Source organism: Salinibacterium sp. SWN139 (assembly GCF_015864625.1).
In the GTDB taxonomy this organism is placed as follows: domain Bacteria; phylum Actinomycetota; class Actinomycetes; order Actinomycetales; family Microbacteriaceae; genus Rhodoglobus.
The window spans coordinates 340,956-456,298 of record NZ_JADYWV010000002.1 but is presented as its reverse complement, the minus strand read 5'-3'; the positions used below and the strand labels follow the sequence as shown (position 1 = coordinate 456,298).

The following is a 115,343-nucleotide window of genomic DNA, read 5'->3' as shown; positions in this document are numbered from 1 at the left end:
CGACTCGATTGCTTGACGCTGCGCACTCGTAAGAGGTCGCAAGTCAGCCAGTTGGTCGACAAACATGCGGTAGCCCTTATCGGTGGGCACACGCCCCGACGAGGTATGCGGCGCCGTAATGAGTTCTTCGTCTTCGAGCAAAACCATGTCGTTGCGAATCGTCGCTGCGGACACTCCAAAAGAATGCCGTTCAACGATCGATTTAGAACCGACAGGCTCGCGCGTAGCAACGTAGTCCTGCACGATGACTCGAAGTACGTCAAGTCCGCGGGCGGAAACCATGCCACCACCCACCTTTCCTGATTGGCACTCAATCCGTTCGACTGCCAATCTTACTCGACACACCGCGACACACCCGTTGCACCGCGCGAGTCATACCGCTAGCGTGTCTTTGTACTTGAGCGCTACCTTTTTGTGGAAATGCTCAGGTGTGACACCGAGCACTTTGATGAAACCCGGGAAGTTCCCTCGTTCACCTGAAAGGCACGAACACATGACTGACGCAAATCCGCAGCCCGCAGCACCCCAGCCGGCCGCACAACTGACCGCTACCGAGGACAACCAGTGGGCATCATTCGCTCACTTGGGCGGAATCATCGGCTTCCTTCCCTCGCTAATCATCTGGTTGGTCTTCAAGGACCGCGGTGCTTTCACTAACACCGAAGCCAAAGAAGCACTGAACTTCCAGATCACGATGGCGATCGCCTACATCATCTCGAACATCCTCACGGTTGTATTTATCGGTGCAATCTTGATCCCGATCGTCTTCATCGTGTCGGTAGTCTTCTCGATCATCGGCTTCACCAAGGCGAAGGACGGCACGAACTACCGTTACCCCTTTGCACTGCGCCTCATCAAGTAGGGTCTTCTTCGCAGTAATGGCCCACATCGGCTAGTCCGAACGGGTTTCGCCCCGAGAGCTTCGGCTCTCGGGGCTTTCTTTTGCCCAACGGGGGCTTGCGGACTAGATTCAGGGTTTAATGGGGTCATGTCTGATTCCACACCACCAACCAACTCGCCGTACGCGCCGATCCAACCAATGAGTCCGAGCGACGAGAAGCTCTGGTCGACGCTGATTCACGTCGGCGGAATCTTCTTCAGCTTCATTCCCGCTCTTATCGGGTACCTCGTGCTCAAGGACCGCGGACCGTTCGTGCGGGCCCACACTCGCACCGCACTTAACTTCCAGATCACGATGGCGATTGCTTACGCGATCGGTGTCGTCCTCACCACGATCTTTATCGGCCTCTTCTTGATCATCGGTGTCGGCATCGTGATCATCATCTTCAGCATCATCGCCGCCGTCGCCGCCAACAAGGGCGAGGCCTACAAGTACCCGCTGACCATCGAGTTCATCAAGTAACTCGACGGTACCGCCCTCACACGGTTTCGCTCTAGACAGGGGCGTCTGCTAGCAAACGTCGCACTACGGCATCCGCTAGCAGGCGCCCCTTGAGCGTGAGATTGATGGTTCCGCCGATCGCGGCCCGGGCATCCACGAGTTCATCAGCGATGAGGCCGGCAACCGCCGTACGGCCGTCTGCATCGAGCGTCGCCGTGGTCAAACCGTTGCGAACGCGCGCCCGCAACAGCACGTGCTCAAGATATTTGCTCGAGTCAGCGAGTGTTTCGCGCCCCGCGCCGGGTGAATGGCCCGCCGCGATACGATCCGCATACGCCGCCGGATGCTTGACATTCCACCAGCGCACACCACCAACGTGGCTGTGGGCTCCGGGGCCAACACCCCACCAGTCATTGCCCAACCAGTAACCGAGGTTGTGACGGCTTGCGTGACTGATCTCGGGATTCTCGTCGCGCTTGGCCCAGTTGCTGACCTCGTACCAGTCGTAACCTGCCGCAGCGAGCTTCGCGTCAGCCAACTCGTACATGTCGGCCTGCAGGTCATCGTTGACCGGGGCAACATCCCCACGCTTGATCTGCGCAGCCAGCTTCGTACCGGTCTCGATAATGAGCGCGTAGGCAGAAATATGGTCGGGATTCTGAGCGATCGCATAGTCAAGCGAGCGCTCCCAATCGGCCAGCGACTCCCCCGGAGTTCCATAAATGAGGTCGAGGCTGACATCCAAACCAACATCGCGCGACCACTCGACAACGAACGGCACGCGCTCGGGATCGTGGGTGCGTTCTAGCGTGGCCAACACATGGGGCACCGCGGACTGCATGCCGAACGACACTCGAGTAAAGCCAGCCTCTTTGAGCGCGAGAAGGTAATCGCGGTCGACAGAGTCGGGATTTGCCTCTGTCGTGACTTCAACATCCGGCATAAAGCCCCACGTATCGCGGGCGGCGGCGAGCATGCGAGTCAGATCAGACACGGGCAGCAGGGTTGGGGTACCGCCGCCGAAGAAGACTGTGGAAGCCCTGCGCGGTGCAACGCCCGCTTGGGTGAGAATCGCGGATGCCTGCGCGATTTCAGCGATCGCTTCGGTCGCGTAGTCAGAGCGCTTTGCCCCACGCAATTCTTCGCCCGTGTAGGTATTGAAGTCGCAGTACCCGCAACGAACCCGGCAGAACGGCACGTGAATGTACACGCTCCAATCCCGGTTCGCCGAGTCAACCGCGACACTCGCGGGCAGCGCTCCGTCGAGAGGAGCAGGATCAGCAATCGGCAACGCACCTGGCACGAACTAATCCCCTTAACAAACGGTGAAGAAAGCGTGCCAGCACTATGACCAGCGGGCACACGTCAATTGTCTCACCTCGGACATGGGAGCATGGATGCGTGACTATGCACATCCTGTGGGACATCGACGGAACGCTCATCCACAATTCGACAGACGGCGCTGCGGTGTACCTCGACGCATTCACCCGCGTCACTGGTGGCCCACCACAGAAGCTCATCACGAATCCCCACGGCAAGACCGAAGGACAGATCCTCACCGACCTGCTCGTGCTTAACGGGTATCCTGCCGCTCTGCTCGAGGATGTCCTCGCCGAGCTCGACATCCGCACTCAAGCGCTGCACGACAACGGCTATGTGCGCTCCGCGGTTGCCGGAGGGCAACACGCCCTTGTCGCCGCCACCGACCGCCGCTGGACAAACGCGCTGCTCACCGGCAACGGACTTCAGCATTCTCGCGTCAAGCTCGTCGCGGCGGGCTACGCAGCCGAAGATTTCAACTGGAAGAACTCGTTCTTCGGTGATCGGTCACCCGACCGCCACCACCTCACGTCCCTTGTGGCGACTGTGCTCGGAGACCAGCCCAGCGTGATCGTCGGCGACACCCCGAATGATGGCCTCGCCGCCGATTCGGCGAAGATCCCGTTTATTGCGGTAGCGACCGGCGCCTACAGCGTCGCTGACCTGCGCGAAACCAGTGCGCTCGTTGTGGTCGAGAACCTTGAGAGCGGCCTCGACGATGTGCTCGAGGCAATCGACCGGCTAGCGACGCGCGGCTAACAGCGCGAGGCAGCGTTGCGCGCTAATCGTGCGCATAGGCAACGAGAACTACTCTGCAGGCTCGATGGGAGCAGCGCCACCGTGCTCACCCGGCAGGCTCGCGGGAATTGCTCCAGCGAGAGCGCGCAAGTAGCGGCTCACCACGAGGTACTGGAAGATTCGCAAAGCAGGTGAGAGCAACATCCACTTGAAGGATGCCGGCCGCGAGAACGAACGCACCGTCATCCACACCGAGTTGTCGTCACGACGCTCGATCATGAACGACTCTTCGCCGCGCAGAGGATGCCCCTCGAGCGTTCCGTAAGCGAAGCCGGCAACCGTGGTGTCATCAACGACATACACAACGCGCACTGGTTCGTGCGCCGTGTAGCGGCCGCGGCCCACCGAGAGCACAATCGTGTCGCCGGGGCGCACGAAAGGATGATCAGCGCTATCGGCAGAAAGGTCCTGCAGTTCGCCATGCGGATCACGGGGCAACAAAGTGACACCGAAACCGCTGCGACGCTTCACACCCCAGGTAAGAATTTGCTCGCGAGCAAAAGCCCAACGCTGCTCACCATGCCCAATGCGGGCACTTCGCTGCACGCGGCGGAAACCTGCGGGAGGAAGCACCGTGAAAGTGCTGCCGCGCGTAGCACCGACCGCCCCGTACGTGACGGGAGCATTGGGATAGGTGCGGGCATCCACAGGGCTACTTCTTCTCTTTCCCGGCTTCAACTTCACCGGAAAGTGCGGCAATGAAGGCAGACTGAGGAACTTCAACGCGACCGACCATCTTCATGCGCTTCTTGCCCTCCTTCTGCTTCTCAAGGAGTTTACGCTTGCGGCTGATGTCACCGCCGTAGCACTTAGCAAGAACATCTTTACGCATGGCACGGATCGACTCGCGAGCAATAATGCGCGCACCAATCGCGGCCTGGATGGGCACCTCAAACTGCTGGCGCGGAATCAGGTTCTTCAAGCGCTCCGTCATGAGCACGCCATAGGCGTAGGCCTTGTCGCGGTGCACGATTGCGCTGAACGCGTCAACGGCTTCGCCCTGAAGAAGAATGTCGACCTTCACCAGGTCAGCTTCTTGGTCGCCACTGGGCTCGTAGTCGAGGCTTGCGTAGCCCTGAGTGCGGCTCTTGAGGTGGTCGAAAAAGTCGAACACGATCTCGCCAAGCGGCATTGTGTAGTGCAGCTCAACGCGGTCGGTTCCGACGTATTCCATACCCTGCATGGTGCCACGACGCGACTGGCAGAGCTCCATCACGGTTCCGACGAAGTCTTTCGGCGTCAGAATGGATGCCTTCACCATCGGCTCAGAAACACTGGCGATCTTGCCGCCAGGGAACTCGCTCGGGTTCGTGACCGTCGTGAACTTCTTGTCGTCGCCCATCACTTCGTAGATAACCGACGGAGCCGTCGCGATCATATCGAGATTGAACTCGCGCTCGAGACGCTCGCGCACAATCTCCAAGTGCAGCAGGCCGAGAAACCCACAACGGAAACCAAAGCCCAACGCCACCGACGTTTCGGGTTCGTAAACCAGCGCAGCATCCGAGAGCTTCAACTTGTCGAGAGCTTCACGCAGCACCGGATAATCGGAACCATCGATCGGGTAGAGACCAGAGAACACCATCGGCTTCGGTTCTGAATACCCCTGAAGCGGCACACTCGATGGCTTCGCGAAGTTGGTGACCGTGTCGCCAACCTTGCTGAGGCGCACATCTTTCACGCCAGTGATGAGGTAACCCACCTCTCCAACACCAAGGCCCTTAGTGGGCGTTGGCTCGGGCGCACTCACGCCAATTTCGAGCAACTCGTGAGCCGACTTAGTCGACATCATCATGACCTTCTCGCGCGGCGAGAGCTTGCCATCGATCATGCGGACGTACGTGATTACACCGCGGTAGGCGTCGTAGACGGAGTCGAAAATCATGGCGCGGGCCGGAGCATCCGCGTCTCCCACCGGTGCGGGGATGAGTCGTGTTGCCTCATCGAGCAGCTCGGGCACGCCGACGCCGGTCTTGCCGGAAACGCGAAGTACAGAGGCCGGATCGCAACCAATGAGGCCAGCGATTTCTTCGGCATACTTGTCGGGATCGGCAGCGGGCAGGTCGATCTTGTTCAGCACGGGAATGATCGTGAGATCGTTCTCCATCGCTAAATACAGGTTGGCGAGCGTCTGGGCCTCAATGCCCTGCGCTGCGTCTACCAAAAGAATTGCGCCCTCGCACGCCGCCAAGGAACGTGACACCTCATAGGTGAAGTCAACGTGGCCGGGTGTGTCGATCATGTTGAGCGCGTAGGACTGCTCCTTACCGTTCTCATCAGTGAGCGCCCAGGGCATGCGCACCGCTTGGCTCTTGATCGTGATGCCTCGTTCACGCTCGATATCCATACGGTCGAGGTACTGCGCTCGCATATCGCGGTCGCTAACGACCCCTGTGACCGACAGCATGCGGTCAGCGAGGGTGGACTTGCCATGATCGATATGCGCAATGATGCAAAAGTTGCGGATAAACGCAGGATCGGTCGAAGCAGGCTCAAGTGTGTAAGAGGCGCGAGGAGACATCCGCCCAATTCTCCCATGAAGCCGACGATCCTGCGCGCACCCACCGTTGCGACAGGCCAAAGCCCGCACCGTTACCGGTGCGGGCTGGACTCCAAGACGCCTAAAAAGCAGCGCCCAGAAGGATAAAGGGCAAAGAAAACAGGGCGCCAGCAACAACGATGAAAACCCAACCGAACGTTGCGACGCATGCTAAGACGATGCCCCAGATAGCGAAACCGCGGCCGGCTGGTTCATCGCGCAGTCCAAATACGCCAAGAATGACGGCCGCCAAGGGCACAACAACGGTCTGGGCAAAAATCAACGACGCGATACCCAAGCTGAGAGCGAGAATGCTCATTGTGGGAGCACTCGACTTCGCAGGAGCAGCGGATGTTGCGGCGTGGGGTTCCGCCGGACCCGGCTGGGAGTCCCGAGTGTCGCCATCACGCTCGGATTCGGATTCGGGGAGAACGATAGTGGACGAAGAAGCGGTTGAAGAAGTCATGACTCCACGGTAGAAAAACTGCAGCGGTGCGGGTAGCGGGGTAACCCCCGAAATGCTGGGTGGGGCGACCAGATGCTCTGCGGCAACCCACCTGCACCACTTAGGCGTGGCATAAAACGGGAAGTGCTCAAGGTCAGTACTCTGGGAGAAGCCAGCGGGGACATCGCGCAGCGGCGTCCCGCAATTGCCGAAGCTTTACCGAGAAGTCCGAACTAACCCCGTTTGTTCGGCGCTGGGGTCGCGCAATTGTTCCGCAATTGGCATAGCTTCACTGGAACCGCGCAAACAAGTTTGCACGGCGCTGGGGTCGTGCAATCGTTCCGCAATTGCCATAGCTCCACTGCGCTGGTAATGTTGCCTGTTGGCTTATGCATAAGGTTCTTCGTCGAACAGTATGCGCATCGCGGCCGGGAATCAGAACGTCGATTCTCTTCCACGGCCGCCCACCATCTCTGATCCACAAACAAGAAAGCACATACACGTGGCAAATATTAAGTCGCAGATCAAGCGCATCGGTACCAACAAGAAGGCACAAGACCGCAACCGCCAGGTCAAGAGCCAGATCAAGACCGCTATCCGCGCAACGCGCGCAGCGATCAAGGCTGGCGACAAAGACGCCGCTCTCGCGAACCTGAAGGTCGCTTCCAAGTCACTCGACAAGGCAGCTGGCAAGGGCGTAGTCCACAAGAACCAGGCAGCCAACCGCAAGTCGGCAATGGCCAAGCAGGTCGCAGCACTCTAAATACCTCGCTCGATTTAACGTCGAACACACAAAAGCCCCTCACCGTTCGCGGTGAGGGGCTTTTGTCGTTAACGAGCTAGCTGTTGCCGCGGGCAGCGACCACAGAGATCATGCGTTCTAGGGCAAAGACAGGGTCGCGCCCCATACCTTTTACCTGAGCATCGGTGTCAGCGATTGCTTCGATGGCGGTGCCGAGCCCCGCGTCGCTCCAGCCCCGCAGATCTTTCATCGCCCGATCGGCCTGCCACGGCGCCATGCCGAACATCTTTGCTGCTTGCCCAGACGACATCGAGCCGCCCGAAAGCTTTGCCATAGTGCGCAATTTCGAGGCGAACGCCGCCACAATTGGCACCGGGTCGGCGCCCGAAGCGAGCGCATGGCGCAAAAGTACAAGAGCCTCACCAGATCGACCGGCGATCGCGGAATCCGCTACCTTGAACGCACTCGTTTCGACCCGACCCGAGTAGTAGCGGGCGACAGTAGCTTCGTTGATCTCATCAGCATCATCGGCGAGTAGCTGCTGGCAGGCTGCCGCAAGTTCAGCCAAGTCAGCAGAAAAGGCAGAGACGAGCGTTCGCAGCGCCCCGGGGGTGACCCGCCGACGCTGTGCCGCGAACTCTGCGGAGGCAAAGTCGTACTTTTCGGCATCCTTCTTCATCTCGAGGCACGTGATTTCGATTCCACCGCCCTTGCCTGCCCGGATGGCGTCGAGCAGTTTCTTGCCGCGGACTCCCCCCGCATGACGCAGCACAAGGTAGGTGTCGTCTGCCGGAGACTCAAGGTAGGACAGGGTTTCGGTGATAAATGCGTCGGTGCATTTCTCGACGTTCGTCACCCGAATCAACCGGGGCTCGCTGAACAGAGAAGGGCTGGCAAGACTGATGAGTTCGCCAGGACCGTAATGGTCTGCTTCAAGGTCGTTGACCTCGAGACTGGGATCTTCGACCCTCAAGGTGTCGCGCAGCATGCGGATAGCACGGTCGGCCAAAAAGCCTTCGGTGCCGCTGACGAGAATGATCGGCGCGGGACGCACCTTGTTCCACGCCAACTGCGGGATCGCGACTTTAGATTTCGCCGGCGATCGGGCGGGGGTTCTGGCGGCCACAACACTCCTCAATTTGAACTGCGAACCCAGCCTAATGCCGGGTGCCCACATCCTTCTCCGACCACACTGAAACCACACCGGGCTGCGCCGTTGACGAGACTAATACCAAGCCGTCTTCGTCACTGCGGGCTACTGCCGTACCAGCGTCATCGAGCATGACGAGCGCATCGTCCGTGGGATGGCCGTAACCGTTATCCGCTCCGACACCGATGAGTCCGAGGGTGGCTTTCAGCTCGGTATAGAGGGTCGGATATTGGTCACCGGAGCCATGGTGACTGACTTTAACGACGTCCACTTTTCTCAGGGCGTGGGCAGCGGCGAGGCGCGCTTGAGCACTCTCGCCGAGGTCACCGAGGAACACCGCGCTGAGACACTGCTGGACACAATCCGGGCGAGGAATGAACTCGATGACCACGCTGGCGTCGTTTCCTGGCTGAATCCCCGACAGCGGCGCAGTCGGCCATAGGGCGCTCCACTGCAGTTCACCAAACTGGCCGCGGTCTCCCGCGCTCACCTCCGTGACACGGGCACCCGCCGACTCCAGAACGTCGAGTAGTGCTTGGTCGGCTGGTGATCCGACTGGCCCCACCATCACCAGCCCCACGTGCCCCACCACGGCCTCAGTTCCGCCAACATGGTCGTGATCGAAATGCGTTAACACCAACAGATCGATGTGGTCGACCGATAACCGGTCGAGACAGCTTTCAAGGCGTTTAGGCTCAGCACCGGTGTCGACGAGGGCAGTCTTGCCCGCGCTACGAACGACAACGGCGTCTCCTTGGCCGACGTCGCATTGAGCGAATTGCCAGTCGTTCGGCCACGTCAGCGCCGCGCTCACGGCGGAACCCGCGACAACGGCGACAGCAACGGTCACTGCGATGAGCAACAAGGTCATCGCGCGCGCTCGCCACACACCACTCGTGACGAGAGCACTGAGGAGGAGCACCGTAAGTACGCTGAGGGTCACGACGCCCACCCAGCCCTCCCACCACGGGATGCGGGCCCACGGGGCGTCAGCGAAGTATTCAGCTACTGCTGCGACCCAGGCAGAGGGAAGCCACGCGATCCACATGAGTCCCAGCCCGAGAAGCGGAAGAACGGAGAGCGCCACACATGCCGCGAGCCCGACGACCGTAGCGATGGGCGCGGCGGGCGCGGCTAGTACGTTCGCGAGCACTCCATACGTCGGCAACGAGGGTTGCAAGAGAAGGAGAACAGGCTGGCAGGCGAGCTGAGCCGCCAAGGGCACGGCGATGACGAGGGACAGCCAGCGGGGCATCCAGCGTCCGAGAAATTGCGCAAGAGGTTCGGCAAATAGCAGTAGCCCAGCGGTAGCGAACACGGAGAGAACGAAGGCGAAGTTGCGTGAAAGCCACGGATCGAACACAAGGAGTGCGATCGTGGCGAGGGATAGAACGGCCATCCCCCGGATCGGCCTACCACTGCCGAGCGCGATCAGCACGAATGTGGCCATCAGGGCGGCCCTCAGCACGCTCGGGTCGGGGGTAACCACAATGACGAAGGCGAGGAGCACGAGAATTGAAAGGGCGATGCGCAGCGCACGGTGAATTCCGGCCCGCCCGCCAAGCGCCATGATGAGTCCGACCACGATCGCGCAGTTTGCCCCCGAGACAGCCGTGAGGTGGCTCAGCGAGCTTGTCTTCATCGCATCATCCAGATCGTCGCTGACGGCGCTGGTGTCCCCGATGGCGAGGCCTCCCAAGAGTTCGCCACCGCCACCGGGTAGTTGGATCGTTGCGGCGGCAAACGTGCGGCGCAGCTGGTTTGCCCAGTCGAACTGCCAATTCGGAGCTGCGCGCCACTCTGGAGAATCCGAAGCGAAGAGGAGCACCGCGCGCCCGTCGCCCGGTTCGGTGTTGGCGAGAGTGCCAGTGACGGTGAAAGTGACGCCGATCCCCCACGGCACGTTGTCGCCCTCGGAGCTAGGAAGCTCGAGGCCGTTTGGGGAGTCAGCTACCTCCGTTTCGCTCGCGCCGAAACCGCCGCGTTCGCTGAAAATGAGTGCGGGAGAATCGAGCTCTAGAATTTCACCATCGAACTCCAATTCGGTGATGTTCGCGTGAAAGAACTCTGCATCGTCAAGCACCGCGGCGGTCGTCACTGCTGTCGCAGTGACTGTCGAATGTTGTGCAGTAATCTCTGCGAGCACCGCTGGTTGTCGACTCTCGGCTTGGAGTGCGACCGAGGTCGAGCAGAGAGCCGCGAGGGCACATCCGAGAGCTAGGCTCGGCAACAATCGGCGCCCGGTCACGAGCGCAGCTGCCGCATACACGCCAGCCCCGAGCCACGATGCAATCGCTACCTGGACAGACCACGCGGGCGCGGCGATCAATAAGACTGCCACGATCCAGGCGGCGGCAACCGGCAGGCTCAACCGCAGGTCGAGATTCATACCGTGACCAAGTCGCGCAATCCGTCAAAGGTCGCATCGCCAATTCCGGCCACGTTACGCAAGTCATCGATGCTCACGAAGCGCCCATTGGCGTCACGCCAGGCCAGAATGCGTGCCGCCATCGCGGGGCCGATGCGGGGCAGCGTATCGAGCGCTGCAGCATCCGCGGTATTCAAATTGACCCGACCGTCGGACGCAGTGGTCTCAGCCGCGTCATCGGCGCCGGCGGCGGGCACGGCGAATTGTTCGCCATCCGCCAGTAGCCGCGCGAGATTGAGCTGATCGCGGTTGGCGTCGTCAGTGAATCCCCCAGCCGCCGCAATCGCGTCGATTACCCGCGATCCCTCCGCCAGCTCAAAGAGGCCGGGGCGAGCCACAGCACCAGTGACGTGCACAAACAGAGACGGCGTCTCAATCACAAAGCTGTCATCGTCACCACCGACCTCGCCCCGAGCGATCTCGAGGGCTGCCGGACTATCAGTGAGCGCCGTCGCCAGCACCGCACATCCCAGCGCGACGAGCACCACAACAATGACGGCGCCCACGCGCACTCGCAGCCGTGCTTTGCGAGCCTGCTCAAACTCTTCCACCCCCAAAAACTAAGCGCGCCCCGATTGCTCGGAACGCGCTTAGTTGAACGTGTGGAGTGTCTTAGCCTTCGGTCGGCTGTTGACGAGTCGCGATGTTCACGATCTTGGGAGCACGCACGATGACCTTAACGATCTCGCGGTCGCCGACGGTGCGCTTGACCGCTTCGGACGCCATGGCGAGGGCTTCGAGATCGGCACCATCGATCTTGGGCGAGACTTCGAGGCGGTCACGCACCTTGCCATCCACCTGAACCACGGCCGTGACCGAGTCCTCAACGAGGAGAGAGGGGTCGGCCTTGCGCCAGCCGGCGAGTGCAACGGTGGGCTCGTAGCCGAGCTTCTCCCACATCTCTTCTGCCGTGTGGGGCGCGAACAGGCTGAGCGCGATGGTGATGACTTCGGCAGCCTCGCGCACTGCAGCGTCGCCGCCGCCGGCACCGGTGTCGATCGTCTTGCGCGTCACGTTGACGAGGTCCATGATGCGAGCGACGAGCACGTTGAACTTCAGCGACTCGGCGAGACCTGGGCCATCGGCGAGGAAGCGGTGGGTGGCGCGACGAAGCGTTGTGTCGCCCGTCTTCCACTCGATCTCGGGAGCACTCGTGACATCCCGCACGACACGGAACGCGCGAGCCAGGAACTTGTGTGATGCCGCAGGCGACACGTCTTCCCAGTTGATGTTCTCCTCAGGCGGGCCAGCGAAGGCCAGCGTCAAACGAAGCGCATCGGCACCGTGCTCGGCGATTTCGCCCGAGAACGTGACAGCCTTGCGGCTGCGCTTCGACATCTTCTTGCCCTCAGAGAGCACCATGCCCTGGTTCAGCAGCGCGCTGAAGGGCTCCGTGAAGCTGACGTAGCCGAGGTCGAAGAGCACCTTGGTGATGAAGCGCGAATACAGCAAGTGCAAGATCGCGTGCTCAACGCCACCGACATACTGGTCGACCGGAGCCCACTTTTCTGCTTCTGCCGGGTCGAAGGCCTGCTCAGAGTCGTTCGGCGACAAGAACCGCAAGAAGTACCACGAGCTGTCGACAAACGTGTCCATCGTGTCAGCGTCGCGAAGGGCAGGGCTGCCATCGCGCGGGTCTTCAACGTTGATCCAGTCTTCGGCTGCGGCGAGAGGCGACTTGCCCTTCGGCTTCAGGTCGAGACCCTCCGTCGACGGCAGTTCAACAGGCAGCTGGTCGAAGGGAACCGGAATCAGCTCGCCATCCGAACCGTGGATGATCGGGATGGGGGTTCCCCAGAAGCGCTGACGGCTGATCAGCCAGTCGCGCAGACGGTACGTCTTTGCAGCACGACCGGTGCCAGCAGCCTCAAGCTGCTCCACGATCTTCTTGATCGCATTGTTCTTGCTCAGACCATCGAGAGGGCCCGAGTTGATCATGCGGCCATCGCCCTGCAGCGACTTACCCGTCTCGCGCGGGTTCAACGGCGGCAGGTCATCGGGGAGGATAGCCATGCCGTTTTCGTCGAGCTCGAGAACGGGAATCAGGCCAGTGATCGGCGCATTTGTGTCGAGTACGACACGCACCGGCAGGTCGAACTTGATCGCAAACTCAAGGTCGCGCTGGTCGTGGGCAGGCACAGCCATGACCGCGCCATGACCGTAATCAGCCAGAACATAGTCGGCAGCCCAGATCGGGATGCGCTCGCCCGTGACCGGGTTGATAGCAAAGCGATCGAGAGGAATACCAGTCTTCTCCCGACCGGCATCCTTGCGCTCGATCTCAGTCTGCTTCTGGGTCTGCTCAAGATAGCTAGCAAACGACGCCTTCACATCGTCGCTGGCGTTCTCCACGAGTTCAGCAGCTAAGTCACCGTCAGGGGCGACGACCAAGAAGGTCACACCGTAGAGGGTGTCGGGGCGCGTGGTGAAGACCGTAACCTTACCGTCACGACCTTCGATCTCGAAGTCGACATCCGCACCGACCGAGCGGCCTATCCAGTTGCGCTGCATCGTAAGAACCTTCGACGGCCAGGCGCCCTCAAGCTGGTTGAGGTCGTCGAGCAGACGGTCGGCGTAGTCGGTGATCTTCAAGTACCACTGCGTGAGCTTCTTCTTGACAACGACGGCGCCGGAACGCTCGGACGTGCCATCAGCCAGAACCTGCTCGTTCGCGAGAACAGTCTGATCTACCGGGTCCCAGTTGACCCAGGAATCCTTGCGGTACGCGAGACCTTTTTCGTACATCTTGAGGAACAGCCACTGGTTCCACTTGTAGTACTCGGGGTCGCTCGTGTGCAGAACGCGATCCCAGTCAAAGGAAACGCCATAGAGCTTCATGCTCTTCTTCTGCTGATCGATGTTGTCGTAAGTCCAGCCGCGAGGGTCAATACCGCGCTCAATAGCGGCGTTCTCAGCAGGAAGGCCGAAGGAGTCCCATCCGATGGGGTGAAGAACGTTGAAGCCACGCTGACGCCAGTACCGCGCGGCGATGTCACCGAAGGCATAGGCCTCGGCATGACCCATGTGCAGATCGCCCGAGGGGTACGGGAACATGTCGAGAATGTACTTGCGCGGGCGCTTGTCTTCGGGGTCGCTCGTCGCGAACGGCTTAAGCTCTTCCCACTTGGCTTGCCACTTAGCGTGAATGGCGGCTACATCGTAGTCCGAGCCACTCTCGCGGTCGTCGTGTGCACCAGCAAAGTTGGGCTGCTCAGTCACGTAAACACTCTCAATTCGTTACAGGGAAGATCTAAGATTACCCAACTCACGGCCGCGCTCGCGGGGGCCAAAAAGTGTCGGGCAATTCCATTGTCTATGAGTTGACGTCTCTCACAGTACACAGCCCCACGGTAGACCGGTGGTTCGCTGCGGTTGAGAGCGGATGCGCGGCCGCTCAGTCGGCCGGAACACCGAGCACTCGTAGCAGTGCAGCCGCCTTCAACTTGACCTCGGCCAGCTCCTCCGCTGGCACCGAGAGAGCCGTGATGCCACCGCCGGCGCCGATCGTGGAACCTCGGGCATCCATCACGATGGAGCGGATGACCATAGCAAGGTCAACGGAACCGTCAAGCCCCACGTACCCAAAGACGCCCGAGTAGATGCCGCGCGGGGCACGCTCAAGAGAATCGAGAATGAGCGTCGCCGAATGTTTGGGCGCTCCCGTCATCGATCCAGCCGGAAACGACGCCCTGATGGCATCGACAGCGCTCACATCAGGCCGCAATTGACCCCGGATGGTGCTCACCAGCTGGTGCACGGTCGCATAACTTTCTACGTCGAACAGCTTCGGCACCGTCACCGAACCGACCTCACAGACGCGACCAAGGTCGTTGCGCATGAGATCAACAATCATGAGGTTTTCGGCGCGTTCTTTGTCACTCGCGAGTAGCTCGGCGGCGAGCCGGTCGTCGTCACTCTGGTCGGAGCCGCGGCCGCGCGTGCCCTTAATTGGCTTAGTCTCGATTAGCCCGCTCGGGTCGATAGAGAGAAACTGCTCGGGAGTCGAACTCAGCAGCGCTGTCTCCCCCACCCGCATAAATCCGCCATGGTGGCTAGGGTTCGCGGCGCGGAGCGCCAGATAAGTGCCCGCAGGATCAGCGACCTCATCGACGTGCACACTCGTCGTGAGACACAACTGGTAGGCATCGCCCTCAGTTATTGCGCTCTGGCAGGCTGCGATCATGGCGAGATAGTCAGCATCGGAATCGCGCCAGATGGCGCTCGGCGGCGGTGTCGCGGAGCGTGGTGAGCGCGCCTGCGGTGCGGTTGCAGGCACTACCGGCACCGCGGGATGGCCTGCTTCACCCGCCGCGGCAACAAGCGCCGCAATGTCGTCGCGCCACTGCGCGAGCTCCGATGTCCAGCTCTCGCCGAGAGCGAGCAAGCTGAGCGACTGAGACGTGTGGTCGAACACCAGAGCGCGGTCTACCCACAGCCAGGCGGCATCCGGGGTCTCGGCCAGTTTAGTGATGGGAACCCCGAGCGATTCGCCCCGCAGTTCGTAGCCGAGCCAGCCAACCCAGCCGAGACAGAAACCCTCTGGTGCGGAAGACACATCGACGTCGGGCACGGCGAACTCGCGCTGCATCCAGTCGAAAACGGGTTCCGTGAGGTCAGTGCTGAGCACGGCGCGCTGCGAGAGCGCAAGGTAGCTGCGACCGGTCGTCGCGCTCACTCCGCTGTCGAGCCAGATTGCGCCTGCCGCACTATCGGCACTCTTCAGGAGTTCGCTAAACACCGCCGCGGGGTCGACCCAGCGCGGCAGGTCAGCAATGAGAACGCGAGAGCGCATAACCTAAGCCTATGAGTGCGGACGCAATTTACCGGTGGCAGAACGACCAACTCCTCGAAGTTTCCCCCGACGACGTGCCCGAAACCCCCATGAAAGTCGCCGATTCGTGGCTCGTCGACTCCGGCAAGGTGCTCGCCCTCAATCTTCACCAGCAACGATTCTTGGATGCCGTGCCCGCTGCCCAGCAAGAAACTGCTGAAAAATTCTTCACGGCTGCGATCGCCGCTCTCCCCCGCGCTGGCGCCTGGTTTCCGCGCGTCGAGCTTCGCGGAACGGAGTTCTTTCTGCGCTTGCGCGCCAACCCCGAATTGCGCCGCTCAGCGAAGGCGATCAGTTTCACGGGGGAGGATCCTCGGAGCCAGCCCAGCGTCAAAGGGCCAGACATTGCTGCCCTCGGGGCCTTGCAGGTTGGCGCTCGCGCTCACGGCGCCGACGAAGCGATCATTCTCACCGACGAAGGCTTCGTTATCGAGGGTGCGTACAGCGCGATTTTGTGGTGGCGCGGCGAAATTCTCTGCGGTCCCCCGGCGGAGTTCCTACGCGTAGACAGCGTGACCTCCCGCAGCGTGCTCACGCTGGCGCGGGCGCTCGGGCTCGACACCCACGAAGAAGCCGTGACTCCGGCCGAACTCGCCGAAACCGAGGTATGGGTAGTGAATGCTCTGCACGGCATCCGTATCGTCTCCGAGTGGGTTGAAGGGCCAGCTGTTGCGGAGAAGCCGGGCCGTCTCGCGCAGTGGCGCACCCGGCTCGGAGCCCTCGCTCGCACCATATAGCCAGTCTGCTTTCGGCTTGGCTCGCTAGGCTGATTCTGTGGATCCTGCTTACCTTGCCCTCAACACCGCAGTCGTCGCTGCCGGCGTTGATATCGGCCAATGGGTCAACGATGCGCTGAGCTACATTCTTGACACCGTGCAGTCGGTTGATCCGGTGCTGCGCACCATCCTTGCGGGCGTCGCGATCATGCTCGAGACCTCGATCTTGGTCGGGCTGCTCGTGCCCGGCGATACCGTGGTCTTAGTCGCCAGCTCAGCAGTGGGCAGCGTTCTTGAGGGTGCCATCCTCATCGCGGTCGTAATCGTTGGTGCCCTCATCGGTGAGAGCGTCGGGTTCGCGCTTGGGCGCTTCTTCGGCCCAAAGATCAGGCACTCGAAGCTCGGCAAGCGCATTGGCGAGCAGCACTGGGTTCAGGCCGAACGTTATCTTGGGCGCCGCGGCGGCATCGCGGTATTCATCTCCCGCTTTCTGCCCGTGCTGCACTCGTTGATTCCGGTAACGGTCGGCATGAGCACCATGCGTTACCGCACGTTCATGGCGTGGACCGTTCCTGCCACCAGCATCTGGTCAATCGGCTACGTCTCCGTCGGCGCGCTCACTGCTGGCAGCTTTCGGGAGCTCCTCGATCAGTTGCATTACGCAGGGTATATTTTCGTCGCCGTTGTGGCGGCGCTTGCCATCATCACGTTTGTCGCCAAAAAACTATTGCACCGCTCTCAGCAACGCCATATGGAACATCACGACAGCGAATAATCGTTAACGGCAGAGGGACGGATGCTCGTGCATCCGCCCCTCAGCGCTGAACTAGTCAGCAGTGCTGAACTATTCAGCTAGGTGTTGTTGCTTGGCCAGTGCTAGCTGAGACCGTTTTCGCTCAACCACGCGCTGGCGATGTCGTCAGACGACATCTTGTCAACGGTGCTCTGAACGTTGAGGGCTACGAGGCCTTCGGGCGTGAGCTTGGCGCTCACAGCGTTGAGCACGTCAGCAACAGAGTCAGCGATATCTGCATTTACGAGCGGAACAACGTTGGATGCCAAGAAAAGCCCCTCAGGGTCAGTCAGGCTCACGAGGTTCTCGGTTTGGATGCGCGGGTCGGCGCTGTAGACGTTTGCGATGTTGATGGTGCCCGCAACGAGAGCATCAACCGTCGTGTCGCCGGTGGCGGTGAAGCTCACGGTTGCACCGTACGTGTCTTGAAGACCGGCAGGTCCGTAGGGGCGCTCTTCGAGTTCAGCGTTGCCGCCGAGCTTGAGGTCGCTCACGCCAGCCAAGTCCGCGAGCGTGACGAGCGAGTTCGCTGCGGCGAAGTCAGCCGTCACGTTGTAGGAGTCTTGGTCGGTAGCAGATGCTTGGTCGAGAACGGTGAGACTCTCAGGAAGTGCGTCAGCGAGCTCTGCATAGACCTCGTCTGAAGCGGTAGCCGTTGTGTCGGCGCTGTAGAACTGGAGAAGGTTTCCCGTGTACTCGGGCATGATGTCGACTTCGCCGCTTTCAAGAGCGGGAAGGTAGGCGTCGCGCTGGCCGATCTGGAACTGACGATCAACGTCGAAGCCGGCGTTTTCGAGTGCCTGCGAATAGATTTCCGCAATGATTTCGTTGGAGTAATAAGCCTGCGATCCTACGACGATGGTGTCGCTGCTGGCGTTGTCATCACTCGATCCAGTGTCCAAGGGATCACTAGTTGCACACCCTGACAGGGCAATTGCAACCCCGACCGCGGCGGCGCCAAGCGCGAGCCGGCCTTTGTTCTTAGCTGTGAACATTTCTATCCTCTTCTTTCTTGGGCAACTTTTGCTGCCACCGGACGTCGTCGAGGTGACGACGTTCGGACATCTTTAGCACGCCCAGCCGAAACTCCGCGGGGAACCGCGAATTGTTGAAGCAGAGCGAATATTCCATCGAGAGCGAGCGCGAGCGCCGCAATCAGCAGGGCACTGCCGAGCATCTCGTCATAGCGCTGGAGGGGAAGGCCGCGGAAGATATAAATTCCGAGACCGCCAAGGCCGACGTAGGCCGCCAGAGTCGCAGTGGCAACGACTTGCAGCGTTGCCGCCCGCAGCCCGCCGATCAGCAGCGGAAGCCCCAGGGGAACCTCCACTTTCCAGAGGATTTGCCACTCGGTCATGCCAATAGCGCGGGCCGAATCTATGACTCGGCGGTCGACAGCCTCGATGCCCGCATAGGCACCAGCCAGAATCGACGGGATGGCGAGCAACACGAATGCAGTGACGGCCGCAATTTGCAGTTGAGTCTGGGCCACGCCGAAGAGCAGAACCAGCAGCAGGATGAGACCGAAGGACGGCAGGGCGCGAGCCGCACCAGAGAGCCCGACAGCGAATTCGCGTCCCTTCCCAGTGTGACCGATGTAGAACCCCAACGGCACTGCGATCAAGGCGGCGATCACTACCGAGAGGAAGGTATAGAACAAGTGCTCTTCGACGCGAACGGGAATGGGGTTGCTGCCGCCAAGACGTTCCGGTGAGAAGAGCCACTGAATTGCTTCTACTAGAAGGTTCATACGAGTTCACCTTCCTTCACTGGTTCAGGCACAGGCTTCTTTTTCTTCGCCACTGTTGCCCACGGCATGAGAAAGCGCCCGAGGAGCACGAGGGCTCGGTCGATAAGCAGAGCAACCACCACAGTCATGACAACGCCGGAGAAAATCTCCTCGATGATGCGACGCTGAAAACCGTTGGTGAAGAGATAACCGAGGCTCTCGACTCCGATCAGAATTCCGACCGTCACGAGGCTGACGGTGGAGACCGCTGCCACGCGCAATCCGGCAAGCACGACGGGCCCGGCGAGCGGAAAGTCGACCGTCCAGAATCTACGCCAGCCGCCAAAACCGACGGCGGTGGCAGATTGACGAATTGCGGGATCGACGGAGGCGAGAGCATCCGCTACTGACCGCGCCATGATGGCCACCGCATAGAGCGTGAGCGCAATCATGATGTTGTACTCGCTCAAGAAAGGAATCCCCAACAACGGTGGCAAGATCACAAAGAGCGCGAGCGAGGGAATCGTGTAGAGCAGCCCGGCAAGGGTCAGCAAGATGCCCCGCGTGAGCTTGAAGCGATATGCGAGCCACCCGAGGGGGATCGAAATGAGGAACCCAAGAACGATCGGCGGAATGCTCAACCGAATGTGTTCGAGCGTGAGGCCCCAGATCAGATCAAGATTATTGATGATCCAGGTCACGCTAGGTCTGACCCTCCTACAAGAACGCCGGCGCCGCGGCCTTCACTGTCGACGAGAATTGTTCCGTTAGCGGTCTTTTTGAGCGTGAGCGCTCGCTTGCCACGGTCAGTCCCGATGAAATTGGCGACGAATTCGCTGGCCGGTGCTGCCATGATCTCGGTCGGGCTGCCGACCTGCGCGATCTTGGCGCCCTTTTCAAGAATGACGACCTGATCGCCAAGCAAGAATGCTTCGTCGATGTCGTGGGTCACGAACACGATCGTCTTGTCGAGCTCATGCTGCAACCGAATGGTTTCTTGCTGCAACTCAGCACGCACGATCGGGTCAACCGCACCGAAGGGCTCATCCATCAGCAGGATATTGGGGTTGGCCGCAAGACCGCGCGCCACACCGACGCGTTGTTGCTGCCCGCCCGAAAGCTGGCTGGGGTAACGGTCCGCCAAAGAGCGGCTCAGGCCGACGGTGTCGAGGAGCTCGAGCGCCTGCTCTCGTGCCTTCTTCTTGGGCACTCCGTTGAGCATCGGCACCGTGGTGACGTTGTCGATCACCTTGAAGTGCGGCAAGAGCCCGGAGTTCTGCATGACGTAGCCAATGCTGCGCCGGAGAGCGACCGGTTCTTTGCTCATGATGCTGACGCCATCGATTTCGATGTCGCCATCCGTGGGGTCAACCATGCGGTTGATCATTCTCAGCAGCGTTGTTTTACCACTGCCCGATGACCCGACGAAGACCGTAATCTTTCGCGACGGAATCACGAGATTAAAGTCTTCTACGGCCACGGTCCCGTCGGGGAAACGCTTGGTTACTGCTCGAAATTCAATCATAATTTCGGCTCATTCCTCGCGCCTCTACGCGGATCGACACTTGCCAGCACTATTAGCTAAACAGTATTCGACGCCGCTGTCATTCCCGATTGGGTATAACTAAGGCAAATTCGCACAGAGCGAACTGAACTACCAGCCGATGTTCTCCATAATGAAGCCTCGAACATACGACGTGCTCACCGTAATGAATTCGTCATCGCCCTGAGGGTTCATCAAGAATGCGCGCGCCACAAGGGCATCACTCATCTCGAGAGCCGCTTCAAGCGTGAACCGCGTTGCCGCAGAGTTCTCTACGCCAAAACGAGCCGACAGTGCTTCAACGATGCGCTCAGCAACCAACGACTTGTGCGTGCGGCCGTTCGGCAGCGGGCGCAAGTCAAGCTGGTCTCCTACGCGCAATCCGCGGAAACCTGGTTCGGTGCGGTACGTGTAGATAACGGATTCGAACGCGGTGCTCAGCGCTGCACGCCAGTCGGCGTGGGCTGGGTCATTGATCGCATCCGTGATGCGAGTCATGACGCGCTCAAAGTTGCGCGAACCCAAAGCCTGAAGCAGAACGATGCGGTCGGGGAAGTAACGGTAAACGGTACCGATCGACGCTCCCGCGCGTTCGGCAACCATAGCGGTGGTGAGTCGCTCAATGCCGACCTCGTCGACGATGGATGCAGCTGCATCAAGTAGTGCGGTTAGACGAGCTGTGCTTCGTGCTTGCACGGGCTCGTTGCGTAGCGAGACTGCTGGTTCAGTCACGATTTCAACGGTGGTTGTTTGTGCGGACACAATGGCCCCCTTCTCGGTGTCTGATCAATCCTAACCTTTAGAACGATTGTTCTACGTGGGGTAGAAGCTCACTTTTTCTGACAAAGAGCCGTAAAATTCATATATGTGCGGTCGATTTGCTATGGACGACACGGTGAATCAGATGATCACCGAATTTGTTTCGGCGACCGGTAGACCACCTGAGGAGTGGCAAGCTGACTGGCTAGCAACCCCCATCGCGCGGCCAACCGATCAGGTGCCGATCCTGCTCAAGACGACGAGCGACCGCGACGACCCAGAGTCAGAGGTGATCCGCCGAGCCGCACTCGCCCAGTGGTGGCTTACTCCCCCGTTCTCTCCTGTGCTGCGCGGAAAGTATCCAACCTTCAACGCTCGCAGCGAGACAGTGACCGAGAAACCCACTTTTCGCTCCGCCGTAATCAGCCAACGTGCCGTGTTGCCCGCGATCGGATACTTCGAAACGCAGAAGAGCGGGTCGAAGCCTGTTCCCTATTACATAGCGCCACCCCAAGGGCTCCTCTTCTTCGCCGGCCTCTACTCGTGGTGGAAAGATCCCGCAGCTGACCCGAGTGATCCCGCGCGCTGGCATCTGACGACCACAATGTTGACGCAGGCGGCAACCGGAGCACTTGCCGACATCCACGACCGGATGCCGGTCATTGTCGACCAGGAATCAATCGACGAATGGATCGACCCTCACACCCGCGGCGACCGGTTATTGGTCGACGCGATGGTTACCGCATCCGCAACGTTGAGTGAACAATTGCGCGCTGAGCCGCAGCGTTAGGCCACCGGAGCGAACGCTTGTGCACCCCGGATGACCACCAGTCGCCCTAGGCTGGAGTAATGGCTCGAACCAGCGCATCCAGCAGTCCGTCGAAAACGGCGGGCGAGTTCCTTCATCGAGCCGCCCGCATCGAGGATTCGTTTCACCGGTGGCGCGAACGTCGTGGTCGCAAGCGCGGCCTCACCACCACGATCATCCCGTACAGCAGTTATGGTGCTCCCGGCTGGGCCCGAGTGCTGTGCCGTGTAGTGCTGACTCGAGGAACCGAGACATCAAAGAAGCGCGCCGAGAAGGTACGTGGCTGGCGCAGTTTCTTCAGCATCCCCGTTGATGACGAAGTAGTCACCGTGACCATCGGCGGAACGAAAGTGGAAGTCACCCCGAGCCGCGGTGGCGTTATAGATACTCAAATTAGTGCCACCCTCAGCCCCGGCTGGCAGACCGCCACCCTTGATTCCGCTGGTGCGGAACCCGCGACCGCGCACATCTTCGTGGTGGACCCCCAGTCGACTTTCGGCGTGATCTCTGACGTCGATGACACCGTCATGGTTACCGCGCTTCCTCGCCCGCTTCTCGCCGCCTGGAACACCTTCGTGCTCGACGAACACGCCCGACGCCCGGTAGCGGGCATGGCCGTGCTGTACGACAGAATCGCTCGCGCGAACCCCATCGCTCCCGTGATTTATCTCTCGACCGGCGCGTGGAATGTGGCCCCAACGCTCACTCGCTTTCTTCGGCGCAATCTCTACCCCCGCGGAGCAATGCTGCTCACCGACTGGGGCCCAACCCACGATCGCTGGTTCCGCAGCGGCGCTGAGCACAAACGTGCCGAGCTGCGACGTCTAGCCGCAGAGTTTCCCAGCGTGAAGTGGCTCCTTGTGGGCGACGATGGCCAACACGACGAAGAGATCTATGGCGAATTCGCTCGTAGTCATCCCGACAACGTCTCCGCCGTCGCCATCCGCCAGCTCTCGACTGGTGAAGCAGTTCTCGCCGGTGGACGGAGCCGGTTGGCAGAGGACGAAGAAACGTCCTCGATTCCCTGGCGGTTTGCGCCAGACGGTGCCCGCCTCGCTATTGAGCTGCGTGAACTCGGCCTCATTAACGACTAGCGTCACATTCTTTGTTAAATTTGGCGCACGATGCGCCGATGTACAGGGTCACAGCCTTTTACGCTGCAATGATTGAACAATGGCGTTACCTATCGAAGACTATGCCCTCATCGGCGACTGTCAGACTGCTGCCCTCATCGGAAAAGACGGCAGCATTGACTGGCTGTGCTTTCCGAGATTCGACTCCGCATCAATGTTCGGAGCGTTGCTCGGCAACGAAGACCACGGCCGTTGGCTAGTGGCTCCGCGGGCGAGTGTGGATGCTCCCGCTACCGTCACAACGACGCGCAAGTACCAAGACAACACCTTCATCCTCGTCACCAATTGGGTAACAGAAGACGGCGAAGTTGAAGTCACCGACTTCATGCCCCACGGCAACCGCCGGGCCGATGTCATCCGTCGCGTGCGCGGAATCCGCGGCAGCGTGGAGATGTACGCCGAACTGTTGATTCGCTTTGGCTACGCCACCGCTTTGCCGTGGCTGCACCAAGCGCCCGAATCGGGCGGTCACGCCATCATCGGCGTTGCCGGCCCCGATGCCATCGTTGCTCGCGGCGTTGAGATGCACGCGTCAGACCACACACACCGTGGTGAATTCACCGTGGGTGCTGGCGAGGTTCGCGACTTGACCATGACGTGGTACCCCGCGCACCGCAATCCACCAGCCGCGGTCAACGTGGATTCTGTGCTCGAGACCACAAGTCAGTGGTGGCTTAACTGGTCGGCACATTGCGAGCCGACGGAACAGTATCGCGAGATCGTCAAGCGATCGCTACTGGTTCTCCGCGTGCTCACCCACGAAGACACCGGCGGAATCGTGGCTGCGGCGACGACCAGTCTGCCGGAGTGGTTCGGGGGCACCCGCAACTGGGACTACCGCTATGTCTGGCTCCGCGACGCGGCGCTCACCCTGCACGTGTTGCTTGACCACGGCTATGTTTCCGAAGCCGAGGCCTGGCGCCGGTGGTTGCTCCGCGCCATCGCCGGTGACCCCGCCGATGTTCAAATCATGTACGGCCTCTCTGGCGAGCGCTGGTTGGAGGAGCGCGAGCTCACTTCCCTGCCCGGCTACGAGGGTGCTTCCCCCGTGCGCGTCGGCAACGGCGCCTTTGACCAGTTTCAAGGCGATGTCTTTGGTGAAGTCATGGTGGCCCTCCAAGCTGCTCGACGCTCTGGCGTTCACGAGAATGACTTCTCTTGGCCCCTGCAGCGCGCGCTCATGTCGCACGTCGAAGACAACTGGCAACGCCCCGATAACGGCATCTGGGAGATCCGTGGGCCAGAACGTCACTTCACTCACTCTCGCGTGATGCTGTGGGCGGCGATGGACTGTGCGATTACCGCTGTCGAAGAGTTTGGACTCGATGGTCCCATCGAGACGTGGAAAGAGATCCGCGAAGAGATCTACCAAGAAATCGAGCGCGAAGGGTGGGATGCCGAGCGTGGCACCTACACGCAGTATTACGGTGGCACCGGCGTCGACGCTTCACTTCTGCAACTCCCTCAGGTCGGCTACCTTGCCGCCGATGACCCCCGCATGCTGGGAACAGTCGCGGCGATTGAAGACGAACTGCTCTCCGACGGACTCGTGTTGCGATACCTCACCGAAAGCGGTGTCGACGGGTTGCCTGATGGCGAGAATCCGTTCCTCACGTGTTCCTTCTGGTTGGTTGAGCAGTACGCTGCGTCCGGCCGAATGGCTGACGCAACCACCCTCATGGATCGCCTCGTCGGCTTCGCAAACGATGTCGGTCTCATTAGCGAGGAATACGACACCGTGAACAATCGCCAGGCGGGAAACACCCCTCAAGCACTCAGCCACCTGGCACTCGTGCGCGCCGCCGATGCGATTTCGGAAGCAAAGACACCCCGGTGAAGTTCGTAACGACGCTTGTTATTGCGCGTCGTTCTCCGCTGCTGCAAGTACTCAAAACATCTGTTGCCGCGGTAATCGCGTGGCTCGTCGCGGGTTTCGTCGTGCAACAACCGCTGCCCATTTTTGCGGCGATCGCAGCACTCCTCGTGGTGCAGCCGAGCGTTACGCAGTCGATCGAAAAGGGCCTCGAGCGCAGTATTGGTGTTGTCGCGGGCGTAGTGATCGCTCTCGGGGCCGGGCAACTCTTCGGAGACTCAACCTGGGTCATTCTGATGGTGATCGTGCTCGCGGTCGTCGTCGCTTGGGCGTTGAAACTCAGCGCGGGGTCTGCCAACCAGATTCCCATCAGCGCCATGCTAGTGATCGCGCTCGGCGGCCAGAATGCTGAATATGCCGTTGACCGCATCATCGAGACGATCATCGGTGCCATGATCGGCCTCATCGTGAACCTCGCGATCGTTGCCCCCGTGATCGTGAGCCCCGCCCACACCGCGGTGTCGTTGCTGACCAAGCACACCGCTGCGGCCCTCGAGTCCTTAGCCTCCGCCCTCCGTGTGCCCAAGACGGATGCCGAACTCGAGGTGCTGTTGGCAGATTCGCGCCACCTCAAAGAGCTTCGCGACGCGGCCTCCGCAGCACTTCGCAAGGGAACAGACAGCCTGACGTTGAACCCCCGCCGCAGCAAACACCACCGCATGCTGCGCCGCGACCGCGACCTCTTTGCAATGCTCACTGTGATCGTCACTCGAACGCTCGGGATGGCGCGTGCCATTCACGACCGTTACGATTCCGACCTCGCAACCGACCCCGTTGCGCTGTCGATTGCGGGCGAACTCGAACGCGCCGCCCACGACTTGCGGCTGCGCGGCCGCTCACCGAGCGAACGGGAGACCGCGCCGCCGACGCGGGAACTTCTCACGCTCACCGCTCCGCTCACGGTGTTGACGCCGCATCCGCAGCATTGGATCTTGATCGGTTCGCTGCTGGAGGATGTGCGTCGCGTTCACGAAGAAATTGTCGGCGACAAGCCAACCGGCTAGCAGCTGAGCAGGCGAGCGTCGCTCGTTAGCCTGCGATCGTGACGCAGCCGGCTAGACAGTGCACGAAGCGACCGGTCTCGCCGGAGAGGCCGCGGCGCATTTCAAGCAGCTTCAGCGCAGCCTCGTCGATGACGGCTTCATCGAGTTCGCCCTCGTCAATAGCGTGCGACACGGCGGTCACAATACCGGAGGCGTCAACAGCTCCGACGTAGAGCAGCATCGTGTTGCCCGCCTCGATCGCGCGCACCGCGTTGGTGACCTGATTCGAATATTCTGCTACTCCTGAACGCTCAAGCATGCCCATGTCGTCGGTGATCGATACCCCATCAAATCCGAGATCGTCGCGCAAGATTTCGTGCCAGCGAGCCGAGAACGTCGCCGGTTCCTGGTCGACCGCGGTGAACTCAAGATGCCCGAACATGACCAAGGGGGCGCCAGCGGCAATACCCTCCTCGAACGGCACCGCGTGAGTGGATTTCCAGTCGTCATACGACAGTGCCGTCGTCGGGATGCTCGTGTGCGAATCCCCTTCGGCTGCACCATGCCCCGGAAAGTGTTTGAGCGTAGAAAGAATGGGAGATTCGCCCTCAACGGCCTCAGCAACGCGCGCGCCCGCCTCCGCTCCGGTACTGCCAAATGAACGTTCGTAGATGAAACTCGACTGATCGCTGGCAACGTCGGCGACGATTCCGAAATTGACCGATACCCCCACCGATTCGAGCAGGGCACCACGTTGAGCGAAGGCGTCGAAGGTGGCTTGCGGGTCACGATCGCGCAGTTCGAGGGCAGATGCCGCGTCATCCGTCGGAACGCGACGCACGATTCCGCCCTCCTGGTCGGTGGCCACCAAAACAGGCAAGCCCGACTCGTCACTGAGAGCAGCGGTATCTGCGGTGAGTTGGCTGAGCGTGCTCGGGATGTTGTCGCCCATGAGGATAAAGCCGCCGACATCCGCAAAATCAGAACTGATGCGATCGGCCGGAGAAACCCCGGGGATGTGGACCATGAGCATGCTCAACACTTTTTGTCGCAGTGACATCGTGGACAGTCGATCACTCGCGTACTGCGCGACTGGATCGACCTGCACGGGCGCTACGCGTGGCGCAAAAGTGGGTGCTGGCACCACAGCAGACGGTGACGTCGCCGTACAGCCCACGAGAGTGAACGAAACAGCCAGTGCAACCGCAAACGCGGGGACTCGGCGCGCACTCGTCATGCTGCGATGGTACCCGGGATCAGAAAATCGGGGTTAAGAAAGCCACGTGAGGGAGGCAAAGTCTTCGGCAGTCAGACCAAACTCTTCTGTGGCGTGCGCGACCGTCGTGCGCACGTCAGGAACTTCAACGTCTTTGCGCGTAATGATGTCGATTCCCGAAGGCGTGAGCCGGGAACGCGAGAACCGCAAGACAACCGTGTCGAAGGCATCATCAGCCCCCACAACCTGCCAGCGGCTTGTCAGCACTTTGAGCCAGCCCTGACCGCGCCACACAAACTCGTCTCCCTGGAGGCGGTCTGTGCCCACGATGGTCTTGGTTTCGCCCGCGCGAGTGGTGTAGCTCACGGTGTCGGCAAGCGTGAGCTCATCGCCCTCTGCAGGCTCATAAGTGAACTCAGGATTGTGACGGGTGCCATCGAGCCACATCGGAAAATTGGTCGCGGCAATCGCCCACGTACCTGGCAGCTTGGCGGCAAGCACCGAAGCATCAAAAACATCACTCACAGAATCAACATAGGTCACAATGTCTGTGAGTAAGCATCACGACTCTGCCAAACGCTACTCTTGCCTCATGTTGCGTGCCCTTGCCCGGTCCACCCACCCGGGACCAACCGTTGCGGTGACGCTCATCGCGTGCGCGTTAGCGTGGGGTGCCGGCCTTGACGGATGGCGCGTGGCTGTAGTGACCGTCACGATCTTGTCTAACCAACTCTCCGTTGGCCTCTCGAACGACTGGCTCGATGCGGCACGGGATCGCCGGACGGGACGCACCGATAAGCCGATCGCGAGCGGCGAAGTATCGTCACAACTCGTGGCGACCATCGCGATCATCGCGGCCGCAACATCCGTCGGGCTGTCGTTGACGCTTGGCCCCCTTGCGGCTCTGGCTCATGGGGTGTTTCTCGCGAGCGGCTGGCTCTACAACCTCGGGCTCAAATCAACCATCGCCTCCGTCGTGCCGTACATCATCGGTTTCGGCGCACTGCCCGCCATCGTGACTCTCTCTGGCCAGCCGCCACAACTCGCCGCAGCGTGGGTAATTGTCGCCGGTGCCCTTCTCGGTGTTGCCGCTCACTTCAGCAATGTGCTGCCCGATCTTGACGACGACCGAGAGACCGGGGTGCGAGGGTTGCCACACTACCTTGGCTCTGCTGCATCCGGAGTCGTTATCGCCGTCAGCCTTGTCGCAGCGTCTCTCGCTATCGTGTTCGGTCCTGGCACCCCGCCCACGGCGGTCGGCCTCCTGGGCGCCGCCGCGATACTCGCGATTGCGATGGTGAGCCTGACGCTTATCATCCGCAACGTTATGAAGCGGATGCTGTTTCGACTCAGCATCGTCGCCGCGCTGATCAGCGTGGTACTTTTGCTGCTCTCAGCACCACAACTCCGCTAACACGCGCCTCGCACTCCGTTCGGATGGGCGACGCCAGCTCAGGCCAGCGGCGGAGAAGCATCCGGAATGGGAGTCTCCGTCGGAGCAGGATTGCGGATGCCTAGGAACGACACCAGCGCCCCGGCGAACAGCAGCGATGCCATCACGATGACAACCCGGTGAAAGTTTTCGGGGGCAAGCGGCCCCACGACGATCACACCGACGAGGGCGACGGTGATGAGCCCGGCGATGCGGGACACGGCGTTGTTGACGGCAGAACCGATGCCCGCCTGTTCCGCGGAGATCGCCCCCAAGATGGCTGACGTGAGTGGAGCAACGGTCATCGACATGCCCACGGCGAAGAGAAGCACGCCCGGCAAGACCTCGGTGAAGTAATTGACCGTCTCTCCCATACCCAGGAACGTGATGTAGCCGCTGGCGCCCAAGAGCGGCCCGAGCGTCATGAACCAGCGAGGCCCATACTGGCCACTCAACCGACCAAAGTACGAGGACAGCAGGATGATGCCGATCGACGACGGCAGAAACGCGAGCGCGGCAGAGGTCGCCGAATAGTTGGCCACCTCTTGCAGGTAGATCACGACGATGAAACCGCCAAGAGCGAGGCCGCCATAAATGAACATCGTGGCGATATTCCCCCAGCTGAAATTGCGGTGGCGAAAGAGCTCGAGCGGCAACATGGGATGCGGAGCTTTGCCCTGCCACAACAGAAAAGCAACGAGGCTCAGGATGCCGACCGTGAACGGCACAAAGACCACAGGGCTGTCCCAGCCGAAATTTCCTTGCTCGATGAGGGCGAAGACGGGCCCGCCGAGACCCACGATTCCCAAAGCAGCACCGAGAAAGTCAACGCGGGTGTTCACTTTACGTTCGTCTTTGTGGCCGAGTAGCACGATCATCCACAGCGTCACAGCAATCGGAATCACATTGATGGCGAAGACGAGGCGCCAGCTCAGAAGGTCAACAAAGAGCCCACCAAGAACGGGGCCAACAAGAAATGCGGCACTCGTCCACGCGGTCCATTGGCCTATTGCGGCGGCTTGGGCTGCACCCCGGAATGACGACATGATGAGTGCCAACGAGCTCGGAACCAGCAGAGCTCCCGCGATTCCCTGAACCCCGCGGAACGCAATCAAAAATTCTGCGGTGGGCGCCACGGCGATTAACAGCGATGCGGCCCCGAAGCCAATGAGCCCGACGCGCAGAATCACAATGCGACCGAACACATCAGAGAGCGAACCAGCCAACAAAATCAGGGAACCGAGCGTAATGAGATACGCATCGACAACCCACTGCTGGGTGCTCAACCCACCGCCCAAATCGGCGCTGATCGCAGGAAGGGCAACGTTGATGACGGAGCCATCGAGAAACGCGACAAAAGACGCGAGAATCGCGACCACGAGAACGAAACGCTGAGAGCGGAGCATAGAAGAATTCAACACCGAACTGGGCGCGATTATGCCGAGCCACCGCTAATCAAGACGGGTGAATCCCGTCACGCGAACCACAGCAATACCCTCAACGGCAGATTCGGCGAGGTCAACCGTCGCAGTAATCGCCCAGTCGTGGTTGCCCGCGGGGTCTTCAATGATCTGACGCACATGCCATTGGCCCGGCTCCTCGGTGATGGCGATCATGGCGGGGCCGCGCGCGTCACCCGCCACAGAGATGGTGTCGTGCTCGTCGAAGTAGCGGTCGAGCGCCTCGCCCCATGCCTCCTCATCGAAGCCGGCTGCGGCATCCAACTCACCGAGTGCGACCGCGTCGTCGCGGGCGGCGAGCTGCACTCGGCGGAACATTTCGTTACGCACAAGCACGCGGAAGGCCCGTCCATTGGTGACAACGGATGCCGGAGTTGGCGGCAGCACTGGCTCGCCGCTGGTAGCGGAGTCGACGCCGTTCGTCATGGCCTCCCACTCGTCGATGAGGCTCGAGTCGACCTGGCGCACCAGTTCGCCGAGCCACTCGATGAGGTCAAGAAGTTCGTCGGTTTTGGCATCATCCGGAATCGTTTGACGGGTCGCTCGGTAGGCATCGGAGAGATACCGCAACACGAGACCTTCGCTGCGCGCAAGACCGTAGAAACCGACGAAGTCAGCGAAGGTCATGGCCCGCTCGTAGAGGTCGCGCACGACAGTTTTGGGGCTGAGTTCGAAATCGCCGATCCAGGGCTGGCTTGCGCTGTACATCTCAAAGGCGGCCGTAAGCAGTTCTTCAAGCGGCTTGGGCCAGGTGACCTCTTCGAGCAGTTCCATGCGCTGGTCGTACTCGATGCCCTCGGCCTTCATTGCCGCGACAGCCTCGCCGCGCGCCATGAACTGTTGCTGCGACAGAATCGGCCGCGGGTTATCGAGCGTCGCTTCAAGCACCGAAATCATGTCCAGCGCATACGTGGGTGATTCCTTGTCGAGCAGGTCGAAGGAGGCTACAGCAAACGGCGAGAGCGGCTGGTTGAGAGCGAAGTTCGCCTGCAGGTCAACGGTCAGTCGAATCTCAATGCGTTCGTCGAAGCTCTCGACCTCTTCGACATCCACAATCATGGTGTCCGAGACGCGGTGTTCTTCGACAATCTCGGCGGTGCGCAGGGTGCGGTAGATCGCCAGCGCTTGCTTCGCCAGTTCACGTTGCTTGGTTCGGGGTTCGTGGTTGTCTTCTACAAGAGTGCGCACGTTGGTGAAGACGTCTCCCCCGCGGGCGATCACGTTGAGGATCATGGCGTGGTTCATGCGCATGTTGCTCGTGAGCTGTTCTGGCTCGGCGGCGATCATGCGGTTGAAGCTCGCTTCGCTCCAAGTCACAAACCCGTCGGGAGCTTTCTTGCGCACGAGCTTGCGCAGCTTCTTGGGGTCGTCTCCCGCTTTGGCCACCATCTTGGCGTTGTCAGATTCGTGTTCGGGGGCTTGAGCAACCACCGTACCGGCGGTGTCGAAACCGGCACGACCCGCTCGGCCCGCGATCTGGTGGAATTCGCGAGCGGTGAGCTGGCGCATCCGCGTTCCGTCGTACTTCGTGAGCTGGGTGAGCAGAACGGTGCGGATGGGCACGTTAATGCCGACGCCCAAAGTGTCGGTTCCGCAAATGACGCGCAGCAGCCCGCGCTGGGCCAGTTGTTCGACGAGGCGACGGTACTTAGGCAGCATGCCGGCGTGGTGCACGCCGATGCCCGAGCGGATGAGGCGTGACAGCGTCTTGCCGAACACTGTCGTGAAACGGAAGTCACCGATGGCATCAGCGATCTCGTCGCGTTGCTCGCGCGTCACGACCTTGAGGCTCGTCATCGCTTGGGCACGCTCCAACGCTGCGGCCTGCGAGAAATGGACAATGTAAATCGGGGCCTGGCCCGTCGAGAGAAGATCTTCGACCGTCTCGTGAATCGGCGTGAGCGCCCACGAGTAGTGCAGGGGAACAGGACGTTCCACCCCGGTGATGAGGCTCGTCTCGCGGCCCGTGCGACGGCTGAGATCATCCGCCAACGGCTGCATGTCGCCGAGCGTGGCCGACATCAACACGAACTGCACGTTGGGCAGAATGAGCAGCGGTACCTGCCAGGCCCAGCCGCGATCGGGGTCGGCGTAGAAGTGGAACTCGTCCATCACTACCTGGTCGACCCGGGCATCCGCCCCTTCACGGAGAGCAAGGTTGGCAAGAATCTCTGCCGTGCAGCAAATGATGGGCGCATCGGCGTTGACGGACGAGTCTCCCGTGACCATCCCGACGTTTTCGGCACCGAATACCTCGACGAGGGCAAAAAACTTCTCGCTCACCAGCGCCTTGATCGGGGCTGTATAGAACGTGCGTTGGCCCTGGGTCAGCGCGATGGCGTGAGCGGCAATAGCTACGAGAGACTTGCCGGTGCCCGTGGGGGTCGAGAGGATCACATTCGCGCCCGAGACGAGCTCGATGACAGCTTCATCCTGCGCAGGATAGAGAGTCAATCCGCGATCGGATGCCCACCCGACGAAAGCGTCATAGGTTGCGTCTGCGTCAAAGGGCGTCGGAAGCGCATCCAGAAGTGAGGCCATTGTTCCACCGTAGCCGGGTCAGCACCCCTCTGAGCACGCTAGCTGAGCGCGAGCATCACCGAAGCGACGAGGGCGAGCAGCATTCCGAGAAGCTGAATACGGCTGACCTTCTCGTGCAGTGTAAAGCGAGCGAGCACAATTGTGGCGAGCGGATACAAGCTCACGAGCACCGAAACAACCGCCAAGCTTCCCGCCTGGAGAGCGAAAAGAATGAACGCATTGGATGCCCCAACGAGCACACCACCGGCGGCGGCAAGAATGCGTGCCCGGCTCACACTCACGACGGGTCCGCCCTCGGGCTGGTGATCGAACTGGGCGAAGAAGTCGTGCAGCGGAGCACTCAGCCGGGTGAAAGCAAGCAGCAGGAGCATGACGGCAAGCCCAACCACAATCTCGACGACCGCGGTAGCGAGCCCCGCGGATTCCGGGGCATGGTCGAGAGCAATGAGGGCACCACCGAGGCTGACACCGGACACAATGCTGACCAAGACGGTGCGGGGGCGAACCCGCGCAGCAGAATCTGATCGAGTGACCGACACCAACAGAGCGCTGACGAGCGCGAGCACAATGGCGATCCACGCTTGCGCTGGGAGTTGCTCGCCCGTAATTACCGCAAACGCGACCGGAACCACCGCGCCCACGACCGCAATCAAAGGCGCGACCAAGCTCATCGGGCCATCCGCAAGGGCAGCGTAGAAGGTGAGCAACCCTACGATGGCGGCCACGCCGGAGACGCCGCCCCAGAGCAGGGCACCCGGTTCGAAACGCACGGGAACAAAGAGCATCGCAATCAGGAGAGACACGGTGGCGAAGACGTGGATGATCGTGGTCGCGGGTACGACCCGCAAGCGTCGAGTGCTCAAGCCTCCGAAGAAGTCTGAGACACCATAAAACACGGAGCCGGCGAGGGCGAGCACGACGCTGAGGATCATTCCGCCAGCATACGGCTCGTACGCTCCCGTACGAGCCAAACGGGGCTGCCGGCGCGGGTAGAATCGGGTGTGCTTAATTCCAGCGATCTCCCTGAACATGACCCCGCCGTTGTGGATCCCGGTGAGCTCGAAACCACTCTCAAAGTGCTCAGCCAGATGGCAGGCATGGACGAGGAGCACCCCGACTTTGTGACAGTGCGCCGCGCTACCGCCGCCATGTTCAAGGCCGTCAAGAAAGAGCGCCGCCTCGAGAAACGCGCCGCCATCGCCGACGCCGACCGCGAAGTGATTGCGGCAACTGCCACAGGCGCTGCCGACCGCATCGACGACGAGACTCGCGGCATCCCGATTTCGACGAACACTGAAGCTCCGACGGCGGGCGAGCTGATCAAGGCGCGCCCCTGCTACATCTGCAAGCAGCCCTATACGACCGTTGATTCGTTCTATCACCAGCTCTGCCCGAGCTGCGCGGCGTTCAATCACGCCAAGCGTGACGCCCGCACTGACCTCACTGGAAAGCGTGCGCTGCTCACGGGTGGTCGCGCCAAGATCGGCATGTACATCGCGTTGCGTTTGCTGCGGGATGGCGCGCACACCACCATCACGACCCGCTTTCCGCGGGATGCCGTTCGTCGTTTCTCGAGCCTGCCCGACTCGGCAGACTGGCTGCACCGCCTTCGCGTGGTCGGAATCGACCTCCGCGACCCCGCCCAGGTGATCGGGCTGGCCGAGTCCGTTGCGGCGCAGGGGCCGCTCGACATCCTCATCAACAATGCGACTCAGACGGTGCGCCGCTCCCCCGGTGCTTACCAGCCTCTCGTGGATGGTGAGCTTGCTCCGCTGCCCGATGGCCCGTTGCCCGAGCTCACGACCTTTGGCCACACCAACGACCCGCACCCGCAGGCCCTCGCGCAGTCTGTATCGGCGCATCCGATCTTGGCCGCCGCTGCCACGCGCGCCGAAGAACTGACCGAACAGGCCATGACAGCCGGCTCGAGTTCGCTCGAACGTCTCGCTGCGGGCACGGCGATTGATGCTGGCGGGCTCGTTCCCGATCTCGACTCAATCAACTCGTGGACCCAGCATGTCGATCAGGTTGATCCGCTCGAGATGTTGGAAGTTCAGCTCGCTAACACGACTGCTCCCTTTGTGCTGATCTCGATGCTGCGTCCTTCGATGGCCGCCTCGACTGCGCGACGCAAATACATTGTCAACGTGTCGGCAATGGAAGGCGTTTTCGGTCGCGGTTACAAGGGACCCGGGCATCCGCACACCAACATGGCCAAGGCTGCCGTGAACATGCTGACGCGCACCAGCTCTCGCGAAATGTTCGAGACCGACGGCATTCTCATGACGAGCGTTGACACCGGCTGGATTACGGATGAGCGCCCCCACCCCACGAAGGTGCGACTCGCAGAAGAGGGCTTCCATGCGCCCCTCGACCTTGTCGATGGTGCGGCCCGGGTCTATGACCCCATCGTGCGCGGCGAGGACGGCGAAGACCTGTTCGGCATCTTCTTGAAGGACTACGACAAGAGCTCATGGTGACCCCGATGGCTACCCCGGCAGAGTTTCTGAAGGCAACCGCGAGTGGAACCCGTGTGGTGGTGCGCCATCTCATCGAGGATGGACGGGCCACCGACGCCCTCGGCTACTTTCACCTGGCCGACGATACGCACTGTGTTGTTGCCACCAAGCGCGGATTAGAGACCATCGAGCTCGCGAAAGTTATCGCGGCCAAAGAAGTGCCGCCACCGCCAGCGCCACGCCCGCGGGCCGGGTCGCCCGAATAGTAGGGGATGCGCCCGAACAGGCGTAGGCTGCTCGCTGGACTATTGGCCACAATCGAATGGGTAAGTTGGAACCGTGGGCGTAAGAATCGAACGAATTGACCTTCCCGGGTTTGGCGTACGCAACGACGTCATCACGAACTCAGGATGCCGCGTCAGCGTGGTGTCGCTGCGCTCGGGTGAACGCGACCTCGCCTTCTTCAATGCGGATGACCCCGACTCCAACGCGGCGTCAATCTCGCTGAGCGATGATGAAGCCTCGGCCATCGCAGAAGTTCTCGGCTCGTCGCTTACGCTCAGCCGCCTGTCTGCGCTCGGAGAAAAAGCTGAAGGACTCTTCACCGAGGAGATCTCGCTGCCCAATGGATCCGGCTTTGTCGGTCACCCCATGGGCGACATGAAAGCCCGCACCCGCACGAGTGCTTCTATCGTTGCCATCGTGCGTGGCAACGATGTCGTCGCCTCGCCCGGCCCCGAGGTAGTTTTCGAGTCGGGTGACGTCATTGTTGCTGTCGGCACGCGCCAGGGTCTCGACGCACTCGGCAAGCTCATCAATAACGGCCCCAGCTAAGAGCCGCGTATGCATGAGACGACGCAGCTACTCATCGAGGTTGGCGCTCTCCTGCTCGTGCTCAGTGTGCTCGGCAGAGTTGCCGCACGCTTCGGGTTCTCAGCGATCCCTCTTTACTTGCTCGCCGGTCTCGCTGTCGGCGAGGGTGGGCTTCTGCCCCTTCAGGCCAGCGAAGAATTCTTCGAGGTCGGATCTCAAATCGGCGTCATCTTGCTGCTGGCAATGCTCGGTCTCGAGTATTCGGCCGACGAGCTCATGGCGAACCTGAAGACATCACGGATGTCGGGGATCTTGGATGGCGTGTTCAATGCGCTTCCCGGCGCACTGTTTGCCATTCTGCTCGGGTGGGAACCCGCCGCAGTGGTGGCTCTCGCTGGAGTGACGTGGGTGTCGTCATCCGGCGTTATCGCCAAGGTCATTCGCGACCTCGGGCGACTCGGTAACCGTGAGACGCCAGTGATTCTTTCGATCCTGGTGATGGAAGACCTCGCCATGGCGTTCTATCTGCCGGTGCTGTCGGCGCTCGTGATCGGCGCCGGGTTGCTGCAGGGTTCTATTACCGTCGCGATTGCTGTTGCGGTTGTCGTCACCATTCTCTACGTGGCGCTGCGCCATGGTCGTGTCTTGTCGCGCCTGCTCCCCCAGAAGAACGCTGAAGCCTTGCTGCTCGGAGTAGTCGGTCTCACGATGCTCGTCGCGGGCCTTGCAGAGGCTGTGAATGTCTCAGCGGCCGTAGGAGCGTTCCTCGTCGGCATCGCCATTTCGGGGCCCGTAGCGCATCAGTCGGCCCAACTCATCACTCCCCTGCGCGACCTCTTCGCTGCCGTCTTCTTCGTCTTCTTCGGCATCTCGACCTCGCCCGCCGACATCATTCCGGTGCTGCTGCCCGCCTTCGCCCTCGCTGTGCTCACCATCGGCACCAAAACGTACTCCGGATACCGCGCCGCAAAACACGCTGGTATCGCGGCCCCTGGCCGTTGGCGTACCGGGTTGGCTCTGACCCCGCGCGGAGAGTTCTCCATCGTCATCGCAGGCCTCGCCGTCGGCGCTGGCATCGAACCGATGCTCGCCCCGCTCGCCACCGCCTACGTGCTCATGACGATCATCGCGGGGCCCCTGCTGGCGCGTGTGCCCGACACCGCGTGGTTCAAGGCGCGCGTGCGCAAGCCCGCGTCGGCGCCGCCGACGACGCCGATCGCTACGCGCTAGCGGCCCGGCAGCTCAGCCGCGTGTCGAAGAGCAGACGCGACACCGTGAGGCCTCTCGAACGTTAGTCGTCGCCCTTGTTCAGGTCGGAAAACTTCTCGGCCATGGTCGGGTTACCGCGCGTGAGCTTCTTGATCGTCACGTCTTGAGCCTTGTCGTTGGCGAGGCGCAGGTTCCGGTTCGTGCCGAGCAGGGCGTCCTTGGTTTTCTGCAGGTGGTCGATCGACTTGTCGATCTCATCGATCGCCGTCTGAAACTTGCGGGAGGCCAAATCGAAGTTGCGCGCAAACCCTGACTTGAATGAGTCCAGCTCTTCCTCAAAGTTCGTCACGTCAATGCTCTGCGCCTTCACGAGCGCGAGCTCGTTCTTGTAGGTGAGCGAGTTGAGCGCCGCGTTGCGGAGCACCGTAATGATGGGGATGAAGAACTGGGGGCGCACGACGTACATTTTCGGATACCGGTGAGAGACATCCACGATCCCGGAGTTGTAGAGCTCGCTGTCTGGCTCGAGCAGGGACACCAGCACCGCATATTCGCAGCCCTTTTCGTTGCGGTCTTTGTCGAGCTCTTTCAAGAAGTCTTCGTTGCGCTTCTTGGTGGCGGTCGTGTCGGCTTCGTTCTTCATTTCGAACATGATCGAGACGATCTCGGTGCCCGACTCATCCGCCTCTTTGAAGATATAGTCGCCCTTGCTGCCGCTGCGCGCGTCATTGTCTTTCTCAAAGTAGGCGCGAGGGAAGGCTGTGGCACGAATCTGATTGAACGTCGTTTCGCAATGAATTTCGAGCGTCTCGCCGATCATCTTCGTCGAGAGCCGCGCCTTCATGTCACGTAGTCGCTCAATCGCGTCATCGCGATCCTTGAGCTGGGTCTCGTACTTGTCTTTCATCGAGGTCTCGGCGAGCTTCTTCTCCAGCTCTACGCGCTCAAGAGTGCCCTTGAGACCATCGCGCTCTTTCTCGACGGCACCCACCGCTGCGGAGAGCGCCAATTGCTGCTCTGAGCCAGCGGCCTGTAGCTTCGCCTTCAGAGCTTGGATCTCGGCTTCTTTCTCTGCGGTGGCGGCTTGGAGCTCGCTCACACGCTTCGCTTCAGCCAGCTCGGCGGCAGACTCCCTCTCTCGCTTGGCTTTCTCGAGTTCGTTAGCCAGGGCATCCCGCTCGGTCTGCACGGCGCTCAGAGCCTCGGACACTGCCAGCTTCTGGGCAACAGCGCCGGACTCCAGCTGCGCCTTCAGCTCTTGAATGGCGGCATCCTTCTTCGAGGCCTCCGCTTGCAGCTCTCGTGCGATCTTCGCTTCCGCAAGCGCGATCTCCGCCTTCTTGGTGGCCTCGGCCGACTCAAGCCGCTCGTGAAGCTCACTCTCGAACTCCCGGTCACGAATCTGCTTCACGATGTCGGCATACCCAGCCTCATCGATCGTGAACGCTTTGCCACAGTGAGGGCAGGTAACTTCGTGCATCGGCGCGTCTTCCATTCAGCTCTACTGGGAGATGGATGCACGCCGGCTGCAGTTACTTCGCGCGGCGCACTCCAGATCGTTCTCGCTCAGGCTAATGGCTGCTCCGCGCCCGCGGGGGTTGCCGCACGGCGTTGGTGCACGGCGACCCCGGCCGGAGGAAATAAACGCTCCGAGGAACGGACACGAAAAAGCCCCGCAATCTTCACGATTGCGGGGCTAGATGGTGGATCCAAGGGGATTCGAACCCCTGACCCCCTGCATGCCATGCAGGTGCGCTACCGGGCTGCGCCATGGACCCATCTGTTTTGTTTCCTTTCGAAAACGCAACTTGTCAAGATTACTACACGCTTGGCGCATCCAGAACCATCTGAGCGATTCCCAGCCAATTGTCTCCGAAAATTATGGGGAAAGAGTAAGGGGCGGCCGACATCCCAATGGATGACGACCGCCCTTTCACAGCGACGTGCAGTTCACGCGGAGCGCGACAGCTTCGCGACTAGGAAACGGGGATAACGAGGCCGTTGTAGAAGTCGTTGATGTACGCCTTCGTCTCGTCGGAGGTCAGCAGCTCGTAGAGCGTGGTGACGCGAGGGTCGCTCTTCAGCTCATCGCGCGTGGCGAGGATGTTGTAGTACTCGCTCGCGGTGCCCTCGGTGACCAGCTGCAGGTCACCCGAGAGGCCAGCAGCGCCCGCGTAGTTGAAGTTCACGATCGCCGCGTCCTGGTCATCAAGAGCGGACGGCAGGCTTGCTGCGTCAATCTCGATGAAGTTGTAGTCGTTGGGGTTGGCGGTGATGTCCGACACAGTCGACGGGGCGTCCGTGGTTTCGATGAGTCCGGCGTCCGCCAGCAGCAGCAGCGCACGGCCCTCGTTGCTCGCGTCGTTAGGTAGCGCGATCTTGGCGCCATCAGGCAGGTCAGCGAGGTCGTCTACGGTCTTCGAGTACAGCGCCAGCGGAGGGAGGTAAACCTGGCCGACAACAGCGAGGTTGTCACCCGTGTTCTCGTTGTACAGGTCGAGGAACGGTGCGTGCTGGAACAGGTTGACGTCGAGGCTGCCCTCGCTCAGTGCGGGGTTCGGCGTGGTGTAGTCGGTGAACTCAACGATGTCGAGTTCAAGGCCAGCAGCTTCAGCCTGTCCGCTGTCGATAACGAACTGAACGATCTCGCCAGCCGGCGTTGCCGTGGCGCCGACGGTCAACGAACCGAGGGTGCCATCAGTCGGCGCGGCCTCTTCGGCGGGAGCCGAGCATCCGGCCAAGGTGAAAGCGAGCACGCCAGCGGCGGCAACGGTCGAGAGTGAGAAGAATTTGGAGCGTGACATTACTAATCCTTTGGTGAAGGGTGAAACAGATGGGATAAAAGAGAACTACGTGGGGGTAAGCCGCCGACCGCGTCAGCGGTGAGACATTCGGTTGGCCAGGCGCGCGCCGACCACTTGAACGATCTGCACAATCGCCACCAACACGATAATGACCGCCACGATGTGGATGACGCTGTAGCGCTGGTGACCGTAGCGAATAGCAACATCACCCAGACCTCCACCACCAATCGCGCCCACAATGGCGGAGTAGTTCACAATCGACACCACTGTCGTTGTAAAGCCTCGGATGAGGCCAGGAACAGCCTCGGGAATGATGACCTTCGACACGAGTTGCCAGCGAGTAGCACCGAGCGAATGACCGGCTTCAACAAGCCCTTCGTTGACTTCGCGCAGCGAGATCTCGACGATACGGGCATAGAACGGGATCGCCGCCACGGTCAGCGGAACAATCGCCGCCGTGACACCAAACGCCGAGCCAAGCAGCAGCCGGGTGAACGGGATAAGCGCGATCATCAAGATGATGAACGGAATCGAGCGACCAAGGTTCACCACGGTTTGCGTAACCGCATTGATGATGCGGCCGGCCACGATGCTGCCGAACGGGCGTTCAAGGATGCCACCGCGGTCGGTGACCACGAGCAGCGTTCCTAGTGCCAACCCGATCACGAGCGTGATGATCATCGTGACGCCCACTTGGTAGAGGGTCTCCCCCGTTGCCTTCAGGAGGGTTTCGAACAGCTGCGGCCAGAAGCCGGGAGCAGTGGAATCGATCATCGTCCGCTCCTCACAATCTCAACCACGAGGCCCTGAGCTCGCAGGTCATCAATCGCAGCAGTGTGTTGCTCGATGGTTCCTGGTAGTTCAAGGCGCGTACGACCAGACTGTGCGCCTCCGATAGTTTCCATCGCAGCGCCGAGCAGACCAACATCAAGGTGATGAGTTCTAGCCAGCTGGGCAACGACAGGGCGCTCAGAAGACAGCCCCACAAAAGTGACGTCAATGACCGTGGAGTTGCCCGCTGGCAATTCGCCAAGCGGAAAGAGACCACGAGCCAGCTGCGAGCCTGGTTGACTCAGCAAGTCGACTAAGCGGCCGTGCTCGAGGATGCGGCCACCACTCATGAGCGCAGCAGAATCGCAAATGCTTTTGACGACATCCATCTCGTGCGTGATGAGCAAAATGGTGAGTCCGAGCTCTTTATTGAGGCTGCGCAGCAGCTGCAGGATCGAGTCGGTGGTCTCGGGGTCGAGCGCACTAGTCGCTTCATCACTGAGCAACACCCGAGGGCGGGATGCCAGCGCACGGGCGATACCGACACGCTGCTTCTGACCGCCCGAGAGCTGAGCCGGGTACTGCTGAGCTTTGTGCTCAAGGCCAACAAGTTCGAGGATCTCATTCGTGCGTGCGGTGCGCTGACGACGCTCTACGCCCACAATTTCAAGAGCGAGCTCAACGTTTCCGCGAACGGTGCGGCTATCGAGCAGGTTGAACTGCTGAAAGACCATGCCGATCTCGCGGCGGGCCTGAAGCAGTTCGCGGTCGCTCAGCGCGGTGAGTTCGCGGTCAGCGACGGTAACCGTTCCCGAGTCGGGACGCTCAAGAAGATTAACCGTGCGGATGAGCGTGCTCTTGCCCGCACCACTCTGGCCGATAACCCCGAAGATCTCGCCACTGGCGACGGAGAGACTCACGTCGTCAAGGGCGCGAACTGGATTCGCGGCATCACCAAAAGTCTTGGTGACGGAAGAAAGCGTAATCATGAAACCCCAGTGGGAGAAGGTGACTGGTGAAGGTCGCCCCGGGGTCGAACTGCCCGGCTAAAACAAGCAAACCAGCACGGCGCAACCCACACAAATTGGGTTACGAAGTGTGAAGTTTGTTACTCCGAATCAGACTCAACGTCTGTGGCAACGGGCGTGATGGTGATCGGGATGACGGGGCAGTCGCTCCAGAGTCGCTCGAGCGAGTAGTAGAGGCGGTCTTCTTCGTGGAAGATGTGCGCAACGACGTGGCCGAAGTCGAGCAGGATCCAGCGACCCTCAGCACGACCTTCGCGACGCAATGGCTTAGCGCCAGCGGCGATCATCTTCTCTTCGATCTCGGAGGCGATCGACTGCACGTTACGTTCGTTGCGACCGGTCGCGAGGAAGAAGATATCGGCGTAAGGCATGGGACCGGTGACGTCGAGAGCAACCATGTCGGTCGCCTGCTTGGCGTCGGCGGCATTCGCGACGATGGAAAGTAGCTCGTTGGCACGAGGAGAAGCAGTCACAGGATCCTTAATCGGAAAAAAGCTGAAGGCAAAGAGTTAAACCTACAACATGTTGAAGGCGAAGGCTGCCACGAGCAACCCAGCCACGACAACAGCCATTGACGCTGCTGAGATGAGCAGTACCGTCAAAGCACGCGTGCCCTTGGGTTTCTGCGTCTGCGTAACGGACTGGTTGGAGAAGGTGCTGACGGCCTTAACCGCGCGCACGGGCGCCGAATCAGTCGACACCATGTCGCTGTCGTTGAGATCCAGGAGAGAGTCAATGTCGCCCTTGTCGAAGCGGTCAGAAACACCGCTTGCCGAGAGAGTGCTCGGGAGGTCGATTGAACCGGTAAGCATCGCTTCGCCACTCGAGGTCAGCGGACCACGGATGTCGGTAGCAAACGGAATCGCTGGCAAGACAAGAGCGTTCGTTGCGCTGCTTCCGCTGCCAATGGTGCGCGTGACGATCGCGTTGTTCGCCTCTTCGTCAGACTTTGTCTGGCTAGACCAGTGCCCGATCGAGATACCGGATGCCGCAATAACTGGTGCCGCAGCGGGAGCCGGTGACGCACTCGGTGCAGCGGGAGCCTGTGCAGCGGGAGCCGGAGCAGCGGGAGCCGGAGCAACGGGTGCATTCGCAGGCTTCACGGCGGGAGCGGCAGCGACTTCGCCATCAAGGCGTTTACGCGCGAGCTCATCAAACTCTGCTCGCGCATTACTCAATGTGGTCTGAGCCGAAGCGGTGGGCGTCGACGACGCTTGCGGCTTCGTAGCCGCTGGCGCCGGGTCGAACCCGAGAAGGCCTTCAACGGTGGGGCGGGTCGACTGTTCAGGCTTTGTAGGCGCGGCAGCCATATCAGACTTCGCACCTTGTTCGGGCTTGGCCGCTGGAATCACCTTGGTGACAGGGTCAGCCGTAGTGCGCGCGCTCGGCACGGCAGCAACGTTAGGTGCAGGAAGATCTGCGAGCGGTGACCGCGGAGCTGCCGGAGCGGGCGCACCCGTGACAGAACCGTCGGGGTTAGCCAGTAATGATTCAAAAGCGCTAAGGGCATCCGTGGGAGCGGCCGCAGTAGCCGCAGCTTCGGGAACGACAGCCAGAGGGTCGACTAGAGCTGGCGGCTCGATGTAGGCCTGGGCTGCTGGCGTGAACGACAGTTCTTCGGCCGTTCTCGCAGGCTTCACCTGAGCCGCAGCGGATGCCGCCGCAGCAAGGTCAGCCAAGCTCGGACGAGCGGCAGGCGTTGAAGCCGGTGCCTGTGAAGGTGCAGGCGCAGTGGATGCTGCAGGCTGAGCAGGAGCAGCTGGCGCGGATGCGGCGGGAGTCGGCGCAACCGGCGCGGCCGCCGCCGGAGCGACCTGAGTAGGCGCTGGCTGAGCAGGCGCTGGCTGAGCAGGTGCGGCCTGAACGGGAGCGGCCGGAGCGGGCGCTGCCGGAGCAGCAGTTGTTTGACTGGCTGCTTCTTCGCGAGCACGCAGTTCGCGCAGCTCACGGCGCGTCAACTGGCTCACGTCAGTACCCGCATCCGATGCCGGAACGGCGGAAGCAGCAGGAACGACGGGTGCCGGCGGCGCAACAGCAGAATTGCTCTGACCATTGACGTTGGGTGGCGGCGCAGTGAGATAGGCAGCGGCAGCGGTGGGCTGCGAAGCGGCAGGCGGCGCGACAGGAGCCTGAGCCGGGGTTGCCGGAGGCGTGGCGGGCGCACTGCGAGGTGCTTGGTTAACGTCAGAAGCGTGCGTGTCGTCGCTTTGCGACGGGAAGGTGGTGAATCCTTCTACTGTGGGCTGCTCGTCGGACGAGTGTGTGCGCTCACTCTGACGCGCCGCGCGTCGCGACTGCGGCGGCGGATCGTGAAAAGTGGTCATGAAATACTCCGATATAGGTGGTGCTTGGCGATGTACTGAACGACACCATCCGGAACCAGATACCAGACCGGGTAACCCCGACTGACCCTGTTTCGGCAATCGGTAGATGAGATCGCAAGCGCCGGCACTTCCAACGAGCTTACGCCTTGCTCAGGCAATCCACTAATGGTTAAGGCGTGTCCTGGCCGTGAAACTGCTATGAAATGGGCGAGTGTCCAGACCTCGTCAACGTCCTTCCATTCCATGATTTGAGCCACGGCATCCGCGCCCGTAATGAAGAAAAGGTCGGCGTCAGGATAGGTCTTGCGCATGTCGCGCAGGGTGTCGATTGTGTACGTCGCCCCTTCACGCTCAAGGTCAGCTCTGCTGACATCGAACCCGGGGTTGGCCGCGGTCGCAATGACCGTCATGAGGTAGCGGTGCTCCCCCGACGTTGCGGTGTCTTTCATCCACGGCTTGCCGGTGGGAACAAACACGACCTGATCGAGGTCGAACTGAAGCTGAGCTTCACTGGCCGCAACAAGGTGGCCATTGTGGATGGGATCGAAGGTTCCACCCATGATGCCGATGCGGGCGCGGCGCGGCGCCGTCTCGGCGGTCACAAAAAAGCCTTAGTGGCCTGCGCCGTGAGCGTCGCCAGCCTTCGCCGGCTTAGCTACGTGACGGTTCGCCACATCACGGAAGCTCCACGTGACAAAACCGAGGGTGGTCAACACGACCGCCGCAATGAGCGGGAAAGCAAGCGCGGGCAACACGAGAGGCGCAAGCTCTTCACTCGACGCAAGAACGTTCAGAAAAATCGACATCAGATCTCCATTCACAAAACCAATAACAGTCTAGCCGCGGACTTGACCGCTGCCGCGCACAACCCACTTGGTACTCGTAAGTTCCGGCAGCCCCATGGGGCCTCGAGCGTGCAGTTTTTGGGTCGAGATGCCCACTTCAGCACCAAAACCGAACTCAGCACCATCGGTGAAGCGAGTGGAGGCGTTGACCATGACCACCGCGGAATCCACTTCGGCGAGGAAGCGATCCGCATTCGCGAGATCGTTTGTGATGATCGATTCCGTGTGCTTCGTGGAGTATGCGTCGATGTGTTCGATCGCAGCGTCGAGGTCGGCAACGACCCGCACAGCGACATCCAAACTCAAGTGCTCAACAGACCAGGCGTCGGCGTCAGCGATCTGTGCTGCGGGAAAGAGCTGCCGCGTGCGCTCATCCGCATGAATTGTGACGCCTGCCTCGGCCAATCGCGCCAGCACCGCAGGAATCAGTCGTTCAGCGGCGGCCTCGTGCACAAGGAGCGTCTCAAGCGCATTGCAGACGCTCGGTCGCTGAACCTTCGAGTTGTACACGATTTCGACGGCGGTGGTTTCGTCGGCGGACTCATCCAAGAAGATATGAACGATTCCTGCGCCAGTTTCAATCACGGGAACAGTCGACTCGGTGACGACGGTCTGGATGAGCTGGGCACTGCCACGAGGAATGAGCACGTCAACAAAACCACGGGCTTGCATGAGCGCCTTCGCCCCCTCGCGGCCAAACTCGTCGACCGTTTGCACGGATGCCGGATCAATCCCGACGCTCGACAACGCTGACTGAATTACGTCAACGAGCACGCGGTTGGAGTCTTCAGCTGCTGAGCCTCCACGAAGGAGCACCGCGTTGCCGCTCTTGAGCGCGAGGGCAGCGATATCAATCGTGACATTGGGCCGAGCTTCGTAGATCGCCCCGATGACGCCAAATGGAACTCGGGTCTGCGCCACAGAAAGGCCATTGGGCAATACAGAGCCGCGTACTACGGTGCCGACAGGATCAGCAAGCTCAACAATTTCGAGCACCGCGGCGGAAAGCTGGGCGATTCGTTCCGGAGTAAGCCGGAGGCGGTCTTGCAGCCCGACCGTCATCCCGGTGCCGCGACCACGCTCGAGGTCACGGCCGTTCGCTTCCACGATGCGGTCGGCGTGAGCAACCACACCGGCTGCAATAGCTTCGAGCGCGGCATTCTTCTGCACCGTTGTCACAGTGGCAAGAGTGCGCGATGCTGCGCGTGCGGCGCGAAGTTTGTCGTCAATAGAAAGCGCGGTTGCGGCTGAATCACCCATGATCAGAGTGTAGCGGCGCTCGGCGATGCCAATCGAACGTTACAGAGCGGCGGGATCGGCCTCGAACCAGGTTCCGATGGACGCCCCCGCCAGAGCGGCAGCGACGCTGCCTGTCTCGGCGAGCAATACCGGGATGCCAGCGGCCGCAGCATGCTTGGCAGCAGCGACCTTCGTTCCCGCGCCTCCGGTTCCGACTCCGGCCGCACCGATGTCGCCAAACGTGACATCGGTGAGGTCATTTGCAAAGGAGACAACATCTATGCGCTCAGCCCCTGGCTCAGAAGGCGGCTTGGTATAGAGCGCGTCGATATCGGAAAGCAACACGAGCACGTCAGCACGCACCAAAACAGAGACGAGGGCCGCAAGGCGGTCGTTGTCACCGAAGCGGATCTCGTGGGTGGCGACAGTGTCGTTCTCGTTCACGATGGGCAAGATTTTCAGCCCCAGCAATCGTTCGAGCGCGCGCTGAGCATTGCTGTGGTGGGTGGGGTTTTCCATGTCCCCCGCCGTCAACAAGATTTGCGCAGCGACGACGCCGTAGCGGTCGAAGCTCTCTTGGTAACGGTAGATGAGAACGTTTTGGCCCACGGCAGCCGCGGCTTGCTGAGTCGCGAGGTCGGTGGGGCGAGCATCCAATTTCAAGAAAGGGATGCCGGTAGCGATCGCGCCGGACGAGACAAGAATGACTTCAGAACCAGTGGCATGAGCTGACACGAGAGCATCAACTAGAGCACCGATCTGGCCCACGTTGGCACCGCTCACCGACGAAGAGCCGACTTTGACAACGATGCGGCGCGCACGAGGAATCTCGGCGCGCACGGTGGGCTTGTTAGTCACGATCCTCCGGCTCATCGTCACGCTGAATAGCGAAACCTTCATCGTCTTGCCACACGCCAGCTTCGCGCTCACCCTCAAGCTCTGCACGGGCAGCGGCCTTGGCATCCATACGCTCAAGGTAGTTGCGGCGACGGCTGCGGTTGGTCTCGCGAGGGTTGTCGTCGAGTCGCGGGTCAGTACCACGCGGCGCAACAATCAGTTCTGCGGCAGACGACAGTGTCGGCTCCCAGTCGAAGACAACACCTCCGCCTGCACCGATGATGACGGTAGAACCGGGAACGGCGCCAGCCTTGAAGAGGTCGTCTTCGACGCCGAGGCGTGCGAGGCGGTCGGCGAGGTAGCCCACCGCTTCTTCGTTAGCGAAGTCGGTCTGAGCAACCCAACGCTCAGGCTTCTCGCCCACCACGCGGTAGATGTTGCCGTAGGTGCCACCCTCGACCTTGACCGCGAAGTCTTTCGCGTTCACGGCGCGGGGACGCAAGACAATGCGTTCCTTGACGGGCTCAGAAAGGCGGGCTTCGCGGTCAGCGAGCACGAGTGCTGCCAGCGCGAAGGAAAGTTCACGGAGCCCGTGACGCGAGACTGCCGAAACTTCAAAGACGCGGTAGCCACGCCCCTCAAGCTCAGTCTTGACCATGTCAGCGAGCTCATTGCCCTCAGGAACATCGACCTTGTTGAGAGCGATGATTTGTTCGCGCTCAAGGAGAGGCTTCTGCCCCTCGGGAACGGGATACGCCGCAAGCTCACCGAGAATGACATCGAGGTCAGTGATCGGGTCGCGGCCGGGCTCCAACGTTGCACAGTCAAGGACGTGCAGCAGAGCAGTACAGCGCTCAACGTGGCGCAGGAACTCAAGGCCGAGCCCCTTGCCCTCGCTGGCACCTTCGATGAGACCGGGAACGTCAGCGATCGTGTACCGAACCTCACCAGACTCCACCACACCGAGATTGGGGTGCAGAGTCGTAAAGGGGTAGTCAGCAATCTTGGGCTTAGCGGCGCTCATAGCGGCGATCAAGCTCGATTTGCCCGCAGAGGGGTAGCCCACGAGGGCGACATCAGCGACGGTCTTGAGTTCGAGGTAAATATCCCCCTCGGAACCGGGCGTGCCGAGAAGTGCAAAACCGGGAGCCTTGCGCTTAGTGGATGACAGCGCGGCGTTGCCGAGTCCGCCCTGACCACCGGGAGCAACGATCAGTCGCATTCCCGGGGCATCCATGTCGATGAGTACTTCGCCTGAAGCATCACGGACGACGGTGCCAACCGGAACAGGAAGCAGCAGCTCTGCACCAGCGGTGCCAGCCTTGTGGTCACCCTGACCGGGCTGACCGTGCTGAGACTTGCGGTGAGGTGAGCGGTGGTAGTTGAGAAGTGTCGTTACCTGCGGGTCACTGACGAGAACGATGTCTCCACCGTCACCGCCCTTGCCACCGTCGGGGCCGGCGAGAGGCTTGAACTTCTCGCGCTTGACCGAAACACAACCATTGCCACCATGGCCTGCTACGAGATGAAGGGTTACCTGGTCGACGAACGATGCCACAATGGTTCCTCCTGTTCTCGTGAGCTAATGACTGGCCTGTAGTGCCATCTTAAATGGCGAGAGCGAGCCGAAGCTCGCTCTTCGCTGTAACGCGTGCCTGCAAGCAGGCTGCGTGGAAATGCCGCGGAAAGTTACGCGGAAACGATGTTGACGACCTTGCGGCCGCCCTTTGCGCCGAACTGAACTGCGCCCGGTGCGAGAGCGAACAGAGTGTCGTCGCCGCCACGGCCGACGTTAACGCCGGGGTGGAAGTGAGTGCCACGCTGGCGAACGATGATTTCGCCGGCGAGAACCTCTTGGCCGCCGAAGCGCTTTACGCCGAGGCGCTGAGCGTTGGAATCGCGGCCGTTACGGGTGGAGCTTGCGCCCTTTTTATGTGCCATCTGTCTAGAAGTCCTTTACGTCCGTCAGCAGTTACTTGATGCTGGTGATCTTGATACGGGTCAGTTCTTGACGGTGACCCTGGCGAACCTTGTAGCCGGTCTTGTTCTTGAACTTCTGGATAACGATCTTGGGACCGCGCTCATCGTTCAATACCTCGGCAACGACCTTGATCTTCTCAAGCGCCTTGGCGTCGTGAGTGATCTTGTCGCCGTCAACGAACAGAACTGGAGCGAGCTCAACATTGCCGTTCTTGTCGGCTGCGATGCGGTCGAGAACGACAATCGTGCCGACCTCTACCTTCTCCTGCCGCCCACCGGCGCGCACAACTGCGTAAACCACTTTTGACCCTTACTTAACGATTGAATAGCTAGAACTACTGAAGCTTGTGGCGAATTCTGCGGGCTTTGCCCAGCACACGCCAAGGATCAACAATACTCGACGTGGGCACTCCCGGTCAAACGACACGCTGCAGTAGCTTTCGACTGAATCAATCATGATCTTGACCCGACGAAAACGAGAACGTGTACACCAACATTGGTCACGATCTCAACGATCGGAACCACAACTCGGGTGCAGCAGAGTCCATAGTACGTTGCGAACGGGCATTGGGTCAAAACCTCCCCCCAGCGATTCGTCGTCAATTAGGCTCGCAGCATGACCGTGTTGATCGACCAGCCAATTTGGCCAGCCCATGACACGGTGTGGGCGCATATCGTCAGCGATGTGTCTCTCGAGGAATTACACGAGTTTGCGAGCAGGGCAGGCATCCCCCGCCGCGGATTTGACCTCGACCACTACGACGTCCCCGCCCGCATGTGGACTGAACTTGTCAGCCTCGGAGCGGAACCCGTTGGCGTGCGCGAGTTCGTGCGCAGACTCGAAGCGAGCGGGCTGCGCGTCGCTCAACGCGACCGCCCAGCGAAGTAGCCAACGCACGCCTGAGGCGCGCGTTGGGCGATGTGCAGCCTGACTAACGAGCGGACGCCTGCAGGCCGCGTAGCGCCGCCACAGCGGCATCCGTGGATTCGACAGAAACGAAGATGTGGTCATGGTGATGGCCAGCGATCACATTGCAGCTGATCTGAACATCACCGAGCGCCTGCGCGAACGCCGCCGTGAGGCCAACGGCCTCGAGGGCAGACGTGACAGTGAGAGTGATCCACGACGAGCGGAACTCGTGGGCGATACCCTGGCGCACAGCATCCGACTCGGTCATCACCACGGAAAGCCCCTCAGGCTCCTGCATCAATGCCACGATCGACGACGCATCAACCTCCGCAAGCGAATCCACCGTCGCGAAGACGAAGACACCCTCATTGAGATGGGGCTCCATCGAAGCAAGCAACTCGTTGAGGTCAGAAATCGCTGTCATACAGCGAATCTAGCGCCACACGAGGCCGAAGCCTTCAACACTGCGCGTCACCGCTCCGGTCGCAATCTCCACCAGATAGGTCGTAACGCTCTGCGGCCGTGGATTCATCACATACTCATCAGAGTCAAAGTTCGACACGTTGGGCTGCACTTCCACCGCTACAAACTGATTGTTCGGCGATACGTGGAAATCCAGAATCGCGCCCTTGTCATCAACCGTTTGGTACAGGATGCGCGAAAGTTCGCCATCGTCGTAGGCGAGCACACTGCTAAATGAACCACCGTCGGGGCTAACCAACACCATCTTGGCGACAAGGTTTCCCGCCGCATCCGCATCCGTTTGACCCAAGAATGGCTGCTCGCCATCGATGGGCGAGGGATTCAGGCGCACCTCTTCGCCGTCAACCAACGCGACTGACGCGCTGCCCCGCGCGTCAACGACCACCACGGTCGAACCGTCGGCAGACACTCGGTCAAACTCAAAGTAGCCGCCAAGAGGAACGACCAAACCGGATGTCGTATCAACCCGCACCAGTGTGCTCTCCGTCGTGAGCGCCACAATCGTGGTGGTGCCAGGCACGAACTGCCAGCCCACAACGCGCATGGGCTCGCCGTCCAGGCCAGTGACGGCAACGACATCCCGCCCCCGATTAACATCCAGTGTGTACAACGTGTGCGAAACCGTGGGGATAGGACCAGGGTCGAGACTCGAAATGGTGAATCCGAGGAGCGAACTAGAGCGAGCGGCATCCAGATCGGCGACCTCGCCAACTTCGGGAAGCAACACCTGTTCGGTAACGCCCGTGTCAGGGTTCACCAGCGTGAGCGCACCCGTGCGGTCAGCGGCTGCCGTACTAACCGCGAACACATCGCCCACTGGAACAAATTCTTCAATGCCTTCGCCCGAGTACACAACAGTGCGCTCTTGCGAGCTCATCCCGGTCTCAACAATCTCGTCGTTCGGCTCGCCGCGGTCGAGATAGTAGAGCGTCGGCTCAGCAGTGGTGAACGAATAAGTCAGAGTCGACTCAGAGCCACCAGATGGGCTCACGACGCCCTCAACCGACACCGTGTATTCGGTGTTGTAGTCCAGCGCCTCCGCAAATTGCACAGAAATCAGATCGCCATCGCTCGACACCGTGGCAGCAACCGCCGGATCCACCGAGACTGCGCCGGCATCCACCGCTGCGAGAGTCTGGTTCGCAAAAAGACGCAACGTTTGATCTGACGACGACACCACCGCATCCGCATCGACTTGCGCGCTCGACAATTTGGGCCCTTGCAGGTAACCCAGTGCCAAGAAAACGCCGCAGAGGACAAGCAGAATGCCTACCGTCCACGCGAACGTGCGTCGGAACGAGCGGATGCTGTGCTCCCCCTCCGGAGGACGCGGACTAATAGAGATAGGGCTCACTCGGCCGCTCCACTACCGTCATAGTCTCCGGAACAAGCACGAGCGGCAGATCGCTACGCGAACTCGGGTTAACCTCAAACGAACCGGTGATCTCCAGCCACGCATCAACCTCAAAGTCGTTCGCCCAATCCGGGGCGTAGACGGCGAGACCCGTGGGTTGCGCGTCAACCGCGCAGCACGTGACCGTGAAGCGCGACAGATAGAAAATATTGGCAGGATCGTCTTCGCTGGCCGTGATGAAGCCCACGACATCCGCCGTCTTATTGGCATAGAAGCTCGGGTCGCTGGTCTGACGCAACAGCGATGACCAGTCGACGACGGTAAAACTTGCGATTAATTCGTCGTCGGCGTTCTCGACCTCATCGGCGTTCTGACTATCGCTGCCCACCGTTGAGCCCACAATATCGCGCTGACTTGCCGTGGCACTCGACAGCGTTGTGGGGGGCACGAGCACCAGAGAGAGTGCGACAGCACCCGAAAGAAGCAGCGCTACTCCCCCGACAACCCGTGACCACCCGCGCGGAGCCACCGTTTCTTCGGTGTTAGCCGGACGGATCGCAAGGCTCAGCACGCCCATCACTAGCGCGAGAGCCGCCATCACGACCGTGAACACCACATAGCGGGGGTGAATGTAAAGAACGAGCTGCTGAGTCGCCCCGAGCCACACCGTGGCGCTCACGGCCACGAGAATCAGGATGACACCCCACCAGCGTTGCAGGTTAGACCACATAGTTGATCACCAATCCGATAAAGGCACTCATCAGGGCAACGACAAGCGATAACTGCAGCAGCACCTTGGCCGTAAAGGTAGTACGCATAATGGCCAGCATCTTGATGTCGATGATCGGTCCGAACACGAGGAACGTCACGATCGAACCCGGCATGAACGTGCTCGCAAAGGGCAAGATAAAGAACGCATCGACACTGGAACAAACCGAAATCACGAACGCGAGCAACATCATCGCGAGAATCGACCAGAGCGGATTGCTGCCCAGTGTGACCAGCACATCTCGCGGAACCGCCACTTGGATTGCACCAGCGATTAGTGAACCGATAAAAACGGCGGGCATGAGCACGCTGGATTCGCGCATGAAGATGTCGAGGCTCTTCTCGGTGCGCGACTGACGAGGCCCGTGAGACCCCACTGCACACTGCTGAGCGAAACGACCAGTGAGCATGGCATTCGGCTGCGGGTGCAAGCTGAAGAGCCAGCCCACGATGTTGGCAATTGCAAGTCCACCAAGAATTCGCCCGACCAGAATGCCGTCCTCAAAGCCGAAAGCCTGATGGGTCGTCACAATCGTGATCGGATTAATGATCGGTGCCGCCAAGAGGAACGTCATCGACTCGGGCACCGAGAAGCCCTTGAGAATAAGCCCGCGAGCCAAGGGCACGTTGCCGCATTCGCACACCGGCAACGCAATACCGAAGAGCGAGATCGCTGCGCGTCTCAGCACCGGGGTCTTCGGCAGGTAGCGCATCAACAGGTCTTCTGGAATCCACGCCTGCACCACGATTGATAGCAAAACACCGAGGACCACGAATGGCAGCGATTCAATGATCACGCTGGTCGCCAGCGTTAAGAGGTCAGCGGTGAGACCCGGAACGCCGACAGCACCTAGCTCGCCAGTGAACGCTCGCAGAGCGAAGATCGCCCCGACGCCGATCGTTCCAATCGCCAGCCACAACAGACGGTTACGTGACCGGCGAGGTCGATGATCGTGCTGATGATCATGATCATCGACGCTCGCAGGCAAAGTTGTGGTCACTAGTAACCCTTACAAAGTTGAAACTCGAATAGTACCGAGTGCCACCGTGCTAGTTGTCGTCGGCGGGAGTTGCGTTAACGATCTTTCCCTGACTGCTGGCACGACGTGAACCACGAGCCTTGCCGTGACCAGGCTGCTTGGGCTCAGGAAGAGCCTCGAGAACCGAACCCAGAATCTGCTCCGCATCCTGCGTGCTGATCTTGGGGGCCGAGCTCTCGGCCTTGGTGATGGGAATGTCGAAAATGGCCACAGAAGCTTCAGCGGCCGGCTCGACAGCATCACTCGAGCGCTGAGCGGGCTGAGCTGACTTGTTTCCGCCCTTGCTGCGTCGTGACTTCTTGGGCTCGGGAGCCTCCGCCGTCTCGGTCGCTGCAGGAGCGGATGCCGCGGCATCCACTGCTGGCGCTTCACTAGCTGGGTTTTCGACGGCAGGAACCACGGTGCTCGCGGCAACACGAGCAAGCGCGTTGCGCACGTCTTCAGTGATCGCGTGAGTGCCATTGCTCGGCGCCGAAGCCGGAGCAGCATTCTTCGCGGAGTTGTTGGACTGCTGCGCTTGCGATCCACCACCGTTGCCGTTGTTGTTGCCGTTTGAGTTGCCCGAGTTGTTGTTCGAACCACCGGAGTTGCTGTTGCCTCCCCGATTGCGGCCACGGCGTCCGCCGCCAGCCTGCTCGTTCTGTGTCGGCTGCGAGCGGTGCTTGGTGACGGGGTCGTGATGAACGACGACACCGCGGCCGGCACATACTTCACAGTTCTCACTAAACGTCTCAAGCAGGCCAAGACCAAGCTTCTTACGCGTCATCTGCACGAGACCGAGAGACGTCACCTCAGCAACCTGGTGCTTCGTGCGGTCACGGCTCAAGCACTCCACGAGACGACGCAGCACGAGGTCACGGTTGGACTCAAGCACCATGTCGATGAAGTCGACGACGATGATTCCACCGATGTCACGCAAGCGCAGTTGGCGAACGATTTCTTCCGCTGCTTCAACGTTGTTCTTGGTGACGGTCTCTTCGAGGTTTCCGCCAGAACCGACAAACTTGCCGGTGTTGACGTCGACGACGGTCATCGCTTCGGTGCGGTCGATCACAAGCGAACCGCCCGAGGGCAGCCATACCTTGCGGTCGAGAGCCTTTTCGATCTGCTCAGAAATGCGGTACTCCTCGAAGGAGTCAACGGTTCCCTCGTGAGACTGCAGACGATCGAGCAGGTCAGGTGCGACCGAACGCACGTATCCCTCGATGGTCTTGCGGGCGTCGTCACCCTCGATGACAAGCTTGTGGAAGTCTTCGTTGAAGACGTCGCGAATGATCTTGATCAAAAGATCAGGTTCCGAATGCAGCAATGCTGGGCCCTGGTTTTGAGCGTTATCAACCTGCGCGCTGATGTCAGCCCACTGGTTAGTCAGACGGTTCACGTCGAGCGTGAGCTGCTCTTCAGTCGCGCCCTCGGCTGCGGTGCGCACGATGACACCGACGTTCTCCGGAAGAACACCCTTGAGGATCTTCTTGAGACGCGAACGTTCCGTGTCGGGCAGCTTGCGGCTAATGCCGCTCATCGAACCGTTAGGAACATAAACGAGGTAACGACCGGGCAAGGACACCTGACTCGTGAGTCGGGCACCCTTGTGGCCTACCGGATCCTTCGTGACCTGAACAAGCACACGGTCGCCTGGCTTGAGTGCGAGCTCAATGCGACGAGCCTGCGGCTTGCCATCGGCAGAGTTCTCAGCAGCGGCATCCCAGTCGACTTCACCGGAATAAAGCACGGCGTTGCGGCCGCGCCCGATGTCAACGAATGCTGCTTCCATGCTGGGCAAAACGTTCTGAACGCGACCAAGGTAAACGTTGCCGATGAGGCTCGCGTCTTGAGCCTTCGCTACATAGTGCTCAACCAAAACGCCGTCTTCGAGAACACCAATCTGGATGCGATCAAACTTCGAGCGGACCACCATAACGCGGTCAACACTTTCGCGGCGCGCGAGGAACTCGCTCTCCGTTACTACGGGACGACGACGACCAGCGTCACGGCCATCACGGCGGCGCTGCTTCTTCGCTTCAAGGCGAGTAGAGCCCTTGACCCGAGTGGGTTCATTGCTGGGCTCTGCCTGCTTGCGCGGCTGGCGAACGCGAACAACCGTGTTCGGTGATTCGTCGCCGGGGCGAGCGTCCTCACCGGAACGACGGCGTGAACGACGGCGAACGTTGCCCGCTTCGTCTTGGCCATCATTATCGTTTTTGCGACCGTCACTGTTGCGGTTGTCTCGACCATCGCGGTTGTCACCGTTGCGGTTATCGCCGTTGCGGTTATCCGAACCAGCGCCGTTGTCGTTGCGCGAACGCGACGAACGAGCCGGAAGTTCGGGCAGGTCGGGAAGATCAGGTGCCTGAAAAAGCAGCGACGTCGTCGACGGCGGGGTCAGCGGAGCGGCTTTCGCTGTGGCGGCCTTCTCGGTCGTCTTCTTGGCGGCAGGGCTCTTGCGTGAGCGCGAACGAGTGGATGCCGTTGAAGTCGACTTGGTGTCTGATTGTGCATCTGCCTGTGCGGCATCCGGTGCGGTCGCAGCGGAGCTCGCGGCCTTGGACTCGCTCACTGCCGTGGCTTTCATGCCGGTAACGGCATCCGGAACTTCGAGCCCGAGGTGTTCGCTAGCGGTCTTGGCAGCAGGACGCTGAGCAGCCTTCGCTGCGCGGGGTGCGCTCTCTGCAACCGGAGCTTCAACGGCGGGTTGCTCGACCTGCGGCTTCAGTGCCACTGGCTTCTCTACCGCTGCCTTTGAAGAAGGAAGAATGCGACCGAAAAGGCCTTTCTTCTTCGGAACATCTTTCGAATTGTTGCTTTCATTCACCATTGCTGGTGTACTCCTTGCCCTGTGTAGGCGACCGCGCCACCTACCGGGTACTCTCTCGTGCGCTATTCCCCCACCAAACCTATGGTTCAGGAACCGCTACTAATTCTTCAGGTCCTGCAACGGGCCCGTGGCTCGCGTTGCAGTTGTGCTCTCTCACAGCACTTCGGAACTGGCTATCCGACACACGCAACTAGCGTTGCGCAACTGGTCCGGTCGCTATGCCCGGGAAGACTTCTTGGTGTTGTTCCGAGCGCGGCTCGGAATAACTACGCTTCATTATCGCATGCATTCTCAGAAAGTGAGCCTGACGCGCGTGCGATAATCCCAGCATGACTGCTTCTGGGGTTCGCAACAGGCCCATCGCCCTCGCTATTTTTCTGATCTTTGCTGGGGTAGTGGGACTCTGGGCCTCATTCCAGCTCACACTAGAGAAACTCCACGTACTCCAAAACCCGGATGCCACGTTGAGCTGCGACTTCAGCATCGTCGTGCAATGCGCGGCCAATCTCGAATCAGCGCAGGGCGCGTTGTTCGGCTTCCCTAACCCCATCATTGGTCTGGTGGCGTTCATGGCGCCGGTCGTCGTCGGAGCCGCAATACTCGCCGGAGCGCGCTTCAATAGTTGGTTCTGGGTCACCTTCAACCTTGGCGTAGCTGGCGCTTTCACATTCATTCTGTGGCTCGCCTATCAGAGCATTTTCAACATCGGCACGCTGTGCCCGTGGTGCATGGTTGTGTGGTCCGTTACGATCCCCATGTTCTGGGCCGTCACGCTTCGCAACCTCAAAGTCGGCGCGATCCCAGCTCCCCGTGCGCTTCGCAAAGCTGCCGGCGCCGCGTACAGCTGGGTGCCGGTGATCACGATCGTCGGGTACATCATCATCGCCATCGTCGCTCAGTATCGACTCGACGTTCTGGCTTACCTCTAAACATATTCCCCACCGGGAACACGACAATGGCGAGAGCCTGACGATGGTCAGGCTCTCGCCATGGTGTCGTGACCTGAGACGCACTGCGGGTGAGGCTACGCAGCCGATCAGTCACCTACCCGTGAGGGTAAAAAGGGTGCGATTTAGGAGAACCACAGAGCGAGCTCACGCGCTGCAGACTCGGGCGAATCGCTGCCGTGCACAAGGTTCTGCTGAACAGCGAGGCCCCAATCACGACCGAGATCTCCGCGGATCGTTCCGGGAGCTGCCGTCGTGGGGTCAGTGGTGCCGGCGAGCGAACGGAAGCCCTCGATTGCACGGTTGCCCGCGATGCGAAGCGCGACCGTCGGGCCGGACTGCATGAAGTCGAGCAGCGGCTCGTAGAACGGCTTGCCTTCGTGCTCGGCGTAGTGCTGCGACAGAAGGTCGACATCCGCCTGCACAAGACGCACGTCTACCAGCTGGTAGCCCTTCGCTTCGATGCGGCGAAGGATTTCGCCCGTCAGATTGCGAGCAACGCCGTCAGGCTTGATCAGTACAAGGGTCTCTTCGATGTTCATTGTGTCTCCTCAGAGGTGGTGGTCATGGACTGGGTGTTAAGTATTTCGGCTTTGGCGCGGTCGAGTTGCTGGCCCTTGATGAAGCAATAGATCCAAATGCCAGCGAAACCTGCCCCCACGAAAAACATCGGCGTGAGGATGAAACCAAGAGCAACGAGACCGACCTGCAGCGCCCAACCAACCCAGAGGGCACCCGGGCGGTGCAGCATCCGGGCAAGAGCGACGAACACGAGGATCAGAACCGCTCCCCCGATAAACGCCGGTGCCGGAGCGAGAGCTTTGAGCCCGAACGCCGTGAGCGCGACGAAGAAGATCAGGGTGGCATCGAGTACCAACACGATGCTCAGCAGCAGTTCGGTGACGGAGCGCTTTCGGCGAACCGCGGGCGCGGAAGTCACGGTTTCCACCCTTCTGCCTCAGCGAGAGCGAGTGCCTCGCCAACAAGAGTGATGGAGCCCGTTACGACGACAGCACGGCGTTCGTTCTCTGCGGCCCAGCTGCGCGCCAACTCCATCGCTTCGGCAAAGGAATCAAAATCGGTGGTCTCATCAGTAAACGCGCGAACCGTCTCAACGAGTTCCTCCGGAGGAACGGCACGGTCAGATTGTGATGCCGTCACGTAGAAGCGATTAGCAACGGGGGCGAGGGCCTCCACAATGCCAGCAGCGTCCTTGTCGTCAACGACCGCGATCACAAAAGCGATGTCTTCGAAGGTGAAGTATTCCTTGAGTGCGGCGGCGAGAGCCGCTGCCCCATGAGGGTTGTGGGCGGCATCCACAATCACGGTGGGTTCTGCACCAATAACCTGCAGTCGCCCCGGCGACGCGACGGTAGCGAGCCCTTCAGCGAGCACATCGTGAACGAGCGCCTGGCTGCCAGCGCCCAAGAACGACTCGACGGCAGCGATAGCGAGCGCGGCGTTGTGCCCCTGGAACTCCCCAAACAGCGGCATAAACAGGTCAGAGTAGGTACCGGCGAGGCCGCGCACCGAAATAAGTTGGCCGCCCACGGCAACATTGCTGCTGAGGAGCTCGAACGCATCGCCCTCGACACCAATTGTTGACTCGGTGAGGTCTGCTGCGCGCTCCAACTCGATCTGAGCATCCGACGACTGAATAGCCGACACGATCGCTGCAGCCGGCTTGATGATGCCCGCCTTGGTGCGCGCAATCTGCGCGATTGTCGTACCCAAACGATGCGTGTGATCGAGCGCAATCGGCGTGAACACGGCAACTTGACCGTCAGCGACGTTCGTGGAATCCCACTCGCCGCCCATGCCGACCTCAAGGATGGCGACGTCGATAGGGGCATCCGCAAAGCTCGCGAATGCCAGCACCGTCAGCGCCTCAAAGTAGGTGAGCGCTTCTTCACCCTTGGCCATCAGCTCGGCATCGACCATGAGCAGGAACGGACGGATGTCAGCCCAGTTCTCGGCCAGTGCCCGGTTCGAAATCGCCCGGCCGTCAATCACGATGCGCTCGTTGACTCGCACCAGATGCGGACTCGTCATGAGCCCCGTGCGCAGCCCATAGGCGCGAAGAATGCTTTCGATGATGCGACTTGTGGAGGTCTTGCCGTTGGTGCCGGTGACGTGAATAACGGGGTAAGTGCGCTGCGGGTCGCCGATCAACTCGACGGCGCGACGAGTTGCTTCGAGCCTCGGTTGAGGCGCCTGCTCCCCCACTCGCGCGAGCAGCTCTTCGAACACATTGTTGGCATCCGAGAGGTATTCAGTGTCTTCGAGTTCAAAGTCTGAATCCTCGTCGATATTCGTGCCCTCAAAACCATCCGCAAAGGGGCTGAGGTCGGCGAGGGGATGCTCCGGGCCAAGCTCGGCGCGTTCTTCGTCGGTCAGCGACGCCTCAATGGGGTCACCGTTTTCGTCGAATTGGCCGTCATTGCCGAGTTCATCATCGCGGTCAGACATTGGTCGTTCCCATCTTGGTGATGTCGATCACCAGCGCGCCGTTATTGGCGTATTTTCCTGCCGCGAGTTGCGTGCGGTGCACCTCTAGTGTGCCCTCTTCGAGATCATTCGCGAAGGCCTGAACGGTGGATTGCGCTGCAAGCGTTTCTGCAGCGATCATCGCGTTGTGGAAGGTGATCGCTTCCTCGTCGGCGGGGTCTAGCGCACCAATCGTCAGAGAGATGCGGTCGCTCACGTCGAAGCCTGCCGCCTTGCGGGCATCCTGAATCGCACGGATGACATCGCGAGCAAGGCCCTCCGCCGAGAGTTCTGGAGTGAGCTGGGTGTCGATGATCACAAAGCCACCCTCGGAGAGGAACGCGATTGCGCTGGCCTCGTCGGCGGCTTCCATCTGGAGCTCGTACTCGCCGGCTTCCAGCGGCATGCCGTCGACCGAAACGCCGTCGGCCGTGGTTTCCCAGTTGCCGGCCTTGGCCTCCTTGATGACCTGCTGCACTTGCTTGCCGACGCGGGGGCCGAGCGCACGAGCGTTGACGGTCAACTTCTTGGTGATGCCGAAACTCTCCAACGAACCTTCTTCGAGAGCGTCAAATTTCACAGCCTTGACGTTGAGCTCATCGCGAAGGATGTCACTGAACGGTGCGAGAGCCGCGGGGGTCTCGCTCACGACTGTCAGCGAAGCCAAGGGCAGTCGCACGCGCAGGCTCCGCGCCTTGCGAAGAGCAAGTCCGCTCGAGGCGATCTCACGCACGCGGTCCATAGAAGCAACCAGATCGTGGTCAGCAGGGAAAGCTGCGGCGTCAGGCCAGTCCGTGAGGTGCACGCTGCGGCCATTGGTGAGGCCGCGCCACATCTCTTCCGAGATGAGCGGGAGCAACGGTGCGGCAACTCGCGCCACGGTCTCCAAGACCGTGTAGAGAGTGTCGAAGGCATCCTTGTCATCACCGCTCCAGAAGCGGTCACGGCTGCGACGCACGTACCAGTTGGTGAGCACGTCAGCGAAGTCGCGAAGCTTGGCCGCTGCCATCGGACTGTCGAGCGCGTCGAGTTCCGCCGTGACATCCTCGATCAGCTCTCGCGTCTTAGCGAGCAAGTAGCGGTCGAGAACGTTCGTAGAATCGGTGCGCCAACTCGCCTCATAGTTATCGGCAGCGTTGGCGTAAAGAGTGAAGAAGTAGTACGTGCTCCACAGCGGCAGCAGCATCTGGCGAACACCATCACGGATGCCCTCTTCGGTAACCATGAGGTTTCCGCCGCGTATCACCGAGCTCGACATCAGGAACCAGCGCATAGCGTCAGCACCGTCACGCTCGAACACCTCGGAGACATCCGGGTAGTTACGCAGGCTCTTCGACATCTTTTGGCCGTCATTGCCGAGCACGATGCCGTGGCTGATGACGTTAGAGAAGGCCGGGCGGTCGAACAACGCCGTCGAGAGCGTGTGGAGGGTGTAGAACCATCCGCGAGTCTGACCGATGTACTCCACGATGAAGTCGGCAGGGCTGTGGGTGTCGAACCACTCCTGGTTCTCGAACGGGTAGTGAACCTGAGCGAAGGGCATCGAACCCGAATCGAACCACACGTCGAGCACGTCTTCGATGCGGCGCATCGTCGACTGACCACTCGGGTCGTCGGGGTTCGGTCGCGTCAACTCGTCGATAAACGGGCGGTGCAGGTCGGGTACGCCCTCGTGGTTGAGAGGCAAGCGGCCGAAGTCGGCTTGGATCTCAGCCAGCGAACCGTAGACATCCACGCGCGGGAAGTCAGGGTTGTCGCTCTTCCAGATCGGAATCGGTGAACCCCAATAGCGGTTGCGGCTGATCGACCAGTCGCGGGCGTTGCTCACCCACTTGCCGAACTGGCCCTCCTTGACGTTCTCGGGAACCCAGTTGATCTCCTGGTTGAGTTCACCCATGCGGTCGCGGAACTCAGGAACCTTCACGAACCAGCTCGACACCGCCTTGTAGATCAGCGGGTTGCGGCAGCGCCAGCAGTGCGGGTAGGAGTGCTCGTAGCTGGCGACCTTGAGCAGGCGACCCTCTTCGCGCAACAACTTCGTGAGCGGCTTGTTGGCATCGAACACCTGCATGCCTTCAACGGGCGGCACCGACGGCAAGAACTTGCCACCATCGTCAACCGAGATGACAACGGGGATGCCAGCAGCGGCACACACATTTTGGTCATCTTCACCGTAGGCGGGCGCTTGGTGCACGATGCCGGTACCTTCGCCGGTGGCAACGTAGTCGGCAACTAAGAACTGCCACGCGTTTTCGGTGCCATAGGTTTCGGCATCCGCATAAAAATCCCAGAGGCGGTCATAGCGAACGCCCGCGAGTTCGGCACCCTTGATGGTGCGCGTGACTGCAGCAAGAGCTTCCTCAGAAGTCTCGTAGCCGAGTTCTTTCGCGTAGGCCGCGATGGTGTCGCCCGCAAGCATGAACTGGGCGGAACCCTGTTCCGAACCGTCGCCGGCGCCAAGCGGGCCGGCAGGCAGAACCGCGTAGTCGATGTCAGGACCGACAGCGAGAGCAAGGTTGGTGGGGAGCGTCCACGGGGTGGTCGTCCAGGCAAGAGCCTTCACGCCGGTGAGACCCAACGCCTCTGCCTTCACACCATCGAGAGGGAACGTGACCGTGACGGTCTGGTCTTGACGCATCTTGTAGACATCGTCATCCATGCGCAGTTCGTGGTTAGAAAGCGGGGTTTCGTCATTCCAGCAGTACGGCAGCACTCGAAAACCTTCGTAGGCGAGGTTCTTCGTGTGCAACTGCTTGAACGCCCAGATGACGCTTTCCATGAAGTTGACGTCAAGGGTTTTGTAGTCGTTCTCGAAGTCGACCCAGCGCGCCATACGGGTTACATACTCTTGCCATTCTCCCGTGTACTTGAGCACCGATTCGCGAGCGGCGGCATTGAATTTGTCGATGCCCATCTCTTCGATCTGGCTTTTCTCGGTGATGCCGAGCTGGCGCATCGCTTCGAGCTCAGCGGGGAGTCCGTGGGTGTCCCAGCCGAAGCGGCGGTGCACTTGCTTGCCGCGCATGGTCTGGAAGCGCGGAAAGAGGTCTTTGGCGTAGCCGGTCAGCAGGTGACCGTAGTGCGGGAGGCCATTGGCGAAAGGCGGACCGTCGTAGAAGACCCATTCATCGGCGCCTTCACGCTGATCGATGGATGCCTGAAAAGTGCCGTCTGCCTTCCAGTACGAGAGCACTTGCTCTTCGATCGCCGGAAACTTCGGGGACGGCGCGACGGAATCATCTGAGCTGTGGCGGGGATACGACATGAGGCTCCAGTGGTACGTAGGTGCGAATAATCTGCACGAGGACGACCTTTCAGCCGCGGTACCACCCCGCTTATGCACCCAGAGGCACACCACTCATATCGCTGTAACGGGCTTACCCGTTCGGTTCTATCGCCGCCCGCTCCCCTGCCGAAGCTGAAGTTGAGATGGTTTCTTCCGAACGCTCCCCGGTGATAGCCGGTTCATAGCGTGTGGCAGCAATGATACGCGAGTTAGCTGACCGCTGAGCGCTATTTCTGAGCGCTATTTCTTGGCGACCGTAGCGAGCGTTTCGGCACCGAGCTGGGCATCGTGCATCGTGACGATGAACTTTTTGCCGTTCATCCGCGTCACTTCAATGGCGTCGCCCTTGGAGAGCACGATACCGCTGCGGCCATCGGGCGCCCAACGCCAGCCGTAGCCACCGAATTCACCCATGGGGTTCACGTCGACGACGGCGACGGACTCGATCTGGTCGGGCGCAATGGTGATGCGAGGAAAACCGAGAGCGGAGCGAACTTTGAGTCCGCGCTGATCGATCGTCACACGCCAGGAAAGCGTGCTGACGGCCAGCGCAATCACAAAGAGGCCGATGACGGCGGGTAAGAGAAGTTGCTCGGGATTGCTGACGGCCTGCACTGCGAGCGCGATTGCTAATGCTGCGAGGGCAGCACCGACGATGATCACGACGCCGGGACCAACCCGCGTTGTAGTCGAGAAGTGCACGCGCTGCGTAGCAGCCCCCGCGATGGGCTTCGCGGTAACAGGGGTCGACGTGATGTACTCCGCGGCAGGAAGCATGAGCCACGCAAACAGAGCCATGACGAGCGCGATGGGGAATGCGGCAATGGCAATTCCCCCGATCGCAGGAGCATTCTCAGCGTTCTCAAGTCCTCGCTGAACAGCAAGTGAGCCCGCCGCTGTGACGCTGAGCGTGATCGACAGGAACATGGATGCGGCCACCATGATCTTGTGCCCCCAGAGCATTCCGCCGTTGGGGCCACCCTTCCAGCTGGCAAAGGCGGCAAGCGCCGCGAAGACCAGCGTCATCAGTAGCGGCAACACAATCACGCTGCCCACAGTGGAGTATCCGTCTGGACCCGTGGTTCCCCAGTGCGAGGCAACCGGGCTCGGAAGCTCGGGAATCCACAACGCCATGATGAACGCAGCGGCCAACGCAATCACAAGGGGAATCACCACGCCGATCACAATGATCAGCCGGCGGTTTCGCGTGAGTTGGGGTGAAACGTTCTCGGCGGGAAGGGTCATTGGTATTCCTCTCGGATGAGGGCGGTAAGAGTAGCGAGTGAAACGTTGTGGGTGCGCGCTTCAGCAACAATCGCGGTGATGCCATCGGCAAGCGAATCGTAGCTGTGGGCAGTGGTGGCAACGATGGCCCCACGGCCGCGGCGGAGTTCGATGAATCCCTCATCGCGCAATTCTTGATAGGCATGCAAGACCGTGTGCATATTAACGCCGAGAGAACTGGCCAATTCTCGCGCACTGGGGAGCCTATCCCCGGCCGTGACAGTTCTGTCGATGACGGATTGGCGGATGCTCGCCGCGAGCTGCTCAAAGAGCGGCGTCTCTGACGCGGGATCCACTCGAACTAGCATGACGGCATTCTAATTGTTCTAGTTGGACTAGCACAAGCGCGCTTTAGATGGATCAAGATGGGACTTAGAACCGACGACGTGCCGGCATCTCCTGCACATGTTTCAATTCGGCCGCGGATGACGGCGCCGAGCTCAGGTGGCGCGCGAGTTGGGCAGTCCACGGGCTCGCCGTCGCGCCGTGCGCAAAGACGCTGACGAGGATTGTCCAGACCGCTACGGAGAACACGGTGTCGGCAACGGAGCCACTGAGCTCATCGAATACCAACAGCGCGAACAGAATAGAGGCAAGCCCACGCGGTCCAAACCATCCGATGAAGAGCCGGGTTTCAAAGCGGGTGCCCGACCACGCCATCGAGATGAGCACGGGAACCATCCGCACCACCGTCAATGACAACACGACGTACAGCGCGATTTGCCACGTGAGGGATGTCAGAATGGGAGCCGCGAGCACCGCACCGAATACCAAGAACGTGATCGAGCTCAGGAGCTCGCCCTCGTCTTCGGTGAAATCCTGAACGTCTTTGCAATGGTCACGCGCGATCGCGCTGAAGGCGAGGCCAGCCACGAACGCGGCTATGAACCCGTTCCCTCCGACAACACCGGCGCTCGCATAAGCCGCCACGGCGATGGCAATAGTCGCGAGTTGGCGATAGATGCCGTCCACCTGCCCGGCGCTCGACGCGCGGCTCAGCAGCCACCCGCCAATAGCCCCGACGCCACCACCCACGAGGACCCCGAAACCGATCTGCTGCGCGGCAAAAACGCCCCAGCTTTCGCTCGAGGCCACCCCGGTCTCTGCCGCCGCAACGGCGAGAAAAACGGTGACAACCGGAACCATGATTCCGTCGTTCAGTCCGCTCTCGACGTTGAGGGCTTGCCGAATCCGAACCGGCAACCGTTTATCGCTGACGACCGCCTGACCGAGCGCGGCATCCGTCGGGGCAAGAATCGCAGCGATGAGCGCTGCTTCGATAAAAGTGAGCTGGTCGAAGAGTGCCGCTGCCGCTACTGCACCGAGCACAATCGTGAGCGGAAGCCCTATGCCCAGCAAGCGCAGCGGAAGCAAGACTTGTTTGCGCAACGCCCGAAGATCGATGCGCACCGCATCCGTGAAGAGAACCAGCACCAGCGTGGCCTCAACCAAGATCGACACAACGTCGCTCTTGAGATCAAGGTGAAACCATTGCGCGCCCGCCGTGCCGAGCAAGATACCCACGGCAGTGAAGACCATCGGTGCGGTAACGGGAGACAAAGCCAGCCGTCGCGAGACCATTGCGAAGGCGAACACCACAACGGCAATGATCACGAGCTCTGTCATGGTTCCTCCAGTGCGGGGCTAGGCGCAGAATCCCCCGCAGCCGAAGCGACAACACTGTGCGGCACCGAGGTGGCTCAAGGCTACGGGAATGTTGCGCGAACGCACGCGGTTGCACCGGTGGACCGACACCCGTTGCCCCTTCGATACTCAGAAACGACGCATGAGCCGCCACACCCCTCGCCTTCGCCCCGCGAGCCCCGACACCGGCACCGGCAACGGCAACGACGCCCCCGCCGTGCGCGAGCGCCGCCGACTGCTCTTGCGCGATCTCAGCAGCCCGCGCCTCGTGATCTCGAACATCAGCCCGAACTGGTTCGCCTCTGTCATGGGCACCGGAATCGTCGCGAATGCTGCTGCAACGCTTCCCTTGATCGCCCCACAACTCCACGTGTTTGCGAGCACCGTCTGGGTGATCGCGACCATCTTGCTCGTGGGGCTCATCGCTGCGAGCGCAGCGCACTGGATCGCCCACCGCGAGGTCGCGCTTTCGCACCACCGGCATCCGGCAATGGTTCATTTCTATGGGGCTCCGCCGCTGGCAATTCTGACGATCGGGGCTGGTGCATTGCTGTTCGGCCCCGACATCATGGGGGCGGATGCTGCGCTCACCGTCTCGCTTGTGCTCTGGTCGATCGGCACCGTGCTTGGCCTCGCGACCGCCGTGATTGTGCCGTTCTTGACCTTCACGTCGTCAGCCATGACGGATCAATCACCGTTCGGAGGCTGGATCATGCCGGTGGTCCCGCCCCTGGTCTCGGCAGCAGCCGGAGCACCGCTGATCCCGTTCTTGCCTGAGGGCGAAGCTCGATTGACGATGCTGATCGCCTGCTACGCGATGTTCGGGCTCAGTATGATCGCTACCGCGGTGATCCTTCCGCTGATCTGGGGCCGGCTAGCACGACACAACATCGGCAACTCAGCCGCAGTGCCAACTCTCTGGATTGTGCTCGGCCCGCTGGGCCAGTCAATTACCGCTGTAGTCGTGCTGGGAGCAGCTGCTCCGTTCGCCGTGGCGACTGAACTCGCCGAAGCGCTCAGCTTCTTCGGCTTCATTTACGGCATCCCCACGCTCGGTTTTGCACTTCTCTGGACGGCGCTAGCAATCGCGATGACCGTGCACACTGCCCGCCGCGGTATGCCGTTCAGCCTCACGTGGTGGTCGTTCACGTTCCCGGTGGGCAACATGGTGGTGGCGCTGAGCGTGCTCGCCGTAGCTACCGGTTCCGCGGTGCTCGAGATGATGGCGCTCGTGAGCTTCGTAGCTCTTGTGGGAGCCTGGGTGCTCGTGGCACTGCGCACGTTTGCGGGGAGCGTCATCCAGGGCACATTGTTCTTGGCTCCGCCGGTAGTGGGCGATGCGACAGCCATTGCAGCGCCTGCCACTCCGGCGGCGTGAGAATCGCAATTGTTACGCATCTCACAAATCTGAGCAGGTTTGTTAGCACGAGGCGCACACAGCTCGCCGCGAACTATGACTAGGGTTATTCAGGCACCCGCCTATTCAGGTAGGGCTCTTCACAGTTCGCAGACAAAGGAAAGGAGCGTCGCGTGTCGACTCTCACTTTGACCCTCGGCCGGCCCACGCTCGCCGACACCGTCTTTTCTCGTAGCCTCGCCACTGACATCACGCTCGTTGCCGCCGGTGCCGCTCTTACTGCTGTGATGGCCCAGGTTGTTGTGCCGCTGTACCCCGTGCCGATCACAGGCCAGACGCTCGCTGTGCTGCTTGTTGGTGCGTCGCTCGGTGCAACGCGTGGTGCGATCTCGATGGCGCTGTACGCACTCCTTGGTCTGGTTGGGCTCCCCGTCTTCAGCGAAGCATCCTCTGGGCTCAGCGTTCTCGCGGGCACCACCGGTGGTTACATCGTCGGTTTCATCTTCGCCGCTGCCTTCACCGGCTGGCTCGCTCAGCGCGACTGGGACAAGAAGTTCCTCGGCGCTGCGCTCTCGTTCGTCGGCGGCACCGTCGTCACGTTCGCTTTCGGTCTCACGTGGCTAGCCCTCGTGACCGGCGGCACGCTCGAGCAGGTTCTCGCTTGGGGCCTCTACCCCTTCATTATCGGTGGACTCATCAAGGCCGGCATCGCCGCAGCCGTGATCCCCACCACGTGGAAGATCGCCACCAAGTTCTCGCGCAAGCAGAACTAAGGCACACCCCTTCAGGGTCGTTTAGCTTCACCAACCGGGTCGGTTGTGCTCAGGCACACCGGCCCGGTTTTTTGCCCAGTTGGACTTAATGTACTCAGTTCAACAATAATTGAGAGGCTCGCATCCGAGCAGCATTCCTCCCTCACAAAAGGATCCCCGTGAACGCGCCCCGCATCCTGCTCGTCCCCCTCTCGATTGCGGCCAGTGCCGCACTTCTTGCCGGCTGCACAGCGGCCAGCGAACCGACTGCTGAGCCCGTTGATGGCGGTACGCTCGTTTACGCGACCGGCGATGCCGAGCCCGGCTGTCTCGACCCGCACGTCGGCGGCAACTACCCGCAGGGACTCATCAGCACTCAGTACCTTGAATCGCTCGTCTCGAAGAACAGCGACGGGGAGATCATTCCGTGGCTCGCGACCGATTGGATCGAGAGCGACGACGGGCTCACGTGGGACTTCACGCTGCGAGACGATGTGAACTTCACGGACGGCACCCCCTTCGACGCAGAGGCCGTCAAAGCGAACATCGAGCACTTGAAAGACCCCGACACCGCTTCCTCAACGGGCTACCTCGCCGTGGGCAAGATTGACGGCATCGAAGCCGTCGCCGCCGATCAGGTGCGCTTCACCCTGTCAGCACCGGATAGCGCGCTACTCGAATCGTTCTCGCAGCCGTGGGTGAGCATCCAATCCCCCACCGCGCTCGAACGCGACCAAGCCACCAACTGCGAAAGCCCGGTCGGCACCGGCCCCTTCATCGTGACCGATTGGGTCAAGCAGCAGTCGGTCACCCTCGAACGCAACGAGGATTACAACTCGGCTCCCGCTGACGCCGAGCACACCGGTGCGGCCCGTCTCGACGCCATTGAATGGCGTTTCATTCCGGATGCCGCCACGCGCTATGCCGCCCTCCAGTCGGGCGACGTTGACGTGATCGACAACGCGCAGCCCAACAACATCTCGTCTGCCGCCGATGTGGCGACCATCGAAGAGCTCGATGCACCGCGCCCCGGCGCCGCCAACCGCATCGAACTGAACTCGGGCAAGGCACCGTTCGACGACATCCGGGTGCGCGAAGCCTTCATCCGGTCCGTGGATGTGAACCCCGGCATCGAGAGCCTGTTCTTCGGAACGGCCGAGCGTTCGTACTCCGTGCTCTCGAGTGTCGAGCCTGCGGGCATCTCGACGCCCGATGTGTTCACTACGGACCCGGACGCGGCGAAGACGCTGCTCGACGAGGCAGGCTGGGACACGATCGACTCCGACGGTTACCGCACGAAAGACGGCGAGCGCCTGAGCCTGACGTTCCCGATCAGCACGAACCAGTCGATCCCGGCAGAGCAGTCCCTGTTTGAGCAGATTCAGGCCTCAGCGAAGGACGTCGGTTTTGAGGTCATCCTGCAGCCGACAGATTTGTCGTCCTGGTACGGCGCTCTGTTCACGAACGAGTACAACCTCGTGAGCGCTCCGTACACGAAGGTCGGCGCTGACGTGCTGCGCATCCTGTACCACTCAGACTCGATCATCCCGGCGCCGAGCGGGTACTACGCGAACCTCGCCCAGCTGAGCGACCCCGCTCTCGATGAGATTCTGACAACCGCTAGCGAAGTCTCGGACGCCGGCGAGCGCCAAGAACTATACGCCGAGGCTCAGTCGATCATTGTTGGCGGCTTCTACGTTCTGCCCCTGTACGACCAGCAGAACCACTACCTCTACAGCACGAGTGTCAAGGGCTTCCGAGCCCTACCGCCGGTCGCCGCCCCCACGTTCTACGATGCGTGGTTGAGCAACTAAAGGAACGCCCTCTGTGACGGTTTCGACTGACGCTCCTGCAGCAGCGAGTGTCTCCACCCCAGCGACGCGATTGCGGTCGCTGGGGTGGATCGCGCGCCGGGTGGGCGGCGGCGTGTTTGTTTTATGGGCGGTCGCGACGGTCATTTTCTTTGCGCTGCGGTTGATTCCGGGCGATCCGGTGGATGCAATTCTGGGCGGCCCTGGTTCTCAAGCGTCCGCCGAAGCGGTGGCTCAGATTCGCGCCGACTATGGCCTCGACCAGCCGCTGATCGTTCAGTATTTTCTGGCGATGGGCAAGCTCGCCGTTGCTGACTTCGGCACGTCTTACGCGCTCAAGGTCGCGGTGGCTCCCTATGTGCTGACGCAACTCTGGTCGACGCTCGTGCTCACGATCGTTTCTCTCGTGGTGGCCTGGCTTGGTGCCCTTACCCTCACGCTGGCTACGAGCGGTCGCGGTCGCGTTGCACGCGCGTTGGGCTCCGGGCTCGAACTGCTGGCCGCTGCCGTTCCGCATTTCTGGTTGGCATCGCTGCTCATCATTTTGCTGAGCAATACGTTGCACTGGCTTCCGCCGATTAGCGTGCCCGGTCCGCTCGGGCTCGTGCTGCCCGTGCTCACCCTTGCTCTGCCTCTCACAGGCTTCCTCGGCCAAGTGATGCGCGAGTCTCTCGCGAACGCCTACGAGCAGCCCTTCGTGCTGTCAGCGCGCGCTCGCGGCGAGAGCGAGTGGGGCGTGCGACTCCGGCACGTTCTGCGGCACGCAGCCCTTCCCGGCATCTCGCTCTCCGGCTGGGCCTTCGGCTCGCTCCTGAGCGGCGCCGTGGTCGTCGAAACGATCTTTGCCCGTCCCGGCCTCGGCCGAACACTCCTCAACGCTGTCACCATTCGCGACATCCCCGTCGTCACCGCCGTCGCCCTCCTCTCCGCGCTGACCTTCATCCTGGTGACAATCGCGACGGATGCCGTTGACCGCATCGTCGATCCGCGCGTGACGGAGGTGGCAGCACGATGACCGAAATCTTGGCTGGCCGTCTCTCGCAGCCTTCGGGACGCGCGGACGGCATCCGGGGTCGCCGCGGATTACTGCGCAACACGGGCGTCATCATCGCGCTGGCCGTACTTGCGCTTATTCTGACCGCTGCTCTCGCGCCGCAGCTCATCACGACCGCTGACCCGGATGCCGTTGCCCCCGCCGAAGCGTTCCAGTCACCATCGGCTGCCCACTTCTTCGGCACCGACGAGTCCGGTCGCGATGTGTACACCCGTGTCGTTTTCGGAGCCGGAAACTCCCTGCTCATCGGAATTGCCGCCACCGCGGTCGGGCTGGGCCTTGCGCTCATTCTCGGCCTGCTCGGCGGCCTCGGCAGCAGGCTTGGCGACTTCGTGAGCACGCGCATTGTTGAGGTGATGTTCGCTCTTCCCGGCCTGCTGCTCGCGCTCGTGTTCATTGCCATTGCGGGGCCCGGCGTTGTCACCTCAACGGTGGCGGTTGGGCTCTCGACCGCGCCCGGCTACGCCCGCATTATCCGCAGCCAACTTCGGAGCGTGCGCAGCGCCAGCTACGTGGAGGCCGCGACAGTTCTGGGCCACTCACGAGCCCGCATCGTGTGGCAACACATTCTGCCCGGGGCGCTCTCCCCCATTTTCGTGCTCGGCACCCTCGGCGTTGGTCAAGCCATCGTGTGGGCGTCATCGCTCGGGTTCCTCGGCCTCGGAGTCGCCCCGCCCGCCGCCGAATGGGGAGCCATGCTCTCGGGCGGCCGCACCTACATTGACGTCGCCTGGTGGCTCACGGTCTTCCCCGGTCTCGCCATCGTCGCGACCGCTGCATCCTTCACCGTGCTCGGTCGCGCCCTCAACGCTCGCACCCGTCAGGAGGCCCGCGGATGACCGCCACCCCGCTCCTGCGCGTGAGCAACCTCAGCGTGCACTTCGACCGCACCGCCCGCCCGGCCGTTGATAGCGTGAGCTTTGACGTCGCCGCCGGCGAATGTCTCGCCATTGTCGGAGAGTCGGGCTCGGGCAAGAGCGTTACGGCTCGTTCCCTGCTCGGGCTTGCGCCCGCCGGAGCCCACGTGAGCTTCAGCGAGTTGAGTCTGGCGGGAGAAAGCCTTCCGGCACCCGGTGCTCGACGGTGGCGAACGATTCGCGGAGCATCCATTGGGCTGGTGCTGCAGGATGCGCTCGTGTCGCTCGACCCTCTGCGCCCGGTCGGCCGCGAAATCGATGATGTGCTGCGGTTACACACCACCCTCAGCCAGCGCGGACGTCAGGCTCGCGTGCTCGAGCTGTTGGACGCCGTGGGCATTCCCGACGCTGCCTTGCGAGCCCGGCAACGCTCGGGCGAGCTCTCGGGCGGACTGCGCCAGCGCGCGCTCATCGCCGCCGGAATTGCCGCTGGCCCTGCCCTCATCATTGCCGACGAGCCCACCACCGCTCTCGACGTCACGGTGCAAGCTCGCGTGCTCGACTTGCTGTCGTCACTGCGCAATAGCGGCACCGCCATGATCCTCATCACCCACGACCTCGCTGTTGTCTCGCGCATTGCCGACCGCGTGGCCGTGATGAGCGCCGGCCGCATCGTCGAGACCGGCGAAACGAAGGCGTTGCTGCGAGCGCCCACAACGGCGGCAACCCAGCAGCTGTTGGCGGCGATTCCGGTTGACGTGCCGCGAGGAACGCTGCTGGCGTTGCCGTCGGATGCCGAGGCCGTCACACTCCCCGACACTTCCGCGAGCGCCGGGGCTGCTACCACGGCGGCTGCTGCCACGGCCACGGCTGCTGGTTCACCGCTACCCGCGCTCGAACTGCGCGGGGTATCTCGCCACTATCCCACCCCGCACGGGGCGGCAATTCAGGCGCTCGACAACGTTTCTCTCACGCTCACTTCCGGCACCACTCTGGGCCTTGTCGGTCAGTCTGGCTCCGGCAAAACCACCATCGCGCGCATCGCCCTTGGACTGGAGACGGCCGACAGCGGCGAAGTGCTGCTCGCGGGCCACGAGTGGGGGTCGCTGAGTTCCCGCGAGCGCCGCCCGCTGCGTCCAACGCTGGGTGCCATCTATCAGGATGCCTTGAGCTCGTTCGATCCTCGCTTGAGCGTCGAGCACATCCTCACCGATGCGTTGAGCGCTGGAGCATCCGCAAACCACCAATCGCTGACGACTCCAGACGAATTGCTCGATGCTGTCGGGCTGCCTCGCGCGGTGAAGAACCGTCGCCCGCTGCTCTTGTCGGGTGGCCAGCGCCAGCGGGTAGCAATTGCTCGCGCGCTCGCGCCGGGGCCGCAGACGATCCTCTGCGACGAGCCAGTGTCGTCACTGGATGTTTCCACTCAGGCCCGCGTGCTGAATCTGCTCGACGAGCTGCAGCGCCACCTGCACCTTAGTTACCTCTTCATCTCTCACGATCTCGGCGTGATTCGCCACATGAGTGACCGCGTCGCCGTCATCAACGAGGGCCGCATTGTGGAGACGGGCCCGACGGATGAAATCTTTATCGCACCACAGCATCCGTATACCCGGTCGTTGATTGCGGCCCTCCCGCGAGTGAGAGGATGATGCGGTGACGCCTCCCCGCACTCCCACCCGTGGCCGCCCGCCCGCCGCATCCCGCGAACTCCTGCAAGAGGCTGCCTTCGAGTTGTTTCTCGAGAACGGCTACACCGGCACCACCGTCGATCAGATTGCTACCCGCGCCGGGGTGAGCCGCAACACGTTCTTCAACTATTTCGACGCTAAAGGCGAAGTATTTTGGGTTGAGCTGGATGCCGCGACCGAGCGACTGAGGGCGGCGCTGGCTGATCAGCCGACCGACGCCGGCGACGCGTCATCCGCCCCGCTCGCTATCCGTCAGGCGATGTTGCGTTCGCTGGCCGAGCTGGAATCGCGCCACGTGCCTTTTGTGCTCACCCAGTACGACCTGATCGGTAGCGCGACGGAACTGCAGGCGTCTGCAATGAGCCGCTTTGCGACTCAGGCTCGCCTACTGAGTGGCTTCCTCGAGCGCCACGGGGTGGGTGCGGCGACCGCGCGCACGCAGGCCTACGCTCTCATCGCGTGTGTCGTCTCGGCTGCCCAAGAGTGGGCCAACGCTGGCCCGCAGCGCGGACGACTCGCCCCCTTCGTGGACCGCGCGTTCGACACCGCGCTCGTGCCTTTCTCACCACACGATCGCTGAGCTGCGCGATTGCTGAGATCCTCTCGACAGGAGCGAGGCGTGGGGTTAGGCTTCAGCCACGCTGGACTGCTTGCATGATCCCCCATCCTGGAGCTAAGCCATGAGTGACGATCAACCCACCAAACGTTTCGATGCTCAAAATGGTGACGCGCCCACGGTGCGGTTTGAGCCGGCGGGAGCAGCCCCACCTCCTAGTGGCGGGGAGCCACCGATCGATCCTCCGACATCTCCGCAGCCCAAGTCTCGCAAGCTCCTCATTATCCTGTCGATCATTGGTGGGGTGCTGCTGATCGCGGTCGTCATCATGCTGACGTTGCTGTTCTCTCGCGGGTCTGGTGGCGACATCACGCCGGTGCCAACGGAAAGCCCTTCGGCCACACCGAGCGAGACTCCCACGCCCAGCGCTTCTGCCGTGGAGGAAGCCGAGCCGAGTGCTGAGCCGACGACTGCTCCGCCGCCCGCAACCGCGAGTCCGTCCTTCGCCACCTTCAGCGCGCCTACCAGTGCAAACTGCACCGACGCGAACCCAACAAGTCAGCTCACTTTCGCGTGGAGTAGCGCCAACGCGACCATGGCGTGGTTTGGGGTGCGCACCACCAACGCGAAGGAGGAGCCGTATGAAGAAGTTCCCACCACCGCGACGTATACCTTTGATTACCAGTGCAGCAACGAGACCGAGATTTATACGGTGACGCTAGAGGATGGTGCGGGAAACCTCACCCACAAAACAGTCACGGTGACAAAGAACTAGACGTCCTCGCGCGGCGCGACCTCATGCGACGCTGTCCGTTACGATTGGTACTACACCTCACACTCAGGCACCTCTTCTTTGACTCGGTGCCGCACATATCGAACCGGAGTAATTATGTCGTCGAGCGTTCCCGAAAAACCTGCCCTAGAAGGCCTCGAAGACAAGTGGGCTCCCGTGTGGGAGAACGAGGGCACCTACCGGTTCGATCGCCAGAAGGCGCTTGCTGAGGGGTCTGACTGCGTATTCTCGGTCGACACTCCCCCGCCAACGGCATCCGGCAGCCTGCACATTGGCCACGTCTTCAGCTACACCCACATGGATCTGGTTACTCGCTTCCAGCGCATGCGCGGCAAAGAGATCTTCTATCCGATGGGGTGGGATGACAATGGTCTGCCCACCGAGCGTCGGGTTCAGAACTACTACGGTGTGCGCTGCGACCCCACGCTCCCCTATGACGAAGGCTTCGAGCCTCCTCAGCAAGGCGGCGAAGGCAAGTCGACGAAGGCTGCCGCGCAGTTGCCGATTTCTCGTCGCAACTTCGTTCAACTGTGCGAGACGCTGACCGCCGAAGACGAAAAGCAGTTCGAAGACCTCTGGCGCCAGCTTGGTCTGAGCGTTGACTGGAACCTCACCTACCGCACCATTGGTGATGACGCTCAGCGTGCCGCTCAGCGTGCATTCTTGCGCAACCTTGACCGCGGCGAGGCCTACCAGGCGTTCGCTCCGACGCTGTGGGATGTCACGTTCCGCACCGCTGTTGCTCAGGCTGAGCTCGAAGACAAAGAGCAGCCTGCCGCCTACCACCGTCTTGCTTTCCACCAGGCGGATGGCGACGACATCCACATCGAGACGACCCGCCCCGAGCTTCTGCCGGCCTGTGTCGCTCTCGTGGCTCACCCCGATGACGAGCGCTACAAGCACCTCTTCGGCACGATGGTCACGACGCCAATCTTCGGTGTTGAGGTTCCGATTCTGGCCCACCACCTTGCTCAGCAAGACAAGGGTTCGGGCATCGCGATGATTTGTACGTTCGGTGACGTCACCGACGTTGTGTGGTGGCGTGAACTCGATCTTCCGAACCGCACCATCATCGGTGCCGACGGTCGCATCATTGCCGACGCTCCCGATGTCATTGTGGGCGACGCCGCTCAGGCTGCCTACGCCGAGCTCGCGGGCAAGACGGTCTTCAGCGCGAAGGCTGCCATGGTTGCTCTGCTCAAGGAGTCGGGCGAAATGATCGGCGATGCCAAGCCGATTCAGCACCAGGTGAAGTTCTTCGAAAAGGGCGACAAGCCTCTCGAGATTATTTCGACGCGCCAGTGGTACATCACCAATGGTGCGCGCGACGAGAAGCTGCGTAACCGCCTACTTGAGGCGGGCGAGCAGATCAATTTCGTCCCCGACCACATGCGGGTTCGCTACGACAACTGGGTTGGCGGCCTCACGGGCGACTGGCTCATTTCGCGCCAGCGCTTCTTCGGTGTGCCGATCCCCGTCTGGTACGAGCTCGACGCTGATGGTGAAAAGGGTGCCCCGATCGTTCCCAGCGAGGCTTCGCTGCCGATCGACCCGTCCTCCGACACCGCTCCCGGCTACACGGAAGACCAGCGTGGTGTTCCCGGTGGCTTCGAGGGCGAACTCGACATCATGGATACGTGGGCAACGTCATCCCTGACCCCGCAGATTGCTGGTGGTTGGGAGACCGACCCCGAGCTCTTCAACCTCGTATTCCCCTACTCGCTGCGCAGCCAAGGCCAAGACATCATTCGCACGTGGTTGTTCTCGACCGCGCTGCGTTCTGAACTCGAGCACGGCACTGTGCCGTGGCGCAACGCCGGCATCTCTGGCTTCATCGTTGACCCCGACCGCAAGAAGATGTCGAAGTCCAAGGGCAACGTTGTGACGCCCAAGGGCATGCTCGATGACCACGGTTCGGATGCGGTGCGCTACTGGGCAGCATCCAGTCGCCTCGGTACTGACGCGGCCTTTGACCCGCAGAACCCGAAGCAGATCAAGATCGGTCGCCGACTCGCGATCAAGGTCTTGAACGCGTCGAAGTTCGTTTACTCGTTCCCGGCGCCTGCAGCATCGGCGACCGCGTCGGATGCAGTTGTTACCGAGGCTCTGGATCTCGAAATGCTCGCCGAACTCGCGTCGGTCGTTGACCAGGCCACCACTGCTCTGGATAATTTCGATCACGCCAAAGCACTTGAAGTCACGGAGAAGTTCTTCTGGACCTTCTGCGATGACTACCTCGAGCTCGTGAAAGAACGCGCTTATGGGGCGGGAACTCCCGAAGCTCAGGCCAGCGCTAACCGTGCCCTGCACACCGCGATCGATGTTTTCTTGCGCTTGTTCGCGCCGTACCTTCCGTTCGCTACGGAAGAGGTCTGGCGCTGGACGCACGACACCTCAGTGCATTCCGCTTCGTGGCCTACCGCCGACGAACTCGGTGTTACGGCAGAGCCGAGCGGACTGTTCCACGCGGTTAGCCAAGCGCTCATCAGCATCCGACGCGCTAAAACAGACGCGAAGGCTTCGCAGAAGACCGAAGTGACCTCGGCTACCCTCGCGGGACCAGCCCTGATCGCTGCGGCCATCGACGATTTGAAGGCTGTGGGTCGCATCCATGACCTCACGATTGTTGAAGCGGAAGAGATTGAGGTTCGCGACATCGTTTTGGTTGAAGCGACACCCGAAGCTTCGGTCTAAAGGTCTACCGAGGGTTCGGCGTTGAGTTCGGCGTCGAACCCCAAAACCGCGTATTGTTGAGTAAATGACGAACTCAGAGAAGCCTTCGTACACCGTTCGCGATATTCAAGAAACCGATTTCGAAGTGTGGAAAGACCACTTCGTCAACTACGGAGTGTTCTACGAAACCGAGTTCACCGATGCCATCGTTCAGGGTGTCTGGGAATGGCTCATGGATGACTCAGCACAGCTCAATGCGGTCGTCGCTGTAGCTCCTGAGGGCGCACCCGATCCCGGAATTGTGTGTGCCTTTGGTCTCTACCGTCGTCTGCCCGACACTTTCACTGCTTCGTGGGGCTGGTTTATGGATGACCTTTACGTCGACCCTGAGCACCGTGGTGCCGGAGTGGCCGGAACGATCATTGACGACATCGCTGCGCGTGCGGCAGAAGATGGTGGCGGAAAGCTCCGCTGGATCACCAACAAGGAGAACGACAGCGCCAAGCGCCTCTACGACAAGGTCGCGGACCGCACGTCGTGGATCTTGTACGAAAAGAGCGTGTAGTGCAGCTCGGCACACGATGGTCGGTCGGAGACGCCGTGCCCGATCGTCTTTCCGCAGAAATGCGCGAAGCGATCGCCGGCGTTGAAGCGGATGTCGCCCACCTCGATACGAGCGCGTGGCGATGGACCCTCACGTGGCTCGAATCGCGTCCTGTCGCCGAACTCGACGACGGTACCATCGTGCGCCAGAGTGCGGACGGCAGCGTTTCCGTAGAAGAAGCTGCCTCCTAGCCTCGACTAGCTCCTAGCCACATTGATTGTTGCCCGCTCCGCGCCTGCGGTCCCGCCTCTCGCAGGCGGTCGCGTGCCCCGCGCGGAGCCAGCAACAGCTACTCCTCGCTGTGGATAGTTAAGGCCTCACGCCCCGGGCGACGTTTAGCGTCAATATATGCGGCTACCGAATCTCGTCACCCTCTCGATCGGTGCGCTCCTCGTAGCGTCGCTCAGCGGATGCGTCACCGACGAACTAGCACCGCCCCAGCCGACCGCAACCTTCGTTGCGCCCTACGCCAGCGACGAAGAGGCGCTGGCTGCTGCTGAGGAGGCTTATGAGGAGTATCTCCGGGTTTCCGACACGATTCTGAACGAGGGCGGCGTCTCTGCAGAGAGAATTCTTGAAGTCACAAGTGGGGAATTTGCCGACATCTCCGTAGAAGGCTTCGAAGCGATCGCAGCAGAAGGCCGAAGAAGCGTCGGCAACGCAAAGTTCGACTCGATGTCTCTACAACGATATTCAGTAAGCGGCGGAAACAAGGAGATCATTTCTGTCTACTTGTGCCACGACGTCACCGACGTCGATCTGCTGGATAGCGCTGGAACATCGCTCGTACCGCCAGACCGTCGCGATCGTGTGAGGTTTGAGGCCAGCTTTGATTTTGACGTAGAGCGCCAGCATCTTGTGATCTCGCATCGCGCAGTGTGGACGGACCCAGATTGCTAAGCGCGACCATAACTGCCCTCGTGCTGGCTTCTCTGCTAGTTACCAATACCTCAGGTGCGCCACCGACCGATACACCCAGCGACGGTGACGTCCTGACCGGTTCCTATATTTCAGGTGGAGTGGCCGTCGAGGGCACACAAACGTCAGGCGGTTCTGAAGGTGGCGGAGGCTACGACGGCTACACCGACGGCGGCACCTACATCGCCGTCGACGACACCCCCGACAGCGTCGAGGAAGCGTGGTGCGACCTCCAGCGCATCGAATGCGTGCCGTGGACTCCGCCGGCCGAGGACGCCGACGGCGAGACCGGCCCCATCACGATCTCGGACATCGCCAGCTTTCGCCCACAAGCCCCCGCCGCAGGGATGCAACCCAACCAGTGGATGATCGTCGGCCTCGACACCAACTTCTACGCCACGACATCCGCCCATGTTGTCGACGGCACCCTTTTCGGTGGCACCGCGCAAGTCAGATTCACCCCCATCGCCTACAACTGGGACTACGGCGACGGCAGCACCGCCACCACGAGCAACCCCGGCAAAACCTGGGACAAATACCGGATCACCGAGTTCGATCCCACGCCCACCAGCCACGTCTACGAAGAACCCGGCAACTACACGATCACCCTCGCCGTCACCTACGCCGCCGAATACCGTGTCGCCGGCAGCAGCTGGCAGAACGTCGTCGGCACCCTCACCATCATCGCGCCGCCCCTCACAGCGACCGCCGGGCACGCCACCACAGTGCTCGTCGACCAAGACTGCATCGCCAACCCCACCGGCATCGGCTGCTAGAGGCGCCCGATGCTGGCGCTAAACGCGCGCCAGGATCTCCCCGTGCGGCATCGCCATCCATCCCTCAGCCGAATCAGCCCACTCGCGCCACGCAGCGCTAATCTCCTGCAACACATCCGGAGTCGCCAACGACTTGCTCAGAGCATCCTCGGCAAAAGCCGATTGGAGCACCCGCGCCTCCCACATGCTTCCCCACCACTCCCGGTCGACGTCGTCGGAAAAGTTCCAGATCGATGCCGACGTGGTGACGTCAGCCAACCCGGCCTGCATCGCCCACGACTTCAGCCGCCGGCCCGCATTAGGTTCTCCCCCATTGCTGCGGTGCACCGCGTCGTAGAGGTCGGCCCAGACCTTCAGCCCCGGCAGCGCAGGGAAGCAAATGGTGCCCGCATAGTCGACATCACGCACCGCAATGAGCCCGCCCGGCTTGGCAACCCGCTTCATCTCCGCAAGAGCCGCGACCGGGTCGCCCAAATGTTGCAGAGTCTGATGCGAATGCACGAGATCAAAAGTGTTGTCCTCGAACGGCAGCGCATACGCGTCCCCCACCACAAAACTGAGGTTGTCAGCGGTGAAAGCCGACGCTTTGTCGATCGCTGCGGAAGCGGCATCCAGCCCCACAACACGGCCAGGAGCAAGTCGTTCGGCAAACTCGGCCGTGATCGTTCCCGGCCCACACCCGATATCAAGCAACGAACGCCCTGCCTCAAGGTGCGGCTCGAAGTACGCCGCCGAGTTGGCAATGGTGCGCCACGTGTGTGATTTCAACACGCTCTCGTGATGGCCATGGGTATAACGCTCGCTAGTCATACTGACGAGAATAGAGTGGATGCATGACCAATCCTTTCTTTGAGCCCAGCACGCTGCCCTTCGGCATGCCCCCCTTTGCCGATATCGAAGATGAGCACTTCGCACCGGCCTTCGACAAAGGCATGGCAGAGCAGCTCGCAGAGATTGAAGCGATCACCTCGCAGGCAGACGCGCCCACGTTCGAGAACACGATGATCCCGCTCGAAAAGAGCGGCCAGCTGCTCAACCGGGTTGCCACCGTGTTCTTCAACAAGACGTCAGCCGATGGCGATGCAGCCTCAGATGCACTCGAAGAAGTCATCGCTCCCCAACTTGCCGCGCACAATGACGCCATCAGCCTCAACAGCGCGCTCTACGAACGCATTCGCAGCATCCGTGAAGGCCTCGACGACACCGAGTTGGATGCCGAAGCCCGCTACCTTGTTGAGCGCTATTTCACCGAGTTCACCCTCGCCGGCGCCGGCCTCTCCGAAGACGCCAAAGCGACCCTGCGCGACTACAACTCGCGCCTCTCCACTCTCACCACGAAGTTTGAGAAGAACCTGCTTGCCGACACCAACGATCTTGCGATTGTTGTAGACAGCATCCAGGAGCTTGATGGTCTCGAGCCGTCAGAGATTTCTGCGGCTGCCAGTGCAGCCAACGATCGTGGACTCACGGGCAAATACCTCATCACCTTGATTCTGCCCACGAACCAGCCCCACCTTTCGGTGCTGAAGAATGCTGATGTTCGCGGCCGGGTGATGGCGTCGTCACGTTCGCGTGGCATCCGCGGTGGCAAGTTCGATAACCGCGAACTAGTATTGGAGATTGCGAAGGTGCGTTCGCAGCGCGCCGCCCTTCTCGGCTACGAAAGCCATGCCGCCTGGGTTACCGCCGACGAGACAGCCCAAAACCCGCAGCGAGTCGCTGACATGCTCGGCAAGCTCGCTCCTGCCGCGGCACGCAACGCTCGCGAAGAACACGCTGCGTTAGAGAAGCTCGCGGGCACCGAAGTGACCGCCGCTGACTGGGCGTTCTATGCCGAGAAGGTGCGCGCCGAGCAGTACAACGTCGACACCACCCAGATGCGCCCCTATTTTGAGGCCGAGCGCGTGCTGCGCGACGGAGTGTTCTTTGCGGCGACCCAGCTTTACGGCGTCACCTTTACCGAACGTCGCGACCTGCCGGCATACCACCCCGACGTTCGTGTCTTCGAGGTCACAAACGAGGATGGCAGCGAGGTCGGCCTCTACACTCTCGACCTCTACACGCGCGACTCGAAGCGCGGCGGAGCGTGGATGAATTCACTCATCTCGCAGTCGGACCTGCTCGGGCATCCAGTGATCGTCACCAACAACCTCAACGTGCCGAAGCCCGCCGCGGGTGAGACCACGCTCCTCACCTACGACGAGGTCAACACGCTGTTCCACGAGTTTGGACACGCCCTGCACGGCCTGTTCGCTCGCGTGACGTACCCGAAGTTTGCGGGAACCAACACCTACCGCGACTTTGTTGAGTTCCCCAGCCAAGTCAACGAGATGTGGATGCTCTGGCCCGAGGTTCTCGACAACTACGCCAAGCACTACGAGACCGGTGCACCCATGCCCCGCGAGATTGTGGAACGCATCCAGGCCAGCGCCGCGTTCAACGAGGGGTTCCTCACGAGCGAATACCTCGCTGCCGCCCTCATCGACCAGGCTTGGCACCGCATCACCGCCGATGACGACGTGACGGATGTCGCGGCGTTCGAAGCGCAAGCGTTGGCCGAGGTCGGGCTCAACAACCCCGCGGTGCCGCCCCGGTACTCGAGCACCTACTTTCAGCACATCTTCGCGAACTCGGCCTATGACGCCGGCTACTACTCCTACATTTGGAGTGAAGTGTTGGATGCCGACACGGTCGAGTGGTTCACCGAAAATGGTGGACTCACCCGGGCGAACGGCGACCGCTTCCGTACACGGCTCCTCGGCGTTGGCGGGTCGAAGAACCCGCTCGAAGCGTTCCGTGACTTCCGCGGCCGTGATGCCGAGTTGCAGCCCCTACTGAACCGTCGCGGACTGAACTAGCCCGCAGCACCGCCACTGCGCTCGGCGCCCCAACTGGGCGCCCAGTCACGCCAGAAACGCGGCAGTCTTTTCGGAGACTGCCGCGTTTTTTGCGCCACAACCGCGCGAACTCAAGGGACGCATTGTCCGAAACTCCTACCAAAACTGCACCTGAGGACGATTTATTGTGCTCGCTTCACAAAAAATCGTGAAAACCTTTCGCTAACCCCCAGTGGTCGTGCACAATAGTGCGGGTCGCGCTTGTCGCGCCCCCTCAGTCTTAGACGTCACCTAGCACGGTGTCCTGAGGGCGATCTCTTCGCAGCTTCCCCCGAATTCGGCTGCGATGCACTTGCCCGGTGCGATCGCCCTCAGGAACACCACTTCCTGTCTAGCTCTTAAAGACACGCGCCAGACGATCCCAGGCCTCAGCCCGCACATACACGGGCACCTCATCCCACGGCACCGCGCGAGTGTCGACGCTGCCGCCCGCGACCCGTTCGCCAGTGAACGCGTAAACCCAGCCGCCACGAGGAAGAGTCGCCGTGTGTTCGGTGGCGCCCTCGTCGATCACGGGCGATACGAGAATGTCGCGCCCGAGCATCCACTGCAACGGTTGTCCCCAGAGGCGTTCATCGTCGGGCCAGTCGAAGAACAGCGGCCGCATGACGTTCGTGCCAGCAGAAACCGCCCACTCGCTCTCGGCGGTGAGGTACGGCACGAGACGCTCGCGCAATTCGACGATGCTGCGGCTCATCTCGAGCACGCGCGCATCCCCCGATTGCTCGGCGATGTTCCAGGGCGTTCGATCACGACTCGGTGATCGATGGTGATTGAACTCCGAGTGGTACTGCATGATCGGCACGAAGGCCGCGGCAGCGAGTGAACGAACGTAGAGCTCTGCCGTGGGCACGTCGCCACTGAAACCAGCGAGATCCCAGCCCCAATAAAGGATGCCGCACGCGCTCGCATTGAGCCCGGCGAACAGCGACCAGCGGAAGGCATCCCACGTGGAATTCTCGTCTCCGGCCCAGAAAGCTCCATGGGCTTGCGATCCCGTGAACCCGGCGCGCGAGAACGTCACCGGCGCTTTGCCAGCGCTCCTGAGGAGATCGCCGTAGGCGCGGGCGTAGTGCACCGGGAAGGTGTTGTTCTTCTCGTCGCCGCGGCGGCCATCCTGATAGTGCAGTTCAGAGCCCCACGCGTGCTCACCACCATCAGTCTTGAAGCCGTCGACGCCCATGTCCTCTACGAGGTAGCGACGTTTCTCCGTCCACCACTGCGCAGAACGTTCGTCGGTGAGATCTGGCATCAGCGAGAGCGGGAACCACCAGCCACGATTGCGGTACGGCTTGAGCGCACCGCGCGGCGTCTCACCCTGAATGAGCACGTTGTCTCGCTGCGCGCCCTCGGCATCAAAGCGGGCTTGACCCACGGGATGCGGGCGCATCTTGATGAGCGGGATCTGCCACAGCAGCACACGCACATCGCGATCATGCAGCTCGTCGATCATGCCTTTCGGGTCGGGCCACGCACCCTCCGCGGGAAAACTGAAATCGTTGAGCCGCAGCGGCCCACCGCTGTCGTTCGGCGCGTAGTGCGCGTCCCGCCACACCGTGAACGTGCTTTCGTCGCTCCATGCCTCGATAACGACAGACCCGACCGGGATGCCGTGCTCCCGATGGGCATCCATTTGACGCATGACCTCGGCTTGAGTGTTCCATTCGTTACCGCTCGCCCACAAACGGTGAACCCAACTCGGCAACGCTTCGGGGCGCCCGACCTCACCGAGAAACTGATCGAGAACTTCCGCCGGCGTTCCCGCATAGCCACCAACCGACAGCACTTCGGATGCGTCACTGGGCGAATCGACCTCTGATTCGATCCACAGCAGGCCGGCATTGCTCTCGGCTACGTCAAACCACACACGTCTGCTGGTGCGCACATGAAAGCCCCACCCGCGGGCGCCGATGACGTGAGCGAATGGCATCGGCAGGTACGTCTTGCGTTCCGCACCCTGAGACTTGTACTGCTCGAAAACAACCGAATCAAGGCTCGCACCGCGCTGGTCGAGGGCATCAAATCGTTCGCCGAAGCCGGAGACGTGCTCGCGCTCGTCGAGCCGCAGTGCGAACCGAACCCGGTGGATGCGTTCGCCGTCGTCGAGAATAGTGGTGCTGCCGGCGACAAGGCCAACCGTCTCGTCAGCGGTAACGATCGAATCGGGCGCAGCGCGCCATCCGGCCACTCGCACGTCGAACCAGCGGGTGGACTGCGAGCGCGGTGCTGCCGTGGGGCCACCGACGAACCGATAGCGATACCGGGCCGTTGCTCGGAGCTGGAAAACATCAACAGCGAAACCGGTGCTCGTTCGTGCCAGTTTCGCTTGCGCCGAGGCGAGGTGGCCGCCGTCGACGGCCTGACCCCGCGAGCGCTGCTGCACTCGCTCGAGGGCGAAGTCGGTGACCGACTGTCCGTCATCCCATTCGAGAGTGACAACGTCGACATCCGCTGTGGCACGAACGCCAAGCCGGAGGGCCTCGCCCGCAATCGGAACGGCGGGGTGACGTTGTTCGGTGTCGACAGAGTACGGATGTCCCGAACCCAGTGGTCTATGCCTCAGCACTAGTCGGTCTCGCTTTCGTTTCTGAAATTATTTTCGGTGGTCGCGACTGACGCCGGCCACTCTGCTGGTGGCGAGTACACGCCAATCTCGACGGCGAGGCGCACATACATTGCGTGACTCCAGAGCAGCGGTGTAGCCACACTCCCCCAGCGTTCCTGCCATTCGGCAACACGGCGGGGATCAAGCAGGTCATCGTCGACTTGTTCTGGCAGGAATCCCTCCGCAGTCACCGTGCTGGCCGCCCACTCCAGTTGGTTGCGTGCGCGTGCAATATCTCCGCCGGCCGCATAGGCCAGGCCGAGCATGCAACTGAGTAGCGGCCATTGGCCACCGCCATAGAACGTGTCGCCGAGGTAGCGATGCACACCACCGTCGACCGTGAGTTCGTGGTCGATGCGCGCGGTAGAAGCGGCGGCGAGAGCGCTCGCGCCATCCACAACGGCCAGCGGGGAGATGAGCGCGGCAAGGGAACCGTCGACGGCAACTGACCCTAACCATTTGACGAGGTGGCCGTCGCGAACACCATCCAATTCGATGATCTCTCTGGCAGCGGTCGTGGCGACCGTCGCTCGGGTGGCAATATCAGCGGGGAGCACATCCGCGGATACCGCAGCACTCAGCCCCGCAATGACGCAGCCGAGCGTGGACACGTGACGTTCGGTCTCGAACTCTTCCCACCAGTCAAAGCAGGGGCGCTCCCACGTCGCGAGCAGATAGCGGACGGAAAGCTCGATGCCTTCACGCCACCGCTCAAGACCGAGCCCGTGTCGCCGGGAGTGCGCGACTGCCGCCCACATCCACGTGCCGTAGCCGTCGGTTTGAAAGTCCCACCAGTCGTCGTCGCCCTCGGCGCCATCGAAGGTAAAACGGGTAGCAAGCATCTGGGAATTATCGAGCGGAGTGCCTGCCGCTTCGGCTCGCTCGATGGTCTCGATCTGGGCCCGGCGAGCGATAAGGATGCTCGCACACCAGTCGAAGAAGCGTGAGGCAGATTCAATGGCGTTGGCGCTCGACATGCCATCAGCGATGAAGGCACCGTCACGAAACCAGGAGTAGCCGGTGTATGCCGAAAAGGTAGGGCTGGCGGGGTACGCCCCGCTGGGGTGCTGCAACGTGGAGATCAGCTCGACGCTGTGCGCTGCGAGCGACGCGAGTGACTCGTCGTCCAGGCGTGAAGTCATGAAGTGCCCTCCTGGGCCGGCTGGGAGTGAGACCCATCTCGCGTCAACGGGATGGGCCTCACTCGGGAGACGTACTATCCGATTACGGCGTTGATGCGTTCTTCAGCACTGGCCAGAGCGTCGGCGACTGACTTGCGTCCTGCCTGTGCTTCGATCAGTTCCTCGGTGACGATGTCTTGCATCTCCTGCTGGCCGTTCTCGACCAGTGGGGTAAGCGCAATCGTGTCGAGCGAGTCGAAGACGGCCTGGCGGTTAGCCGGAGTGTCCTTGGTCAGGTAGACGGCGAGTTGATCTTCGTCGCTCGTGGGAGGAAGTTCCCAACCGCTATCGAGACGAACATCGATCATTGTCTGCGACGACGTCAAGAATTCGGCAAACGCGGTTGCTTCGGCAATGTGGTCGGATGCTGCTGACACACCGACCGCGTTAGAGAACACTGCGCTGGCCTGTTGGGTATTTCCAGGCTCAACGGCGATGTCCCACGCGAATGGTGCGTCGGCGAGTGCGCCGAAGACCCAAATGCCGGAGTGCATCATGCCGAGCTTGCCCTCGAGGAACAGGTTAGTGTCGAAGTCTGCTGTGCCCTGACCCTCTTCAATCGTGGGCATTACAGTGCCGCTCTTGTCTGTGAGCCACTCGGCTGCCTCGATGCCTGCCGCGGTATTGAACGCGACGGAGGTTCCGTCGTCACTCAAGAACGATGCACCGTTCTGGTCGAGCACCTTGTAGAACTCGTAGAACGACACCGGCTGGTGGTCACCCCAGGTTCCGCTAGCGGAATCGGTGAGAGCTTCTGCTGCCGCTTGCTCGTCAGCCCAGGTCCAGCTACTCGTTGGGTAGTCGAGTCCGGCCGCATCGAAGAGGTCAGCGTTGTAATACAGCACAACATCGGAGAATGAACTGGGCAGCCCGTAACTGGTGCCGTCAACGGCATACGCGTCGATGAGCGACTCACGGTATGACTCGGGGTTAGTCACTTCGAGAGGCGCGAGTGAACCGCTCGAAGCCAACTGCGGAAAGAAGTCGTAGTTGGTGTCGACGACATCCGCCACTGTCCCGGCCGCGAGGTCGGTTTGGAGGGTTGTGAAGTAGTCGCCGTAGGGAAGCGTCGTGATGTCAACAGTGACGTTGGGGTTCTCTGCCTCGAACGCGTCAACGATCGTCTGAAGGTTGTCTTCGTTGCCGCCCGAAGAGGTGAAGTTCGAGTAGGTGATGGTGACCGGGCCGTCTTCGGCGGCAGGTTCGCTGGCGCAGGCACTCAACAGCAGTGCTGAGACGCCGACGATTCCTCCCGCAGCAAGTAGTGAACGTTTCATGCTAGATATCTCCTTTGATGTCAGGTTATGAATGGATCTCTGGTGCCTCGGGGCCTTATTTGATCCCTGAGCTTGCGACGCCCTGAATGATGTACTTTTGGGCGAAAATGTAGAGCGCGAGCATCGGCAAGATGCTCACGATCGAGCCGGCCATCACGACGTCCCACGCGGTCGTGTACTGACCTTGAAGCCCCGCTAGAGCGATCGGCAGTGTCTGCAACTCGGGTGAGCGCAGCACGACGAGTGGCCACAAAAACGCGTTCCAACTGCTCATGAAGGCGAATACGGTCAGCGTTGCGAGTGCTGGACGGATGTTCGGGATGATGATTTGGGTAAACACTCGGAAGTGACCAGCACCATCAAGCTTCGCCGCCTCATCAAGCTCTCGGGGAACCTGATTCACGGCCTGGCGAAGCAAGAAGATTCCAAAGGCGCTCGCAAACGTCGGGAGCAGCGCACCGAGGTAGGTGTCGAGCAACCCGAATGCCTTGAGCTCAGCAAAGAGCGGCACGATGAGCACCTGGAGCGGAATCATCATGGTGGCGAGGTAGACCGCGAAGACAACGCCGCGACCGCGGAACGGCAGTCGACTGAAGGCGTAGGCAGCGGTGGCACTCGTGAAAAGTTGCGCCAGCGTAGTCACGAGGGCGAGCCCAATACTGTTCGCGACGACCCGACCGAATGGTCGCTCCGTAAACAGTGTTTGGTATGCCTCGAATGATGGGTTTTCGGGCCACAGCTGTGGAGCGATGGAAAACCCAGCGCCCGGAGTGATCGAGGTGATGAACGTCCACAAGAAGGGGAAGAACATCGCAATCGCGCCGGCGATGACAACGACATGCAAGACGATCGACCGGGGGCGAGTGCGCGGCGACTTAGCCATAGTGAACCCACCTCTTTTGTCCAATAATTTGAATGACGGTAACCGCGAGAATCACGATGAAGAGCAACCAGGAGAGGGCGGATGCTTCGCCCGCAGCGCCGTAGCGGAATGTGAGGTCGTAAATCTGCTGCACGACCACCTGCGTTGATCCGCCCGGTCCGCCGCCCGTCATTGCATAGACCTGGTCGAAGACTTGGAACCCATTGATCAGCGAGATCACGATGACAAAGAACGTGCTTGGGCTCAGCATCGGGAGCGTGACATTGAAGAAGCGCTTCCACGCCCCAGCGCCATCGACTTTGGCGGCGTCATACAGATCGGGGTTGATCGTCTGCAGCCCAGCGAGCAGGATGACCATCACGAAGCCGAGGTCTTTCCAGGAGCTCGCAAGGATGATCGAGACCATTGCCCAGTCGGGGTCGGTCCACCAACCGGGGCCATCGATGCCGAACCAGCCAAGCGCGAGGTTGACGACACCGTTGTTGGGGTTAAGCAGCCAACGCCAGACAATGGCCACGGCGATCCAACTCGTGACGACAGGCAGAAAGTAGATGCCCCGCCAGAACGAACGCCCTTTGAGCGCTTGGTTGAGCGCGAGCGCTAACGCGAGTCCCCCGATGTAGACGAGCGGCAGGTACCCGGCGATGTAGCCGATGGTGTGCAGGAAGACTTGCCCGGTGCGTTCGTCGGCGAGAAGGGAACGGTAGTTTTCCCATCCGATGAATTCCATCGGAGTGATCAGGTTCCACTCGGTGAAGCTAATCCACGCGGCCGCGACCATGGGTCCAAGCACGAAGAGGGTCAGCGGGATTGCGCTCGGCAGCAGGAATGCGAGCACGGTAAGCACATAGCCTGCGCTAGCGCGTTTCTTCTTTCGGCTGAGGGGCGCGTATCGCGGTGGTGGCGCCGCTGGCGCTCTGAGAACGGTCGGGAGAACCATCAGGAGCGCTCCTGCGGGGAGGCCTGCTGCACGAGACGCTGACGGACGAGGTCACCCTGTTCTCCCGCAATCCCCTCAGCGTCGAACGGAGTCGCAAGTACGAGAGTGGCAGCGCCCTGAGCCCAACTGGCGTCTTGCCAGGTCTCGACAGCAACCGGGATGCCCCGTCGCGCGGGAATGAGCGCAGCGCGGAAAGCCGGTTCGAAACCATAAGACCAGTGTCCCCAGTCGGCTGTGCCCTCCCCCAGTAGGATCACGACCTCAGGATCGAGCACGTGCACAAGCCCCGCAATTGCTCGGCCCAGCAGGTGGCCAGCCTCGCCAAAGACGGCGATGGCAGCCGGATTTCCACGATCTGCTGCGTCACGGAGTGCCGCAACTCCTGCACCGGGAGCGATGACGTTGCGATCGCGAGCCGTCGCCACGAGCGCGCTCTCCGACACGAATGTCTCAAGGCATCCGATGTTTCCGCATGTGCAGCGGGGACCATCCTCACGCACCGGAATGTGGCCGATTTCGCCAGCACCACCTCCGAAGCCGCGAACGATGAGACCGTCAATCACGATTGCGGCTCCGATACCGGTTCCAATCGTCACGGCGAGAAAGTTGCGATGACGACGGCCGAGACCGTAGAGACGCTCCGCCATCGCGAGAGCGTTCACGTTGTTTTCCACGAGAACGGGGAGTCCCAGTTCGCGACGCAGAGTTGCGCCGATCGGCACGTTGTTCCACTTCAGCTGCGTGGAACTCACCACCCCCGCGGCTTGAGAATCGACGGAGCCGGGAACGCCCACTCCGATGCCGAGGAGCGGCGCGGATGAGCCGCCAGCGATGAAGGATCGAAGCAACCCAGCGAGTGACATCAGCATGGTGGTCGCCGCGGCATCAAAGGGCTCGCTAGCCGTTCGCAGCACGGTGCCATCGATTCCGACCTCAACGAATGCCACGTGATCGGAGGCCACCTTCACGCCAACCGCGCGCCCAGCGCTCGAGACGAGGCCGAGCATCCGTGCCGGTCGTCCGCCCTGCGATGCCTGGTGTTCGAGTTCTCGCAAAAGTCCGTCATGAAGCAGGTCTTTAGTGAGTTGCGTCATGAGCGCCGGTGAGAGGCTCAGCGTGCGAGCGAGCTCAGCACGGGATGCCGGACCGTGTGCACCCAGGTGAGCAAGGATTGCTGACCGGTTTACATCGGTACGTGCCATCGGACGAATCGCCATTGGTTCCCCTTAGTTCAGGACTAAACAAACCATAGAATTAAGTGCGTCTCTCTGTCAATGGCCACGAGACCACCGGCACAGGCAACCCAGTGTTTCGGCGCGACAGAAGGCACACTTCGGCCGTGTTCGCGGTCGCGTGCGTGCCCGAAAACGAAAAAGCGCAGACGACCCAGTGGGTCGCCTGCGCTTTTATGCGGTGCGGTTAGGCCGACTTCTCGGCACGCACGGGTTCACGAGGAATGATCGTGGGTGCTGCGTTCTCCAGCACGGCCGCCTTCGTCACAATGACGCGGCCAACAGTTTCGTCGGATGGAACATCGAACATGATCGGGCCGAGAACTTCTTCGAGAATCGCGCGAAGGCCGCGAGCACCTGTCTGACGCAGCACGGCAAGATCAGCGATTGACTCGAGTGCATCGCGTTCAAACTCAAGCTCAACGCCGTCGATTTCGAACATGCGCTGGTACTGGCGTACGAGTGCATTCTTTGGCGTTGTCAGAATGTCCATAAGAGCCACCTGGTCGAGCTGTGTAACCGTGGTTACAACAGGCAGACGACCGATGAACTCAGGGATGAGACCAAACTTGTGGAGATCTTCTGGCAGAACCTCGCCGAAGAGGTTCACATCGTCGCCCTTGCTGTGCAGCGGAGCACCGAAGCCGATGCCCTTTTTGCCCGCACGGTTCGAGATGATCTCTTCGAGACCAGAGAATGCACCGGCAACGATGAAGAGCACGTTGGTGGTATCCACCTGAATGAACTCTTGGTGCGGGTGCTTGCGACCGCCCTGCGGCGGAACAGAAGCGACAGTGCCTTCAAGAATCTTGAGGAGCGCTTGCTGCACGCCCTCGCCTGACACGTCGCGGGTGATGGAGGGGTTCTCTGCCTTGCGAGCGATCTTGTCGATCTCATCGATGTAGATGATGCCCGTCTCAGCACGCTTGACGTCATAGTCAGCAGCCTGCAGAAGCTTGAGGAGAATGTTTTCGACATCCTCGCCGACGTAGCCAGCCTCGGTGAGCGCAGTGGCATCCGCAACGGCAAAGGGCACATTGAGGCGCTTAGCGAGAGTTTGTGCGAGATACGTCTTTCCGCAACCGGTAGGACCGATCAGCAGGATGTTCGACTTAGCGATCTCGACATCGTCAATCACGGCATCTGCCGAAGTGATGGTGTTGCGGGCACGAACACGCTTGTAGTGGTTGTAGACGGCTACCGAAAGCGAGCGCTTAGCTGCTTCTTGGCCGATGACGTATTCCTCTAAGAAGTCGTAGATTTCACGCGGCTTAGGCAGGTCAAATTCGCTCGACGTTTCTTCGCCAGCTTCAGCAAGACGCTCTTCAATGATCTCGTTGCACAGATCTACGCACTCGTCGCAGATATAGACGCCCGGACCGGCAATCAATTGCTGTACCTGCTTTTGGCTTTTGCCGCAGAAGGAACACTTGAGCAGGTCCGCGCTTTCCCCAATTCGGGCCATGCCGGTTCCTCTCCTTGAGTAAATACCTTGACAACGAGCCTAACCCGATATCCGTTCAGTCCTGTCACCATTACCGGCGGCGTTTCGGCGAGTCTCCCTCATCCCCTCAGCCCGTGCTCGCCCGATCTAGCAGCACCGCAATACGAACTAGGCTTGAGTAGCTAACGCCGCCGATCAGAAGGAGCCCGATGCATACCCGTGCCATGCGCGTGCTTCGTGGCAGTCTCGCGGCGCTGTTCGCAACGTTTGCGGCAGCTATTTCTCACCAAATCGCGGGCGGTGTCGCTCCGTCACTGTTCGGTATTGGCGTCTCGCTGGTGATCTCAGTCGCCATTTGCACTCTGTTGGCCGGACGCACCGTCTCAATGGTTCGCCTGAGCGCCGCCATTCTTGCCAGCCAGGGGATGTATCACACGCTCTTCAGCTCAATGCTGGCACCGGAAGGCATCGCGCCACACGACATGGCGGCCATGACATTCGACTTCAGCTCGGCGGCGCAAACCGCGGATTCTGCCATGTCACTCTCGCATCTCGCGGCCGCCGTGATCACTATCCTGATGTTCACCTATGCCGAAGTCGCGTTGTGGGGGCTGTTCGATACCGCTCGCGTCTTTCTCTCCCGGCTTCTGTCGTCCACTTCCCTGACGACGATCCACGTTCTCGAGTTTCGCGTTGTGCCAGGTGCAACGCCGGCAACGCCGCTTGGTGCACGAGTTCTCTCCATCATGCGTTATCGGGGCCCGCCAGCCACTCTGGCCGCGGCCTAACGCTGCCGCACAGCATCCCCGATATTTGTCGCTGATTGGCGACCCTTTTTGAGAAAGAAAACTATGAACAACTTCACTAAAGCTGCCCTTGCCGTTTCCGCAGGCGCTGCTCTCGCGGTAGCTGCTCCGCTCGCCGCCATGGCTCACGTCACGATCGATCCGGGGCAGGCGGATGCCGGAAGCTACGCGCTCATCACGGTCAAGGTTCCCAACGAGTCAGACACCGAGAAGACCAACAAGGTCGAGCTCAACCTGCCCACGGATACTCCATTCACGAGCGTGCGCTTCGTGCCTGTTCCCGGCTGGGACGCTGAGCTTGTGCGCAGCGAACTGCCCGAGCCCGTCATGGTCGGCGAAAGCGAAATCACCGAAGCAGTGACCTCGATTGTGTGGACGGCCCAGGCAGGTTCCGAAATCGGAGACGGCGCGCTGCTCCTACTCCCGATCTCTCTCGGGCCGGTTCCGGATGTCGGAAGCGTTGTGCTGACGGCCGACCAGACGTACACCGATGGCACCGTAGTGAGCTGGAGCGGTACTGAAGAAGGAGCAGAGAAGCCCGCTCCTATCCTCTACGTCAACGATGCACCGGTAGATGACCACGGTCACGCTGAAACGGAAGAAGACGCTCACGGTGACGACCACGCAAGCGAAGACGAGAACAGTGACGCTGCCGCCGCATCCAGCAGTGACCCCGTTGCCCGCGGACTGGGAATCGCCGGCCTCGTTGCCGGTCTCGGCGCGCTCGTAGCGGCATTCGCTTTCCGTCGCCCCGCCACTAAGTAGTTCGAACCATGCGTCGAGCTATTCGTGTCGGCGCCGCGTTCAGCGCGGCCACGCTTGCAGCGCTCCTGCTGCTCGTGGCCGCGCCCGCGTCTGCCCATAACTACCTCGTCGACAGCACACCGCTCGAGGGCGAAATCCTCACCGTGTTGCCCGAGGAGTTCTCGGTCACTACTAACGATGTGCTGCTCGATCTCGCCGGAGACGGCGGAGGTTTCGCGATTCAGATTCTGGATGCCGCCGGCGGCTACTACGGAGACGGCTGCGTCAGCATCCGCGACGAATCGCTCTCCACGCTCGCGGCTCTCGGTGAGCCGGGTGAGTACCGGATGCTCTGGCAGCTGGTGTCGGCCGATGGCCACACGATCTCTGACGAGATCAACTTCACGTGGCAACCGGATGCCGATCAAGTGCTTTCCGAAGCGCTGGACGCTCCGCCCGCCTGTGGTGGTGGCTTCCTTGAGGAGAGCGCTCCCCCGGCAGCAACCGAGGGTTCTGAAGGCGACAGTGGTTCTGACAGTTCCGAGAGCGGAACGAGCCTCGATGCTGAAAGCGTGGTGCTGATCGGCGGCGCAGTTGCTCTCGTTCTCGTTGCTGCTGTGGCGATCTTCCTGATCTCCGTCAAGCGCAAGAGAGACGAGTCCTAGCCTGACGGCGAGTCAGCGATTGCGCAGGCTCATCGTGGTGATGCTTTCCGCATTAACAAATTGAGGCGGTCACCCCATCGGGGTGACCGCCTCAGTTACGTGAAAGCGAGTGCTAGCTCGTGATCGCCGGCAGCGTCTTGCGGCTCGTGAGCACTTGGTCGATGAGACCGTACTCCATTGCCTCAGCCGCGCTCAGGATCTTGTCGCGCTCGATGTCCTTGTTGATCTGCTCTGGGGTGCGGTTCGAGTGGTGCGACAGCGTCTCTTCGAGCCAGCCACGCATGCGAAGAATCTCGCGTGCCTGAATCTCGATGTCCGATGCCTGGCTCGAGCCTTCCGACCCACCGCTGGGCTGGTGGATGAGGATGCGAGCGTTGGGCAGAGCCAAACGCTTTCCCTTGGTTCCACCGGCGGTGATCACGGCAGCGGCCGAAGCAGCCTGGCCGAGAACGACAGTCTGAATCTGGGGGCGGATGTACTGCATCGTGTCGTAGATCGCCGTCATAGCGGTGAACGAACCACCGGGTGAGTTGATGTACATGACAATGTCGCGGTCAGGGTCTTGGCTCTCGAGAACGAGAAGCTGAGCCATCACGTCGTCAGCGGAAGCGTCGTCGATCTGCACACCCAAGAAGATGATGCGGTCTTCGAACAGCTTCGCGTACGGGTCTTGGCGCTTGTAGCCATAGGCTGTGCGCTCTTCGAACGTCGGCAAAATGTAGCGAGCGTCAGCATCCGGACGACCAATGCCGGCGGGAGCCTGTGCTCCGAGGTTAAAGTTCTCCATAATTAGTCCTTCTTGCCGGTTGCGTTGTCTTCAGTTCCGCCGCCGCCAACTACATCGGAGGCGAATTCGCGGAGGTGATCGACGAAGCCATATTCGAGGGCTTCTTTGGCCGTGAACCAGTTGTCACGGTCGTTGTCGATGAGAACCTGCTCGACGCTCTTGCCTGTCTGCTCGGCGGTGAGCTCGGCCATGCGCTTCTTCATATCGAGGATGACGCCAGCCTGAGTCTGGATGTCAGCAGACGTTCCACCGAATCCACCCGACGGCTGGTGCAGGAGCACGCGCGCGTTGGGGGTGATGTAGCGCTTGCCCTTGGTGCCCGAGGAGAGCAGGAACTGCCCCATCGAGGCGGCAAGGCCAATGCCGACGGTGACGATGTCGTTCGGCACGAACTTCATCGTGTCGTAGATCGCCATTCCCGCGGTGATGGATCCACCGGGTGAGTTGATGTAAAGGTAGATGTCGCGCTTGGGATCCTCTGCGGCGAGCAGCAAGATCTTTGCGCAGATCTCGTTCGCGTTTGCATCGCGCACCTCTGAGCCGAGCCAGATGATGCGGTCCTTGAGGAGTTGGTCGAAGATGCTCGAGACCAATGCCGGTTGGGCCATTGTTGCGCTCCATTTCAGTTATCGCGTGATACGAATCTATCCGAGTACGCGCCGCTATTCTGGCGTGTTCGCCCTAGGCAAAGTACCGCGTCGCCAGAGGCTGCTTGTAGGCTCGCCAAATGCAGCAGACTTGGCGCGATCGAATCGCAGATATTTGGGCCCACGCCGCGACAATGGCCGAGGGAGATGTTGTCGCCGCAATTGATGAGCTCGTCGCTGAACGTACCCCTGATGACGCCGAAGCGTTGTTCGAGGCAGCCGGCGCGCGCGACTATGCGGGCCGCGAGACTGAGGCTGAGCCGCTGTACCGCAGTGCTCTTAACAACGGGTTGGATGCCGCCCTGCGGCCACGCGCGATCATCCAGTTGGCCAGCACGCTGCGCAATCTCAATCGCGTCGATGAGTCGATTGCTTTGCTCGAGCAGCAGTTGCACGAGCATCCCGACGATGAGTGGACAGGTCCAACCGCCGCATTTCTCGCCCTTGCCCTCACCACTCGCGGCGATCCCACCCTGGGGGCCTCGGTCGCGCTGATGGCGTTGGCGAACTATTTGCCGATTTATCAGCGTTCGGTGCGCGGCTACGCAGCGGAGCTTGTGGCCGAGTAGCGTCACCCACCGCTTGCCACTGCAGCACTACGGCGTCCCACTCCCCTCAGTCGCCTCGGTGTCGGCAGGCTCCCCGTGACCATTAGCATTGCCGAATGCAGCAAATGATTCTCGACGTTGACACCGGCATTGATGACGCGCTCGCGCTCCTGTTGGCGGTGCGGCATCCTGGAGTCAACCTGCGGGCTGTCACGTGCGTCGCTGGCAATGCGAGTCTCGAGCAGGTAGTGCGCAACACTCTGACGGTATTGGATGCTGCCGGGGCGGGAGACATCCCGGTTGCCGCTGGCGCTCAGCGTCCGTTGCTCTCGGAGGCTCATTCGGCCGCTCACGTGCACGGAGCTGACGGTCTTGGTGACCTCGGTCTGCCCGAGTCGTCGCGCACTGTGGTGCCACTGCACGCCGTCGAATTGCTGCGTCGAGAAATTCTGGCTAGCCCGACGCCGGTAACGCTCGTGCCGCTCGCCCCCATGACCAACATCGCACTTCTCGTGCGCCTGTACCCAGAGGTATTAGACAACGTGGAGCGAATCGTCTTCATGGGAGGTTCAGCCTCCGTCGGCAATGCCACTGCGGTTGCCGAGTTCAATACGTGGCACGATCCCGAGGCCGCCGAAATCGTGTTGACCTCTGGCGCCCCCATCACCATGTATGGCTTGGATGTGTTCTATGCCGTGACAATCCCGCCTGAGGACATCGTTCGGCTCGCCTCCAGTTCCGAACCCGGCACGCAGCTCGCTGGGCGCCTTCTGCAGCACATTGTCACGGTAAAAGGCAGCGAGGTGCGCGTCGCCGGTGATGGACACGGCGATATTGGCGATGCGGGCGCGGTGTGTGCTGCGATCGATCCGGATGGACTCAGCACCACAAACCTGCCGGTGCGAGTGAGCCTGGCTGATCCTCTCACTCGCGGGCAAACGGTCGTGGATCATCGCACGGCTGGCCACGAACAGGCCGGAGCAGGAGATCCCCTTTTCCGCCGAATTGATGTCGCGCTTGGCATCGATAGTGCTCGTTACGCGAAGCTGTTCCTCGACACGATCACTCGGTAACTCGGTAACTCGGTAACTCGGTAACTCGGTAACTCGGTAACTCGGTAACTCGGTAACTCGAGCGAAACAGCCCGTTAACGACCTCACGGCCAACTAGATAACTAGTCGGCCGTGAGGGTAAAGCGAAGTGGTTTAGGACTCGTCGCTGGCGTCGTCTTCTACAACGACTTCTTCAGCGGCTTCGGGGTTAGCGATCGCGGTGAATGCCGAAACGTCTACCGCCTTGCCCTTGGTGTCAACGACCTTGGCCTTGCTGAGCACGACTGCGAGAGCCTTGCTGCGAGCGACCTCAGCAACCATGGCCGGGATCTGGCCGTTCTTGTCCAGGATCTGGATGAACTCGCCGGGCTCCATGCCGTACTGCTGTGCGCCCTGCACGAGGTACGAGGTGAGCTCTTCTTGACTGACCTTGATCTCTTCGGACTCAACGATGGAGTCGAGCAGAATCTGCGAACGGAAGGTCTTCTCGCTTGCGATAACGACCTCGGCGCGGTGCTCGTCGTCTTCGAGGCGGTTCTCGTTCTCGAGGTGACGGTGAACTTCGTCTTCGACGAGCTTCTCGGGAACGGGAATCTCAACGCTCTTGAGCAGTTCGTCAACGATCTGGTCGCGAGCTTCTGCACCCTGGCCGAACGACTTGGAGCGCTTGATCTGCTCCTTGAGGTCTGCCTTGAGTTCCTTGATGGTGTCGAACTCGCTGGCCATCTGAGCGAAGTCGTCGTCTGCCTCAGGAAGCTCACGCTCCTTCACAGTGAGGAGCGAAACGCTGATTACAGCGGTTTCGCCCTCGTGGTCGCCACCGAGCAGTACGGACTCGAAAGTGGTCGATTCGCCGGCGCTGAGCGAGTCAAGTGCCTCGTCGATGCCTTCGATCAGTTCACCCGAGCCGAGCTCGTAGGAAATGCTGGTTGCGGAGTCAACCTCGGTCTCGCCGATCTTGGCGACGAGGTCGAGCTGAGCGAAGTCGCCCTTTGTGGCGGGGCGTTCGACGGTAACGAGCGTGCCGAAGCGGGCACGCAAGGTGTCGAGCTCGTCCTTGACATCGTCTGCCGAAACCTTGACTTCTTCAACCGTGAGGGTGAGTTCGTCGTAGGCGGGCATGTCGAACTCGGGGCGAACGTCTACCTCAATAGCGAGAACGAGGTCTCCGCTGAAGTCTTTGACCTCGGGCCACGTGACAATGTCTGCCTCGGGGCGACCGAGAACGCGAATTTCTTCTTCGGTGACTGCCTGGCGGTAGAAACCGTCAAGTCCGTCGCTGACCGCGTGGTTCAGGATCTCTTCGCGACCGACACGCTGGTCAACCAGCTGCGGCGGAACCTTTCCCTTGCGGAAGCCGGGGATGTTGATCTGCGAGGCGATGTGGCCATACGCGTGATCGATGCTCGGCTTGAGTTCTTCGGGGGTGACCGAGATGTTGAGCTTGACGCGGGTCGGGCTCAGTTTCTCAACGGTTGTCTTCACGTCGTGGATCTCCTGTAATTCGATGGTGTATTTCGTCGGGGCGACAGGATTCGAACCTGCGACCTCTCGGTCCCAAACCGAGCGCTCTACCAAGCTGAGCTACGCCCCGGGGCGCCGTGCTGTCTTACGGCCATGGCATCACGTAGAAATGCCGGTACAAATTTGACCTCGGCAAGTCTAGCCTGAGCGCGCACCGAATGTTGACGAGATACCAAGATCAATGTTTTTCGGGCCGCGCTTACAGCATTTACCGGGCCAGAACCCAGCAAATATGGGGCGGATTACGCGGGCAGCGATCTCGACTTCGTACTTTGCGAGGTTTCGGGTACAGTAATCCTCGGTACACAGCACGATCGGGTGCCAAGTGGGGATGTAGCTTAATGGTAAAGCCTCAGTCTTCCAAACTGATGACCGGAGTTCGATTCTCCGTATCCCCTCCACTACAGAACGAAGGCCACCTCGGTTGAGGTGGCCTTCGTTCGTTAACTGATGCACAGCATCAGGCCGCGCCATCCTTGACCGGATGCGTAGCGTGGTGGTCTTAGCTCGTCACACCGCAGAGCCACCGCACACGATTGCTCGTTCAACGATCGTGCGGGCGTGCGCAGCTTCAGGGATCGGCAGGAGTGGGTAATCGTGAATCATGCCCTCGCCAACGTGGAAGTCGAGGGCGATGCCTTCGTGCTGTGCGCGCTCACGCAGGCGCAACGCATCCGCGTGTACAAGGTCACGTGTGCCCGTGAAAAGGGTGATCGGCCCGAGGCCGGTGAGATCACCATGGATGGGGCTGACGCGCCAATCGCTCTCGTCGAGTTCGCCACGATATAGGGCGCCAGCCGCATGAGTGCCGGGAACCGCAAGCCAAGGGTCGCGCGGCGCAATCTCTGCGAGCATCGGATCCGTGCCGCTGATGTCGAGCCAGGGTGCGATGAGTACTATCGCGTGAAGCGGCGGAAGCTTGCGGTCTCGCAGCTCCATTGACACCGCCATCGTCATCCCTCCGCCCGAGGAATCGCCCATGATGCTGACGTTCTCGGCACCGACGTCTTGGACAATCGACTGAACGATCGTTGCTGCGCGATCGACGATCACGGCAGCACGCCCTTCTGGCGCGAGCGGCATGATCGGTACCGCGAACGTTGTTCCGGTGGCACGCACGAGGCGGGCAATGAACTTCCAGTGCAACGGATTGATCTGAAATACATACGACCCACCGTGAAGGTAGACGACGTGGCCGGCATTCGTTGGCGTCTTCGGCGCGATCGTAAACACAGGCCAGCCGCCAACTTCGCGGGACGACACGTTCACGTGCCGAGAAATCGATGCGGGAGGCTCGAACGAAACTGGGTTCTTTCGAAGCTCATCGATCCGCGCAAGAGTGCGCTCTGGATCGCTGAACATGCGTTTTGACCCTCGCAGGGTTAACGCAAGTGGAGCGAGCCGACTAAGAAGGCTCGCCATGGTGAGCTAGCTGTCGACGCGCTTCATGACGTGAATGGGGATGAAGACGCCCAGCGTGGTAACAAGCAGGCCGCCGATGAATACGACTGACTCAAGGCCCTCCACGTAGAAAGCTTCGCCCATCATGTAGATGCCGCCCACAAAGAGCACGAAGGAGATTACGAAACCGAAGATGTTCACGCCTCCATCTTACTCATGTGGGGCGGAACTCCGAAGTCGCCCGCGCCGCCGAAAGTGACCTCTTGTCATGGCTCGCGCGTGCCCCCTATACTGGGGATAGCCGTTACCCCCGAACTGATCCTCCGCGGCTGGATCGAACGCCACACCCGTATCGCCCCTCGTGGCAGGGCAACTTTGGACTCCCCCGATGTCTAACACTGCAACCCAACTTCCTCCCTTCGGCTGGTACCCGGACCCCGCAGGCAGCCACATGCTGCGCTGGTGGGATGGCAAGGCGTGGACTAACCGTCTCGAAAAGCCTCGTCCCGAGATCCAGGCTGCGAATGGTTACAACCACAATCAGTCCACACTTTCGCGCCTTATCGCTTCTTAAGCTTTAGTCAGCGATACTCTGGGGCTTCCTCCCGAAAGGAAGTCCCGAGTACATGGTTGATGCACCGCGTTCGTTCATAGAGCACGTCGGTCACGTTCTTTTTCCTCGTGGACCGCTCGACCTCACAGATACTTCCCGATGCCCGGCGTGCTTTGTCGCGCTCCCGCCTTCCGCGGTTTGCTCGCAATGTGGGCTTGATCTCAATCACCCGGATGCCGCCCTTCTCCGCGAAGAATCGCTCGACGTCGCAGCACTGCTCGAGTCCCGGCTCGAGCTCATCGGCAAGATTCGTTTCGAGACCGCAGCCGAACGCAAACGCGTTCGTGACGAAGCTCGGGATGCCGAATACGCTGCGCTCGAAGCTGCGACAGCACAACGCGCAGCCCGCGCGGCCGCCATGTTGCAATCCGACGATCACACCGTTGCGGACCAAGAAACGCCGGCTCCGATCGAGGCTCCCGCGCATCCGCAGTTCCCGCAGCCCACGCCCAGCGCTGCTCCCGCGCCGCAAGTATCCACGCCGGCCGCTTCCGCGACGCTGACTCCCGTTTCAGCTCCACACGATGCTGAAGCCACAGCTCCGACAACGATCGACGCCCCCGCTGCTCGCTCCCACGCGGGCATCCAAGTCATCCTGCTGATCGTGGGAGTGTCGCTGCTCTCAGTCGGCGCAATCTTCTTCCTTATCTACGCCTTCATTAGCTTTGGGCTCATTTGGCGGTCAGCGATCATCGCAACCATCACTATCGCCAGCATCGTCGGCGCAACCATGGTGAAGAAGCGTGGGCTCACTGCTACCGCTGAAGCGCTATCCGCGCTTGCCGTCGTGCTTGTCGGGCTCGATATCTACGCTGTGCGCGCTAATGAACTACTTGTCGTCGGCGACTCTGCCGGCCGCACGTACTGGGGCTCAGCGATGATCGCCGCTGCGCTGGGATTCATTTGGTGGCATCGGGCAAGCACAATCAGGCTCGTCAATGTGGTGGCGTTCGTGGCTTTCCCGCCCGCAGCTGCCCTCGTCGTCGCCGGCGTGGCCGACGGACGCTTCCCCGAGGCCAATGTGCTGCTCCCTATGGTGGCGTTCACCACCGCAACGCTGATCTACCTCGTGGCTGCGCACGGAGAATACTCGGGGCGAGTAGAGCGCACGACCATGATCGTTTTCGCCTACTTGGGGCTCTCGATCGGGTTCTTCAGCGCAATTATCTCTCTGTTCGTCTTGTCAGAATCCGCTGGCAATCGCTCGACGGGAATCTGGCTCCTCGTCTTAGGCACGGTAGCGGCAATCCACAGCGTCGCGGCTCATCGTGCGGCCTTCGATCCGATCATCCGCAACACCTTCGCAATGATCGCGGGTCTCACGATTGCGACAGCAGTGTCGACTCTCTTATCGAACGACTCCCCTATCGCGGTGTTCTCCATTGTCGCTGCACTCACCACCCTTGCGGTGCTGAGCGAGGCGAGCGGGCGACACTACGGCGCGACAAGCCGGAGTACCACCCTGTGGGCATCGCTCGGCGTGTGGACGATTACCGCGATTGCGCTGATCGCGCCCCTCAGCGAGTCGCTCTCTGTAGCGCTGCAGTATTTCTCTCAGACGTCACTGCGCCGCACTACCGCGGCGAGCGCTCCGTTCGCCATCAGTGACGACGGCTGGCCTCAGCTTGCCATCCTCAGCGTTCCAGCGATTATGGCGTTGGCGTGGTGGGCCACGCGCCAACTCCGCGGTCGGCTTTCTCTGCTGCTCGCGAGCGCAGGTGCCGCACTTGCCCTGGCAGCGCCGCTGGCCGGAACACTGCTGCTCGCTGTTGCGGTGTGGCTTGCGCTAGCTGTACTGGCTGTCGTGGCAATCGGTGTGAGCCAACGCCGCCGCCCCGGACTGCGCCTCAGCACAGCCATTCTTGCGCTGGGCGGCTTCACACCGTTAGCGCTTGCCTTCGGTTCAGGATGGTCGAGCTACGGAACGTGGCTTCTCGCCAGCCTCGGCACAGCGGCCGTGCTCTTTGCTGCCCGCTACCTCGTGTCCGTTGTTTCAGTTCGCACGACGATGCTGGGCTTAACGACGCTTGTGCTGTTGCTCGCGGCTGCGGGCGTGGGAGAACAGCTGCAATTCGCGCTCACTCCCCTCGATCCCCATCCGCTCGAATCCTGGATGACCGTCTCCGTTCTTGCCGTCGTCATCAGCGCGCGATCGCTCTGGCCCCGCACCCGCGAAGTGACCGCCCTCGAACGACAGGTTCTGTGGTGGATAGGGTTTGTCGGCACCGCAGTTGCGGGCACCATTCTCTGGGTAGCAACAGGCAGCGGGGCCCCTTTCGCGAACGCACCACTCGCCCTGAGCCTCACCTCTATCAGCCTGCTCGTCTCTGTGCTGTTTGTCACTGTGCTTATCGTCACCATGCTGAACAACACCGCGCTGCTTGCCCGAGCATCACCGAATACGGGTGCTACGAACACTGCGAGCGGAACGAGTGCACCGACAGGGCGCTCTATCGAAAGTTTCGTTGCCGCTGCGGCGCTCGCGCCCGCGCTGGTGTGGGCACTCGATAGTGCGAGCCGTACGGCTGGTCTCGGCGCTATAGCGATCGAGTTAGCGCCGGCCACGGCATCCGCTCTCGTCGGAGCGCTCACGATGACCCTGCGTGTGCGGGGCCGACACACATTCGTGCGACGTATCGCTGAACTCAGCGCGCTCACCGTTGCACTGTTCACCACAGCGAGTGCAATTCTTCAGCCCCACGAGACACACTGGCTGATCGCGCTTCTCGTGTCGATCACCCTTCTACTGGCATCGATCTCCGCCGACGGAATCGTAGGCTCAGCTTCGCCACGGCGCTTTGTTATCTGGGGTGCGGTCGCGTTCTCCACGTGGGCCTTGTGGCTGCGCCTCGAGCAATATCGGGTCGAAGCTCTCGAGGCCTATGTGCTGCCGCTTGCCACGGTTGTGGTGGCAATCTCGATCTTTACGGCCAGAGCAGAACTACGCGAATCCCGCCTGCGTTCTGGCGCGTTCATCGCTCTCGCTGGACTCCTCATCGCCGTTGTGCCGCTCGCGCTGAACTCCGCAAGTGGCTCAGGCACCAGCACTCTCGTCATCTCCGCCCTGTGTGCGGCGCTCATGATTGCCGCGTCGTTCATTTCGCCGCGCGAGTCGTTGCTCAGTTTCTGGGGAATCGCCGTTGTCGCCTCAGCCACGGGACTCATCACCGCAACAGCAGCACGCGTTCTCTATTCCGTGACCGCCGCACCGAGTGCGCTGCCCGAAGCTGAAGTGTGGCTCATCGGCGCTGTAGCCCTCATGACGATCGCGAGTTTCGGGCTCGCCTCCGCTGGTTTCGCGCGTGTCTCGCACTCCACCCTGTGGCAGCGGTCGGGGCCCGTGCTGCTCGGCGCCGCCGTGACACTGCTGTATGTGGTTGAAGGCATCATCGTGATCGACCCGTCCACTTCGTCGACACCGCTCACTGACATCCGGGTGCTTGCCTTAGTTGCTCTCGGCGCAGTGCTTCTCGTGGTGGGCGCGCGCTTCACGACTCCGCCTCTCACCCCCCACGTGACCTACCTTGCGTTCGCTCTCGCGTCGTTCATCACACTCGCTACCTACGCCTTGGGCGTTGTGCAGTACCTCGAGTTCTGGCTGATCGCCGCCATCCTTGGCTTCGGGATGATCGCACGCGCACTGATTATTCGATCGCGTGAGGTCGCGATGCTCGAACCGCAAGCACTCTGGTGGACGGGCTTCGGCGCGACCGCATTCGCCGGAGCACACTTCTGGAACGCAAACGTCGTCGGCGGATCAGGAGTCACAGCTCCTTTCATGCTCGATGTAGCCGTCATCAACACCCTGGGTGCCGCGCTCCTCGTCGTGGCGTTGAGCTTCACCATTTTCGCGCGAGGCGCACACACGTTTGTGCCCGAGAACGTTGCCGCAGCGGCAGCTCTCGCCCCAACGACCGCCTGGCTGTTCGATAGCACCGGTAGATTACTCGAGCTCTCGGTGGTCGTGATCGAACTAGCTCCAGCAACCGCAGCCGTGCTCGTGGCAGCATTCAGCATGATTCTGCGACTGCGGGATCACCGTAGTTCCGTTCGTCGAGCAAGCGAGATCAGTGCCCTTACGGTTGCCGCAATCGCGACGGTGAGTGCGGTGATCGAGCCACAGAGCACACCATGGCTGATCGTATTGTTTGTGTCGGTCGCACTGCTTCTCAGTTCCATTTCGACTGACGGAGTATTCGGGTCGGTATCGCTTCGCCGCCACATGGTGTGGGCTGCGGTGGCGTTCGGCACGTGGGCACTGTGGCTTCGACTCGATCAGGCCCGCGTCGACGCTCTAGAAGCGTACGTTTTGCCTCTCAGCGCCGTCGTGATCGCCCTCTCGATACTGATTGCACGCGCAGAGTTGAGAGCGGCGCGGCTAGCTTCCGCACCGGCGATCGCTCTCGTCGGCCTCCTCATTGCAGCGCTTCCCCTCGCGCTCAATGCTGCGGACGGCAACGGACTCCGCACTCTCATCATTGCCGGGCTCTGCGGAGCTCTCTTAGTCGCTGCCGCCTTCGTAGAACCACGCAGCGAGCTCATCGACTTCTGGGGCGTCGCAATCATTGCGTCCGCCTCCGGGCTCATTCTCGCGACCGCGTCACGGGCGTTCATCCTGCTGTCTGAAAATAGAGGACTGTTGCCCGAACTCGACTCCGGTCTGCTGGTCGCAGTTGCGCTGCTGGCTCTCGCCAGCTTCGGTGCCGCTGCCAGTGGATTCTCTCGTGACGAAAACCGCCCGGGATGGGCAGCCATGAGCGAAGTGCTGCTCGGCAGTGCCCTCGTGTTGCTCTACGGAATAGAAATTCTGGCGTTGCTCGGCACAGACCAGCGAAACGCGTCGGTCGACGCCGTTCGCATCATTGGCCTGGTCGCACTCGGCAGCGTTCTTCTCGTGCTCGCGGCTCGTGCCTCTACACGACCGCTTACCCACCGCATGAGCTACCTCGCTTTCACTCTCGCCAGCATCCTTGGTGTGATCGGGTATTTCGGAACGCTCGTGGAGCCACTCGAGTGGGTGTCCGCGCTTCTCGGGGTGGCTCTGCTTGCCCACGGAGGGCTGCGGATGGTGAGCGACCCAGATGCGCGCAGCATGCAGTGGCTCAGCGGCGGCCTCGTTGTGCTGCTGGCCCCCAGTCTCATCGCGACGTTTGTTGACACCGATAGCGCGGGAACTCAGTGGCGCATTGTTGCTCTCGGTATCGTCGCCGTGACGATCATCGTGCTCGGAGCATGGCTGAAGCTCAAAGCGCCCCTCATCATTGCCACCGTTGTGGTTCTCATTCACGCTTCGCACACTTTTGCTCCCGCGCTCATCAGCTTCTACCAGCTGACCTCGTGGTGGCTGTGGGCTGTAGTAGGTGGCGCGATCGTGTTGTTCCTTGGCATTACGCTCGAGCGGCGCATCCGCGATCTCAAGACGCTCAACACCAAGTTCAGCGCCCTTCGCTAAGCAAGAAGAAGGCAACGCTAGCGCTGGAGCCAGGTGAGCACCGCGAGAACGCGGCGGTGGTCGCTGCCCGAATCTTCGAGATTCAGCTTCTGAAAAATTGCCGTCACGTTCTTTTCGACCGCGCCAACACCGATGACGAGCTGTTTGGCGATAGCCGCATTCGTGCGGCCCTCCGCCACCAGTGTCATGACCTCGTGCTCCCGCGGCGTCAATGACATCAACGGATCCTGCCGACGGCCAACCAGCTGAGCCACGACTTCGGGATCAAGCACCGTGCTGCCAGCAGAAATCCGCTCCACCGCATCCTGCAGCTCATCCAGCGACGCGACGCGGTCCTTCAAGAGGTAGCCAACCCCGCCGCGACCTGACGACAAGAGTTCTTGCGCGTACACAACCTCGACATACTGCGAGAGAAGGAGGATGCCGATCTGGGGCCGCAATTCACGCAAGCGAATAGCAGCGCGCACTCCCTCATCCCGAAACGTGGGCGGCATGCGCACATCGAGCACCACAAGATCGGGAGCACAGTCATCGAGGTTCGCGAGCAGTTCATCCGCATCCCCGAACGCACCGACAACATCGAAGCCGGCTTCGACGAGCACACGCACGAGCCCTTCGCGCAGCAGTACCGAATCATCAGCAACAGCGACGCGCAAAGGGCTCATGCGCTTAAGACTAGAGGTCAACGGGCGCCCGATCTGCACTCAGCTTGGGCAAAGGCAGCCGCGCCGTTACCGTCGTTGGTCCGCCAGCGGGGCTCTCGATCTCGAGGCGTCCGCCGACACCGCGAACACGCTCTTCGATGCCAGCAAGACCGTGGTCGGCGAGCACCGCGGCGCCGCCCTGGCCATCATCCGTGACCTGAACGAGGAGCCAGGGACGGCCATCCGATTGCTCGGTGAGAAGCTGAACGGAGGCATGGCCAGCGTGAGCGTGCTTGGCGACGTTGGTGAGCAATTCAGCGACAACGAAGTACGACGCACGCTCGACTTCGCCTGGAAGAACGAGCGGGGTCGGAAGCTCGGAGGTGAGCGTCGTTGGCACGGCTGCGCGTGCCGCTACTGATTCAAGGGCTGCCACAAGGCCACGGTCGAGCAAAAGTGGCGGTGCGAACCCGCGAGACAGCGCCCGCAGTTCTTCGAGCGCTTCAGCCGACTGCGCTTGGGCTTCCGTGAGCAACTGGCGAGCCTTGTCTGGATTGGTATCGAGCTGGCGCTCGGCGGCCGCAAGATCCATTTGCAGTCGCACTAGACGCTGCTGCGGGCCATCGTGGATGTCGCGCTCGAGCCGACGAAGCGAGTGGCCTTCCGCCGAGAGAGCGGCGCCGCGCGACTCCTCAAGTGATTGCACTTCGCGGCGCAGGCCATCCGATTTGAATGCAGTGAGGGTGCCGCGAGCCAGCCACCACTGCGTCATGACAAGGCCGCGGGTGACGAAAGGGAGGGTTGCGATGAAGATCAGGCCAACGACGAAAGCAACAATGTTGTCGGCAATCTCGAGGTTCCAGCCGGTGGTGTTGACGCCGACGAGTCCGAAGAACCACTCTCCGAGTGACCAGTCGGGGTCGCCGGTTTGCACTTCGCCGTCGAGGAACCAGGAGAAGATTCCAGTGAGTCCGACGGTGAGCCACACGAAGGAGATCGTCCAGGTGATGATGGTGAGAATGAAGCCAAGAATTGTGGTGTGCAGCAGGTAGAGCCAGTAGTGCGCGTTGCCGAGGGTGGCGCTGAGCCAGCCGCCGAATCCGGTAGCGGCACGATCGTCTTGCCAGTCGGGACGCTCTAGCCGAGCACGACCAGTCCATTCCAAGAGGTTGACGTGAGCCAGCCCGAAGCCGCGGCCGACATACAACGCCAGAATCATGACGAAGAAGCCGATGAGGAAGACCGCGAGCGTGCCGATGCCGGTGGCGACGAGAGAGATTGTCACGCCGAATCCGGTCATCGCAATCGGGAAGCCGACGATCAGGTACAGCAGCTCTTTTGGCGTGGTGCGCCAGAGCTGCCAATAGGGATTGTGGGGCTTCGTCACTGTGTCTGTAGTCATTGGTCTCTCGCTTTAGTCTCGCGCATTGGCGGGGCGGATGTTCGTCTCCTACAGAATCGCGGAATCGAGACACACTCCCCAGCGTGGATGCACACAAACCGGCGGTGGGGATATCCCCCGTGAGCGTGCTCTGCGTTGCGGGCTGGCATCCATTAGGCGCTGCCCGAAACCCCGCTTTGCGGCGGGTTAGCGTTGCCTCAGCTTGCTTGCGAAATTTTTGGGGCTGCGTAGCGTTGTCTTTGTAGAACAACGAAGGAGCACACAATGACCGAAATTAAAGCAGTTCCGCAGACCTCAGCCGATCCTGATGTCACCTCGGGTGTTGCCCAGTTCTTGGCCCCCGTGGTCACCGACCTCACGGCGCTGTCGATTGACGGCAAGCAGGCACACTGGCACGTTCGCGGCGCGAACTTCCAAGCCATCCACGAACTTCTCGACGACATCGTCGACCATGCCCGCGACTGGGCTGACACGGCCGCAGAGCGCGTTGTTGCTCTCGGACTCCCGATCGACGCTCGCACGCAGACCGTTGGCGCCAACGCGACCACGCCCAGCATGACCGCTGGCTTCCAACAGGCCGATGACGTTATCGCTGAAGTAATCGCTGCGATCGACGCCACCCTCGTGACCGTGCGCACCGCTATTGACGAGCTCGGTGAGCTCGACAAGGTCAGCGAAGACGTCGCGATCGAGATCGCTCGTGGGCTTGAGAAGGACCGCTGGTTCCTCTTCGCTCACCTCGCGACCAAGTAACTTCTCTGGCGGTCGCTTTGCCTGCGACTAGTTGCGCCTACGATTCGTCGTAGCTACAACTGGTTGTGAGTGAAGCGCCCGGCCAGGATTGTCGCGTCAACCCGCATCGCCCGCAGTTCTTCACCGCTGCAGTCGAGCGGGTTTTTGCGTGTCACGACAATGTCGGCCACTTCGCCGACGGCGATGGTCGACTGGGCTGACGCCGTGAGGGCTTCGGCTACAGTGATGCGCTGTTCGGGATACCACGGCTCCCGCCCATCGCGACTGCGACTCACAGCCGACGCGATCGCTGCCCACGGGTCAAGCGGAGCAACCGGAGCATCCGATCCCATCAGCAGTTCGATGCCAGCGTCGAGCATGGAGCGTAGCGCGATCGTGCGGTGGTTGCGTCCGGGCCAGAGAGCGTCCGCTACATCACGGTCGTCCATGGCGTGTTCGGGTTGCACGCTCGCGGCAATGCCGAGAGCCGCGAAGCGAGGCAGGTCCGACTCAGAAAGCGACTGCGCGTGCTCGATGCGGCCACGGCATCCGACAATTTCAAAAGCATTGAGGGCAAGAGTGTTCGCGTCATCGCCGATAGCGTGCACGGCGGGCGAGAGACCAGCGCCACTGGCAGTGCGGATCCACTCGACGAGTTCGTCAGCGGGGATGTTGAGCACTCCCCTGTTGTGTGGTTCGCCCGGGTAGTGCTCGACGCAGTACGCGGTGCGGGTGTTGAGCGAACCGTCTGTGATGATCTTGAACGGGCCCACTTCGAGCAGCGGTGCCAGCTGTTGACCGGTGGTGAGGCCTTCGAAGATGGCGCGTTCGAGAAAGCGCGGGTAGACGCCGACGCGCACCCGAAACAGGTCGAACCCTTCGAGCATACGGCGCTGCCAGTTCTCGAACTCCCACGTCATTTCGAGGTCGACAATGCCAACGACACCGCGGGATGCCGCTTCCGCAGCCCCGTCACGGATCCAGCCATCAAGAATGTCGGGTTCCACTCGGCTGAGCGCGCTTCCGACAGCGAAGGCTTCTTCTTCGCGCAGGAACCCGGTGGGGTGGTCGTAAAAACCAAAGCGTTCGAGGGCGAGGCTGTTGAGCCAGCAGGAGTGCAGGTCGCCGCTGACTAGCACGACGGCGATGTCGGAGACCGCGGAGTCAAGCAGTTCGCGGGTGGGCTGGTCGGGCCAGAGGGCATCGCGGAAACCTTGACCGACGATGATGCCGTCGGATTCGGGAAGAACTGAGGTCGCAAGAGTGACGGCGACTTCGGTTGCTGATGTCGTGTGGCTGAGGTCGAGACGCTGCGACTGCTGCGCCCACATACTGGAATGCACGTGCTGATCCCAGAGACCGGGCATGATCCAGCGGCCGTCGAGGTCGACGGTTTCGGTTTCAGGGTCGGCGTCGGCGTCGGGAGCGGAGTCGGCGTCGGCGTCCGCGCCGGGAGCGGTGTCAGCGGCCGCGGGCGCGCGGTGCGGCTCGATAGCGACGATGCGTCCCTCGGCGAGGGTGACATCGACCAGGGCAGAGGCATCGTCGCCGACGATGCGCGCGTTAGTCAGTTTCACTCGGCAGTGCCCTTGTCATTTCTGCGGCTAGTTCTGAGCTAGCGTACGCGTTGTTCGGGGGCGTGTAACGCACGTCAACCTTTTCGCGGGCGCGTGCCGAGCGGTGCTTGGCAGCTGGGGCACCAGTAGAGCTTGCGACCCGCAGCGATCTCCATGACGATGTTCGTGCCACACACGCGGCACGGGAGTCCTTCGCGGTGATACACCCAGTGACGGTCATCCCGGCTCGCGAGTGCGGCGGTGTAGTCGTCACCGGTGAGCCCGTCCATCGTCATCATCTGGCCGGTGCGCACACCGATTTCGAGCAGGTGCGCCCAGTCCCGCCAGAGTTCGCGAACGAGTTCTTCGGGAATGAGCTTGCCCGGCGTGTGCGGGTCGAGGCGAGCGCGGAACAAAATCTCGGCGCGGTAGACGTTGCCAATGCCGCTGACGACCGACTGATCCATGAGCAGCACGCCTATCGGTGTCTGCTTCTTTCGAACGGTCGCCACAAAACGTTCTTCGCCTTCGCCATTGTCGTCGACGAGAGGGTCGGGCCCGAGCTTGTTGAGCGCGACCTGCACCTCGTCGGGGTTCAGCACTTCGCACGCGGTGGGCCCGCGCAAGTCGGCGCAGGTATCGGTGGTGAGGAGGCGCACTCGCACGGCACCAATGGGCTCGGGCGGAAAGTCTGAGACGTCGTCGGAGGCTTTCTCTTGCTCCGACATGCGCAAGCGAGTGCGGCGCGGGGCACCAATGCTCGCGAGCGAGTCTTCGTGCTCGCCGACGACCGAGTTACCCGCGCCAGCGGCGGCACTGCTCAGCTCGCCCGAGCCGTCAGCATCTGCACCATCCACAACCGTGCCGTGCTGGTTGGTCTGCCCCATGCGACCGGCGGCGGATGCCGTAGTCGCGTCAGCGGTGAAGTTGCCCGCGAAGTCCCAGGCTCCGTAGAGCCCGAGGTGCACGCGCAACCAGCGGTCGTGCTCAAACTCGAGGAACATCTGCTTGCCCACGGCTTTGGCGCTGAGCATCCGCAGTCCATCGAGGCGTTCGGCTCCCGCAGCGAAACGGCCTTGCGGAGACGACACTGCGACGGTTTTTCCGACGAAGTGCAGCGCGAACTGGCGCGCAATGCGATGTACGGAATGCCCCTCAGGCATTAGAGCGCGAAGGGGTGCGCTGCGATGGCGCCGGTGGTTTCGTATTCGGCAAGCTGGGCGATGCGGCGAGAGTGACGCTCGTCGCCCGAGAAGGGCTCCGCGATGAAGAGGTCGATGAAGCGGGTGGCTTCGTCGACGGTGTGCTGGCGGGCACCAATAGAGATGACGTTGGCGTCGTTGTGTTGGCGGGCCAGAACGGCGGTCGAGTCGTTCCAGACGAGGGCGGCGCGGATGCCCACGACCTTGTTGGCGGCCATTTGCTCACCGTTGCCCGAGCCGCCGAACACAACACCGAGGGCGTCAACACCGGCAGCCTGGTCGGCGGCAACACCACGGGCTGCGGCGATGCAGAACCCGGGGTAATCGTCGAGAGCGTCGTAGGCAACGGGGCCGTGATCGATCACGTCGTGGCCAGCATCGATGAGGTGCTGCTGCAGGGTGGCACTGAACTCGAGGCCGGCGTGATCGGTGGCGATATGGATGCGCATTCCTCCAGTCTAGGGTCGCGAGCATCCGCTAGTGCCTACTTTGAGGGGTCGCGGCATAAGGTAGATAGGTGCGGTCACAAACCGCCCCAACACGAAGGAGTTGTACGTGCCCGGAGAGAACCTCACCCGAGTTGAAGCGCAAGAACGCAAAGCGATTGTCAACGTTGACAGCTATGAGATTGCGCTTGACCTCACTACGGGTCCTGAGACGTTTAAGAGCAGCACGACTGTTCGCTTTACTGCCACTGCTGGCGCATCCACTTTCATTGATTCGATCACCCGCACGGTTGATTCGGTCACGCTCAACGGCACCGCACTGGATGTTGCTGCCGTGAACGATGGTGTGCGCATCCAGCTCGACAACCTTGCTGAGAACAACGTTCTTGAAGTTGTAGCGGATGCCGAATACACCAACACCGGTGAGGGCCTGCACCGCTTCGTTGACCCCGTTGACGACGAGGTGTACCTCTACTCGCAGTTCGAGGTGCCCGATTCGCGTCGCGTCTTCGCTGTGTTCGAGCAGCCTGACCTCAAGGCCACGTTCCAGTTCACGGTGACGGCACCGGCACGCTGGGCTCTGATCAGCAACTCGCCAACGCCCACTCCGGTAGTGGATGGCGAGAACGCCACGTGGGAGTTCCCGCCCACTCAGATCATGTCGAGCTACATCACCGCGATCGTGGCGGGCCCGTATGCCGAGGTTCGCGACGAGCTCACCTCGAGCGATGGCCGTGTCATCCCCCTCGGAATCTTCACGCGTGCCTCGCTGAGCGAGTACCTCGATGCTGACTACATTTTCGAGAAGACCAAGCAGGGCTTCGAGTACTTCGAGAAGCACTTTCAGTACCCGTACCCCTTCGAGAAGTACGACCAGATGTTCGTACCCGAGTTCAACGCGGGTGCCATGGAGAACGCGGGCGCTGTCACGTTCACCGAGACGTATGTGTTCCGTTCGAAGGTGACCGACGCCATCAAGGAACGTCGCGTTGTCACGATTCTGCACGAGCTGGCTCACATGTGGTTCGGCGACCTCGTCACCATGAAGTGGTGGAACGACCTGTGGCTCAACGAGTCATTCGCCGAATGGGCATCGACTATCGCCACCGCTGAAGCGACCGAGTGGACCGAAGCGTGGACCACGTTCGCGGCCATGGAGAAGAGCTGGGCCTACAAGCAGGACCAGCTCCCCTCGACGCACCCCGTCTACGCCTCGATCAACGACCTCGATGATGTTCTCGTCAACTTCGACGGCATCACCTACGCCAAGGGTGGTTCGATTCTCAAGCAACTCGTTGCCTGGGTTGGCCTCGAAGCGTTCATGGCCGGCGTTGCGGCGTACTTCAAGAAGCACGCCTACGGCAACTCCGAGCTCAAGGATCTGCTGGTCGAGCTGGAGAAGACCAGTGGCCGCGAGCTCATGGAGTGGAGCAAGCTCTGGCTGGAGACCGCTGGCGTGAACACGCTGCGCCCGGATGTCGTGACTGCCGAAGACGGAACCGTCGAAAGCTTCGCGATCGTTCAGACCGCCACCGAGGACTACCCCACGATTCGCCCGCACCGTCTGGCTATCGGTTACTACTCGCTGGAGGACGGCAAGCTTGTTCGCCACCACCGCATCGAGATCGATGTTGTGGGCGAGCGCACCGAGGTTCCCGAGCTCGTCGGCACCACGCGCCCCGACCTCATCCTGATCAACGATGACGACCTCGCGTACGCGAAGATCCGTCTCGATGACTCGTCGCTTGCTGTCGCGATGAAGCATCTCTCTGACATCACTGACCCGCTGGCTCGCGCCATCGTGTGGGGTGCCGCGTGGGATGCTGCTCGTGATGCTGAGACTCCGGCCAGCGATTATGTCGCTCTGGTTCTCGGCAACATTGCGTCGGAGACCGAGTCGACCACCATCCGCACCACGCTCGCGCAGCTGGTTCTGGTGGCTAAGCAGTACGTTGCTCCGGAGCGTCGTGCGGCCACGATCGAGAAGATCGGCGACACCCTCTGGGGTCTCGCTCAGAGTGCTGAGGCTGGATCGGATGCTCAGTTCCAGTTCGTGAAGTACTTCGCGAATGTGGCATCCACCGAACAGCACGTCACGGTGCTTCGCGCTCTGCTCAGCGGTTCGACCACGCTTGAGGGTCTCGAGATTGACACTGACCTGAGCTGGGAGCTTCTGGAGGGCCTCGTGCTCAACAGTGCTGCCGGTGATACTGAGGTGGATGAGGCGCTCGCCAAGGACAAGACGGCAAACGGCCAGCAGGCTGCGGCCCGCGCTCGCGCCACGATCACCACGGAGGCGGGCAAGCAGGCTGCTTTCGATTCCCTCGTGAAGAGCGACAAGGCTCCGAACGCGATCGTGCGCAACGTGACCATGGGCTACACCCACGTGAACGACCCCGCGGTGCTGGAAGCTTTTGTGGCTCCGTACTTTGAGGCGATCAACGATGTGTGGAAGAACCGCAGCTACGCGATTGCCGAGACGGTCCTCCGTGGCCTGTACCCGGCACCGTTGGCCAATCAGGGACTCGTGGATGTCACGAACGCCTGGCTCGAGGCGAATCCCGATGTGCCGGCCCTGCGCCGCATCATCGTGGAGAACCTTGCGGGTGTTGAGCGTGCGCTGATCGTTCAGGCTCGCGACAACTCCTAACCCTTCTCAGCCGCCTCACGGCGGGCATGCTGGGGCCTAGCGGTGACTACACAGAAGTCACTCGCTAGGCTCCGAGCATGGAAGATTTCACGATCGGCGGCCTCTGGGCTGCGGTGCGAGCGTTTTACGAGAACTCGACGCTTCTTCAAGGTGCCGTGATAATTGCCGGCGCCTGGGTTCTTCGCTTCATTCTGTTGTTCGTCATCAAGCGCGTCGTCGACCGCGTGGTGAACGGCGTGAAGCACAAAGAGAACATCCACGAC

104 protein-coding genes and 3 tRNA genes (2 of these 107 cut by a window edge) are annotated in these 115,343 nt (G+C 61.2%); 42 read left to right on the top strand and 65 right to left on the bottom strand.

The annotated features are described in order from the left end of the window. Positions 1-282, bottom strand: partial view of a heat-inducible transcriptional repressor HrcA gene (hrcA, locus tag I6E74_RS07355; RefSeq protein WP_197124369.1) — the 5' portion only. It extends 741 nt beyond the left edge of the window; only the first 282 of its 1,023 coding nucleotides appear in the window; the start codon lies at positions 280-282; its stop codon lies beyond the left edge, outside the window. Between the two features lie 211 nt (positions 283-493). On the opposite strand from hrcA, the gene I6E74_RS07350 reads away from it, so the two are divergent. Together I6E74_RS07350 and I6E74_RS07345 are read left to right on the top strand one after the other, a co-directional pair. Continuing rightward, the gene (locus I6E74_RS07350) at positions 494-862 is read left to right on the top strand and encodes a DUF4870 domain-containing protein (protein WP_197124367.1); all 369 of its coding nucleotides are present in this window, start codon (positions 494-496) and stop codon (positions 860-862) included. 126 nt (positions 863-988) lie between these two features. Continuing rightward, on the top strand, positions 989-1,363 hold the full coding sequence (locus I6E74_RS07345; protein ID WP_231601157.1) for a DUF4870 domain-containing protein: 375 nt from the start codon (positions 989-991) through the stop codon (positions 1,361-1,363). A 31-nt stretch (positions 1,364-1,394) separates the two neighbouring features. Here the strand turns inward: I6E74_RS07345 and hemW are convergent, their stop codons facing one another. Next, positions 1,395-2,645 carry a radical SAM family heme chaperone HemW gene (gene hemW / locus I6E74_RS07340; RefSeq protein WP_197124365.1) on the bottom strand — a complete coding sequence of 417 codons (1,251 nt, stop codon included), beginning with the start codon at positions 2,643-2,645 and terminating at the stop codon, positions 1,395-1,397. A 104-nt stretch (positions 2,646-2,749) separates the two neighbouring features. Between hemW and I6E74_RS07335 the strand changes: the two genes are divergently transcribed. Further along, positions 2,750-3,421: an HAD family hydrolase gene (locus tag I6E74_RS07335; protein ID WP_231604922.1), complete on the top strand. Its 672-nt coding sequence runs from the start codon at positions 2,750-2,752 to the stop codon at positions 3,419-3,421. A 48-nt stretch (positions 3,422-3,469) separates the two neighbouring features. Here the strand turns inward: I6E74_RS07335 and I6E74_RS07330 are convergent, their stop codons facing one another. The 3 genes from I6E74_RS07330 to I6E74_RS07320 form a co-directional block, all read right to left on the bottom strand. Continuing rightward, positions 3,470-4,108, bottom strand: coding sequence for a DUF1990 family protein (locus I6E74_RS07330; protein ID WP_197124361.1), 639 nt, complete (start codon positions 4,106-4,108; stop codon positions 3,470-3,472). 4 nt (positions 4,109-4,112) lie between these two features. Beyond that, on the bottom strand, positions 4,113-5,981 hold the full coding sequence (lepA, locus tag I6E74_RS07325) for a translation elongation factor 4 (protein WP_197124359.1): 1,869 nt from the start codon (positions 5,979-5,981) through the stop codon (positions 4,113-4,115). A gap of 100 nt (positions 5,982-6,081) precedes the next feature. After that, positions 6,082-6,465, bottom strand: a complete 384-nt coding sequence (locus I6E74_RS07320) for a DUF4190 domain-containing protein (protein WP_197124357.1) — start codon at positions 6,463-6,465, stop codon at positions 6,082-6,084. 481 nt (positions 6,466-6,946) lie between these two features. Here I6E74_RS07320 and rpsT point away from each other — a divergent pair, with 481 nt between their 5' ends. Further along, positions 6,947-7,207 (top strand): 30S ribosomal protein S20, encoded by a 261-nt coding sequence (gene rpsT / locus I6E74_RS07315; RefSeq protein WP_197124355.1) that lies wholly within the window; start codon positions 6,947-6,949, stop codon positions 7,205-7,207. A gap of 76 nt (positions 7,208-7,283) precedes the next feature. Here the strand turns inward: rpsT and holA are convergent, their stop codons facing one another. From holA to I6E74_RS07290, 5 genes are all read right to left on the bottom strand, one after another. After that, positions 7,284-8,312 (bottom strand): DNA polymerase III subunit delta, encoded by a 1,029-nt coding sequence (holA, locus tag I6E74_RS07310; RefSeq protein ID WP_307784419.1) that lies wholly within the window; start codon positions 8,310-8,312, stop codon positions 7,284-7,286. Between the two features lie 31 nt (positions 8,313-8,343). Then, the gene (locus I6E74_RS07305) at positions 8,344-10,725 is read right to left on the bottom strand and encodes a ComEC/Rec2 family competence protein (protein ID WP_197124351.1); all 2,382 of its coding nucleotides are present in this window, start codon (positions 10,723-10,725) and stop codon (positions 8,344-8,346) included. Further along, positions 10,722-11,321: a helix-hairpin-helix domain-containing protein gene (locus I6E74_RS07300; protein WP_374221050.1), complete on the bottom strand. Its 600-nt coding sequence runs from the start codon at positions 11,319-11,321 to the stop codon at positions 10,722-10,724. The genes I6E74_RS07305 and I6E74_RS07300 overlap by 4 nt, the downstream gene beginning before the upstream one ends. Before the next feature lie 55 nt (positions 11,322-11,376). Beyond that, a complete protein-coding gene (leuS, locus tag I6E74_RS07295; RefSeq protein ID WP_197124349.1) occupies positions 11,377-13,983 on the bottom strand; it encodes a leucine--tRNA ligase in 2,607 nt (868 codons plus the stop codon). A 175-nt stretch (positions 13,984-14,158) separates the two neighbouring features. Beyond that, positions 14,159-15,556 (bottom strand): anthranilate synthase component I family protein, encoded by a 1,398-nt coding sequence (locus I6E74_RS07290; RefSeq protein WP_197124347.1) that lies wholly within the window; start codon positions 15,554-15,556, stop codon positions 14,159-14,161. An 11-nt stretch (positions 15,557-15,567) separates the two neighbouring features. Between I6E74_RS07290 and I6E74_RS07285 the strand changes: the two genes are divergently transcribed. Further along, entirely contained in the window at positions 15,568-16,332 is a 765-nt protein-coding gene (locus I6E74_RS07285) for an aminotransferase class IV (RefSeq protein WP_197124345.1), read from the top strand. Between the two features lie 91 nt (positions 16,333-16,423). Then, on the top strand, positions 16,424-17,086 hold the full coding sequence (locus I6E74_RS07280; protein ID WP_197125227.1) for a DedA family protein: 663 nt from the start codon (positions 16,424-16,426) through the stop codon (positions 17,084-17,086). 101 nt (positions 17,087-17,187) lie between these two features. Here the strand turns inward: I6E74_RS07280 and I6E74_RS07275 are convergent, their stop codons facing one another. The 5 genes from I6E74_RS07275 to I6E74_RS14730 form a co-directional block, all read right to left on the bottom strand. Then, entirely contained in the window at positions 17,188-18,099 is a 912-nt protein-coding gene (locus tag I6E74_RS07275; protein WP_197124343.1) for an ABC transporter substrate-binding protein, read from the bottom strand. A gap of 2 nt (positions 18,100-18,101) precedes the next feature. Beyond that, a complete protein-coding gene (locus tag I6E74_RS07270; RefSeq protein ID WP_197124341.1) occupies positions 18,102-18,854 on the bottom strand; it encodes an ABC transporter permease in 753 nt (250 codons plus the stop codon). Further along, positions 18,851-19,534, bottom strand: coding sequence for an ABC transporter permease (locus I6E74_RS07265; protein WP_197124339.1), 684 nt, complete (start codon positions 19,532-19,534; stop codon positions 18,851-18,853). The genes I6E74_RS07270 and I6E74_RS07265 overlap by 4 nt, the downstream gene beginning before the upstream one ends. After that, a complete protein-coding gene (locus tag I6E74_RS07260) occupies positions 19,531-20,358 on the bottom strand; it encodes an ABC transporter ATP-binding protein (protein ID WP_197124337.1) in 828 nt (275 codons plus the stop codon). Before I6E74_RS07260 ends, I6E74_RS07265 begins: the two co-directional genes overlap by 4 nt. 129 nt (positions 20,359-20,487) lie before the next feature. After that, positions 20,488-21,138, bottom strand: a complete 651-nt coding sequence (locus I6E74_RS14730; protein ID WP_197124335.1) for a TetR/AcrR family transcriptional regulator — start codon at positions 21,136-21,138, stop codon at positions 20,488-20,490. A gap of 103 nt (positions 21,139-21,241) precedes the next feature. On the opposite strand from I6E74_RS14730, the gene I6E74_RS07250 reads away from it, so the two are divergent. The 4 genes from I6E74_RS07250 (at position 21,242) to I6E74_RS07235 (ending at position 25,953) form a co-directional block, all read left to right on the top strand. Continuing rightward, positions 21,242-21,925: an SOS response-associated peptidase gene (locus I6E74_RS07250; RefSeq protein ID WP_197124333.1), complete on the top strand. Its 684-nt coding sequence runs from the start codon at positions 21,242-21,244 to the stop codon at positions 21,923-21,925. Positions 21,926-21,984: 59 nt separating this feature from the next. Then, positions 21,985-23,037: an App1 family protein gene (locus tag I6E74_RS07245; RefSeq protein ID WP_197124331.1), complete on the top strand. Its 1,053-nt coding sequence runs from the start codon at positions 21,985-21,987 to the stop codon at positions 23,035-23,037. 79 nt (positions 23,038-23,116) lie between these two features. After that, a complete protein-coding gene (locus tag I6E74_RS07240; protein ID WP_197124329.1) occupies positions 23,117-24,913 on the top strand; it encodes a glycoside hydrolase family 15 protein in 1,797 nt (598 codons plus the stop codon). Then, complete coding sequence (locus I6E74_RS07235; protein WP_197124327.1) at positions 24,910-25,953, top strand: FUSC family protein; 1,044 nt, start codon at positions 24,910-24,912, stop codon at positions 25,951-25,953. Before I6E74_RS07240 ends, I6E74_RS07235 begins: the two co-directional genes overlap by 4 nt. Positions 25,954-25,978: 25 nt before the next feature. Here I6E74_RS07235 and I6E74_RS07230 read toward each other — a convergent pair whose 3' ends face one another. Both I6E74_RS07230 and I6E74_RS07225 read right to left on the bottom strand, forming a co-directional pair. Beyond that, on the bottom strand, positions 25,979-27,169 hold the full coding sequence (locus tag I6E74_RS07230) for a glycoside hydrolase family 3 N-terminal domain-containing protein (RefSeq protein ID WP_197124325.1): 1,191 nt from the start codon (positions 27,167-27,169) through the stop codon (positions 25,979-25,981). Between the two features lie 33 nt (positions 27,170-27,202). After that, the gene (locus tag I6E74_RS07225) at positions 27,203-27,673 is read right to left on the bottom strand and encodes a hypothetical protein (RefSeq protein ID WP_307784417.1); all 471 of its coding nucleotides are present in this window, start codon (positions 27,671-27,673) and stop codon (positions 27,203-27,205) included. A gap of 67 nt (positions 27,674-27,740) precedes the next feature. Here I6E74_RS07225 and I6E74_RS07220 point away from each other — a divergent pair, with 67 nt between their 5' ends. Beyond that, complete coding sequence (locus I6E74_RS07220) at positions 27,741-28,562, top strand: UbiA family prenyltransferase (RefSeq protein ID WP_231604832.1); 822 nt, start codon at positions 27,741-27,743, stop codon at positions 28,560-28,562. A gap of 38 nt (positions 28,563-28,600) precedes the next feature. On the opposite strand, the gene I6E74_RS07215 is transcribed toward I6E74_RS07220, so the two are convergent. Genes I6E74_RS07215 through I6E74_RS07205 form a run of 3 tightly spaced genes read right to left on the bottom strand, consistent with a single transcriptional unit; the run spans position 28,601 to position 33,513 of the window. Next, entirely contained in the window at positions 28,601-29,986 is a 1,386-nt protein-coding gene (locus tag I6E74_RS07215) for an MFS transporter (RefSeq protein ID WP_197124321.1), read from the bottom strand. A gap of 45 nt (positions 29,987-30,031) precedes the next feature. Then, positions 30,032-32,581 carry an RNA helicase gene (locus I6E74_RS07210; RefSeq protein WP_197124319.1) on the bottom strand — a complete coding sequence of 850 codons (2,550 nt, stop codon included), beginning with the start codon at positions 32,579-32,581 and terminating at the stop codon, positions 30,032-30,034. A 38-nt stretch (positions 32,582-32,619) separates the two neighbouring features. Further along, on the bottom strand, positions 32,620-33,513 hold the full coding sequence (locus I6E74_RS07205) for an EamA family transporter (RefSeq protein ID WP_197124317.1): 894 nt from the start codon (positions 33,511-33,513) through the stop codon (positions 32,620-32,622). Positions 33,514-33,582: 69 nt separating this feature from the next. On the opposite strand from I6E74_RS07205, the gene I6E74_RS07200 reads away from it, so the two are divergent. The 4 genes from I6E74_RS07200 to I6E74_RS07185 all read left to right on the top strand — a co-directional run bounded on the left by I6E74_RS07200 (position 33,583) and on the right by I6E74_RS07185 (position 37,083). Further along, the gene (locus I6E74_RS07200) at positions 33,583-35,061 is read left to right on the top strand and encodes an SDR family oxidoreductase (RefSeq protein ID WP_197124315.1); all 1,479 of its coding nucleotides are present in this window, start codon (positions 33,583-33,585) and stop codon (positions 35,059-35,061) included. Positions 35,062-35,066: 5 nt separating this feature from the next. Further along, entirely contained in the window at positions 35,067-35,306 is a 240-nt protein-coding gene (locus tag I6E74_RS07195; RefSeq protein ID WP_197124313.1) for a hypothetical protein, read from the top strand. Positions 35,307-35,379: 73 nt separating this feature from the next. Next, a complete protein-coding gene (locus tag I6E74_RS14725) occupies positions 35,380-35,874 on the top strand; it encodes a cation:proton antiporter regulatory subunit (RefSeq protein WP_197124311.1) in 495 nt (164 codons plus the stop codon). 9 nt (positions 35,875-35,883) lie between these two features. Continuing rightward, positions 35,884-37,083: a cation:proton antiporter gene (locus I6E74_RS07185; protein WP_197124309.1), complete on the top strand. Its 1,200-nt coding sequence runs from the start codon at positions 35,884-35,886 to the stop codon at positions 37,081-37,083. A 61-nt stretch (positions 37,084-37,144) separates the two neighbouring features. Here I6E74_RS07185 and I6E74_RS07180 read toward each other — a convergent pair whose 3' ends face one another. From I6E74_RS07180 to rplU, 14 genes are all read right to left on the bottom strand, one after another. After that, entirely contained in the window at positions 37,145-38,557 is a 1,413-nt protein-coding gene (locus tag I6E74_RS07180) for a DUF2130 domain-containing protein (RefSeq protein ID WP_255529141.1), read from the bottom strand. Between the two features lie 206 nt (positions 38,558-38,763). Then, positions 38,764-38,840 (bottom strand) — tRNA-Ala (locus I6E74_RS07175). 198 nt (positions 38,841-39,038) lie between these two features. After that, complete coding sequence (locus I6E74_RS07170) at positions 39,039-39,866, bottom strand: MetQ/NlpA family ABC transporter substrate-binding protein (protein WP_197124308.1); 828 nt, start codon at positions 39,864-39,866, stop codon at positions 39,039-39,041. A gap of 72 nt (positions 39,867-39,938) precedes the next feature. Next, a complete protein-coding gene (locus I6E74_RS07165; RefSeq protein WP_197124307.1) occupies positions 39,939-40,640 on the bottom strand; it encodes a methionine ABC transporter permease in 702 nt (233 codons plus the stop codon). Further along, positions 40,637-41,626, bottom strand: coding sequence for a methionine ABC transporter ATP-binding protein (locus I6E74_RS07160; protein ID WP_197124306.1), 990 nt, complete (start codon positions 41,624-41,626; stop codon positions 40,637-40,639). The genes I6E74_RS07165 and I6E74_RS07160 overlap by 4 nt, the downstream gene beginning before the upstream one ends. A 119-nt stretch (positions 41,627-41,745) precedes the next feature. After that, on the bottom strand, positions 41,746-42,138 hold the full coding sequence (gene rsfS, locus I6E74_RS07155) for a ribosome silencing factor (protein ID WP_197124305.1): 393 nt from the start codon (positions 42,136-42,138) through the stop codon (positions 41,746-41,748). A gap of 42 nt (positions 42,139-42,180) precedes the next feature. Next, complete coding sequence (locus tag I6E74_RS07150) at positions 42,181-43,989, bottom strand: hypothetical protein (RefSeq protein WP_197124304.1); 1,809 nt, start codon at positions 43,987-43,989, stop codon at positions 42,181-42,183. Then, the gene (gene nadD / locus I6E74_RS07145) at positions 43,986-44,591 is read right to left on the bottom strand and encodes a nicotinate-nucleotide adenylyltransferase (RefSeq protein WP_197124303.1); all 606 of its coding nucleotides are present in this window, start codon (positions 44,589-44,591) and stop codon (positions 43,986-43,988) included. Before nadD ends, I6E74_RS07150 begins: the two co-directional genes overlap by 4 nt. Before the next feature lie 9 nt (positions 44,592-44,600). Further along, the gene (locus I6E74_RS07140; RefSeq protein ID WP_197105876.1) at positions 44,601-44,795 is read right to left on the bottom strand and encodes a hypothetical protein; all 195 of its coding nucleotides are present in this window, start codon (positions 44,793-44,795) and stop codon (positions 44,601-44,603) included. A gap of 30 nt (positions 44,796-44,825) precedes the next feature. Continuing rightward, positions 44,826-46,094 carry a glutamate-5-semialdehyde dehydrogenase gene (locus tag I6E74_RS07135; protein ID WP_197124301.1) on the bottom strand — a complete coding sequence of 423 codons (1,269 nt, stop codon included), beginning with the start codon at positions 46,092-46,094 and terminating at the stop codon, positions 44,826-44,828. A gap of 39 nt (positions 46,095-46,133) precedes the next feature. Beyond that, positions 46,134-46,931: a glutamate 5-kinase gene (gene proB / locus I6E74_RS07130; protein ID WP_307784415.1), complete on the bottom strand. Its 798-nt coding sequence runs from the start codon at positions 46,929-46,931 to the stop codon at positions 46,134-46,136. Then, complete coding sequence (gene obgE, locus I6E74_RS07125) at positions 46,924-48,468, bottom strand: GTPase ObgE (RefSeq protein WP_197124299.1); 1,545 nt, start codon at positions 48,466-48,468, stop codon at positions 46,924-46,926. The genes proB and obgE overlap by 8 nt, the downstream gene beginning before the upstream one ends. A gap of 131 nt (positions 48,469-48,599) precedes the next feature. Further along, on the bottom strand, positions 48,600-48,851 hold the full coding sequence (rpmA, locus tag I6E74_RS07120) for a 50S ribosomal protein L27 (protein WP_197105879.1): 252 nt from the start codon (positions 48,849-48,851) through the stop codon (positions 48,600-48,602). Positions 48,852-48,882: 31 nt separating this feature from the next. Further along, entirely contained in the window at positions 48,883-49,191 is a 309-nt protein-coding gene (gene rplU, locus I6E74_RS07115; protein ID WP_009772527.1) for a 50S ribosomal protein L21, read from the bottom strand. Between the two features lie 315 nt (positions 49,192-49,506). Between rplU and I6E74_RS07110 the strand changes: the two genes are divergently transcribed. Beyond that, positions 49,507-49,779: a DUF4031 domain-containing protein gene (locus tag I6E74_RS07110; protein WP_197124297.1), complete on the top strand. Its 273-nt coding sequence runs from the start codon at positions 49,507-49,509 to the stop codon at positions 49,777-49,779. Positions 49,780-49,822: 43 nt separating this feature from the next. Here the strand turns inward: I6E74_RS07110 and I6E74_RS07105 are convergent, their stop codons facing one another. The 5 genes from I6E74_RS07105 to I6E74_RS07085 form a co-directional block, all read right to left on the bottom strand. Continuing rightward, entirely contained in the window at positions 49,823-50,224 is a 402-nt protein-coding gene (locus I6E74_RS07105) for an ACT domain-containing protein (RefSeq protein ID WP_197124295.1), read from the bottom strand. A 9-nt stretch (positions 50,225-50,233) separates the two neighbouring features. Further along, the gene (locus tag I6E74_RS07100; RefSeq protein WP_307784414.1) at positions 50,234-51,637 is read right to left on the bottom strand and encodes an Ig-like domain-containing protein; all 1,404 of its coding nucleotides are present in this window, start codon (positions 51,635-51,637) and stop codon (positions 50,234-50,236) included. Beyond that, the gene (locus I6E74_RS07095; protein WP_197124293.1) at positions 51,618-52,367 is read right to left on the bottom strand and encodes a TIGR03943 family protein; all 750 of its coding nucleotides are present in this window, start codon (positions 52,365-52,367) and stop codon (positions 51,618-51,620) included. The genes I6E74_RS07100 and I6E74_RS07095 overlap by 20 nt, the downstream gene beginning before the upstream one ends. Beyond that, a complete protein-coding gene (locus tag I6E74_RS07090) occupies positions 52,357-53,319 on the bottom strand; it encodes a permease (RefSeq protein WP_197125222.1) in 963 nt (320 codons plus the stop codon). The genes I6E74_RS07095 and I6E74_RS07090 overlap by 11 nt, the downstream gene beginning before the upstream one ends. A 136-nt stretch (positions 53,320-53,455) precedes the next feature. Continuing rightward, positions 53,456-56,260, bottom strand: coding sequence for an Rne/Rng family ribonuclease (locus I6E74_RS07085; RefSeq protein WP_197124291.1), 2,805 nt, complete (start codon positions 56,258-56,260; stop codon positions 53,456-53,458). A gap of 329 nt (positions 56,261-56,589) precedes the next feature. On the opposite strand from I6E74_RS07085, the gene I6E74_RS07080 reads away from it, so the two are divergent. Beyond that, positions 56,590-57,189 (top strand): vitamin K epoxide reductase family protein, encoded by a 600-nt coding sequence (locus I6E74_RS07080; protein WP_197124289.1) that lies wholly within the window; start codon positions 56,590-56,592, stop codon positions 57,187-57,189. Positions 57,190-57,332: 143 nt separating this feature from the next. On the opposite strand, the gene ndk is transcribed toward I6E74_RS07080, so the two are convergent. From ndk to I6E74_RS07045, 7 genes are all read right to left on the bottom strand, one after another. Further along, positions 57,333-57,749: a nucleoside-diphosphate kinase gene (gene ndk / locus I6E74_RS07075; protein WP_197124287.1), complete on the bottom strand. Its 417-nt coding sequence runs from the start codon at positions 57,747-57,749 to the stop codon at positions 57,333-57,335. Then, positions 57,746-58,147: a DUF4233 domain-containing protein gene (locus I6E74_RS07070; RefSeq protein WP_197124285.1), complete on the bottom strand. Its 402-nt coding sequence runs from the start codon at positions 58,145-58,147 to the stop codon at positions 57,746-57,748. The genes ndk and I6E74_RS07070 overlap by 4 nt, the downstream gene beginning before the upstream one ends. Further along, positions 58,144-59,676: a folylpolyglutamate synthase/dihydrofolate synthase family protein gene (locus I6E74_RS07065; protein WP_197124283.1), complete on the bottom strand. Its 1,533-nt coding sequence runs from the start codon at positions 59,674-59,676 to the stop codon at positions 58,144-58,146. Before I6E74_RS07065 ends, I6E74_RS07070 begins: the two co-directional genes overlap by 4 nt. Beyond that, the gene (gene ileS, locus I6E74_RS07060) at positions 59,669-62,959 is read right to left on the bottom strand and encodes an isoleucine--tRNA ligase (protein ID WP_197124281.1); all 3,291 of its coding nucleotides are present in this window, start codon (positions 62,957-62,959) and stop codon (positions 59,669-59,671) included. The genes I6E74_RS07065 and ileS overlap by 8 nt, the downstream gene beginning before the upstream one ends. Positions 62,960-63,220: 261 nt before the next feature. After that, complete coding sequence (locus I6E74_RS07055) at positions 63,221-64,225, bottom strand: DUF1648 domain-containing protein (protein WP_197124279.1); 1,005 nt, start codon at positions 64,223-64,225, stop codon at positions 63,221-63,223. Next, positions 64,222-64,572 (bottom strand): GntR family transcriptional regulator, encoded by a 351-nt coding sequence (locus I6E74_RS07050; RefSeq protein WP_197124277.1) that lies wholly within the window; start codon positions 64,570-64,572, stop codon positions 64,222-64,224. The genes I6E74_RS07055 and I6E74_RS07050 overlap by 4 nt, the downstream gene beginning before the upstream one ends. Before the next feature lie 64 nt (positions 64,573-64,636). Then, complete coding sequence (locus I6E74_RS07045; protein WP_197124275.1) at positions 64,637-65,890, bottom strand: sodium:proton antiporter; 1,254 nt, start codon at positions 65,888-65,890, stop codon at positions 64,637-64,639. Between the two features lie 160 nt (positions 65,891-66,050). Between I6E74_RS07045 and I6E74_RS07040 the strand changes: the two genes are divergently transcribed. From I6E74_RS07040 to I6E74_RS06980, 13 genes are all read left to right on the top strand, one after another. Beyond that, a complete protein-coding gene (locus tag I6E74_RS07040) occupies positions 66,051-67,286 on the top strand; it encodes a TDT family transporter (RefSeq protein ID WP_197124273.1) in 1,236 nt (411 codons plus the stop codon). 152 nt (positions 67,287-67,438) lie between these two features. Further along, positions 67,439-68,038 (top strand): biotin transporter BioY, encoded by a 600-nt coding sequence (locus I6E74_RS07035; RefSeq protein WP_197124271.1) that lies wholly within the window; start codon positions 67,439-67,441, stop codon positions 68,036-68,038. 158 nt (positions 68,039-68,196) lie between these two features. Continuing rightward, the gene (locus I6E74_RS07030; RefSeq protein ID WP_197124269.1) at positions 68,197-69,831 is read left to right on the top strand and encodes an ABC transporter substrate-binding protein; all 1,635 of its coding nucleotides are present in this window, start codon (positions 68,197-68,199) and stop codon (positions 69,829-69,831) included. A gap of 13 nt (positions 69,832-69,844) precedes the next feature. After that, positions 69,845-70,843: an ABC transporter permease gene (locus I6E74_RS07025; protein WP_197124267.1), complete on the top strand. Its 999-nt coding sequence runs from the start codon at positions 69,845-69,847 to the stop codon at positions 70,841-70,843. Continuing rightward, positions 70,840-71,721, top strand: a complete 882-nt coding sequence (locus tag I6E74_RS07020) for an ABC transporter permease (protein WP_197124265.1) — start codon at positions 70,840-70,842, stop codon at positions 71,719-71,721. The genes I6E74_RS07025 and I6E74_RS07020 overlap by 4 nt, the downstream gene beginning before the upstream one ends. Beyond that, positions 71,718-73,391, top strand: a complete 1,674-nt coding sequence (nikE, locus tag I6E74_RS07015; protein WP_197124263.1) for an ABC transporter ATP-binding protein — start codon at positions 71,718-71,720, stop codon at positions 73,389-73,391. Before I6E74_RS07020 ends, nikE begins: the two co-directional genes overlap by 4 nt. Positions 73,392-73,395: 4 nt before the next feature. Continuing rightward, positions 73,396-74,010 carry a TetR/AcrR family transcriptional regulator gene (locus tag I6E74_RS07010; RefSeq protein WP_197124261.1) on the top strand — a complete coding sequence of 205 codons (615 nt, stop codon included), beginning with the start codon at positions 73,396-73,398 and terminating at the stop codon, positions 74,008-74,010. Positions 74,011-74,110: 100 nt separating this feature from the next. Further along, positions 74,111-74,761 (top strand): hypothetical protein, encoded by a 651-nt coding sequence (locus tag I6E74_RS07005; protein ID WP_197124259.1) that lies wholly within the window; start codon positions 74,111-74,113, stop codon positions 74,759-74,761. 114 nt (positions 74,762-74,875) lie between these two features. After that, positions 74,876-77,473, top strand: a complete 2,598-nt coding sequence (gene valS / locus I6E74_RS07000; RefSeq protein ID WP_197124257.1) for a valine--tRNA ligase — start codon at positions 74,876-74,878, stop codon at positions 77,471-77,473. 64 nt (positions 77,474-77,537) lie between these two features. Beyond that, positions 77,538-78,017, top strand: a complete 480-nt coding sequence (locus I6E74_RS06995) for a GNAT family N-acetyltransferase (protein WP_197124097.1) — start codon at positions 77,538-77,540, stop codon at positions 78,015-78,017. Beyond that, positions 78,017-78,247: a hypothetical protein gene (locus tag I6E74_RS06990; RefSeq protein ID WP_197124255.1), complete on the top strand. Its 231-nt coding sequence runs from the start codon at positions 78,017-78,019 to the stop codon at positions 78,245-78,247. Before I6E74_RS06995 ends, I6E74_RS06990 begins: the two co-directional genes overlap by 1 nt. Before the next feature lie 157 nt (positions 78,248-78,404). After that, positions 78,405-78,956 (top strand): hypothetical protein, encoded by a 552-nt coding sequence (locus I6E74_RS06985; protein WP_197124254.1) that lies wholly within the window; start codon positions 78,405-78,407, stop codon positions 78,954-78,956. 20 nt (positions 78,957-78,976) lie between these two features. Next, positions 78,977-79,750 carry a PKD domain-containing protein gene (locus I6E74_RS06980; RefSeq protein WP_307784411.1) on the top strand — a complete coding sequence of 258 codons (774 nt, stop codon included), beginning with the start codon at positions 78,977-78,979 and terminating at the stop codon, positions 79,748-79,750. 18 nt (positions 79,751-79,768) lie between these two features. Here the strand turns inward: I6E74_RS06980 and I6E74_RS06975 are convergent, their stop codons facing one another. Then, on the bottom strand, positions 79,769-80,560 hold the full coding sequence (locus I6E74_RS06975) for a class I SAM-dependent methyltransferase (RefSeq protein WP_197124253.1): 792 nt from the start codon (positions 80,558-80,560) through the stop codon (positions 79,769-79,771). Between the two features lie 23 nt (positions 80,561-80,583). Between I6E74_RS06975 and I6E74_RS06970 the strand changes: the two genes are divergently transcribed. Continuing rightward, entirely contained in the window at positions 80,584-82,608 is a 2,025-nt protein-coding gene (locus I6E74_RS06970; protein WP_197124252.1) for a M3 family metallopeptidase, read from the top strand. A gap of 370 nt (positions 82,609-82,978) precedes the next feature. Here the strand turns inward: I6E74_RS06970 and I6E74_RS06965 are convergent, their stop codons facing one another. The 7 genes from I6E74_RS06965 to clpX form a co-directional block, all read right to left on the bottom strand. Next, positions 82,979-85,213, bottom strand: a complete 2,235-nt coding sequence (locus I6E74_RS06965) for a TIM-barrel domain-containing protein (RefSeq protein ID WP_197124251.1) — start codon at positions 85,211-85,213, stop codon at positions 82,979-82,981. Then, positions 85,213-86,394, bottom strand: a complete 1,182-nt coding sequence (locus tag I6E74_RS06960) for a glycoside hydrolase family 15 protein (protein ID WP_197124250.1) — start codon at positions 86,392-86,394, stop codon at positions 85,213-85,215. The genes I6E74_RS06965 and I6E74_RS06960 overlap by 1 nt, the downstream gene beginning before the upstream one ends. Before the next feature lie 74 nt (positions 86,395-86,468). After that, positions 86,469-87,710, bottom strand: a complete 1,242-nt coding sequence (locus I6E74_RS06955; protein ID WP_197124249.1) for a sugar ABC transporter substrate-binding protein — start codon at positions 87,708-87,710, stop codon at positions 86,469-86,471. 55 nt (positions 87,711-87,765) lie between these two features. Then, on the bottom strand, positions 87,766-88,593 hold the full coding sequence (locus I6E74_RS06950) for a carbohydrate ABC transporter permease (RefSeq protein WP_197124248.1): 828 nt from the start codon (positions 88,591-88,593) through the stop codon (positions 87,766-87,768). Next, positions 88,586-89,440, bottom strand: a complete 855-nt coding sequence (locus I6E74_RS06945) for a sugar ABC transporter permease (RefSeq protein WP_307784410.1) — start codon at positions 89,438-89,440, stop codon at positions 88,586-88,588. Before I6E74_RS06945 ends, I6E74_RS06950 begins: the two co-directional genes overlap by 8 nt. Before the next feature lie 92 nt (positions 89,441-89,532). After that, entirely contained in the window at positions 89,533-90,750 is a 1,218-nt protein-coding gene (locus tag I6E74_RS06940; RefSeq protein ID WP_197124246.1) for an ROK family transcriptional regulator, read from the bottom strand. Positions 90,751-90,952: 202 nt separating this feature from the next. After that, entirely contained in the window at positions 90,953-92,230 is a 1,278-nt protein-coding gene (clpX, locus tag I6E74_RS06935) for an ATP-dependent Clp protease ATP-binding subunit ClpX (RefSeq protein ID WP_197124245.1), read from the bottom strand. Positions 92,231-92,418: 188 nt separating this feature from the next. Between clpX and I6E74_RS06930 the strand changes: the two genes are divergently transcribed. The 3 genes from I6E74_RS06930 to I6E74_RS06920 all read left to right on the top strand — a co-directional run bounded on the left by I6E74_RS06930 (position 92,419) and on the right by I6E74_RS06920 (position 94,424). Continuing rightward, positions 92,419-92,997, top strand: a complete 579-nt coding sequence (locus tag I6E74_RS06930; RefSeq protein WP_197124244.1) for a hypothetical protein — start codon at positions 92,419-92,421, stop codon at positions 92,995-92,997. Positions 92,998-93,060: 63 nt separating this feature from the next. Further along, on the top strand, positions 93,061-93,780 hold the full coding sequence (locus I6E74_RS06925; RefSeq protein WP_197124242.1) for a YcnI family protein: 720 nt from the start codon (positions 93,061-93,063) through the stop codon (positions 93,778-93,780). Positions 93,781-93,788: 8 nt separating this feature from the next. Continuing rightward, positions 93,789-94,424, top strand: a complete 636-nt coding sequence (locus I6E74_RS06920) for a copper resistance CopC family protein (protein ID WP_197124240.1) — start codon at positions 93,789-93,791, stop codon at positions 94,422-94,424. A gap of 112 nt (positions 94,425-94,536) precedes the next feature. On the opposite strand, the gene I6E74_RS06915 is transcribed toward I6E74_RS06920, so the two are convergent. Continuing rightward, entirely contained in the window at positions 94,537-95,211 is a 675-nt protein-coding gene (locus tag I6E74_RS06915; protein WP_129071683.1) for an ATP-dependent Clp protease proteolytic subunit, read from the bottom strand. A gap of 2 nt (positions 95,212-95,213) precedes the next feature. After that, the gene (locus I6E74_RS06910) at positions 95,214-95,819 is read right to left on the bottom strand and encodes an ATP-dependent Clp protease proteolytic subunit (RefSeq protein ID WP_197124238.1); all 606 of its coding nucleotides are present in this window, start codon (positions 95,817-95,819) and stop codon (positions 95,214-95,216) included. A gap of 119 nt (positions 95,820-95,938) precedes the next feature. Between I6E74_RS06910 and I6E74_RS06905 the strand changes: the two genes are divergently transcribed. Next, positions 95,939-96,427 (top strand): tetratricopeptide repeat protein, encoded by a 489-nt coding sequence (locus I6E74_RS06905; protein WP_197124236.1) that lies wholly within the window; start codon positions 95,939-95,941, stop codon positions 96,425-96,427. A 95-nt stretch (positions 96,428-96,522) separates the two neighbouring features. Next, positions 96,523-97,479: a nucleoside hydrolase gene (locus I6E74_RS06900; RefSeq protein ID WP_231604829.1), complete on the top strand. Its 957-nt coding sequence runs from the start codon at positions 96,523-96,525 to the stop codon at positions 97,477-97,479. 132 nt (positions 97,480-97,611) lie between these two features. Here the strand turns inward: I6E74_RS06900 and tig are convergent, their stop codons facing one another. Together tig and I6E74_RS06890 are read right to left on the bottom strand one after the other, a co-directional pair. Continuing rightward, positions 97,612-98,943 (bottom strand): trigger factor, encoded by a 1,332-nt coding sequence (tig, locus tag I6E74_RS06895; protein ID WP_197124234.1) that lies wholly within the window; start codon positions 98,941-98,943, stop codon positions 97,612-97,614. Positions 98,944-98,978: 35 nt separating this feature from the next. After that, positions 98,979-99,052 (bottom strand) — tRNA-Pro (locus tag I6E74_RS06890). Between the two features lie 257 nt (positions 99,053-99,309). On the opposite strand from I6E74_RS06890, the gene I6E74_RS06885 reads away from it, so the two are divergent. Next, a tRNA-Gly gene (locus I6E74_RS06885) sits at positions 99,310-99,383 on the top strand. 109 nt (positions 99,384-99,492) lie between these two features. Here I6E74_RS06885 and I6E74_RS06880 read toward each other — a convergent pair. Next, positions 99,493-100,344, bottom strand: a complete 852-nt coding sequence (locus I6E74_RS06880; protein ID WP_231601150.1) for an alpha/beta hydrolase fold domain-containing protein — start codon at positions 100,342-100,344, stop codon at positions 99,493-99,495. 66 nt (positions 100,345-100,410) lie between these two features. Beyond that, positions 100,411-100,584: a hypothetical protein gene (locus tag I6E74_RS06875; RefSeq protein WP_197124231.1), complete on the bottom strand. Its 174-nt coding sequence runs from the start codon at positions 100,582-100,584 to the stop codon at positions 100,411-100,413. 187 nt (positions 100,585-100,771) lie between these two features. Here I6E74_RS06875 and I6E74_RS06870 point away from each other — a divergent pair, with 187 nt between their 5' ends. Further along, entirely contained in the window at positions 100,772-100,957 is a 186-nt protein-coding gene (locus I6E74_RS06870) for a DUF2510 domain-containing protein (protein WP_197105935.1), read from the top strand. A gap of 52 nt (positions 100,958-101,009) precedes the next feature. Beyond that, positions 101,010-106,448: an SCO7613 C-terminal domain-containing membrane protein gene (locus I6E74_RS06865; RefSeq protein ID WP_197124229.1), complete on the top strand. Its 5,439-nt coding sequence runs from the start codon at positions 101,010-101,012 to the stop codon at positions 106,446-106,448. A gap of 17 nt (positions 106,449-106,465) precedes the next feature. Here the strand turns inward: I6E74_RS06865 and I6E74_RS06860 are convergent, their stop codons facing one another. Together I6E74_RS06860 and I6E74_RS06855 are read right to left on the bottom strand one after the other, a co-directional pair. After that, positions 106,466-107,113 (bottom strand): response regulator transcription factor, encoded by a 648-nt coding sequence (locus I6E74_RS06860; RefSeq protein ID WP_231600582.1) that lies wholly within the window; start codon positions 107,111-107,113, stop codon positions 106,466-106,468. A gap of 10 nt (positions 107,114-107,123) precedes the next feature. Then, positions 107,124-108,494 carry a sensor histidine kinase gene (locus tag I6E74_RS06855; protein ID WP_197124227.1) on the bottom strand — a complete coding sequence of 457 codons (1,371 nt, stop codon included), beginning with the start codon at positions 108,492-108,494 and terminating at the stop codon, positions 107,124-107,126. A 264-nt stretch (positions 108,495-108,758) separates the two neighbouring features. On the opposite strand from I6E74_RS06855, the gene I6E74_RS06850 reads away from it, so the two are divergent. Beyond that, positions 108,759-109,247: a Dps family protein gene (locus I6E74_RS06850; protein ID WP_197124225.1), complete on the top strand. Its 489-nt coding sequence runs from the start codon at positions 108,759-108,761 to the stop codon at positions 109,245-109,247. Positions 109,248-109,300: 53 nt separating this feature from the next. Here the strand turns inward: I6E74_RS06850 and I6E74_RS06845 are convergent, their stop codons facing one another. The 3 genes from I6E74_RS06845 to I6E74_RS06835 all read right to left on the bottom strand — a co-directional run bounded on the left by I6E74_RS06845 (position 109,301) and on the right by I6E74_RS06835 (position 112,433). Next, positions 109,301-110,803, bottom strand: coding sequence for an amidohydrolase (locus I6E74_RS06845; protein WP_197124223.1), 1,503 nt, complete (start codon positions 110,801-110,803; stop codon positions 109,301-109,303). Between the two features lie 74 nt (positions 110,804-110,877). Then, positions 110,878-111,945 carry an Fpg/Nei family DNA glycosylase gene (locus I6E74_RS06840; protein WP_197124221.1) on the bottom strand — a complete coding sequence of 356 codons (1,068 nt, stop codon included), beginning with the start codon at positions 111,943-111,945 and terminating at the stop codon, positions 110,878-110,880. Beyond that, positions 111,945-112,433, bottom strand: coding sequence for a ribose-5-phosphate isomerase (locus I6E74_RS06835; protein WP_197124219.1), 489 nt, complete (start codon positions 112,431-112,433; stop codon positions 111,945-111,947). Before I6E74_RS06835 ends, I6E74_RS06840 begins: the two co-directional genes overlap by 1 nt. 106 nt (positions 112,434-112,539) lie before the next feature. Between I6E74_RS06835 and pepN the strand changes: the two genes are divergently transcribed. After that, on the top strand, positions 112,540-115,080 hold the full coding sequence (gene pepN, locus I6E74_RS06830) for an aminopeptidase N (RefSeq protein WP_197124216.1): 2,541 nt from the start codon (positions 112,540-112,542) through the stop codon (positions 115,078-115,080). Between the two features lie 77 nt (positions 115,081-115,157). Then, positions 115,158-115,343: the 5' portion of a mechanosensitive ion channel family protein gene (locus I6E74_RS06825; RefSeq protein ID WP_197124214.1), read on the top strand. 804 nt of this gene lie beyond the right edge of the window; only the first 186 of its 990 coding nucleotides appear in the window; its start codon is at positions 115,158-115,160; its stop codon lies off the right edge, out of view.

What these genes read in the sequence shown, in the direction of transcription:
- I6E74_RS07350 (WP_197124367.1), top strand. Translation starts at nt 494, where the DNA reads ATGACTGACGCAAATCCGCAGCCCGCAGCACCCCAGCCGGCCGCACAA.
- I6E74_RS07345 (WP_231601157.1), top strand. Translation starts at nt 989, where the DNA reads ATGTCTGATTCCACACCACCAACCAACTCGCCGTACGCGCCGATCCAA.
- I6E74_RS07335 (WP_231604922.1), top strand. Translation starts at nt 2,750, where the DNA reads ATGCACATCCTGTGGGACATCGACGGAACGCTCATCCACAATTCGACA.
- lepA (WP_197124359.1), bottom strand. Translation starts at nt 5,981, where the DNA reads ATGTCTCCTCGCGCCTCTTACACACTTGAGCCTGCTTCGACCGATCCT.
- I6E74_RS07320 (WP_197124357.1), bottom strand. Translation starts at nt 6,465, where the DNA reads ATGACTTCTTCAACCGCTTCTTCGTCCACTATCGTTCTCCCCGAATCC.
- I6E74_RS07305 (WP_197124351.1), bottom strand. Translation starts at nt 10,725, where the DNA reads ATGAATCTCGACCTGCGGTTGAGCCTGCCGGTTGCCGCCGCCTGGATC.
- I6E74_RS07290 (WP_197124347.1), bottom strand. Translation starts at nt 15,556, where the DNA reads ATGCGCTCTCGCGTTCTCATTGCTGACCTGCCGCGCTGGGTCGACCCC.
- I6E74_RS07285 (WP_197124345.1), top strand. Translation starts at nt 15,568, where the DNA reads ATGAGTGCGGACGCAATTTACCGGTGGCAGAACGACCAACTCCTCGAA.
- I6E74_RS07275 (WP_197124343.1), bottom strand. Translation starts at nt 18,099, where the DNA reads ATGTTCACAGCTAAGAACAAAGGCCGGCTCGCGCTTGGCGCCGCCGCG.
- I6E74_RS07270 (WP_197124341.1), bottom strand. Translation starts at nt 18,854, where the DNA reads ATGAACCTTCTAGTAGAAGCAATTCAGTGGCTCTTCTCACCGGAACGT.
- I6E74_RS07260 (WP_197124337.1), bottom strand. Translation starts at nt 20,358, where the DNA reads ATGATTGAATTTCGAGCAGTAACCAAGCGTTTCCCCGACGGGACCGTG.
- I6E74_RS07250 (WP_197124333.1), top strand. Translation starts at nt 21,242, where the DNA reads ATGTGCGGTCGATTTGCTATGGACGACACGGTGAATCAGATGATCACC.
- I6E74_RS07245 (WP_197124331.1), top strand. Translation starts at nt 21,985, where the DNA reads ATGGCTCGAACCAGCGCATCCAGCAGTCCGTCGAAAACGGCGGGCGAG.
- I6E74_RS07240 (WP_197124329.1), top strand. Translation starts at nt 23,117, where the DNA reads ATGGCGTTACCTATCGAAGACTATGCCCTCATCGGCGACTGTCAGACT.
- I6E74_RS07230 (WP_197124325.1), bottom strand. Translation starts at nt 27,169, where the DNA reads ATGACGAGTGCGCGCCGAGTCCCCGCGTTTGCGGTTGCACTGGCTGTT.
- I6E74_RS07220 (WP_231604832.1), top strand. Translation starts at nt 27,741, where the DNA reads ATGTTGCGTGCCCTTGCCCGGTCCACCCACCCGGGACCAACCGTTGCG.
- I6E74_RS07215 (WP_197124321.1), bottom strand. Translation starts at nt 29,986, where the DNA reads ATGCTCCGCTCTCAGCGTTTCGTTCTCGTGGTCGCGATTCTCGCGTCT.
- I6E74_RS07210 (WP_197124319.1), bottom strand. Translation starts at nt 32,581, where the DNA reads ATGGCCTCACTTCTGGATGCGCTTCCGACGCCCTTTGACGCAGACGCA.
- I6E74_RS07205 (WP_197124317.1), bottom strand. Translation starts at nt 33,513, where the DNA reads ATGATCCTCAGCGTCGTGCTCGCCCTCGCCGGCTCCGTGTTTTATGGT.
- I6E74_RS07195 (WP_197124313.1), top strand. Translation starts at nt 35,067, where the DNA reads ATGGCTACCCCGGCAGAGTTTCTGAAGGCAACCGCGAGTGGAACCCGT.
- I6E74_RS07185 (WP_197124309.1), top strand. Translation starts at nt 35,884, where the DNA reads ATGCATGAGACGACGCAGCTACTCATCGAGGTTGGCGCTCTCCTGCTC.
- I6E74_RS07180 (WP_255529141.1), bottom strand. Translation starts at nt 38,557, where the DNA reads ATGGAAGACGCGCCGATGCACGAAGTTACCTGCCCTCACTGTGGCAAA.
- I6E74_RS07170 (WP_197124308.1), bottom strand. Translation starts at nt 39,866, where the DNA reads ATGTCACGCTCCAAATTCTTCTCACTCTCGACCGTTGCCGCCGCTGGC.
- I6E74_RS07165 (WP_197124307.1), bottom strand. Translation starts at nt 40,640, where the DNA reads ATGATCGATTCCACTGCTCCCGGCTTCTGGCCGCAGCTGTTCGAAACC.
- I6E74_RS07160 (WP_197124306.1), bottom strand. Translation starts at nt 41,626, where the DNA reads ATGATTACGCTTTCTTCCGTCACCAAGACTTTTGGTGATGCCGCGAAT.
- I6E74_RS07150 (WP_197124304.1), bottom strand. Translation starts at nt 43,989, where the DNA reads ATGACCACTTTTCACGATCCGCCGCCGCAGTCGCGACGCGCGGCGCGT.
- I6E74_RS07140 (WP_197105876.1), bottom strand. Translation starts at nt 44,795, where the DNA reads ATGTCGATTTTTCTGAACGTTCTTGCGTCGAGTGAAGAGCTTGCGCCT.
- I6E74_RS07135 (WP_197124301.1), bottom strand. Translation starts at nt 46,094, where the DNA reads ATGGGTGATTCAGCCGCAACCGCGCTTTCTATTGACGACAAACTTCGC.
- rpmA (WP_197105879.1), bottom strand. Translation starts at nt 48,851, where the DNA reads ATGGCACATAAAAAGGGCGCAAGCTCCACCCGTAACGGCCGCGATTCC.
- I6E74_RS07110 (WP_197124297.1), top strand. Translation starts at nt 49,507, where the DNA reads ATGACCGTGTTGATCGACCAGCCAATTTGGCCAGCCCATGACACGGTG.
- I6E74_RS07105 (WP_197124295.1), bottom strand. Translation starts at nt 50,224, where the DNA reads ATGACAGCGATTTCTGACCTCAACGAGTTGCTTGCTTCGATGGAGCCC.
- I6E74_RS07095 (WP_197124293.1), bottom strand. Translation starts at nt 52,367, where the DNA reads ATGTGGTCTAACCTGCAACGCTGGTGGGGTGTCATCCTGATTCTCGTG.
- I6E74_RS07085 (WP_197124291.1), bottom strand. Translation starts at nt 56,260, where the DNA reads ATGGTGAATGAAAGCAACAATTCGAAAGATGTTCCGAAGAAGAAAGGC.
- I6E74_RS07080 (WP_197124289.1), top strand. Translation starts at nt 56,590, where the DNA reads ATGACTGCTTCTGGGGTTCGCAACAGGCCCATCGCCCTCGCTATTTTT.
- ndk (WP_197124287.1), bottom strand. Translation starts at nt 57,749, where the DNA reads ATGAACATCGAAGAGACCCTTGTACTGATCAAGCCTGACGGCGTTGCT.
- I6E74_RS07065 (WP_197124283.1), bottom strand. Translation starts at nt 59,676, where the DNA reads ATGTCTGACCGCGATGATGAACTCGGCAATGACGGCCAATTCGACGAA.
- ileS (WP_197124281.1), bottom strand. Translation starts at nt 62,959, where the DNA reads ATGTCGTATCCCCGCCACAGCTCAGATGATTCCGTCGCGCCGTCCCCG.
- I6E74_RS07055 (WP_197124279.1), bottom strand. Translation starts at nt 64,225, where the DNA reads ATGACCCTTCCCGCCGAGAACGTTTCACCCCAACTCACGCGAAACCGC.
- I6E74_RS07050 (WP_197124277.1), bottom strand. Translation starts at nt 64,572, where the DNA reads ATGCTAGTTCGAGTGGATCCCGCGTCAGAGACGCCGCTCTTTGAGCAG.
- I6E74_RS07045 (WP_197124275.1), bottom strand. Translation starts at nt 65,890, where the DNA reads ATGACAGAGCTCGTGATCATTGCCGTTGTGGTGTTCGCCTTCGCAATG.
- I6E74_RS07040 (WP_197124273.1), top strand. Translation starts at nt 66,051, where the DNA reads ATGAGCCGCCACACCCCTCGCCTTCGCCCCGCGAGCCCCGACACCGGC.
- I6E74_RS07020 (WP_197124265.1), top strand. Translation starts at nt 70,840, where the DNA reads ATGACCGAAATCTTGGCTGGCCGTCTCTCGCAGCCTTCGGGACGCGCG.
- nikE (WP_197124263.1), top strand. Translation starts at nt 71,718, where the DNA reads ATGACCGCCACCCCGCTCCTGCGCGTGAGCAACCTCAGCGTGCACTTC.
- I6E74_RS07005 (WP_197124259.1), top strand. Translation starts at nt 74,111, where the DNA reads ATGAGTGACGATCAACCCACCAAACGTTTCGATGCTCAAAATGGTGAC.
- valS (WP_197124257.1), top strand. Translation starts at nt 74,876, where the DNA reads ATGTCGTCGAGCGTTCCCGAAAAACCTGCCCTAGAAGGCCTCGAAGAC.
- I6E74_RS06995 (WP_197124097.1), top strand. Translation starts at nt 77,538, where the DNA reads ATGACGAACTCAGAGAAGCCTTCGTACACCGTTCGCGATATTCAAGAA.
- I6E74_RS06985 (WP_197124254.1), top strand. Translation starts at nt 78,405, where the DNA reads ATGCGGCTACCGAATCTCGTCACCCTCTCGATCGGTGCGCTCCTCGTA.
- I6E74_RS06975 (WP_197124253.1), bottom strand. Translation starts at nt 80,560, where the DNA reads ATGACTAGCGAGCGTTATACCCATGGCCATCACGAGAGCGTGTTGAAA.
- I6E74_RS06970 (WP_197124252.1), top strand. Translation starts at nt 80,584, where the DNA reads ATGACCAATCCTTTCTTTGAGCCCAGCACGCTGCCCTTCGGCATGCCC.
- I6E74_RS06960 (WP_197124250.1), bottom strand. Translation starts at nt 86,394, where the DNA reads ATGACTTCACGCCTGGACGACGAGTCACTCGCGTCGCTCGCAGCGCAC.
- I6E74_RS06955 (WP_197124249.1), bottom strand. Translation starts at nt 87,710, where the DNA reads ATGAAACGTTCACTACTTGCTGCGGGAGGAATCGTCGGCGTCTCAGCA.
- I6E74_RS06950 (WP_197124248.1), bottom strand. Translation starts at nt 88,593, where the DNA reads ATGGCTAAGTCGCCGCGCACTCGCCCCCGGTCGATCGTCTTGCATGTC.
- I6E74_RS06940 (WP_197124246.1), bottom strand. Translation starts at nt 90,750, where the DNA reads ATGGCGATTCGTCCGATGGCACGTACCGATGTAAACCGGTCAGCAATC.
- clpX (WP_197124245.1), bottom strand. Translation starts at nt 92,230, where the DNA reads ATGGCCCGAATTGGGGAAAGCGCGGACCTGCTCAAGTGTTCCTTCTGC.
- I6E74_RS06930 (WP_197124244.1), top strand. Translation starts at nt 92,419, where the DNA reads ATGCATACCCGTGCCATGCGCGTGCTTCGTGGCAGTCTCGCGGCGCTG.
- I6E74_RS06925 (WP_197124242.1), top strand. Translation starts at nt 93,061, where the DNA reads ATGAACAACTTCACTAAAGCTGCCCTTGCCGTTTCCGCAGGCGCTGCT.
- I6E74_RS06920 (WP_197124240.1), top strand. Translation starts at nt 93,789, where the DNA reads ATGCGTCGAGCTATTCGTGTCGGCGCCGCGTTCAGCGCGGCCACGCTT.
- I6E74_RS06915 (WP_129071683.1), bottom strand. Translation starts at nt 95,211, where the DNA reads ATGGAGAACTTTAACCTCGGAGCACAGGCTCCCGCCGGCATTGGTCGT.
- I6E74_RS06910 (WP_197124238.1), bottom strand. Translation starts at nt 95,819, where the DNA reads ATGGCCCAACCGGCATTGGTCTCGAGCATCTTCGACCAACTCCTCAAG.
- I6E74_RS06905 (WP_197124236.1), top strand. Translation starts at nt 95,939, where the DNA reads ATGCAGCAGACTTGGCGCGATCGAATCGCAGATATTTGGGCCCACGCC.
- I6E74_RS06900 (WP_231604829.1), top strand. Translation starts at nt 96,523, where the DNA reads ATGCAGCAAATGATTCTCGACGTTGACACCGGCATTGATGACGCGCTC.
- I6E74_RS06880 (WP_231601150.1), bottom strand. Translation starts at nt 100,344, where the DNA reads ATGTTCAGCGATCCAGAGCGCACTCTTGCGCGGATCGATGAGCTTCGA.
- I6E74_RS06870 (WP_197105935.1), top strand. Translation starts at nt 100,772, where the DNA reads ATGTCTAACACTGCAACCCAACTTCCTCCCTTCGGCTGGTACCCGGAC.
- I6E74_RS06865 (WP_197124229.1), top strand. Translation starts at nt 101,010, where the DNA reads ATGGTTGATGCACCGCGTTCGTTCATAGAGCACGTCGGTCACGTTCTT.
- I6E74_RS06860 (WP_231600582.1), bottom strand. Translation starts at nt 107,113, where the DNA reads ATGAGCCCTTTGCGCGTCGCTGTTGCTGATGATTCGGTACTGCTGCGC.
- I6E74_RS06855 (WP_197124227.1), bottom strand. Translation starts at nt 108,494, where the DNA reads ATGACTACAGACACAGTGACGAAGCCCCACAATCCCTATTGGCAGCTC.
- I6E74_RS06850 (WP_197124225.1), top strand. Translation starts at nt 108,759, where the DNA reads ATGACCGAAATTAAAGCAGTTCCGCAGACCTCAGCCGATCCTGATGTC.
- I6E74_RS06840 (WP_197124221.1), bottom strand. Translation starts at nt 111,945, where the DNA reads ATGCCTGAGGGGCATTCCGTACATCGCATTGCGCGCCAGTTCGCGCTG.
- I6E74_RS06835 (WP_197124219.1), bottom strand. Translation starts at nt 112,433, where the DNA reads ATGCGCATCCATATCGCCACCGATCACGCCGGCCTCGAGTTCAGTGCC.